Annotated in this window: 110 protein-coding genes and 3 tRNA genes (1 of these 113 running past the window's edge); 84 read left to right on the top strand and 29 right to left on the bottom strand. The window is 73.1% G+C overall.

From position 1 onward, the window contains the following. Positions 1-31 precede the first annotated feature (31 nt). Complete coding sequence (locus H8838_RS17205) at positions 32-904, bottom strand: A/G-specific adenine glycosylase (RefSeq protein WP_185994508.1); 873 nt, start codon at positions 902-904, stop codon at positions 32-34. 83 nt (positions 905-987) lie between these two features. On the opposite strand from H8838_RS17205, the gene H8838_RS17200 reads away from it, so the two are divergent. Beyond that, positions 988-1836: a hypothetical protein gene (locus tag H8838_RS17200; RefSeq protein WP_185994509.1), complete on the top strand. Its 849-nt coding sequence runs from the start codon at positions 988-990 to the stop codon at positions 1834-1836. A 9-nt stretch (positions 1837-1845) separates the two neighbouring features. On the opposite strand, the gene disA is transcribed toward H8838_RS17200, so the two are convergent. Together disA and radA are read right to left on the bottom strand one after the other, a co-directional pair. After that, complete coding sequence (gene disA, locus H8838_RS17195) at positions 1846-2928, bottom strand: DNA integrity scanning diadenylate cyclase DisA (protein ID WP_373562891.1); 1083 nt, start codon at positions 2926-2928, stop codon at positions 1846-1848. A gap of 58 nt (positions 2929-2986) precedes the next feature. After that, entirely contained in the window at positions 2987-4411 is a 1425-nt protein-coding gene (gene radA / locus H8838_RS17190; protein WP_181311865.1) for a DNA repair protein RadA, read from the bottom strand. Positions 4412-4566: 155 nt separating this feature from the next. On the opposite strand from radA, the gene H8838_RS17185 reads away from it, so the two are divergent. Next, positions 4567-5574, top strand: a complete 1008-nt coding sequence (locus H8838_RS17185; RefSeq protein WP_224766222.1) for a LacI family DNA-binding transcriptional regulator — start codon at positions 4567-4569, stop codon at positions 5572-5574. Positions 5575-5584: 10 nt separating this feature from the next. On the opposite strand, the gene H8838_RS17180 is transcribed toward H8838_RS17185, so the two are convergent. The 3 genes from H8838_RS17180 to H8838_RS17170 form a co-directional block, all read right to left on the bottom strand. Then, positions 5585-6388, bottom strand: a complete 804-nt coding sequence (locus tag H8838_RS17180; RefSeq protein WP_224766221.1) for a class I SAM-dependent methyltransferase — start codon at positions 6386-6388, stop codon at positions 5585-5587. After that, positions 6313-6948 carry a VOC family protein gene (locus tag H8838_RS17175; protein WP_181311863.1) on the bottom strand — a complete coding sequence of 212 codons (636 nt, stop codon included), beginning with the start codon at positions 6946-6948 and terminating at the stop codon, positions 6313-6315. Before H8838_RS17175 ends, H8838_RS17180 begins: the two co-directional genes overlap by 76 nt. A gap of 95 nt (positions 6949-7043) precedes the next feature. After that, positions 7044-7820, bottom strand: a complete 777-nt coding sequence (locus H8838_RS17170) for a hypothetical protein (protein ID WP_185994511.1) — start codon at positions 7818-7820, stop codon at positions 7044-7046. A gap of 35 nt (positions 7821-7855) precedes the next feature. Between H8838_RS17170 and H8838_RS17165 the strand changes: the two genes are divergently transcribed. From H8838_RS17165 to proC, 6 genes are read left to right on the top strand one after another with little or no spacing between them, the layout of a single operon-like run. After that, complete coding sequence (locus H8838_RS17165; protein ID WP_181311861.1) at positions 7856-8788, top strand: Ppx/GppA phosphatase family protein; 933 nt, start codon at positions 7856-7858, stop codon at positions 8786-8788. A 7-nt stretch (positions 8789-8795) separates the two neighbouring features. Next, positions 8796-9596: a sugar phosphate isomerase/epimerase family protein gene (locus tag H8838_RS17160; protein WP_181311860.1), complete on the top strand. Its 801-nt coding sequence runs from the start codon at positions 8796-8798 to the stop codon at positions 9594-9596. A 21-nt stretch (positions 9597-9617) separates the two neighbouring features. Beyond that, positions 9618-10331, top strand: coding sequence for an ABC transporter ATP-binding protein (locus tag H8838_RS17155; protein WP_224766220.1), 714 nt, complete (start codon positions 9618-9620; stop codon positions 10329-10331). Then, positions 10328-11065: an ABC transporter permease gene (locus tag H8838_RS17150; protein ID WP_181311859.1), complete on the top strand. Its 738-nt coding sequence runs from the start codon at positions 10328-10330 to the stop codon at positions 11063-11065. Before H8838_RS17155 ends, H8838_RS17150 begins: the two co-directional genes overlap by 4 nt. Positions 11066-11074: 9 nt before the next feature. Beyond that, positions 11075-12022, top strand: coding sequence for a proline dehydrogenase family protein (locus H8838_RS17145; protein ID WP_224766219.1), 948 nt, complete (start codon positions 11075-11077; stop codon positions 12020-12022). Positions 12023-12052: 30 nt separating this feature from the next. Further along, positions 12053-12856 carry a pyrroline-5-carboxylate reductase gene (gene proC, locus H8838_RS17140; RefSeq protein WP_185994512.1) on the top strand — a complete coding sequence of 268 codons (804 nt, stop codon included), beginning with the start codon at positions 12053-12055 and terminating at the stop codon, positions 12854-12856. 20 nt (positions 12857-12876) lie between these two features. Here the strand turns inward: proC and H8838_RS17135 are convergent, their stop codons facing one another. Beyond that, entirely contained in the window at positions 12877-13401 is a 525-nt protein-coding gene (locus tag H8838_RS17135; protein WP_181311857.1) for a general stress protein, read from the bottom strand. Positions 13402-13491: 90 nt separating this feature from the next. On the opposite strand from H8838_RS17135, the gene H8838_RS17130 reads away from it, so the two are divergent. From H8838_RS17130 to H8838_RS17110, 5 genes are all read left to right on the top strand, one after another. Beyond that, on the top strand, positions 13492-14679 hold the full coding sequence (locus tag H8838_RS17130) for an acetoin utilization protein AcuC (protein ID WP_185994513.1): 1188 nt from the start codon (positions 13492-13494) through the stop codon (positions 14677-14679). A gap of 207 nt (positions 14680-14886) precedes the next feature. After that, on the top strand, positions 14887-15069 hold the full coding sequence (locus H8838_RS17125) for a helix-turn-helix domain-containing protein (protein WP_258236641.1): 183 nt from the start codon (positions 14887-14889) through the stop codon (positions 15067-15069). A gap of 129 nt (positions 15070-15198) precedes the next feature. Beyond that, on the top strand, positions 15199-15300 hold the full coding sequence (locus H8838_RS17120; RefSeq protein ID WP_008356322.1) for a 30S ribosomal protein bS22: 102 nt from the start codon (positions 15199-15201) through the stop codon (positions 15298-15300). 16 nt (positions 15301-15316) lie between these two features. After that, positions 15317-16303 (top strand): NAD-dependent epimerase/dehydratase family protein, encoded by a 987-nt coding sequence (locus H8838_RS17115; protein WP_181311854.1) that lies wholly within the window; start codon positions 15317-15319, stop codon positions 16301-16303. Then, positions 16296-17441 carry a lysophospholipid acyltransferase family protein gene (locus tag H8838_RS17110; protein WP_224766218.1) on the top strand — a complete coding sequence of 382 codons (1146 nt, stop codon included), beginning with the start codon at positions 16296-16298 and terminating at the stop codon, positions 17439-17441. Before H8838_RS17115 ends, H8838_RS17110 begins: the two co-directional genes overlap by 8 nt. 18 nt (positions 17442-17459) lie before the next feature. Here the strand turns inward: H8838_RS17110 and H8838_RS17105 are convergent, their stop codons facing one another. The 3 genes from H8838_RS17105 to H8838_RS17095 all read right to left on the bottom strand — a co-directional run bounded on the left by H8838_RS17105 (position 17460) and on the right by H8838_RS17095 (position 20739). Beyond that, the gene (locus H8838_RS17105) at positions 17460-18779 is read right to left on the bottom strand and encodes a DUF5667 domain-containing protein (protein WP_185994515.1); all 1320 of its coding nucleotides are present in this window, start codon (positions 18777-18779) and stop codon (positions 17460-17462) included. 94 nt (positions 18780-18873) lie between these two features. Continuing rightward, entirely contained in the window at positions 18874-19704 is an 831-nt protein-coding gene (locus H8838_RS17100; RefSeq protein ID WP_224766217.1) for a sigma-70 family RNA polymerase sigma factor, read from the bottom strand. Positions 19705-19839: 135 nt separating this feature from the next. Then, on the bottom strand, positions 19840-20739 hold the full coding sequence (locus H8838_RS17095; protein ID WP_185994516.1) for an HAD family hydrolase: 900 nt from the start codon (positions 20737-20739) through the stop codon (positions 19840-19842). A 50-nt stretch (positions 20740-20789) separates the two neighbouring features. Here H8838_RS17095 and H8838_RS17090 point away from each other — a divergent pair, with 50 nt between their 5' ends. From H8838_RS17090 to hemB, 7 genes are all read left to right on the top strand, one after another. Beyond that, positions 20790-22484 carry a class I adenylate-forming enzyme family protein gene (locus tag H8838_RS17090; protein WP_185994517.1) on the top strand — a complete coding sequence of 565 codons (1695 nt, stop codon included), beginning with the start codon at positions 20790-20792 and terminating at the stop codon, positions 22482-22484. After that, positions 22481-22759: a glutaredoxin family protein gene (locus tag H8838_RS17085; RefSeq protein WP_181311849.1), complete on the top strand. Its 279-nt coding sequence runs from the start codon at positions 22481-22483 to the stop codon at positions 22757-22759. The genes H8838_RS17090 and H8838_RS17085 overlap by 4 nt, the downstream gene beginning before the upstream one ends. A gap of 123 nt (positions 22760-22882) precedes the next feature. Continuing rightward, complete coding sequence (locus H8838_RS17080) at positions 22883-23593, top strand: redox-sensing transcriptional repressor Rex (protein ID WP_185994518.1); 711 nt, start codon at positions 22883-22885, stop codon at positions 23591-23593. Then, the gene (locus tag H8838_RS17075) at positions 23590-24900 is read left to right on the top strand and encodes a glutamyl-tRNA reductase (RefSeq protein WP_185994519.1); all 1311 of its coding nucleotides are present in this window, start codon (positions 23590-23592) and stop codon (positions 24898-24900) included. Before H8838_RS17080 ends, H8838_RS17075 begins: the two co-directional genes overlap by 4 nt. Continuing rightward, positions 24897-25853, top strand: a complete 957-nt coding sequence (gene hemC / locus H8838_RS17070) for a hydroxymethylbilane synthase (protein ID WP_181311846.1) — start codon at positions 24897-24899, stop codon at positions 25851-25853. Before H8838_RS17075 ends, hemC begins: the two co-directional genes overlap by 4 nt. Then, positions 25850-27502 carry a bifunctional uroporphyrinogen-III C-methyltransferase/uroporphyrinogen-III synthase gene (locus H8838_RS17065; RefSeq protein ID WP_181311845.1) on the top strand — a complete coding sequence of 551 codons (1653 nt, stop codon included), beginning with the start codon at positions 25850-25852 and terminating at the stop codon, positions 27500-27502. The genes hemC and H8838_RS17065 overlap by 4 nt, the downstream gene beginning before the upstream one ends. Before the next feature lie 56 nt (positions 27503-27558). Then, entirely contained in the window at positions 27559-28545 is a 987-nt protein-coding gene (gene hemB / locus H8838_RS17060; protein WP_185994749.1) for a porphobilinogen synthase, read from the top strand. Positions 28546-28575: 30 nt separating this feature from the next. On the opposite strand, the gene H8838_RS20305 is transcribed toward hemB, so the two are convergent. Continuing rightward, complete coding sequence (locus tag H8838_RS20305) at positions 28576-30135, bottom strand: lytic transglycosylase domain-containing protein (RefSeq protein ID WP_317983769.1); 1560 nt, start codon at positions 30133-30135, stop codon at positions 28576-28578. 136 nt (positions 30136-30271) lie between these two features. On the opposite strand from H8838_RS20305, the gene hemL reads away from it, so the two are divergent. The 7 genes from hemL (at position 30272) to H8838_RS17020 (ending at position 37174) form a co-directional block, all read left to right on the top strand. After that, on the top strand, positions 30272-31591 hold the full coding sequence (gene hemL, locus H8838_RS17050) for a glutamate-1-semialdehyde 2,1-aminomutase (RefSeq protein WP_185994520.1): 1320 nt from the start codon (positions 30272-30274) through the stop codon (positions 31589-31591). Further along, the gene (locus H8838_RS17045; RefSeq protein WP_185994521.1) at positions 31588-32265 is read left to right on the top strand and encodes a histidine phosphatase family protein; all 678 of its coding nucleotides are present in this window, start codon (positions 31588-31590) and stop codon (positions 32263-32265) included. The genes hemL and H8838_RS17045 overlap by 4 nt, the downstream gene beginning before the upstream one ends. A gap of 11 nt (positions 32266-32276) precedes the next feature. Next, entirely contained in the window at positions 32277-32849 is a 573-nt protein-coding gene (locus H8838_RS17040; RefSeq protein WP_185994522.1) for a TlpA family protein disulfide reductase, read from the top strand. Beyond that, positions 32842-33603 carry a cytochrome c biogenesis CcdA family protein gene (locus tag H8838_RS17035; protein WP_185994523.1) on the top strand — a complete coding sequence of 254 codons (762 nt, stop codon included), beginning with the start codon at positions 32842-32844 and terminating at the stop codon, positions 33601-33603. Before H8838_RS17040 ends, H8838_RS17035 begins: the two co-directional genes overlap by 8 nt. Beyond that, positions 33600-35267 (top strand): cytochrome c biogenesis protein ResB, encoded by a 1668-nt coding sequence (gene resB, locus H8838_RS17030; RefSeq protein ID WP_185994524.1) that lies wholly within the window; start codon positions 33600-33602, stop codon positions 35265-35267. Before H8838_RS17035 ends, resB begins: the two co-directional genes overlap by 4 nt. Next, entirely contained in the window at positions 35264-36310 is a 1047-nt protein-coding gene (gene ccsB, locus H8838_RS17025; protein WP_185994525.1) for a c-type cytochrome biogenesis protein CcsB, read from the top strand. Before resB ends, ccsB begins: the two co-directional genes overlap by 4 nt. 75 nt (positions 36311-36385) lie before the next feature. Continuing rightward, on the top strand, positions 36386-37174 hold the full coding sequence (locus H8838_RS17020; protein ID WP_181311838.1) for a hypothetical protein: 789 nt from the start codon (positions 36386-36388) through the stop codon (positions 37172-37174). A 30-nt stretch (positions 37175-37204) separates the two neighbouring features. Here the strand turns inward: H8838_RS17020 and H8838_RS17015 are convergent, their stop codons facing one another. After that, on the bottom strand, positions 37205-37420 hold the full coding sequence (locus H8838_RS17015) for a hypothetical protein (protein WP_181312130.1): 216 nt from the start codon (positions 37418-37420) through the stop codon (positions 37205-37207). A 95-nt stretch (positions 37421-37515) separates the two neighbouring features. Here H8838_RS17015 and H8838_RS17010 point away from each other — a divergent pair, with 95 nt between their 5' ends. Both H8838_RS17010 and H8838_RS17005 read left to right on the top strand, forming a co-directional pair. Then, a complete protein-coding gene (locus H8838_RS17010) occupies positions 37516-37776 on the top strand; it encodes a DUF4229 domain-containing protein (protein ID WP_181311837.1) in 261 nt (86 codons plus the stop codon). Positions 37777-37823: 47 nt separating this feature from the next. Beyond that, positions 37824-39086, top strand: a complete 1263-nt coding sequence (locus tag H8838_RS17005) for a GNAT family N-acetyltransferase (RefSeq protein WP_185994526.1) — start codon at positions 37824-37826, stop codon at positions 39084-39086. Positions 39087-39117: 31 nt separating this feature from the next. On the opposite strand, the gene H8838_RS17000 is transcribed toward H8838_RS17005, so the two are convergent. Both H8838_RS17000 and H8838_RS16995 read right to left on the bottom strand, forming a co-directional pair. Continuing rightward, positions 39118-40008 (bottom strand): 1,4-dihydroxy-2-naphthoate polyprenyltransferase, encoded by an 891-nt coding sequence (locus tag H8838_RS17000; protein ID WP_185994527.1) that lies wholly within the window; start codon positions 40006-40008, stop codon positions 39118-39120. Beyond that, positions 40005-40835, bottom strand: a complete 831-nt coding sequence (locus H8838_RS16995) for an acyl-CoA thioesterase domain-containing protein (RefSeq protein ID WP_185994528.1) — start codon at positions 40833-40835, stop codon at positions 40005-40007. Before H8838_RS16995 ends, H8838_RS17000 begins: the two co-directional genes overlap by 4 nt. A 61-nt stretch (positions 40836-40896) precedes the next feature. On the opposite strand from H8838_RS16995, the gene H8838_RS16990 reads away from it, so the two are divergent. Beyond that, positions 40897-41613 carry an AAA family ATPase gene (locus tag H8838_RS16990; RefSeq protein ID WP_224766215.1) on the top strand — a complete coding sequence of 239 codons (717 nt, stop codon included), beginning with the start codon at positions 40897-40899 and terminating at the stop codon, positions 41611-41613. A gap of 28 nt (positions 41614-41641) precedes the next feature. On the opposite strand, the gene H8838_RS16985 is transcribed toward H8838_RS16990, so the two are convergent. Further along, the gene (locus H8838_RS16985; protein ID WP_185994530.1) at positions 41642-43156 is read right to left on the bottom strand and encodes an HNH endonuclease signature motif containing protein; all 1515 of its coding nucleotides are present in this window, start codon (positions 43154-43156) and stop codon (positions 41642-41644) included. 72 nt (positions 43157-43228) lie between these two features. Next, positions 43229-44587, bottom strand: a complete 1359-nt coding sequence (locus H8838_RS16980) for an MFS transporter (protein ID WP_224766214.1) — start codon at positions 44585-44587, stop codon at positions 43229-43231. Between the two features lie 139 nt (positions 44588-44726). On the opposite strand from H8838_RS16980, the gene H8838_RS20300 reads away from it, so the two are divergent. From H8838_RS20300 to menD, 4 genes are read left to right on the top strand one after another with little or no spacing between them, the layout of a single operon-like run. Beyond that, positions 44727-46454: a M28 family metallopeptidase gene (locus H8838_RS20300; protein WP_191465659.1), complete on the top strand. Its 1728-nt coding sequence runs from the start codon at positions 44727-44729 to the stop codon at positions 46452-46454. 45 nt (positions 46455-46499) lie between these two features. Continuing rightward, positions 46500-47543 carry an AMP-binding protein gene (locus tag H8838_RS16970; RefSeq protein WP_224766213.1) on the top strand — a complete coding sequence of 348 codons (1044 nt, stop codon included), beginning with the start codon at positions 46500-46502 and terminating at the stop codon, positions 47541-47543. Beyond that, the gene (locus H8838_RS16965) at positions 47540-48496 is read left to right on the top strand and encodes an o-succinylbenzoate synthase (RefSeq protein ID WP_185994532.1); all 957 of its coding nucleotides are present in this window, start codon (positions 47540-47542) and stop codon (positions 48494-48496) included. The genes H8838_RS16970 and H8838_RS16965 overlap by 4 nt, the downstream gene beginning before the upstream one ends. Beyond that, positions 48493-50106, top strand: a complete 1614-nt coding sequence (menD, locus tag H8838_RS16960; protein ID WP_185994533.1) for a 2-succinyl-5-enolpyruvyl-6-hydroxy-3-cyclohexene-1-carboxylic-acid synthase — start codon at positions 48493-48495, stop codon at positions 50104-50106. Before H8838_RS16965 ends, menD begins: the two co-directional genes overlap by 4 nt. 96 nt (positions 50107-50202) lie before the next feature. On the opposite strand, the gene H8838_RS16955 is transcribed toward menD, so the two are convergent. Continuing rightward, complete coding sequence (locus tag H8838_RS16955; RefSeq protein ID WP_181311828.1) at positions 50203-51438, bottom strand: glycoside hydrolase family 16 protein; 1236 nt, start codon at positions 51436-51438, stop codon at positions 50203-50205. A 143-nt stretch (positions 51439-51581) separates the two neighbouring features. Here H8838_RS16955 and H8838_RS16950 point away from each other — a divergent pair, with 143 nt between their 5' ends. Continuing rightward, complete coding sequence (locus H8838_RS16950; protein ID WP_185994534.1) at positions 51582-52223, top strand: MBL fold metallo-hydrolase; 642 nt, start codon at positions 51582-51584, stop codon at positions 52221-52223. Between the two features lie 13 nt (positions 52224-52236). On the opposite strand, the gene H8838_RS16945 is transcribed toward H8838_RS16950, so the two are convergent. Further along, a complete protein-coding gene (locus H8838_RS16945; RefSeq protein WP_185994535.1) occupies positions 52237-53520 on the bottom strand; it encodes an isochorismate synthase in 1284 nt (427 codons plus the stop codon). Positions 53521-53651: 131 nt separating this feature from the next. Between H8838_RS16945 and H8838_RS16940 the strand changes: the two genes are divergently transcribed. From H8838_RS16940 to H8838_RS16865, 16 genes are all read left to right on the top strand, one after another. Then, a complete protein-coding gene (locus H8838_RS16940) occupies positions 53652-54341 on the top strand; it encodes a demethylmenaquinone methyltransferase (protein ID WP_185994536.1) in 690 nt (229 codons plus the stop codon). 222 nt (positions 54342-54563) lie between these two features. Continuing rightward, positions 54564-54923 carry an NADH-quinone oxidoreductase subunit A gene (locus tag H8838_RS16935; protein ID WP_181311825.1) on the top strand — a complete coding sequence of 120 codons (360 nt, stop codon included), beginning with the start codon at positions 54564-54566 and terminating at the stop codon, positions 54921-54923. 14 nt (positions 54924-54937) lie between these two features. Further along, positions 54938-55492, top strand: a complete 555-nt coding sequence (locus H8838_RS16930; RefSeq protein WP_181311824.1) for a NuoB/complex I 20 kDa subunit family protein — start codon at positions 54938-54940, stop codon at positions 55490-55492. Continuing rightward, on the top strand, positions 55489-56301 hold the full coding sequence (locus H8838_RS16925; RefSeq protein ID WP_181311823.1) for an NADH-quinone oxidoreductase subunit C: 813 nt from the start codon (positions 55489-55491) through the stop codon (positions 56299-56301). Before H8838_RS16930 ends, H8838_RS16925 begins: the two co-directional genes overlap by 4 nt. Positions 56302-56336: 35 nt before the next feature. Then, positions 56337-57659 carry an NADH-quinone oxidoreductase subunit D gene (locus H8838_RS16920; RefSeq protein WP_181312092.1) on the top strand — a complete coding sequence of 441 codons (1323 nt, stop codon included), beginning with the start codon at positions 56337-56339 and terminating at the stop codon, positions 57657-57659. After that, positions 57656-58342 carry an NADH-quinone oxidoreductase subunit NuoE gene (gene nuoE, locus H8838_RS16915; protein ID WP_181311822.1) on the top strand — a complete coding sequence of 229 codons (687 nt, stop codon included), beginning with the start codon at positions 57656-57658 and terminating at the stop codon, positions 58340-58342. The genes H8838_RS16920 and nuoE overlap by 4 nt, the downstream gene beginning before the upstream one ends. After that, the gene (gene nuoF, locus H8838_RS16910; RefSeq protein WP_224766211.1) at positions 58339-59658 is read left to right on the top strand and encodes an NADH-quinone oxidoreductase subunit NuoF; all 1320 of its coding nucleotides are present in this window, start codon (positions 58339-58341) and stop codon (positions 59656-59658) included. The genes nuoE and nuoF overlap by 4 nt, the downstream gene beginning before the upstream one ends. Beyond that, complete coding sequence (locus H8838_RS16905; protein WP_185994537.1) at positions 59655-62099, top strand: NADH-quinone oxidoreductase subunit G; 2445 nt, start codon at positions 59655-59657, stop codon at positions 62097-62099. The genes nuoF and H8838_RS16905 overlap by 4 nt, the downstream gene beginning before the upstream one ends. 23 nt (positions 62100-62122) lie before the next feature. Further along, positions 62123-63487: an NADH-quinone oxidoreductase subunit NuoH gene (nuoH, locus tag H8838_RS16900; RefSeq protein ID WP_181312090.1), complete on the top strand. Its 1365-nt coding sequence runs from the start codon at positions 62123-62125 to the stop codon at positions 63485-63487. After that, complete coding sequence (gene nuoI, locus H8838_RS16895) at positions 63487-64062, top strand: NADH-quinone oxidoreductase subunit NuoI (RefSeq protein WP_181311820.1); 576 nt, start codon at positions 63487-63489, stop codon at positions 64060-64062. Before nuoH ends, nuoI begins: the two co-directional genes overlap by 1 nt. Further along, positions 64059-64889 carry an NADH-quinone oxidoreductase subunit J gene (locus tag H8838_RS16890; RefSeq protein WP_181311819.1) on the top strand — a complete coding sequence of 277 codons (831 nt, stop codon included), beginning with the start codon at positions 64059-64061 and terminating at the stop codon, positions 64887-64889. Before nuoI ends, H8838_RS16890 begins: the two co-directional genes overlap by 4 nt. Next, positions 64886-65185: an NADH-quinone oxidoreductase subunit NuoK gene (gene nuoK / locus H8838_RS16885; protein ID WP_181311818.1), complete on the top strand. Its 300-nt coding sequence runs from the start codon at positions 64886-64888 to the stop codon at positions 65183-65185. The genes H8838_RS16890 and nuoK overlap by 4 nt, the downstream gene beginning before the upstream one ends. A gap of 13 nt (positions 65186-65198) precedes the next feature. After that, complete coding sequence (nuoL, locus tag H8838_RS16880) at positions 65199-67148, top strand: NADH-quinone oxidoreductase subunit L (RefSeq protein ID WP_185994538.1); 1950 nt, start codon at positions 65199-65201, stop codon at positions 67146-67148. After that, positions 67145-68662 carry an NADH-quinone oxidoreductase subunit M gene (locus H8838_RS16875; protein ID WP_181311816.1) on the top strand — a complete coding sequence of 506 codons (1518 nt, stop codon included), beginning with the start codon at positions 67145-67147 and terminating at the stop codon, positions 68660-68662. Before nuoL ends, H8838_RS16875 begins: the two co-directional genes overlap by 4 nt. Further along, positions 68655-70271: an NADH-quinone oxidoreductase subunit NuoN gene (gene nuoN, locus H8838_RS16870; RefSeq protein WP_181311815.1), complete on the top strand. Its 1617-nt coding sequence runs from the start codon at positions 68655-68657 to the stop codon at positions 70269-70271. Before H8838_RS16875 ends, nuoN begins: the two co-directional genes overlap by 8 nt. Beyond that, the gene (locus H8838_RS16865) at positions 70268-71275 is read left to right on the top strand and encodes a polyprenyl synthetase family protein (protein ID WP_181311814.1); all 1008 of its coding nucleotides are present in this window, start codon (positions 70268-70270) and stop codon (positions 71273-71275) included. Before nuoN ends, H8838_RS16865 begins: the two co-directional genes overlap by 4 nt. A gap of 4 nt (positions 71276-71279) precedes the next feature. On the opposite strand, the gene rarD is transcribed toward H8838_RS16865, so the two are convergent. Next, on the bottom strand, positions 71280-72188 hold the full coding sequence (gene rarD, locus H8838_RS16860; protein WP_224766210.1) for an EamA family transporter RarD: 909 nt from the start codon (positions 72186-72188) through the stop codon (positions 71280-71282). A 105-nt stretch (positions 72189-72293) separates the two neighbouring features. Between rarD and H8838_RS16855 the strand changes: the two genes are divergently transcribed. Then, positions 72294-72677, top strand: a complete 384-nt coding sequence (locus H8838_RS16855) for a hypothetical protein (protein ID WP_185994540.1) — start codon at positions 72294-72296, stop codon at positions 72675-72677. Positions 72678-72683: 6 nt separating this feature from the next. Here the strand turns inward: H8838_RS16855 and H8838_RS16850 are convergent, their stop codons facing one another. Together H8838_RS16850 and H8838_RS16845 are read right to left on the bottom strand one after the other, a co-directional pair. Further along, positions 72684-73796 carry a 2-oxoacid:ferredoxin oxidoreductase subunit beta gene (locus tag H8838_RS16850; RefSeq protein WP_185994541.1) on the bottom strand — a complete coding sequence of 371 codons (1113 nt, stop codon included), beginning with the start codon at positions 73794-73796 and terminating at the stop codon, positions 72684-72686. Beyond that, positions 73793-75751, bottom strand: coding sequence for a 2-oxoacid:acceptor oxidoreductase subunit alpha (locus tag H8838_RS16845; RefSeq protein ID WP_185994542.1), 1959 nt, complete (start codon positions 75749-75751; stop codon positions 73793-73795). The genes H8838_RS16850 and H8838_RS16845 overlap by 4 nt, the downstream gene beginning before the upstream one ends. Before the next feature lie 263 nt (positions 75752-76014). On the opposite strand from H8838_RS16845, the gene H8838_RS16840 reads away from it, so the two are divergent. Genes H8838_RS16840 through H8838_RS16825 form a run of 4 tightly spaced genes read left to right on the top strand, consistent with a single transcriptional unit; the run spans position 76015 to position 79681 of the window. Then, entirely contained in the window at positions 76015-77052 is a 1038-nt protein-coding gene (locus H8838_RS16840; protein ID WP_181313044.1) for a sulfate ABC transporter substrate-binding protein, read from the top strand. Between the two features lie 7 nt (positions 77053-77059). Continuing rightward, positions 77060-77908 (top strand): sulfate ABC transporter permease subunit CysT, encoded by an 849-nt coding sequence (gene cysT, locus H8838_RS16835; RefSeq protein ID WP_181313045.1) that lies wholly within the window; start codon positions 77060-77062, stop codon positions 77906-77908. After that, complete coding sequence (locus H8838_RS16830; RefSeq protein ID WP_181313046.1) at positions 77901-78701, top strand: sulfate ABC transporter permease; 801 nt, start codon at positions 77901-77903, stop codon at positions 78699-78701. The genes cysT and H8838_RS16830 overlap by 8 nt, the downstream gene beginning before the upstream one ends. Continuing rightward, positions 78701-79681, top strand: coding sequence for a sulfate/molybdate ABC transporter ATP-binding protein (locus H8838_RS16825; RefSeq protein ID WP_181313047.1), 981 nt, complete (start codon positions 78701-78703; stop codon positions 79679-79681). Before H8838_RS16830 ends, H8838_RS16825 begins: the two co-directional genes overlap by 1 nt. Positions 79682-79694: 13 nt before the next feature. On the opposite strand, the gene H8838_RS16820 is transcribed toward H8838_RS16825, so the two are convergent. Further along, positions 79695-80186, bottom strand: a complete 492-nt coding sequence (locus H8838_RS16820; RefSeq protein ID WP_181313049.1) for a YajQ family cyclic di-GMP-binding protein — start codon at positions 80184-80186, stop codon at positions 79695-79697. A 129-nt stretch (positions 80187-80315) separates the two neighbouring features. Between H8838_RS16820 and H8838_RS16815 the strand changes: the two genes are divergently transcribed. Further along, a tRNA-Tyr gene (locus tag H8838_RS16815) sits at positions 80316-80398 on the top strand. Positions 80399-80464: 66 nt separating this feature from the next. On the opposite strand, the gene H8838_RS16810 is transcribed toward H8838_RS16815, so the two are convergent. Continuing rightward, entirely contained in the window at positions 80465-82711 is a 2247-nt protein-coding gene (locus tag H8838_RS16810) for an LLM class flavin-dependent oxidoreductase (RefSeq protein WP_185994543.1), read from the bottom strand. A 64-nt stretch (positions 82712-82775) separates the two neighbouring features. Here H8838_RS16810 and H8838_RS16805 point away from each other — a divergent pair, with 64 nt between their 5' ends. From H8838_RS16805 to H8838_RS16745, 13 genes are all read left to right on the top strand, one after another. Next, a complete protein-coding gene (locus H8838_RS16805) occupies positions 82776-83123 on the top strand; it encodes a winged helix-turn-helix transcriptional regulator (RefSeq protein WP_224766209.1) in 348 nt (115 codons plus the stop codon). Beyond that, positions 83120-83776: a GntR family transcriptional regulator gene (locus H8838_RS16800; protein WP_185994544.1), complete on the top strand. Its 657-nt coding sequence runs from the start codon at positions 83120-83122 to the stop codon at positions 83774-83776. Before H8838_RS16805 ends, H8838_RS16800 begins: the two co-directional genes overlap by 4 nt. A gap of 76 nt (positions 83777-83852) precedes the next feature. After that, positions 83853-85094 (top strand): NRAMP family divalent metal transporter, encoded by a 1242-nt coding sequence (locus H8838_RS16795; protein ID WP_181313053.1) that lies wholly within the window; start codon positions 83853-83855, stop codon positions 85092-85094. A 10-nt stretch (positions 85095-85104) separates the two neighbouring features. Further along, on the top strand, positions 85105-85881 hold the full coding sequence (locus tag H8838_RS16790; protein WP_181313054.1) for a LamB/YcsF family protein: 777 nt from the start codon (positions 85105-85107) through the stop codon (positions 85879-85881). 4 nt (positions 85882-85885) lie between these two features. Continuing rightward, positions 85886-86491, top strand: coding sequence for a 5-oxoprolinase subunit B family protein (locus tag H8838_RS16785; RefSeq protein ID WP_185994545.1), 606 nt, complete (start codon positions 85886-85888; stop codon positions 86489-86491). After that, positions 86488-87390 (top strand): 5-oxoprolinase subunit C family protein, encoded by a 903-nt coding sequence (locus H8838_RS16780; protein ID WP_185994546.1) that lies wholly within the window; start codon positions 86488-86490, stop codon positions 87388-87390. The genes H8838_RS16785 and H8838_RS16780 overlap by 4 nt, the downstream gene beginning before the upstream one ends. 53 nt (positions 87391-87443) lie before the next feature. Beyond that, complete coding sequence (locus H8838_RS16775) at positions 87444-89066, top strand: hypothetical protein (RefSeq protein ID WP_185994547.1); 1623 nt, start codon at positions 87444-87446, stop codon at positions 89064-89066. Positions 89067-89116: 50 nt separating this feature from the next. After that, positions 89117-90457, top strand: coding sequence for an MFS transporter (locus H8838_RS16770; RefSeq protein ID WP_185994548.1), 1341 nt, complete (start codon positions 89117-89119; stop codon positions 90455-90457). Between the two features lie 63 nt (positions 90458-90520). Then, positions 90521-91522, top strand: coding sequence for a carboxypeptidase-like regulatory domain-containing protein (locus H8838_RS16765; RefSeq protein ID WP_185994549.1), 1002 nt, complete (start codon positions 90521-90523; stop codon positions 91520-91522). 97 nt (positions 91523-91619) lie between these two features. Then, positions 91620-92576: an ABC transporter ATP-binding protein gene (locus H8838_RS16760; RefSeq protein WP_185994550.1), complete on the top strand. Its 957-nt coding sequence runs from the start codon at positions 91620-91622 to the stop codon at positions 92574-92576. Further along, positions 92573-93367, top strand: coding sequence for an ABC transporter permease (locus H8838_RS16755; protein WP_181313061.1), 795 nt, complete (start codon positions 92573-92575; stop codon positions 93365-93367). Before H8838_RS16760 ends, H8838_RS16755 begins: the two co-directional genes overlap by 4 nt. Continuing rightward, positions 93360-94520: a sensor histidine kinase gene (locus tag H8838_RS16750; protein WP_185994551.1), complete on the top strand. Its 1161-nt coding sequence runs from the start codon at positions 93360-93362 to the stop codon at positions 94518-94520. The genes H8838_RS16755 and H8838_RS16750 overlap by 8 nt, the downstream gene beginning before the upstream one ends. Beyond that, complete coding sequence (locus tag H8838_RS16745; RefSeq protein ID WP_185994552.1) at positions 94517-95122, top strand: response regulator transcription factor; 606 nt, start codon at positions 94517-94519, stop codon at positions 95120-95122. The genes H8838_RS16750 and H8838_RS16745 overlap by 4 nt, the downstream gene beginning before the upstream one ends. A gap of 17 nt (positions 95123-95139) precedes the next feature. Here H8838_RS16745 and H8838_RS16740 read toward each other — a convergent pair whose 3' ends face one another. Genes H8838_RS16740 through H8838_RS16730 form a run of 3 tightly spaced genes read right to left on the bottom strand, consistent with a single transcriptional unit; the run spans position 95140 to position 98493 of the window. Continuing rightward, positions 95140-95802, bottom strand: coding sequence for a histidine phosphatase family protein (locus H8838_RS16740; RefSeq protein WP_185994553.1), 663 nt, complete (start codon positions 95800-95802; stop codon positions 95140-95142). After that, positions 95799-97637 carry a class I SAM-dependent methyltransferase gene (locus H8838_RS16735; RefSeq protein ID WP_185994554.1) on the bottom strand — a complete coding sequence of 613 codons (1839 nt, stop codon included), beginning with the start codon at positions 97635-97637 and terminating at the stop codon, positions 95799-95801. Before H8838_RS16735 ends, H8838_RS16740 begins: the two co-directional genes overlap by 4 nt. Before the next feature lie 58 nt (positions 97638-97695). After that, positions 97696-98493, bottom strand: a complete 798-nt coding sequence (locus H8838_RS16730; protein WP_185994555.1) for a hypothetical protein — start codon at positions 98491-98493, stop codon at positions 97696-97698. A gap of 59 nt (positions 98494-98552) precedes the next feature. Between H8838_RS16730 and H8838_RS16725 the strand changes: the two genes are divergently transcribed. Next, entirely contained in the window at positions 98553-99551 is a 999-nt protein-coding gene (locus H8838_RS16725; RefSeq protein ID WP_185994556.1) for a 5'-3' exonuclease, read from the top strand. A gap of 3 nt (positions 99552-99554) precedes the next feature. On the opposite strand, the gene H8838_RS16720 is transcribed toward H8838_RS16725, so the two are convergent. Then, complete coding sequence (locus tag H8838_RS16720; protein ID WP_185994557.1) at positions 99555-100193, bottom strand: methyltransferase; 639 nt, start codon at positions 100191-100193, stop codon at positions 99555-99557. 43 nt (positions 100194-100236) lie between these two features. On the opposite strand from H8838_RS16720, the gene H8838_RS16715 reads away from it, so the two are divergent. Beyond that, a complete protein-coding gene (locus H8838_RS16715; RefSeq protein ID WP_219924541.1) occupies positions 100237-101529 on the top strand; it encodes a multidrug effflux MFS transporter in 1293 nt (430 codons plus the stop codon). Here H8838_RS16715 and nemA read toward each other — a convergent pair. After that, positions 101522-102634: an N-ethylmaleimide reductase gene (gene nemA, locus H8838_RS16710; protein ID WP_185994559.1), complete on the bottom strand. Its 1113-nt coding sequence runs from the start codon at positions 102632-102634 to the stop codon at positions 101522-101524. The two genes, H8838_RS16715 and nemA, sit on opposite strands and share 8 nt — an antisense overlap. 148 nt (positions 102635-102782) lie before the next feature. On the opposite strand from nemA, the gene H8838_RS16705 reads away from it, so the two are divergent. Genes H8838_RS16705 through H8838_RS16685 form a run of 5 tightly spaced genes read left to right on the top strand, consistent with a single transcriptional unit; the run spans position 102783 to position 107623 of the window. After that, positions 102783-103778 (top strand): pirin family protein, encoded by a 996-nt coding sequence (locus tag H8838_RS16705; RefSeq protein ID WP_224766208.1) that lies wholly within the window; start codon positions 102783-102785, stop codon positions 103776-103778. A 4-nt stretch (positions 103779-103782) separates the two neighbouring features. After that, positions 103783-105957, top strand: a complete 2175-nt coding sequence (locus H8838_RS16700) for a DUF4185 domain-containing protein (protein ID WP_185994561.1) — start codon at positions 103783-103785, stop codon at positions 105955-105957. Between the two features lie 25 nt (positions 105958-105982). Further along, entirely contained in the window at positions 105983-106555 is a 573-nt protein-coding gene (locus H8838_RS16695) for a DNA-3-methyladenine glycosylase I (RefSeq protein ID WP_185994562.1), read from the top strand. A gap of 10 nt (positions 106556-106565) precedes the next feature. After that, positions 106566-106925 (top strand): CidA/LrgA family protein, encoded by a 360-nt coding sequence (locus H8838_RS16690; RefSeq protein WP_185994563.1) that lies wholly within the window; start codon positions 106566-106568, stop codon positions 106923-106925. Further along, positions 106922-107623 carry an LrgB family protein gene (locus H8838_RS16685; RefSeq protein ID WP_185994564.1) on the top strand — a complete coding sequence of 234 codons (702 nt, stop codon included), beginning with the start codon at positions 106922-106924 and terminating at the stop codon, positions 107621-107623. The genes H8838_RS16690 and H8838_RS16685 overlap by 4 nt, the downstream gene beginning before the upstream one ends. A 14-nt stretch (positions 107624-107637) precedes the next feature. On the opposite strand, the gene H8838_RS16680 is transcribed toward H8838_RS16685, so the two are convergent. After that, positions 107638-108267, bottom strand: coding sequence for a class I SAM-dependent methyltransferase (locus H8838_RS16680; protein ID WP_224766207.1), 630 nt, complete (start codon positions 108265-108267; stop codon positions 107638-107640). 88 nt (positions 108268-108355) lie between these two features. Between H8838_RS16680 and H8838_RS16675 the strand changes: the two genes are divergently transcribed. The 7 genes from H8838_RS16675 to H8838_RS16645 all read left to right on the top strand — a co-directional run. After that, positions 108356-109768, top strand: coding sequence for an HNH endonuclease signature motif containing protein (locus tag H8838_RS16675; protein ID WP_185994566.1), 1413 nt, complete (start codon positions 108356-108358; stop codon positions 109766-109768). 21 nt (positions 109769-109789) lie between these two features. Beyond that, the gene (locus H8838_RS16670; RefSeq protein WP_185994567.1) at positions 109790-111190 is read left to right on the top strand and encodes an amidase; all 1401 of its coding nucleotides are present in this window, start codon (positions 109790-109792) and stop codon (positions 111188-111190) included. A 49-nt stretch (positions 111191-111239) separates the two neighbouring features. Beyond that, positions 111240-111312, top strand: a tRNA-Thr gene (locus H8838_RS16665). Between the two features lie 44 nt (positions 111313-111356). Then, positions 111357-111430: transfer RNA gene (locus H8838_RS16660), tRNA-Met, on the top strand. A 92-nt stretch (positions 111431-111522) separates the two neighbouring features. After that, positions 111523-111693 carry a 50S ribosomal protein L33 gene (gene rpmG / locus H8838_RS16655; RefSeq protein ID WP_224766206.1) on the top strand — a complete coding sequence of 57 codons (171 nt, stop codon included), beginning with the start codon at positions 111523-111525 and terminating at the stop codon, positions 111691-111693. A gap of 83 nt (positions 111694-111776) precedes the next feature. Continuing rightward, complete coding sequence (locus H8838_RS16650) at positions 111777-112184, top strand: FAS1-like dehydratase domain-containing protein (protein ID WP_185994568.1); 408 nt, start codon at positions 111777-111779, stop codon at positions 112182-112184. Further along, a protein-coding gene (locus tag H8838_RS16645; protein WP_224766205.1) for a MaoC/PaaZ C-terminal domain-containing protein crosses the window boundary here: on the top strand, positions 112181-112343 show its start. Its footprint extends 272 nt past the window's final position; the window shows 163 of its 435 coding nt (coding positions 1-163); its start codon is at positions 112181-112183; the stop codon falls past the right edge of the window. The genes H8838_RS16650 and H8838_RS16645 overlap by 4 nt, the downstream gene beginning before the upstream one ends.

Below are 112343 nucleotides of genomic sequence, written 5' to 3'. Positions count from 1 at the left end.
CGGGGGTTCGTGGGGCCAGAGTGACGGCGCCTCAGGGGAGCGCGTACGCCGAGGGGCCGGCGGGCACCGCGAGACCGTCGTGCACCAGTCCGGCCAGGCAGCGCTCGCGCTGGGCGGGGTCCGGCCAGACCGAGTCGATCCGGGTCGTGTGCACCGGTCCGGGGGAGTCGCGCAGCAGCGCCATGATCCGCCCCCGGCACTGCCGGTCGGTCCCCTCCCAGGCCTGGCCACGCCGCGGCGGTCCGTCGTACGCCGGATAGCCGGCCGCGCGCCAGGCGCACAGGTCGGCGACCGGGCAGCGCTCGCACGCCGGCGTCCGGGCCGTGCAGACCAGGGCGCCCAGCTCCATCACCGCCACCGACCAGGTGGCGGCCTCGGCGGCGTCCGCGGGCAGCAGGGCCTCGGCCTCGCGGCGTTCGTGCACCCGGAGGCTGTCGGGCGGCACCTCGACCGCCCGGAGGACCCGGTGGTGGACGCGTCGCACGTTGGTGTCGAGCACCGCGATCCGCCGGCCGAAGGCGAAGGCGGCCACGGCGGCGGCGGTGTAGTCCCCGACGCCCGGCAGGGCGCGGAGCTCCTCGGGGTCGTCCGGCACCTCGCCGTCGTGCCGGGACACGATCGCGGTGGCGGCCGCGTGCAGCCGCAGGGCCCGGCGGGGGTAGCCCAGGCGTCCCCAGGCACGCACCGCCTCCCCGGCGGGCTCGGCGGCCAGGGCGGCCGGGGTAGGCCAGCGCTCCAGCCAGACGGCGTGCACGGGCAGTACCCGGCTCACCGGCGTCTGCTGGAGCATCAGCTCCGAGACCAGCACGGACCAGGCGGACGCCTCCGGCCGCCGCCACGGCAGGTCCCGGGCGTGCTCGTCGTACCAGGCGAGCACCCGGGCGTGCAGGGCGTCCGCGTCCATGCCCCACAGCCTAGTGAGGACGGTTCGTGCTCCCTCGGTGTGGCACCACCGCTGGGGCGCGGCTTCGGCGATACCGTGCGGCCATGTCTGCGTGGTCGTCGCCCAAGGGGCCCCTGCCCGCTCGGGTGTACTGGTTCCGCCGCCTGGTCCTGCTCGCCGTGGTCTTCGTGGTGGTCTTCGGGACCGCCCGGGTGCTGGGCTCCGGCGGGGACGGCGAGGTGGAGCCCGAGGCCCAGGCGACGCAGACCGGTGCCCAGGTGGCGCCCCAGGGCGCCGAGGAGCAGGCCGAGGACGAGGCTGCTGCCGCCCCCGAGGCTGAGCCCACCCCGGAGCCGACCCCGGAGCCGACCCCCGAGCCGCCGCCGTTGCCCGAGCCGACGGGGGTGTGCGCCAACGACGACGTCGTGGTCACCCCCGTGGTGGGCGCCCCGCGCACCGACGGCCAGGTCGACATGGCCCTGACCCTGCGGACCCGCTCCACCCCCGCGTGCACCTGGGAGGTCTCCCCGCGCACGGTGACGATCAAGATCAGCTCCGGCAGCGACGACTACTGGTTCAGCAGTCACTGCCCGCGCGCCGTGCCGACCCAGGACGTCGTGCTGTACGCCGAGACCGACACCTCGGTGCCCTTCGTCTGGAGCGGCCGGCGCTCCGACGAGGCATGCTCGCGGCTGACCGACTGGGCGATGCCCGGCTTCTACCACGTGAAGGCGGCCGCCTTCGAGGGCGAGCCGACCGAGGTGCAGTTCGAGCGGACGGCGGCCTCGGTCACCGCCACCCGCGCCCCGGAGCCGGAGCCGGAGCCGAAGAGCAAGAACAAGAAGAACAAGAACAAGAAGAAGAACCAGCAGCGCTCGGGCGGTCAGGCCGACCCTGCGCCTGCGCCCTCCGCAGAGCCCTCGGGCGCGGTGGAGCCGACCCTGCGGCCCTGAGGGCCGCGCTCAGACGTAGCGCTCGAGGATGCTGGACTCGGCCAGCCGGGAGAGCCCCTCGCGCACGCTGCGGGCCCGCAGCTCGCCCACGCCGTCGACGGCCTGCAGGTCGTCGATGCCGGCCGACAGCAGCTGCTGGAGCCCGCCGAAGTGGTCGACCAGCCGGTCGACCACCGGGCTGGGCAGCCGGGGGACCTTGGCGAGCAGCCGGTAGCCGCGAGGCGCGACCGCGCCGTCCAGGTGGTCCCCGGTGGTCAGGGTCAGCGCCTTGGCCACCGCCGCCGGGTCGACCAGCTCGGTGGGGGAGAGCAGGCCGAGGTCGTCGAGCAGGGCCTCGGGCGAGGCGGTCTTGCCGCTGGGCAGGTAGTCGCGGATGACCAGCTCGCGGTCGGCGTCGACCCCGGTGACCAGCTCCTCGAGCTGGAGGGAGAGGAGCCGGCCGTCGGTGCCGAGCTCGAGCACGTAGTCCTCGATCTCCCGGGCGATCCGGGTCACCATCTCCAGCCGCTGGGCCACCACGGCGACGTCGCGCACGGTGACCAGGTCCTCGATCTCCAGGGCGGAGAGGGTGGAGGAGACCTCGTCGAGCCGGAGCTTGTAGCGCTCCAGCGTGGCCAGGGCCTGGTTGGCCCGGGAGAGGATCTGCCCCGAGTCCTCCAGGACGTAGCGGGTCTCGCCGACGTAGACGGCGATGATCTGCATCGACTGGGAGACCGAGATGACCGGGAAGCCGGTCTGCCGGGCGACCCGGTCGGCGGTGCGGTGCCGGGTGCCGGTCTCCTCGGAGTAGATCGTGTGGTCGGGCATCAGGTGGACCGCGGCCCGGTGGATCTTGGAGACGTCCTTGTCGACGATGATCGCGCCGTCCATCTTGGCGAGCTCGCGCAGGCCGGTGGCGGTGAACGGGACGTCGAGGGTGAAGCCACCGCTGGAGATCGAGTCGACGAGCTTGTCGTGGCCCAGCACGATCAGGGCACCGGTGCGGCCGCGGAGGATCCGCTCCAGCCCGTCGCGCAGGTTGGTGCCCGGCGCGATGCTGGCCAGGGTGGCACGCAGGCGCAGGCTCTCGTCGGTGCGCTCGATGCCGACCACGGCGCTACTCCTCCCAGACGTGACCGCCGTACGTCGTGATCGTGCAGCGCTCCGGGCGTCAGTCTATGGGACGCAGGGGCGTCGCGCGGGTCCTGGTGAGCCTCAGCAGCCCCAGGGCGGAGGCGACGTCGCCGACGTCGAGCACCTGCATCCCGTCGACGGTCCAGGATTCGGGCGAGCGGGGGCCTCGGGGGCGGCCCCGCTCGCTGGGCACGACGGCGACCTTGAAGCCCAGCCGGGCCGCCTCGGCGAGGCGCTGGGGCAGGTCGCGGACCCGGCGCAGCTCGCCGGCCAGTCCGATCTCGCCCATCGCCACCACCCCCGTGGGGGCGGCGATGCCGAAGGTTGCGCCGGCCAGCGCGACCGCGATCGCCAGGTCGCTGGCGGGCTCGTGGATCCGCGCGCCCCCGACGGTGGAGACGAAGACGTCCATGTTGTGCAACCGGATCTGGCAGTGCTGCTGGAGCACCGCGAGCACCATGGAGACCCGGGAGGAGTCGACGCCCGAGGTGGTGCGCCGCGGCCGCTCGGCAGGGGTGGGCGCGACCAGCGCCTGCACCTCGGCCAGCAGCGGCCGGCGACCCTCCATGGTGACCGCCACGCAGGTGCCGGGCACGGTGGTGGAGTGGTGCTCGACGAAGAGCCCGGTGGGGTCGGCCACCGCGCGGATGCCCTCGGAGGAGAGGTCGAAGCAGCCGACCTCGTCGACCGGGCCGAACCGGTTCTTCATCGCCCGGACCATCCGGAAGCGCGAGTTGCGGTCGCCCTCGAAGTGGAGCACCACGTCGACGACGTGCTCGAGCACGCGCGGGCCGGCGATCGACCCGTCCTTGGTGACGTGCCCGACGATCACGGTGGTGATGTTGCGGGTCTTGGCCACCCGGACCAGGGCGGCGGCGACCTCCTTGACCTGGGTCACCCCGCCCGGGACGCCGTCGACCCCGGGGGCGCCGATGGTCTGGATCGAGTCGACCACCAGCAGGGTCGGCTTGACCTGCTCGATGTGGCTGAGCACGGCGCCGAGGTCGGTCTCGGCGGCCAGGTAGAGCTCGTCGTGCACCGCGCCGGTGCGGTCGGCGCGCAGCCGCACCTGGGAGGCCGACTCCTCGCCGGTGATGTAGAGGGTGCGGTGCCGGTACCGGGCGGTCTGAGCGGCGACCTCCAGCAGCAGTGTCGACTTGCCGACTCCGGGCTCGCCGGCCAGCAGGATGGCGGCGCCCGGCACCAGCCCTCCGCCCAGCACCCGGTCGAGCTCGGGCACCCCGCTGGAGCGGAAGGCCGACTCCTCGACCGAGACCTGCCCGATCGGCACGGCTGCGGTGGTGACGGCGCTGGCCTGTGTGCGGCCGACGGGGGCAGCGGCGGCCGCTTCGGCGACGGAGCCCCACGCCTGGCACTCGCCGCACCGGCCGACCCACTTGCTGGTCTCCCAGCCGCACTCGGAGCACCGGTAGGCGGTGCGGGTCCGGGGCTGTCTGCTCATGGCCCAGACGCTAGGCCATGGCACCGACAGGCCGGCGGGACCGGTCGTGCCACGGGCTGGCGCCGACGCCTATGCTGACTTGGAACGATCAAGTGCGAACGGAACGTGCGCGTGGCGTCCGCGCCCGCGCTGCAGGGGGAGGTGCGGCGGTGGCGGTGAACCCACCCACGCTCGCGGACGTGGCCCAGCGGGCGGGCGTCTCACGCCAGACCGTCTCCAACGCGGTGAACAGCCCCCACCTGCTGCGCCCCGAGACCCTGCTGCGGGTCCAGGGGGTGATCCAGGAGCTGGGCTACTCGCCCAACCGGGCGGCGCGCAGCCTGCGCACCCGCACCTCCCACCTGGTCGGGCTGCGGTTCGCCCCGGCGCAGGAGGGCACCGCGAACGCGCTGATGGACCGGTTCGTGCACACGCTGGTCGCCACCGCGGCGGTCGCGGGCTACCACGTGCTGCTCTTCTCCGACGACGACACCGAGCCGCTCCAGGCCTACGACGACCTGCTGCGCTCGACGGCGGTGGACGCCTTCATCGTCACCGACACCTACCTGGGCGCGCCCCAGGCGGCGTTCCTCAGCACCCGGCGGGCGCCGTTCGTCGCCTTCGGCCGGCCCTGGGGGGACCCGGGGGCCACGCACGCCTGGGTGGACGTCGACGGCGCCGCGGGCACCGCCCTGGCCACCGAGCACCTGCTCGAGCGCGGGCACACCCGGGTGGCGTGGATCGGGTGGCGCAAGGACTCCTTCATCGGGGAGGACCGGCGTGCCGGGTGGGTGCGGGCGATGCGCGAGCGCGGGCTGCCCACCGCCGGGCTGGCCTCCCGGGTCGAGGACACCGTGGCGAGCGGCCGGGAGGCCGCGGCGGTGCTGCTGGACGAGGCCGCGCCGACGGCCTTCGTCTGCGCCTCCGACACGCTGGCCACGGGAGTGCTCCACCTGATGGCCGAGCGCGGGCTGGTGCCCGGGCGCGACCTGGCCGTGGTCGGCTTTGACGACTCCCAGGTCGCCCAGGTGCTGCCCGGCGGCGGGCTCACCTCGGTGCGTCAGCCGCTCGAGGAGGTCGCGGTCGAGCTGGTGCGGGCCCTCGAGCGGGTGCTGGCCACCCCGCCGCAGGCGGGCACCGGGGTGCTGCTCGCCCCCACCCTGGCCGTCCGCGGGTCCAGCTGAGGGCGCCTGCTCAGTAGTGGCGCCACCAGAGGTTGACCGCGTAGTCGACCTCGGTGCCGCCGCCGGCCGCGGTCCACTCCGACCAGACCTGGTCGGCGACCGCGGTGGGCAGCTCGATCCGTACGACGGCCTCGAGGTCGGCGAGGGAGTCGAACGACCACCGGGTCAGCACCGGCGTGCGCTGCCAGCCCTGCCCGGACCAGAACCGCTCGACCTCGTCCGGGTCGACGGTCGGGAAGCCCCGGCGGAACCACCCGCCGAACGTCGAGCGGGTGGCGTCGTTGTCGAGCACGAAGGCGGTGCCCCCACGGCGGACCACCCGGGCCAGCTCGGCCAGGCCGGGCTCGCAGCCGGGCCCGAAGAAGTAGGCCCAGCGAGCCTGGACGACGTCCACCGAGGCGTCGGGCAGCGGCAGCTCCTGGGCGGTGCCCGCGAGCACGCTCACGTGCGGCAGCCTCCGGGTACGACGCCGGGCCAGGGCGACGAGCGGGGGATGCGGCTCCACGCCGACCACCGAGGCGGCCTGCTCGGCCCACCGGGGCAGGTGGAACCCCGAGCCGCAGCCCAGGTCCAGGAAGGTGCGCGCACGCCAGCCGGCCACCTCGGCCATCGCGGCCTCGACCAGCCGGTCGGGGTCGAAGGCGTGGTTCTCCAGCTCGTAGGTCTCCGGGTGGTGCCAGAGGTTCGGGCTGGGTGTGGCGCCGTGGCGCTGGAGCGGTCGGACGATGACCGGCTCCGTCAGATGCGGACCAGGCCGGTCGGGGTCTGGACGTTGACCGCCATGATCCCGGGGGTGCCGTTGGGGGCGACCCACTCGACCTTGATGTCCTCCAGCGGCGCCTCGACCGACTCCCCGAGCCACTCGCTGACCCGCTGCGGGTCACCGGCGATCTCCAGGCAGGCCAGCGAGTACTCGCCGTCCGCGCCCTCGCTGGGGTGGAGCTCGGGCGTGAGCCACTTGATGAAGAAGGGCAGCTGGGGGTCGCCGATCAGGCCGTTGACGCCGATCTGCAGCCAGCGCAGCTCGGTGCCGTCGGGGCGGTGCCGGTTGCCCGGCACGGCCTCGCGGCCCAGCCGCTCCTCGACCACGTCGAGGTCGTCGACCGCCACCACCCAGCCGAGCCAGCCACCGCCGTTGGCGGAGCGGGCGCGCACGGCCTGGCCGAACGGTGCCTTGTCGGAGGCGGGGTGGTCGAGGACCTCCACCACCTCCAGGTAGGTCCGGCCGGCGAGCGGCAGGATCATGTTGCGAGTGCCGAAGCGTGGGTGCACTCCGCCATCGACGAACTCCCGTCCGAGCAGTCCCCCGATGCGCGCAGCAGTACCGGCGAGCCCGTCGGGGCCGGCGGCGTAAGAGATGTGGTCCAGGCGCATGCCTAGCATTCTGTCGGGTCAGATCGGGGCCCGCGCACCGGGGTCGGAGTCTCTTGACGTCGAGGATTCCGAGGGTCGAGGGACGCCGGCGGAGCTCAGTGCGGGTCGGCCGGGTGGATCGCCAACGCCGACCGCGAGCGCAGGTGCGCCTCGCAGTGGCGGGCCAGCTCCTCGTACGCCGGGCGGCCCATCAGCTCGACGAGCTCGGCGGCGCTGGTCAGGTAGAGCGGCTCCACCGCCACGTGCGCCTCGGTGTTGCCCGAGCAGTACCAGTCCAGGTCGTGCCCGCCCGGGCCCCAGCCCCGGCGGTCGTACTCGCTGATCGTGACCTCGGTGTAGGAGGTCTCGTCGGGGCGCTCCACGGTCCGGTAGGTACGCCGGATCGGCAGCTGCCAGCACACGTCAGGCTTGGTCTCCAGCGGGTTGCGGCCCTGGGCGAGCGCGAGCCCGTGCAGCGCGCAGCCGGCGCCCCCGGCCCCGGTGTGCGGGGCGAAGTCGCTGCGGTTGTGGAAGACGCAGGCCTGCTGGCCGTCGACCTCCAGGGTCGCGGTCTTCCGCTCCCCGTCGGGCTCGACCTCGACCCAGTCGCCGGTGCGGACCTCGCGGCCGGGGTGGAACTGCCACAGCTCGGGGGTGAGCTGGGCGACGTACGAGGCCACCCGGCGCTCGTCGTCGGCGTCGCTGAAGTGCGCGCCCAGGGTGCAGCAGCCGGTGTCGGGCGCGTCGGCGTAGATGCCCTGGCAGCCCTGGCCGAAGATGCAGGTGTACGCCGAGGTCAGCCAGGTCAGGTCGCAGCGGAAGACCTGCTCCTCGTCGGCCGGGTCGACGAACTCCACGAAGGCACGGGGGAAGACCAGGTCGACTTCGGGCACGTCCACGACTCTACGTCGCGCGGTACGTTGGGGTCATGCGGCTGGGCGTCCTCGACATCGGTTCCAACACCGGTCACCTGCTGGTGGTGGATGCGCACGGTGGTGCCGCGCCGCTGCCGGCCTTCAGCCTCAAGGAGCCGCTCCGGCTCGCCGAGCACCTCGACGAGGCCGACGCGCTGCGCCCCGAAGGGATCGAGGCACTGACCGAGTTCACCCGGCACGCGATCACCTTCGCCGAGGACCGGGGCTGCGAGGAGATCCTGGCCTTCGCCACCTCGGCGGTGCGCGAGGCGGTGAACACCGACGAGGTGCTGGCTGCGGTCGCCGAGGCCACCGGCACCCGGATCGAGGTGCTCTCCGGCGAGGACGAGGCGCGGCTGACCTTCCTGGCGGTCCGCCGGTGGTTCGGCTGGTCCGCAGGCCGGATGGTGGTCTTCGACATCGGCGGCGGCTCCCTGGAGATCGCCGGCGGTGCGGACGAGGCGCCCGAGGTGGCCTGGTCGTTGCCGCTGGGCGCCGCGCGGCTGGCCCGCGACCAGCTCGGCTCCGGCGCCGACGAGGAGACCGTGCGGCGGCTGCGCCGCTGGATCCGCACCGAGATCGCCCGCGACGCCGGCGGGCTGCTGCGGGGCGGCGTTCCGGACCGGGCGGTGGCCACCTCCAAGACCTTCCGCTCGCTGGCCCGGATCTGCGGCGCCGCACCCTCGGCCGAGGGGCAGCTGGTGCGCCGGCTGCTGCGCCGCGCCGACCTGGACCAGTGGCTGCCCAAGCTGCTCGGCGCCTCGCTCGAGGAGCTGAGCCAGCTGCCCGGGGTCTCCCCGAGCCGCGCCCACCAGATCGTGCCGGGCGCGCTGGTGGCCGAGGCGGTGATGGACATCTTCGACCTCGAGGAGCTGGAGATCTGTCCCTGGGCGCTGCGCGAGGGCGTGATCCTGGACCGGTTCGACCAGCTCTCGGTGCTGGACTGAGGTGGCCGTGACGCTCCAGGTCGGACTCTCCACCGCCTCGGTCTTCCCCGAGTCGACGGCCCACGCCTTCTCGCACGCGGCGGCGCTCGGCTACGACGCCGTCGAGGTGATGGTGGGGATGGACGCGCTGTCCCAGCAGACCGCCGCGGTGCGCCAGCTCTCCGAGCACCACCGGGTCCCGGTCTGCGCGGTGCACGCGCCGTGCCTGCTGTGGACGCAGCGGGTCTGGGGCACCGAGCCCTGGGGCAAGCTCGAGCGCTCGGCCCGGATGGCGCAGGCGCTGGGCGCCCCGGTGGTCGTGGTGCACCCGCCGTTCCGCTGGCAGCGGGAGTACGCGGCGGGGTTCGAGAACGGGATCGCCGCGCTGGAGGCCTCGACCGGCGTGCACTTCGCGGTGGAGAACATGTACCCCTGGCGGGCGGGCGCCCGACCCCGCTCCTCGGGCATGGAGATGTACATGCCGCACTGGGACGTCTCGCTGGGCCACTACGCCCACACCACCCTGGACCTCTCGCACGCCGCCACCTCGCGCACGGACGTCGTCGAGATGGCCGACCGGATGGGCGACCGGCTGCGCCACCTGCACCTGACCGACGGCAGCGGCGGCGCCCGGGACGAGCACCTGGTGCCGGGCCGTGGGATCACCGGCGCCGGTCCGCTGCTGAGGCACCTGGCGACCACCGGCTTCGCCGGCTCGATCGTGGTGGAGATCAACACCCGCCGGTGCAGCACCGTCGAGGAGCGGGTCGCCGACCTCGCCGAGTCGCTGGCCTTCGCCCGCGAGCACCTGGCGGTCACCACGCCATGAGCCCGCCGTGACAAGAGTGCCGTGAGCGCCGACCAGGTCGTGCAGGTGCGCGACCTGGTGGTGGTGCGCGGCGAGACCGAGGTGCTGCCCGGCATCTCGCTGGACGTCGGCCGCGGCGTCACCGGCCTGCTCGGCCCCAGCGGGTGCGGCAAGACCACGCTGATGCGCTGCCTGGTCGGCGCCCAGCAGGTGCGCTCCGGCACGGTCGAGGTGCTGGGCCTGCCGGCGGGGAGCCCGCCGCTGCGCAGCCGGATCGGCTACGTCACCCAGTCCGCCAGCGTCTACGACGACCTCACGGTCGCGGAGAACCTCCGGTTCTTCGCCCGGGTGCTGGGCGTCGGCCGGGGCGACGTCGACGCCGCGCTCGCCGTCGTGGACCTCACCGAGCTGCGCGGGCGGGTCGTGGGCAGGCTCTCCGGCGGGCAGCGCAGCCGGGTCAGCCTGGCGGTCGCGCTGCTGGGCAGCCCCGACCTGCTGGTCCTCGACGAGCCGACCGTGGGACTCGACCCGGTGCTGCGCCGCGACCTGTGGGCCCTCTTCCACCGGCTGGCCGCCGGCGGGGCGGCGGTGCTGGTCTCCAGCCACGTGATGGACGAGGCCGAGCGCTGCGACCGGCTGCTGCTGATGCGGGAGGGCCGGGTGATCGCCGAGGGCACCCCCGCCTCGGTGCGCGAGCGCACCGGCGCGGCGGACGTGGAGCAGGCGTTCCTGGCGATCGTCGAGGGCCGGGCATGAGGCCGCGGACCACCCTGGCCGTGGCCGGCCGGGTGCTCACCCAGGTCCGGCGGGACCGCCGTACGTTGGCGATGCTGCTGGTCCTGCCCTGCGCCCTGGTCACGCTGCTGTGGTGGATCTACGACGACGTCCCCGGCGACGTCTTCGACCGCATCGGCCCGGCCCTGCTGGCGATCTTCCCGTTCTTCGTGATGTTCCTGGTGACCAGCGTGACCACGCTGCGCGAGCGCACCGGCGGCACCCTGGAGCGGCTGCTGACCATGCCGATGGGCCGGCTGGACTTCCTGCTGGGCTATGCGCTCGCCTTCGGCCTGCTGGCGGCGGTGCAGTCGGTGCTGACCGTGGCGGTCAGCGTGTGGGGGCTGGGCCTCACCGTCGAGGGGCCGCTGTGGCTCTTCGCCGTGGTCGCGGTCTGCGACGCCGTGCTGGGCACGGCGATGGGGCTGTTCGTGAGCGCCTTCGCGCGCACCGAGTTCCAGGCCGTGCAGTTCATGCCGGCGGTGGTGATCCCGCAGATCCTGCTGTGCGGTCTCCTGGTGCCACGCGACCAGCTGCCGCGGGTGCTGGAGGTGGTCGGGGACCTGCTGCCGCTCTCGTTCGCGGTGGACGCGATCGACCACCTCAGCCGCAGCGACGCCACCGGCGAGGTCTGGCAGGAGCTCGCGGTGATCGCGGCGTACGCCGTGGTGTTCCTGTCGCTCGGAGCGCTCACGCTGTCTCGCCGCACCCCGTAGCCTGGCCGCATGTCCCTGCTCCGCCAGCCCATCCTGCTGCTCTCCCGCTCCGGCCGGGTCAAGGAGCTGATCAGCACGTTGCCGGTCTCCTCCCGCGTGGTGGCCGGATACGTGCCCGGCGAGACTGCCGAGTCCGCGGTCGCGGCGACCGCCGAGCTGGTGGAGGCGGGGCTGACGGTGACCCTGGACTACCTCGGCGAGGACACCACCGACCTCGCGCAGGCCGAGAAGACGGTCGCGGCGTACGTCGAGCTGCTCGAGCAGCTCTCCGCCCGCGGGCTGGGCCGGCAGGCCGAGGTCAGCGTCAAGCTGAGCGCCATCGGGCAGTCGCTGCCCGACGCCGACGGCACCACGGGGCAGCGGATCGCGCTGGCCGGCGCGCGGCAGATCTGCCTGGCCGCCCGCAACGCCGGCACCACCGTGACCCTGGACATGGAGGACCACACCACCACCGACCGGACCCTGGAGATCCTGCGCGAGCTGCGCAAGGACTTCCCCGAGACCGGCGCGGTGCTGCAGGCCGCCCTGCTGCGCACCGAGGACGACTGCCGGGCGCTGGCGGGCGAGGGGTCGCGGGTGCGGCTGTGCAAGGGCGCCTACCTGGAGCCGGAGACGGTGGCCCACCAGAGCCGGGCGGAGATCGACAAGGCCTACGTGCGCTGCCTGAAGATCCTGCTGGCGGGCCACGGCTACCCGATGATCGCCACCCACGACCCGCGGATGATCGCGATCGCCTCGTCGCTGGCCAGCCGGCACGGCCGGGCCCGCGGCACCTACGAGTTCCAGATGCTCTACGGGATCCGTCCCGCCGAGCAGCGCCGGCTGGCGCAGGCGGGGGAGACCGTGCGCGTCTACGTGCCCTACGGCCAGGAGTGGTACGGCTACCTGATGCGGCGGCTCGCGGAGAAGCCCGGCAACCTCGCGCTCTTCGCGCGCTCCCTGGTCGCCAAGCAGTAGCCCGGTTCCCGCTGCGGCACAATGGCCCCCATGAACCAGACCGCGATCATCGGCGCCGGCGTGATGGGCGAGACCCTGCTCTCCGGGCTGGTCCGGGCCGGCCGGCGGGTGGACACCCTGCTGGTCGGGGAGAAGCGCCCCGCCCGCGCCGAGGAGCTCGAGGAGCGGTACGGCGTGACCGTGCTCGAGAACGTCGAGGCTGCCCGGCGCGCCGAGACCGTCGCCCTGGTGGTCAAGCCGCAGGACATGGCCGACGTGCTGGCCGAGATCGCGCCCGTGCTGCGACCGGGCCAGCTCGTGGTCTCGCTGGCCGCCGGGATCACCACCGGCTGGATCGAGGCGCGGGTGCCCGAGGAGGTCGCGGTGGTCCGGGTCATGCCGAACACGCCCGCCCTGGTCGACGAGGGGATGGCGGCGATCTCGCCCGGCTCGCACTGCGACGAGCGGCACCTGGCCGAGGTGGAGTCGCTGATGGACTCCTGCGGCAAGGTGATGCGGGTCCCGGAGAAGCAGATGGACGCGGTCACCGCGATCTCCGGCTCCGGTCCCGCCTACGTCTTCTTCGTGATCGAGTCGATGATCGAGGCCGGGGTGCACCTGGGCCTGCCCCGCGCGACCGCCACCGAGCTGGCCGTGCAGACGCTGGTCGGCTCGGCGATCATGCTGCGCGAGACCGGCACCCACCCGACCGTGCTGCGCGAGCAGGTCACCTCGCCGGCCGGCACCACCGCGGCCGCGCTGCGCCAGCTGGAGATCCACAAGGTGCGCGCGGCGTTCCTGGCCGCCATGGAGGCCGCGCGGGACCGCTCGCGCGAACTCGCCGCGGGCGCCTGAGCTGACCGGGCGGGCTCCCGTCAGCCGTAGGGACCCGAGCCGCCGAACGGGTCGGGGAGCAGGCCGGGGGTCCGGGACAGGATCTCCCGGGCGGCCTCGCGGTGCTTGTGCTCGACCAGCACCTCGTAGCGGGTGGCGACCACGGCCTTGACCGAGGAGAAGTCGCGCTCGCCGCGGGTGGCGGCGAACCCGGCAACCGCCCACAGGGCGCCGAAGAGCGCCCCGAAGGCGGCCGCCGAGGCGACCATGGCGAGGATGCCGCCCTCGACGAAGAGGCTGAAGAGCAGGCCGACGAAGGCACCGAACCACAGCCCGGAGAGCGCCCCGAGCCCCGCGACCTTGCCGTAGGTCAGGCGTCCGGTGATCCGCTCCAGCTGCTTGAGGTCGGTGCCGACGATCATGCAGTTCTGGACGGGGAACTCCTGGTCTGACAGGTGGTCCACCGCCTTCTGCGCCTGCGCGTAGGTGTCGTAGACCGCCAGCGACTGCGGGAACTCCAAGGAGAGCAGTCGGGCGTCGTTCGGGTTCACGGAAGGACCGGACATACGTCCAGTCTGCCCGGCGCGTCAATCACCGTGCCCGCTCGCTGGAGGGGATCGTCGGCCGGAACGGCCGACGAGGAGTACGGTGCCGCCATGGTGGAGTGCGGGGGACCCGCGAGCGTCGTCTTCGACAAGGCGCTCGCCGAGTACGACTTCGGACCCCACCACCCCATGTCGCCGCTGCGGGTCGACCTGACGATGCGGCTCGCCGACGCCCTCGGCGTGCTCGACCGCGGACTGACCGTGGTCCAGGCGCCGATGGCCGACCTCGACCTGATCGCCAGCGTGCACTCGGAGTCGCTGATCGAGGCGGTCCAGCGGGTCGGCTCGGTGCCGGGCCTGGTGGACGAGAAGCACGGCCTGGGCACCGAGGACAACCCGGTCTTCGCCGACATGCACAACGCCTCGGCCCACGTCGTCGGCGCCAGCGTCGAGGCGTTCCGCCAGGTCTGGAGCGGTGAGTCGCTGCACAGCGCCAGCGTGGTCGGCGGCCTGCACCACGCGATGCCGGACCGGGCCAGCGGGTTCTGCATCTACAACGACATCGCGGTGGGCATCCGCTGGCTGCTGGACCAGGGGGCCGAGCGGGTGGCGTACGTCGACGTCGACGCCCACCACGGCGACGGTGTGGAGAAGGTCTTCTGGGACGACCCCCGGGTGCTCACCATCTCCTTGCACGAGACCGGGCAGATGCTCTTCCCCGGCACTGGCTTCCCCGCCGACGTCGGTGGCCGGGAGGCCCGGGGGACGGCGGTCAACGTGGCGCTGCCGCCGGGCACCGCGGACGCCGGCTGGCTGCGCGCCTTCCACGCCGTGGTGCCGGAGCTGGTCCGGGAGTTCGATCCCCAGGTGCTGGTGACCCAGCACGGGTGCGACTCCCACATGGAGGACCCGCTGACCCACCTGATGCTGAGCGTCGACGGCCAGCGCGCGGCGTACCTGGCGCTGCACGAGCTCGCGCACGAGGTCGCCGACGGACGCTGGGTGGCGACCGGGGGCGGCGGCTACGCCATCTCCTCGGTGGTGCCCCGCGCCTGGGCCCACCTGCTGGCCATCGTGGGCGGCCAGCCGTTGGACCCGATGCTGGACACCCCCGAGTCGTGGCGCGAGCACGTGCTGGAGGTGCTCGGCGACGGAGCGCCGCACCGGATGACCGACGGCCGCAACCCGGCCTTCCGCGACTGGCGCGACGGCTACGACCCGGAGACCTGGCTGGACCGGGCGATCCACGCCACCCGGATGGAGATCTTCCCGCTGCACGGGCTCGATCCGTACGCCTGATCGGGCTCCGCACGTCCGCTCCGGGGCCTTTTAACCCTCGGAATCAACGCGACACGCCGAACCGTTGAGTTTTCACGAGTCAATCTCTTCCCCACCGGTCACATGAGGCCCTATTCTCGCGAAAAGAATGCCCACGTCTGAGACGCCGGTGGGGAAGCCGGCGCCGTGGGGAAAAAGGACGGTGCACAGATGGCCCACCCCTCGGACATGTCCGAAGTCAAGTTCCTCACGATCGCCGAGGTGGCCGCGATGATGCGCGTCTCCAAGATGACCGTCTACCGGCTCGTGCACAACGGGGACCTCCCCGCGGTCCGGGTCGGCAGGTCGTTCCGGGTGACCGAGGGCGACGTCGACGAGTACCTGCGCAAGAGCTTCTTCAACGCCGGCTGAGTCGGCTCCGGGACACGGTCGGGTGCTGCCCATCGGGCGGCACCCGATTCCGTGGGGCTCGGTCCGGCAAGTAGGCTGTCGATCCTGGCCCGACGAATCGTCGTGCCATCAGACGTTGAAAGGTTTCCTGTGGGCTCTGTCATCAAGAAGCGGCGCAAGCGTATGGCCAAGAAGAAGCACCGCAAGCTGCTGAAGAAGACGCGCGTTCAGCGTCGCAAGCTCGGCAAGTAAGCACGCGGTCGCGATCATGGGGAGGGTCGTGCTGGTCACCGGGGTCTCCCGGGACATAGGTCGCCGCTTCGCGCGCGCGGCCGCCGCCGACCCCTCCATCGATCGCGTCATCGGCGTCGACGTCGTCCCCCCTCGGGGGGACATCGGCGACGTCTCCTTCGTGCGCGCCGACATCCGCAACCCGGTCATCGCCAAGGTGATCGCCCGGGAGAACGTGGACACGGTCGTGCACATGAGCGTCGTGGCCTCCTCCCCGGGAGTGGCCAGCGCGCTCAAGGAGCTCAACGTCATCGGCACCATGCAGCTGCTGGCGGCCTGTCAGCGCGCCCCCGGCGTGCGCAGCCTGGTGGTGAAGTCGAGCACCGCGGTCTACGGCGCGACCAACCGCGACCCCGCGATGTTCACCGAGGACATGGGCGCCAAACGGCTGCCCCGTGCCGGCTACGCCCGGGACGTCTCCGAGATCGAGGGCTACGTCCGTGGCTTCGCCCGGCGCCGCCCCGACGTGCGGGTCACCATGCTCCGCTGCGCGAACGTGATCGGGCCGCACGTGGTCAGCCCGATGACCTCGTACTTCCGGATGCCGGTGATCCCCACCGTGCTCGGCTTCGACCCCCGGCTCCAGTTCCTCCACGAGGAGGACCTGTACGACGTGCTCCGGCACGCGACGCTGCACGACGTCGAGGGCACCTTCAACGTGGCCGGTGAGGGCGTGCTGATGCTGAGCCAGGCGATCCGACGCCTCGGCAAGGTGGCGGTCCCGCTCCCGCCGTTCGCGGTCGGCAAGGTGGGCGCCCTGCTCCGCTCGGCCCGGCTCGCCGACTTCTCCCGCGAGCAGCTCGCGCTGCTGACCTACGGCCGCGGGGTGGACACCACGCGGATGCGCGACGGGCTGGGCTTCTCGCCGCGGCACACCACGGCGGAGGCCTTCGGCGACTTCTGCCGCAGCCTGCACCAGCACGACGAACCCGGACATGTGTTCGCAGGAGGTGCCCGTGCCTGAGGCAGAGATCATCCCGTTGGGGACCGGTGGCCGGCCCGGCCGGCCCGGCCGGGGCAGCGGCCGCGACAAGCCGTCCGCCGCCGCCCGGAGCCTGGCCACGGGGACACCCGCCAAGCGCGCCAAGCCCGCCAAGCCCGCCAAGCCCAGGGCGGCCGAGCCGAAGGCCGCCGAGCCGACCGAGACCGAGGCCGGTGAGCAGACCGCGCGCGGCCCCTTCACCACCGCGGACCGCGAGCCCACGGGCGGCATCCCGGTCGGCGACTGGCTGGCCGCGATCGAGGCCGGGGCCCGGGAGGTCTTCGGCACCCACTGGGAGCGGCGGCTCGCCGAGCTGCTGGCCTTCGCCCGGCACCGGCTCGACGGCGACTACCAGGTCGACGAGTTCGGCTTCGACCAGGAGGTGACCGAGCGGTTCCTGCTCGCCGCGCTCCGCCCGATCGCGGACAAGTGGTTCCGGATCGAGGTACGCGGGGCGGAGAACATCCCGACCGAGGGTGGCGCGCTGGTGGTCTCCAACCACTCCGGCACCATCCCCGTCGACGGGCTGATGACCCTGCTCAAGGTGCACGACGAGACCGGCCGCTTCCTGCGTCCGCTCGGCGCGGACCTGGTGTTCCGCGTGCCCCTGGTGGCCGGGTTGGCCCGGCGGTCCGGCGCGACGCTGGCCTGCCAGGCCGACGCGGAGCGGATGCTCAACCAGGGGGAGCTCGTCGCCGTCTGGCCCGAGGGGTTCAAGGGGGTCGGCAAGCCGTTCTCCGAGCGCTACAAGCTCCAGCGGTTCGGTCGCGGCGGCTTCGTCTCCGCGGCCCTGCGCACGGGCGTGCCGATCGTCCCGCTCTCGGTCGTCGGCGCGGAGGAGATCTACCCGATCGTCGGCAACCTGACCACGCTGGCCAGGCTCTTCAACCTGCCCTACCTGCCGGTGACGCCGTTCTTCCCGCTGCTCGGCCCGTTGGGGATGGTCCCGCTGCCCTCGAAGTGGCTGATGGAGTTCGGGGAGCCGATCCGCACCGACGCCTACGAGGAGGCGGAGGCCGAGGACCCGATGCTGGTCTTCGACCTCACCGACCAGGTGCGCGAGACGATCCAGCAGACGCTGTTCACCCTGCTGCGCCAGCGGGACTCGATCTTCCGCTGACACCCGGGCGGGCCCGGCTCAGGGGTTCCTGGGTCCCGGTGTGCGCAGGACCTGGCCGAGCAGCTCGCCGACGGCCCCGGTCGTCTTGTCGACCACGTCGCCGACCCCTTCACCGAGCAGGGTGCCGGTGACCTCGCCGAGCACGTCGCCGACGCCGTCGAGCAGCGTCGTGGGGGTGGGGGTGGCGGTCGGGGGGTCGGTCTCCGGGGCCCGCGGCGTGGGGGCCGGCGCCGGCGTCGGCGACGAGGTCGGCGGTGCCGGGGGCTTCGGCGCCGGTGTCGGCGTCCGCGGCGTACCAGGAGGTGGGGCGGGAGTCGGGGTGCCGCTCGGCGGGGGCGTGGTCGAGGGCGTCGGGGTGCCGGCGGTGCCAGGGGTACCGGTCGGCGCCGGTCCGAGGCGCGGTGCCCTCCGCTCCGGTCCGGACGAGGGCTCCGTCGTGCCCGGACCCTCCTGACCCGCGGTCGCGCCCGGGGGCAGGACCGGACCCGGCGGCTCGGCCGCCAGGAACCGCGGGACGTCGCTCACGCCCTCGCCCGCACAGTCGTGGCAGGCCGCCCGGGCCCGGTCGTCCACGGCGAGCAGCGCCCGACCGGCCTCGACCAGGGCGTCGCGCGCCTCCGCGGGGACGCCCGCGGCCGAGGATGAGGTGAGGGAGTCGGCGAGGGTGGCCAGCCGCGGCATGGCCGAGGCGGTGAACCGCAGCACCTCCTCCACCGAGCTGCGTCGGCCCGAGGAGTCGTAGTCGCGGAGCAGACGGTCGGCCCCCTCCTGGGCCTGCTCGACGAAGGTGTCGAGCGTGGGCGTCAAGGCGCGGCGGCTGCTCTCGTCGTCCCGGCCGGCGAGCTGGTCGAGCTCGTCGAGCCTGAGCGCGGCCCGCGCCAGCAGGAACCGTCCCTCGTCCCGGTCGCCGGTGGCCACCGTCGTCCGGGCCGACTCGAGCACCGTCTTGACGGGGTAGAGCATCTCGCCGGGCAGTGCCGCCTGCGAGGCGACGCCCACCGCGCCGCTGGCCCCGAGCAGGGCGAGCGTGCCGAGGCCGACCGCGACGCCCCGGTCCCGGCGGCTGCGCCGCGGGCTGCCGCCGCCCGGTGCGGGGCCGCGGGGGGCCGGCGCGGGGTCGCGGGGGACCAGCGCGCTCTCGGCCTCGGCCATCAGCCGCGACCGCAGGTCGGAGACGAACTCGCTCCTCGGCTCGGGGCCCCCGACGCCGCGCAGCGCTGCGACCACCGGCAGCAGGTCGGCGTCCCGGCCGCCGCGCGCGGCGGCGCCCTCGGGCTGCCGGAGCAGCGCGTCGAGGTGCTCGGCCCGGCGGCGGGTGCCGAAGGGTGGGGTGGTCATGAGCGCCTGCCCAGCTGGAAGGGAACGGCTACCGGGGCCAACGAGGCACGGGGGCTCGGGGTTACGGGGGCCGGGGTGACGGGAACGGGCCGGCTCATCGCTCCGCCTCCCCGCCGTCGTCCGCGGCGAGCAGCCCCGCGGGCAGCCGGGAGGCCAGGGCGCGCAACGCCCGCAGCTGCAGCTGCTTGACCGCCCCGGTGGACCGCTCGAGCACCTCGGCGGTCTCGGCCAGGCTCATCCCCTGGAGGAACCGGAGGACCAGGCAGTCGCGCTGGTCCTCGGGCAGCTCCCGCAGGCTCCGCAGCAGCACCTCGGAGGTGAGCCGGTCGAGCACGGCGTCCTCCGGACCGGGCTCCGGCTCGCCGTCCGCGACCTCGCCCGCGTCCTCGGTGACGGTCTCCAGCCGGGCGCGGGCCGAGCGGAAGTGGTCGTGGGCCAGGTTGCGGGCGATGGTCATCAGCCAGGCGCCGAAGTCGCGGCCCTGCCAGCGGAACTCCTGCATCGAGCGCAGCGCCCGGAAGAACGTCTCGGAGGTCAGGTCCTCGGCGAGCTGCACCGAGCCGGTGCGGTGGTGCAGGAACCGGTGGACGCTGCGGTGGTAGTGGTCGAAGAGGAGCCCGAAGGCCTCCTTGTCACCCGCGCGGGCCAGCTCCACGAGGGCGATCAGCCGGTCCCGCTCGGGCTCGGTCGCCTCGGTCGAGGTGGCCAGGCCCCGGTCGTCGCGCTGCCCCGGAGGTAGCGGCCGGCCGCCGCCGGCGCGCGCGGCCGGGACCTGGGGGCCGAGCCCCACAGCCTCGGTACGGAGCATCCCGTCGGTACAGAGCATTCCGTCGGCGGGGGTCAGCAGGGTCCGGAGAACCGCGAGGCGCAGCAGCTCGAGGCCGGGGACCACGTGGTCCGGCGACTGCCGCGTCCTCTCCAGCATGCCCAAGCCTCCCGTGCCAGACGTGCACCGAGGTTATTGAGCACTCACCTCGTTTGGGAAGGGGTCGCGGAGCAGTCTCCGCAGACGTGTCACATGGCGAGACCCGCCGGAAGGCGGACGTACGGGCGTCGGTCGTCAGGCGTGCGGCCGGTTGCGCGCCGCTAGCGCGGCCGCGATGCCGCCGGCCGCCGCCCCGCCGACGGCGCCGGTGAGCAGGCCGATCCGGGCCGCCTTGCGTCCGGTGCGGTAGTCGCGCACCTGCCACCCGTGGTCCCGGGCGTGGGCGCGCAGGGCGGGGTCGGGGTTGATGGCCACCGGGTCGCCGACCAGGGAGAGCATCGGCAGGTCGTTGATCGAGTCCGAGTACGCCGAGCAGCGGCTCAGGTCCAGCTCCTGGTGCTCGGCGATGGCGCGCACCGCCGCGGCCTTGGCGGGTCCGTGCAGCAGCTCGCCCACCAGCCGGCCGGTGTAGACGCCGTCCTGGTGCTCGGCGACCGTGCCCAGGGCGCCGGTCAGGCCGAGCCGGCGGGCGATGATGGAGGCGATCTCGATCGGGGCCGCGGTGATCAGCCAGACCCGCTGCCCCTCGTCGAGGTGCCGCTGGGCCAGCGCCCGGGTGCCGGGCCAGATCCGGTGGGCCATCACCTCGTCGAAGATCTCCTCGCCCAGCTCCTCCAGCTCGGTGACGGTGTGACCGGCGATGAAGGAGAGGGCGGAGTTGCGGGCGTCCGCGATGTGCTCGGGGTCCTCGACGCCCACGATCCGGAACCAGGCCTGCTTGTACATCGCCCCGAGGATGTCGCTGGTCCGGAAGAACTTGCGCTTGTAGAGGCCCTTGGCGAGGTGGAAGATGCTCGCCCCCTGCATCACCGTGTTGTCCACGTCGAAGAAGGCGGCGGCCGTCGGGTCGACCGGCACGGAGAGCGCCACCTCCACCTCGGCGGAGGCGGCGGCCGCCTCGCCGGCCAGCGTCGAGCGTCGCCGGAGGTCCGAGGGAGGTCCGGGATGGCTGCGGTGCTGTCCGGGCGGATTCACCCCGTCAGCGTAGTGGGCCAGGCCACCCCGGTTGTGGGAGTATCACCGGCATGCCGCGCCCTTCCAACGTCGCTGACCTGGTGGCGGACGCCTCCGCGGAGAGCCCCGACAAGCTGGCGCTGGTCGAGGTGGGAGGTCGCAGCCTGACCTGGTCCCAGCTCGACGACGAGGTGGGGCGCACGGCCGCCGGGCTGGGCCGGCTCGGCGTGCGCGCCGGGATGCGGATCATGATCGTCCTGGGCAACCGGCTGGAGTTCGTCACCTCCTACCTGGGTGCGCTCTCGGCGCAGGTCGTGGCGGTCCCGGTCAACCCCGGCTCCACGGCGTACGAGCTGGCGCGGATGCTGGCCGACTCCGGCGCGCGCCTGGTGGTGGCCGACGACGACACCGCGCCGGCGGTCCGCGAGGCGCTCGCCGTGCTCGACGGGGCCCGGGCCGGGCAGCCGGTCGCCGACGGGGAGCTGGAGCCCGAGCTGCTGGCCCGTGCCCAGGACCCGCGCCTGGTGGTGATCGGCGAGCCGGCCGGGGCGCAGGAGACGACGTACGACGACCTGGTCGCCGAGCCGGGCGGTCCGCTGCCTGCGCTCCAGGACCCGGAGAGCCTCGCGGTCCTGCTCTACACCAGCGGCGCCTCGGGCCGCCCGCGCGGCGCGATGCTCTCCCACCGGGCGCTGGTGGCCAACATCGAGCAGGTGGCCGCGGTCTCCCCGCCGATGATCCACGGCGACGACGTGGTGCTCGGCGTGCTGCCGCTCTTCCACGTCTACGGCCTCAACGCGGTGCTGGGCGGGGTGCTGCGGCACCGGGCCAAGCTGGTGCTGGTGGACCGCTTCGACCCCGAGGGCACGCTCGACCTGATCGACGACGAGGCGGTCTCGGTGGTCCCGGTCGCGCCCCCGGTGCTCGGCTACTGGATGCCGGTCGAGGGGCTGCGCGACCGGCTGGGCCCGGTCCGGCTGGTGCTCTCGGGCTCCGCGCCGCTGGGCGCGGAGGTGATGGACCGGTTCAGCGAGGCCGGCGGGGTCGAGGTGCACCAGGGGTACGGGCTGACCGAGGCCGCCCCGGTGGTCACCTCCACCCTGTGCAGCGCGCGCACGAGCGGCGACGCGAGCGGGACCGCGGTCGCCGGCCCGGGCGCGCCCGCGGCGGGCTCGCGCAGCTCCGGCTCGGTGGGCGCGGCGCTGCCCGGCATCGAGCTGCGGCTGGTCGACGAGCACACCGGCCACCTCGAGGGCGACGACCCCGGGGAGATCCAGGTCCGCGGCGACAACCTGTTCTCCGGCTACTGGCCCGACGGGTCCGGCGGGCCGGACGCCGACGGGTGGTACTCCACCGGAGACGTGGGCTACCTGGACGCCGACGGCGACCTCTACCTGGTCGACCGGGTCCGGGAGCTGGTCATCGTCTCCGGCTTCAACGTCTACCCCTCCGAGGTCGAGGACGCCGTCCGCGACGTCGAGGGGGTCCGCGAGGTCGCGGTGATCGGGACCCCGGACCAGGAGACCGGCGAGAGCGTGGTCGCCTACGTGGTGGCCACCGACGGGACCGATGCCGCGCAGGTCGCCGAGGCGGTGCGCGAGCGGGCGAGCCGGCGGCTGGCCCGGTTCAAGCAGCCGGCGCGGATCGAGGTGGTGCCCGAGCTGCCGCGCACCGCGACCGGCAAGATCCAGAAGGGCCGGCTGCGGGGGATCGAGCGCCGGCGCCGGCTCGCGCTGCTGGAGCAGCCTGCTGCAATGGAGACATGAGCGCACTCGAACAGACCCGTCACCTCGCCCGGGTGGTGGTCTACGGACGGCAGGGGTGCCACCTGTGCGACGACGTCCTCGACGTCGTCCGGCGCGTCTGCGCGGAGACCGGCGACAGCTGGACCGAGGTCGACGTCGACCAGGACGCGGAGCTCGAGGACCGGTTCACCGAGGAGGTCCCGGTGACCTTCGTCGACGGACGACAGCACGACTACTGGCGGGTCGACGAGACCCGGCTGCGCGCCGCTCTGGCCCGGGAGCGTCCTGCCCCATAACCCGGCACCCGGCGTCCTGACGAATTTTGTTCTCGCGTTCACAAACTCCTACAGTGAGAGAGCGCCGAGCGATTCCGGACCCGGACCCGACCGGGCCGTCGTTCTGGCTGGAAAGAAGAACCAGTGAGTGCACGGACTTCGCCCGACTCGGCTCGGGAGATCCCGGAGGCGACGGTCGCTCGACTCCCGGTCTACCTGCGAGCCCTGACCAGCCTGACCGAGGCTGGCACCGCGACGTGCTCCAGCGAGGAGCTCGCCTCCGCCGCCGGGGTCAACAGCGCCAAGCTGCGCAAGGACCTGTCCTACCTCGGCAGCTACGGCACCCGGGGCGTCGGGTACGACGTGGAGTACCTGCGCTACCAGATCGCCCGGGAGATCGGCGTCACCCAGGACTGGCCGGTCGTCATCGTCGGCATCGGCAACCTGGGCCACGCGCTGGCCAACTACTCCGGCTTCCGCAGCCGCGGCTTCCGGGTCGTGGCGCTGCTGGACGCCGACCCGACGCGGCACGGCGAGAAGGTCGCCGGCGTCGCGGTCCGACCCTTCGACCACATGGAGCAGATCGTCCGTGACAACGACGTGGCCATCGGCGTGATCGCCACCCCCGCCGCCGCCGCCCAGGACGTGGCCAACCGGATGGTCGCGACCGGCATCACCAGCATCCTCAACTTCGCGCCCGGCGTGCTGACCGTCCCGGCCGGTGTCGACGTGCGCAAGGTCGACCTCTCCATCGAGCTGCAGATCCTGGCCTACCACGAGCAGCGCAAGGCCCTGGTGACCCAGCCCGGAGCCGGGGACGACCTGCCGATGGTCGAGCACGGGAGCGCCTCGTGAGCGTCCTGGTCGTCGGCATCTCCCACAAGTCCGCCCCGGTGGCGGTCCTCGAGCGTCTCGCCCTGGACTCTCACGGCATCGCCCAGCTGGTCTCCGACGTGGTCGGGTGCGAGCACGTCAGCGAGGCCACGGTGATCTCCACCTGCAACCGGCTCGAGGTCTACGCCGACGTCGACCGCTTCCACGGCAGCGTCGAGGAGCTCTCCCGGCTCCTGGTCGAGCGGGCCGGGGCCAGCGCCGACGCGGTGCTGCCGCACCTGTACGTGCACTACGAGGACGGGGCGGTCTCGCACCTGTTCCACGTGGCCGCCGGGCTCGACTCGATGGTGATGGGCGAGGGGCAGATCCTCGGCCAGACCCGCGAGGCGCTGCGGCTCGGCCAGGAGCACGGCACGATGGGTCCCTCCCTCAACCTGCTCTTCCAGCAGGCGCTGCGGGTCGGCAAGCGCTCGCACGCCGAGACCGGGATCGACTCCGCCGCCCCGTCGATGGTGACCGCCGCGCTGCACCACACCACCGAGCCGCGAGGCGGGCTCACGGGCCGCAGCGTCGTGGTCCTCGGGGCCGGCTCGATGGCCTCCCTGGCCACCGCCACCGTCGCCCGGATGGGCGCCGGCCGGGTGACGGTCGCCAACCGCTCGCTGGAGAACGCCGAGCGGCTCGCGCAGGAGTACGGCGGGGTCGCGCTCCCGCTGGCCGAGCTGGACGCGGCCCTGGCCGACGCCGACGTGCTGATCACCTGCACCGGGGCGACCGGGATCCTGGTGAGCGCGCCGATGCTGGCCGCCGCCCGCGGCGAGCGCACCGAGCGGCTCGACATCATCGACCTCGCGCTCCCGCACGACGTGGACCCCGACGTCGCGGAGCTGCCCGGCGTGGTGCTGACCGGCCTGACCGAGCTCTCGGAGATGCTCGACGGCAGCGACGCCGCGCGCGACCTCGCCGGCGTCCGGGAGATCGTCGCCGAGGAGGTGCGCGCCTTCCTGGCCGCGCGTCGTCAGGCGAGCGTGACCCCCACGGTGGTGGCCCTGCGGACCATGGCCACCGGAGTGGTGGAGAGCGAGATGGAGCGGCTGGCCGCTCGGCTGCCGGACCTGGACGAGTCCGTGCGCAGCGAGGTGCGGCGCACCGTGCACCGGGTCGCGGAGAAGCTGCTCCACCAGCCCACCATCCGGGTCAAGGAGCTGGCCGGCGAGACCGAGCCGACGTCGTACGCCGAGGCGCTGGCCGAGCTGTTCGCCCTCGACCCCGAGGCCGTCTCGGCCGTCACCCGCGGGGTCCTGACCGGAGAAGGTGAGTCGCGATGAGCGCCCGTCCACTGCGCCTGGGCACCCGGGCCTCGGCTCTGGCCACCACCCAGTCGGGCATGGTCGCCGACATGGTGCGCGAGCGGCTGGGTCGCGAGGTCGAGCTGGTCGAGGTCACCACCCACGGTGACGTCAGCCGCGCCCCGCTGGCCTCGATGGGCGGGACGGGGGTCTTCGTCAGCGCGCTGCGCGACGCCCTGCTGGCCGGCACCGTCGACCTCGCCGTGCACTCCCTCAAGGACCTGCCGACCACGCCGGCCGACGGGATCACCCTGGCGGCCGTGCCGTCCCGGGAGGACCCGCGCGACGTGGTGGTCGCCCGCGACGGGCTCACGCTCGGCGAGCTGCCCAGCGGCAGCCGGGTCGGCACCGGCTCGCCGCGGCGTGCCGCGCAGCTGGCCGCGCTCGGTCTGGGCGTGGAGATCGTGGAGATCCGCGGCAACGTGGGCACCCGGATCGGCAAGGTCACCTCCGGGGAGCTGGACGCCGTCCTGCTGGCCCGCGCCGGACTGGCCCGGTTGGGCCGGCTGGGCGAGGTGACCGAGGTCCTGGACCCGCTGCAGATGCTGCCCGCCCCCGGGCAGGGCGCGCTGGCGGTGGAGTGCCGCACCGAGGACGAGGAGCTGGCCGCCGCGCTGGCCGCGCTGGACGACCCGCACACCCGTGCCGCGGTCGTGGCGGAGCGAGCCGTGCTGGCCTCCCTGGAGGCGGGCTGCAGCGCACCGCTGGGGGCGCTGGCCGAGGTGGTCGAAGGAGAGTCGGGGGACGAGCTGTGGATCAGGGCGGTGGCCCTGTCCGCTGACGGGGGCCTGTCGGTGCGGAGAAGCGCGACGGGCCGCCCAGAGGACGCAGCGGGCGTCGGCGCCCGCCTGGGGAGCGAGATGCTCGCCGAAGGCGCCAGTGACCTGATGGAAACACCGCACGAAGCAGCAGTGAGGAACCAGCACCCATGACCCGAGGAAACACCCCCCCGACCAAGACCCCGACCGGCTGGGTCTCCTTCGTCGGCAGCGGTCCCGGTGACCCCGGGCTCTTGACCGTGCGTGCCGTGGAGCTGATCAAGGAGGCCGAGGTGATCGTCACCGAGGCCCCCGAGCACGAGGACCTGGTCCGCACGGTGCTCGGCCTGGGGCCGCGCCCGGTCGACGAGGAGGAGCAGCAGCCCTCCGGCCCGGTGCTCGTCGACGGCGGCTTCGGCGAGGACGGCCAGCCGCTGACCCACGCCAGCCGCGCCCGCGTGGTGGTCAAGCACGGCAAGAAGCACCGCGTCGTCCGGCTGATGACCGGCGACCCGTTCCTCTACGCCTCCGGCCCCGAGGAGGCGCAGGCCTGCGTCAAGGCCGGCGTCGGCTTCGACATCGTGCCCGGTGTCTCGGCGGTCCAGGCGGTCCCGGCCTACGCCGGCATCCCGCTGACCGACAAGACCCACCGCGAGGTCGCGGTGGTCACCTGCGGTGGCTCGGTCGACTGGTCGCAGTACGCCGACGACCGCACCCTGGTGCTGCTCTCCGGCGTGGGCACCCTGGCCGAGACCGCCAAGGCCCTGTTGGCCGCCGGCCGGCCGCCGCGCACGCCCGTGGCGGTGACCCGCGTCGGGACCACCACCGAGCAGGCCACGCTGACCTCGACCCTGGAGAACGTGGCCGCCGACGTGCGCGCCGCCCGGGTCGCGCCCCCGGCGATCATCGTGATCGGCGACGTGGTCAACCTGCGCGAGACGCTCTCGTGGTTCGAGACCAAGCCGCTCTTCGGCTGGCGGGTCCTGGTGCCGCGCACCAAGGAGCAGGCCGGCTCGCTGTCGGCGCGGATCCGCGCCTTCGGCGGCGTCCCCGAGGAGGTGCCGACCATCTCGGTGGAGCCCCCGCGCAACCCGCTGCAGATGGACAAGGCGGTCCGTGGACTCGTCGAGGGCCGCTACGAGTGGATCGCCTTCACCTCGGTCAACGCGGTCAAGGCGGTGCGGGAGAAGTTCGAGGAGTACGGCCTGGACGCCCGCGCCTTCTCCGGCCTGAAGATCGCCGCGGTCGGCGACAAGACCGCCGAGGCGATCGCGGCCTGGGGCCTGCGCGCCGACCTGGTGCCGACCGGTGAGCAGTCCGCGGCCGGGCTGCTGGCCGAGTGGCCGCCGTACGACGAGCTGCTGGACCCGATCAACCGGGTCTTCCTGCCGCGCGCCGACATCGCCACCGAGACCCTGGTGGCGGGTCTGGTCGAGCTCGGCTGGGAGTGCGACGACGTCACCGCCTACCGGACCGTGCGGGCCACGCCGCCGCCGGCGCCGACCCGCGACGCGATCAAGACCGGCAAGTTCGACTCGGTGGTCTTCACCTCCTCCTCGACGGTGCGCAACCTGGTCGGCATCGCCGGCAAGCCGCACCCCTCGACGGTGATCGCGGTCATCGGCCCGGCCACCGCCAAGACCGCCGAGGAGCACGGCCTGCGGGTCGACGTGATGGCCTCCAAGCCGGACGTCGAGGTCCTGGTCGAGGAGCTCGCCGACTTCGGCGCCGCTCGTCGCCTGGCCATGCTGGAGGCCGGTCAGCCGGTCACCAAGCCCTCGGACCGCAAGGCCTCGGGCCGTCGCAAGGTGGGGACGAAGTAGTGCCCGCCGCAGCACCGGGCGAGGAGGCGGCCACCCCGGGAGGTCCCCCCGGGCACCTGGGGGCCGTCACCGGTCCGGTGCTGCGCCCACGGCGCCTGCGCACCACGCCGGCGCTGCGCCGGATGGTCGCGGAGGTCGCGGTGGAGCCGCGGCAGCTGGTGCTGCCGCTCTTCGTCCGCGAGGGGCTCAGCGAGCCGAACCCGATCTCCTCCATGCCCGGGGTGGTCCAGCACACGCGGGAGTCCCTGCGGGCGGCGGCCGCCGAGGCGGCCGAGCTGGGGCTGGGCGGGGTGATGCTCTTCGGCATCCCCGAGCGCAAGGACGCCGTCGGCTCCGGGGCCGTGGACCCCACCGGCATCCTCAACCTGGCGATCACCGACGTGGTCGCCGAGGTCGGGGACACGCTGACGGTGATGAGCGACCTGTGCCTGGACGAGTTCACCGACCACGGGCACTGCGGGCTGCTCACCGCCGACGGCCGGGTCGACAACGACCGGACGCTCGCGGTCTACGCCGAGATGGCGGTGGCCCAGGCCGACGCCGGCGTCGACATGGTCGGGCCGAGCGGGATGATGGACGGCCAGGTCGCCACCATCCGTACCGCGCTGGACGCGATGGAGCACACCGACGTTTCGATCCTCGCCTACTCCGCGAAGTACGCCTCGGCGTTCTACGGTCCCTTCCGCGAGGCGGTCGACTCCAGCCTCGAAGGCGACCGGCGTACCTACCAGCAGGACCCCGCCAACGCGGTCGAGGGCGTCCGTGAGGCGCTGCTCGACATCGAGCAGGGCGCGGACCTGGTGATGGTCAAGCCGGCCCTGGCCTACCTCGACGTGGTGCGCCGGGTACGCGAGGCGGTCGACGTGCCGGTCGCGGCGTACAACATCTCCGGGGAGTACTCGATGGTCGAGGCGGCGGCCGCCCGCGGCTGGATCGACCGGGAGGCCGCGATCCTGGAGACGCTGACCTCGATCCGCCGCGCCGGCGCCGACGTGATCCTCACCTACTGGGCCAGCGAGGCCGCCCGGCTGCTCCGCCGCTGACGGTCCCGGTCTGCTTCCCGGCCCCGCCGCTCAGGCGAGGCCGGGGAAGAGCCACGTCTCGACGCAGGACCGCACCTCGTCCGTCTGGTCGAGCCGCACGCCCGACTCCAGGCAGAGCGTCAGCGCGTGCGTCACGGCGGCGGCGTAGGCGTCGGCGGAGATGGTCCCGTCCTGCAGTCGGGCGGCGAGCCCGCTGCGCTGCACCAGCGCCTCGTCGGGCACCGGCACGTTGGCCGGGTCCGGCGTGGCCAGCGGTCCCGCGGTCGCCGGCAGCGCCGGGAGCACGTACGGCGGCACTGTCGGCGTCGGCGTCGGCGTGGGCTCAGGCGTGGGCGTGGGTGTCGGCGTCGGCGTCGGCGTCGGGGTGGGCGTCGGCGTGGGCTCAGGCGTCGGGGTGGGCGTCGGCGTGGGCTCAGGCGTCGGGGTGGGCGTCGGCGTCGGCGTGGGCTCAGGCGTAGGCGTGGGCGTCGCCTTCGGCGGCCGCACCACCTCGACCGGACCCAGCTTGATGCCGGGGTCCCGCGGGGGGACGGGCACCTGCTTGATGCGGGGTCCCTGGGGTCCGGAGCGCCGGGGTCCCTGCCGGCCGGACTCCTGCGGGGTGCCCGGTGCCCGGGCCTTCCCGACCTGGCGGACCTCCCGGCCACGCTCGACCGGCGCAGCCGGGTTCTCCCGGGGCTGCGCCTGCGGGGCGGGAGAGCCCGCAGCGCCCGGCGATCCCGGCAGACCGAGCCCGGGTGACCCGGGGGCCCACGGCACCGAGGAGGCCGCGAGCTGGGCGGCGTCGGCGTACGGGTCCACCTCGGCCCCGTCGCGGTAGGCGTCGGCGAGCGCGACGACCAGGGCGACGTAGTCGGGGGAGCGGTTGTAGCGGTAGACGGCCTCCTCCAGCGTCCGGGAGTCGGCCAGGGAGTCGGAGCCGGAGCAGAGGTAGACCGCGCTGGCCAGGGCGGCGTCGTCCAGGTCCTGCGGGTCGCGGGTGCCGTCGCCGTCGCCGTCGACGCCCACCGCGGCCCAGGTGGAGGGGATGAACTGCATGGGGCCGACCGCGCGGTCGTGGCGGCGGTCGCCGTCCAGCCGACCCTGGTCGGTGTCGGGGATCCGGCTGGTGCCTGCGCTGCCGTCCAGCGCGATGCCCACGATGGCGGGGGTGGCGCGTCCCCGGGTGTCCAGGGTGCTGCCCCCGTGGCGGCCGTGGTCGGACTCGACCCGCCCGATCGCGGCGAGCACCGGCCAGGTCAGCTCGCACCCGGAGTCCGCGGACCGCATCACCGCCTCGGCGAGCTGGTAGGCCGCGAGCGCGGGGGCGGGGATGGTGCCGGCGTCCAGGCTGCCGGGGACGCCCCGGGCGGGGACGGTCCGGGTGACGCTGCCCCCGTCGTCGGCCGGCGTGGTCACCACGCGCTCGGGGAGGTCCTGGACGCTCCCGGGCTCGGTGTACGGCTCGGCGGGGACGCGGGGGGTCCCCAGGACGTCCTGGGCGGCGGGCTGGACGATGCCGCCCAGCGTGGCGGTCCACCCGAGGGTGAGCAGCACCAGCGGCACGCCTGCGGCGGCACGTTGCCACCCTCGGAACCGGGTCTCCGCCATGCCGCACCTCCTCGCCCGCGCCGTACCCAGCTAGTGTGCTCCCGGTCACGGCCCAGGAAAACCGTCCTCGGACCCTTGCATCCGGGGCCGGAATGGCCGATTGGGAGCCTTTGGAGCGGTGCGCGACAATGGCGCGGTGACGTCCCCCAACCCGGCCTCGGCCGACCTCTTCGCGCGCGGGCAGGCAGTCACCCCCGGTGGGGTCAACTCCCCGGTCCGCGCGTTCAACGCGGTCGGCGGGACCCCTCGCTTCATCCGCTCCGCCGCCGGCGCCTGGCTCACCGACGTCGACGGACGCGAGTACGTCGACCTGGTCTGCTCCTGGGGCCCGATGCTGCTGGGCCACGCCCACCCCGAGGTGATGGGGCAGGTCCAGGCCGCGGTCGCCCGCGGCACCTCCTTCGGCACCCCGACCGAGCCCGAGGTCGAGCTGGCCGAGGAGATCGTGCGCCGGACCCCCGTCGAGCGGGTCCGCTTCGTCTCCAGCGGCACCGAGGCGACCATGTCGGCGATCCGGCTGGCCCGCGGCTTCACCGGCCGCGACGTGCTGGTCAAGTTCGCCGGCTGCTACCACGGCCACGTCGACGCGCTGCTCGCCGAGGCCGGCTCCGGGGTGGCCACCTTCGCCCTTCCGGGCACTCCGGGCGTCCCGACCTCGGCCACCGACCTGACCCTGGTGCTGCCCTACAACGACCGCGCCGCGGTCACCGCCGCGTTCGCCGAGCACGGGCCGCGGATCGCGGCGCTGATCACCGAGGCGACCCCCGGCAACATGGGCGTCGTCCCGCCCGAGCCGGGGTTCAACGAGTTCCTCGCCGCCACCTGCCGCGAGGCCGGGGCGCTGTTCATCTCCGACGAGGTGATGACCGGCTTCCGTGCCACCGCCCAGGGCGGGTGGGGCCTGGACGGCGCGCACGAGGGCTGGACGCCGGACCTGATGACCTTCGGCAAGGTGATGGGCGGCGGCTTCCCCGCCGCGGCCTTCGGCGGCCGCGCCGACGTGATGAGCCACCTGGCGCCCGAGGGGCCGGTCTACCAGGCGGGCACGCTCTCGGGGAACCCGGTGGCGACCACCGCCGGGCTGGCCACGCTGCGGCTGGCCACCGACGAGGTCTACGCCTCCCTGGACGCCACCGCGACCACGATCAAGGAGGCGGCCTCGGCCGCGCTGGCCGACGCCGGGGTGGCCCACCGCGTGCAGTCCGCCGGCACGATGTTCTCGGTCTTCTTCGCCGACGGCCCGGTGCGCGACTTCGCCGGCGCCTCCCGCCAGGACACCGCCGCCTACGCGGCCTTCTTCCACGCGATGCTGGACGCCGGCGTCTACCTCCCGCCCTCGGCGTACGAGTGCTGGTTCGTCTCCGCGGCCCACGACGACCGGGCCGTGCAGCACGTGCTGGACGCCCTGCCGATCGCCGCGAAGGCCGCCGCCGCGGCCCAGGAGAGGACCCGATGACCGCGAAGACGATGGTCCACCTGCTCCGCCACGGCGAGGTGCACAACCCCGAGGGCATCCTCTACGGGCGCCGCGACGGGTTCCACCTCTCCGAGCTGGGCCGGCGGATGGCCCAGCGGGTCGCCGACGTGATCGGCGACCGCGACGTCGTCCACCTGCGCAGCTCGCCGCTGGAGCGGGCCCGGGAGACCGCCGCCCCGCTGGCCGCCGCCCGCGGGCTGGAGCCGGTGATCGACCCCCGCGTGATCGAGTCGAGCAACAAGTTCGAGGGGATCGACTTCGGCGAGGGCGCGATGACCCTGCTGAAGCGACCGCACCTGTGGCGCTACCTCTACAACCCGTTCAAGCCCTCCTGGGGCGAGCCGTACCGGGAGATGGCCGCGCGGATGATGGCGGCCGTCGAGGACGCTCGCGACGCGGCCCGCGGCCACGAGGCGGTCGTCGTCTCCCACCAGCTGCCGATCTGGACCACCCGGCTGGCCGCCGAGAACCGCTCCTTCGTGCACGACCCGCGCAGCCGCGAGTGCACGCTCTGCTCCCTGACCACCCTCCACTTCGAGGACGACCGCCTGGTGCGGCTCACCTACTCCGAGCCCGCGGGCGACCTGATCCCGGTCAAGGACCGGGGCGCGCCGTTCTCGGCCGGTGGGGCGCCCGAGGAGAAGCGACCCTGACCGTGCGACGCATGACCCGGGCCGCCGCCGCCCTGCTGACCTCCTGCCTGCTGCTCGCCGGTTGCTCGGACCTGTCCGGGGCCGGGGAGAAGGGCTACGTCTCCGGCGACGGCCAGGTGCGGGTGGTGGCCTCCGAGGAGCGCGGTGAGCCCGTCGACTACGCCGGCCAGGACCTGGACGGCGAGCCGCTCGCGCTGGCCGACTCCCGAGGCCAGGTCACCGTGATCAACGTCTGGGGCTCCTGGTGCGTGGACTGCCGGGTGGAGATGCCCGACCTGCTCGAGGCCGCCGAGAAGACCAAGGGCGTGGCCACCTTCGTCGGGATCAACACCCGCGACCACGACACCGCGCCGGCGCAGGCGTTCGCGCGCAACGTGGGCATGTCGTTCCCCTCGTTCTACTCACCCGACGGCAAGGCGCTGCTGCCCTTCGCGGGCACCATCCCGCCCCGGGCCATCCCGTCCACCGTCGTGCTCGACGAGGAGGGCCGGGTGGCCGGGACGATCATCGGCCGGCTGCCCTCGGCGCTGACCCTGGTCGACCTGGTCGAGGACGTCGCGGACCCGGGCGCTCGCGATGGGTGAGTGGTTCAGCGAGCAGGCCGCCGTCGGCTCGCTCGCGCTGGCCGTCCCGGTGGCGATGGTCGCCGGGCTGGTCTCCTTCTTCTCCCCGTGCGTGATCCCGCTGCTGCCCGGCTACCTCTCCTACGCCACCGGGCTCTCGGGGGCCGAGCTGGCCGACGGCGAGGCGGACCGGCGCCGCGGCCGGATGCTGCTCGGCTCGCTGCTCTTCGTGCTCGGCTTCGCCGCGGTCTTCGTCTCCCTGGGCGCGATCTCCGGAGCGCTGGGGGAGTGGCTGATCACCTGGGAGCGGCAGATCACCGTGGTGCTCGGCCTGCTGACCATCGTGCTCGGCCTGGCCTTCGCCGGGCTGCTGCCGTGGTTCCAGCGGGACTGGCGGGTGCACAAGGTGCCGGCCGTCGGCCTGGCCGCCGCCCCGTTCCTGGGGGTGCTCTTCGGCCTCGGCTGGACCCCCTGCGTCGGCCCCACCCTCGGGGTCATCCTCAACCTGTCCTACACCGAGGCGAGCGCCGGCCGTGGCGCCCTGCTCTCGGCGTTCTACTCCCTGGGCCTGGGCCTGCCGTTCGTGCTGGCGGGCCTGGCCTACAGCCGGGCGATGCGCGCCTTCGGCTTCTTCCGTCGGCACCAGGCCTGGATCATGCGGTTCGGCGGCCTGCTGCTGGTGGCGGTCGGCGTCGCGCTGGTCACCGGCTTCTGGGAGCAGATGGTCACCTGGGTCCAGACGACCCTCGTCAGCAACTTCGAGGTGAGCGTGTGAGCGCGTCCGTCACCACCCCGCCGCGTCCTTCCGGACCGAGCCCCGACCCCGGCCGCCGCCCCGGCGAGCTCGGCCTGCGCGAGCTGGGGCGCTGGACCTGGCGCCAGCTGACCTCGATGCGCACCGCGTTGGTGCTGCTGCTCCTCCTCGCCCTGGCCGCCGTGCCCGGGTCGGTGGTGCCGCAGGAGAACATCGACGCGCTGGCCGCCTCGCGGTGGAAGGAGTCGCACAGCACCCTGGCGCCGATCTACGAGCGCCTCGGTCTCTTCTCCGTCTACGAGACCCCGTGGTTCGCCGCGATCTACCTGCTGCTGATGATCTCCCTGGTCGGCTGCATCGTGCCGCGCACGCTGGTCTACGCCAAGGCGCTGCGCGCCCGCCCGCCCCGGGCCCCGCGCAACCTGACCCGGCTGCCGGACTCCACGACGTACGAGACGGACGCCTCGCCCGAGGAGGCGCTCGCCGGCGCCCGCGAGGTGCTCAAGGGCCGTCGCTACCGGGTCGACACCTCGCCGGAGGACAGCGAGGACCGCTGGGTCGCCGCCGAGCGCGGCTACCTGCGCGAGGCCGGCAACCTGCTCTTCCACCTCTCGATCATCGTGGTGCTGGTGGGCTTCGCGATGGGCAGCCTGCTCGGCTACAAGGGCGGGGTGATCGTGCTGGTCGGCAACGGCTTCTCCAACAACCTCACCCAGTACGACGAGTTCGAGCCCGGCAGCCTGTTCCGCTCCGACTGGATGGAGCCGTTCGCCTTCGACGTCACCGACTTCGACGTGGAGTGGCTGACCTCGGGCCCCGCGGCCGGCCAGGCGCGCAAGTTCGTCTCGCACCTGTCCTACACCGAGGAGCCGGGCGCCGAGCCCCAGGAGTACGACCTGCGGGTCAACCACCCGCTGACCATCGGCAACACCGACGTCTTCCTGATCGGCCACGGCTACGCCCCGGTGATCACGATCCGCGACGGCAACGGCGACGTGGCCTGGTCCGGCCCCTCGATCTTCCTGCCCACCGACACCTCCTTCCGGTCCTTCGGAGTGGTCAAGGCCTCCGACGCGCGGCCGGAGCAGATCGGCCTGCAGGGCGAGCTCTACCCGACCTTCGCCTTCGAGGGCGGCAAGGACGGCATCGGCCCGTACTCCTCCTTCGGCAACGCCGCCGACCCGCTCATCTCGATGACGGTCTGGCGCGGTGACCTGGGGATGGACGACCCGGGCCCGCAGTCGGTCTACGTGCTCGACACCAGCAAGGCCGAGCAGGTCACCCAGGCCGACGGGTCGATGTTCCGCCTCGACCTGCGCCCCGGCGAGGAGGCCGAGCTGCCCGACGGGCTCGGCACGGTGAGCTTCGACGGGCTCCAGCGGTGGAACAAGATCCAGATCAGCCAGACCCCCGGCAAGCTGGTCGCCCTGGGTGGCGTCTCGCTGGCCCTGGTGGGCCTGGTCGGCTCGCTCTACATCCGGCCGCGCCGGGTGTGGGTGCGGGCACGCCGCACCGGCAGCGGGCCCGAGGCCCGCACGCTGGTGGAGATCGCCGGTCTCGACCGTGCCGGCGGCGGTGACGTCGCGAGCGAGCTCGCGGAGGTCAGGACAGGCATCATGGGGACCGCGCCCGCCGCGGACGACCCTGGTACGGACGCAGGTAACCAGAAGGAGCAGTCGTCGTGACCGACGTTCAGTGGGAGACCCTCAGCAACCAGGCGGTGGCAGCCGCCGGCGTCGTCTACTTCCTGGCGCTGCTGAGCTACCTGGTCGAGTGGACGGCGCTGCGCAAGCTGCCGGCCTACGAGAACCCGACCACCGGGCGCACCGCGATGTTCGGCAGGCTGGGTCTGCTGCTCACCGTGATCGGCACGGCGGTGCACTTCGTCGCGCTGCTCGGACGCGGCATGGCCGCGGACCCCAACCGGGTGCCGTGGGGCAACATGTACGAGTTCACCGTCTCCGGGTCGTTCTTCGTCTCCCTGCTCTTCCTGGTGCTGCTCCGGCGCTTCTCGCTGGACTGGATGGGCCCGCTGGTGGTCGGCTTCGTGCTCTCGGTGCTGATGGCCGCGGTGGTCTGGCTGCACGCGCCGGTCGCCCCGCTGACCGAGGCGCTCTACTCACCGTGGCTGGTGATCCACGTCGTCTCCGCGGTGATCGCCACGGCGGCCTTCACCCTGGGCGGCATCACCTCGCTCCTGTTCCTGCTCAAGAGCCGCAGCGAGCGCCGGGCGACGTCCGACCGGGCGCCGGCTGCGGCCGGGGCCGAGAGCAGCGGCGGTGGCGTCGGGGTCGCATACGCCGACGACGCCCCGGGCGAAGCTGCGACCACCGGCTACCTGGCCCGGATCCCCGACTCCACCACGCTGGACCGGCTCTCCTACCGGATGCACGCCTTCGCCTTCCCGGTGTGGACCTTCGCCGTGCTGATCACCGGACCGATCTGGGCGCACGAGGCGTGGAGCTCCTACTGGAGCTGGGACCCCAAGGAGGTCTGGGCGTTCATCACCTGGGTCGTCTACGCGGCGTACCTGCACGCGCGGACCACGGCCGGCTGGAAGGGCCGTAACGCGGCGATCCTGGCCCTGGTCGGCCTGGCGACCCTGTGGTTCAACTTCATCGGGATCAACTTCTTCTCCACCACCTCCCAGCACTCCTACGCCGAGGGCGCGCCGGCGATCGTGCAGCCCTGGGAGGCACCGGCCCAGACCGGCCACACGCCCGTCTGAGCCCGGGTCCCGACCCTCCGCGAGTTCCACTAAGGTGCGAAGGACCAGTCGAACGCACCGACCCACGGGGGAACCATGAACCGAAACTTCACGCTGGCCGGCGCTCTCGCCGCCGTCCTGCCGCTCGCGCTCACCGGCCTGGGCCCGGCCTCGGCCTCGGAGCCCAGCGCCCGCGCCGCCGCGCCCTACACGGTGACGGCCAAGGCCAACATCAAGACCGCGGTCGCCAAGGAGGACACCGTCCGGGTCACGGGCAGGGTCGCGCCCCGGGCCGCAGGCCAGCAGGTGGTCCTCCAGCAGCGGCTCGAGGGCAAGAACAAGTGGAACGTGTCCGGGACCGGCAGGATCAAGAAGAACGGGAAGTTCGTCCTCACCGACGACCCCCGCACTCCGGGGACCCGCTTCTACCGGGTGCTCAAGCCGGCCAGCGGCAAGACCAAGGCGGGCACCAGCAAGGAGCTCGAGGTCGTCGTCTACCGCTGGGAGCGACTGACCAGCCGGTCGGCCGGCCCGACGGAGAACCTCACCTTCGGCTCGGTCGACATCGCCACCGACTCCTACCCCTTCAGCCTCTCGACCCGTGAGGCCGACGCACCGGGGTCGGTGGAGTACACGCTGGGTCGCAAGTGCCGCACCCTGCGAGCGACGTACGCGCTCACCGACGCCTCGCCGTCCGGCTCCACCGGCACGGTCACCGTCTCGACCGACGGCGCCGGCCGGGTCAGCAACGCGCTGACCATCGGGACGGTCGTGGAGGACCAGGAGATCAGCCTGACGAACGTCTTCCGGCTCAGGTTCGACGTCGCCTCGGCGCTGGGCGGCGTCGCGGCGATCGGCACGCCCGAGGTGCTCTGCACGCGCTGATCCTGTTCCCCACCGGCGGGAGGGGAGGGGTCAGGCCGAGTCCGGCTCGTCCTTCTCCCGCCGGCGGCGCTCGCGCTCGAGCCGGCGCAGGAAGTCGGGGTCGTCGTCGGGGCCGAGCACCTGCGGGGGCGCCTGACGGGGCCGCGGGCCGGGCTTCGGGGCGCGGCGGCCGCGCTTCTCCAGCATCCGGGTGACGGCGTAGATGGCCAGGGCGACCACCAGCACGACGATCAGGATCTTCAGCACCCCTTCATCGTAGGTGCCAGGTGGTGGGTGTCACCCCGGCGCAGGAGGGAGGGCCACGTCGGCGGCCCGGTCGGACGCCGACCTAGAGTGGGGGCGTGAAGCCGTTCCTGGTCTACAACGCCCTGCGCCTCGTGCTGCTGCTCGCCTCGCTGGCCCTGGTGGTGGGCGTCTGGTCACTGTTCTCCGACGAGGTGCCCCTGCTGTGGGCGGCCGTCGTCGCGCTGGTCATCTCCGGCATCAGCTCCTGGTACGTGCTGGCCCGCCCGCGCGAGCAGGCGGCCCTGTGGATCGAGCAGCGTGCCGAGCGGGCGAACGCCGCCTTCGAGGCGCGGCGCTCGCGCGGCGACGAGGACTGAGCGGACCCAAGACCGTCCCGACCGTCCAGACCTGTGAGGTGAGGCGCGTGGCCCTCGAGTTCGACACCCTTGACCCGTTCGACGAGAGCGCGGACAACCTCACGCGGCTGCGCGGCTGGGCCGACGCGACCGGCCGGGCCTTCCACCAGGCGCGGCTCACCGACGAGGGCTTCGAGGTCTGGCTGGCCGCCTCCCGCGGCTTCGAGCCGAGGATCCGGGGCGCCTGGGTGCCGGCGGGCGAGTTCGGCGCCGGACCGGTGCCGGCGGCGACCTTCATCTCCTTCGCCGGAGAGCTCAACACCGGCGCCGAGCTGCTGCCGCTGCACATGATCAGCGACGTCAGCGTCAGCCCCTCCCACCGCCGCCAGGGGCTGCTGCGCCGGATGATGACCGAGGACCTCGACCACGCGGTCGCCGAGGGCCGGCCGCTGGCCGCCCTGACCGTCACCGAGGGGTCGATCTACGGGCGGTTCGGCTTCGGTCCGGCCACCTGGCGCGCGCAGGTCGAGGTGGACGTCAGCGCGCGCTTCGCGCTCCCCGGGGTCGAGCCCTACGGCCGGATCGCGATGCTGGCCCCCGACACCATGGGCACCCTGCCGCGCGACCTCTTCGGCGCCTGGCACCGGCGTTCCCGCGGCTCCCTCTCCCGACCGCCGCACTACGACATCGTGACCCGCAAGAGCTGGGACTGGCAGGAGCAGGCCCCGGACCGCAAGCTGCGCGGCGCCGTCCACCTCGACGACGCGGGCGTCCCCGACGGCTTCGTGCTCTACCGGCACCAGGGCTGGGACCGGCCCCGCACGGTCCAGGTCGAGGACCTGGTGGCCGTCTCGCCGGCCGCCGAGCTGGCCCTGTGGCGCTTCCTGGCCGAGATGGACCTGACCGACGTGCTCAAGGCCTCGGCCCCGGTCGAGGACCCGTTGACCTGGGCGCTGGCGGACCCGAGGAGCCGCCGGTTGACCGAGGTCGGCGACCACATCTGGCTGCGGGTGCTCGACGTGCCGCGGGCACTGGAGGCTCGCCCCTGGTACGGCGACGGCGAGGTCGTGCTCGAGGTCGCGGACCCGATGGGGCACGCGGCGGGACGCTGGCGGGTGACGGCGCGCGACGGCGCGGCGACGGTCACCCCCACCGACGACCCGGTCGGCGTGCACACCGACGCGAGCACCCTGTCGAGCCTCTACCTCGGTGGGGTGCGCACCCGGACGCTGGCCGACGCGGGCAGGCTGCGCGGCGAGCCCGAGCAGCTGACCGCCTGGGCCGCGATCGCCGACGGTGGGCCGGCGCCCTTCTCCCGCACCTCGTTCTGAGCGGGGCACCGCGCGGGTGCGCGCGGGCCGGTCAGGGTGCGAGCAGGAAGACCACGACCAGGCCGGCCCACCACAGCTGGCCCGAGCCGGTCTGGGCGAGCACCGGGATCAGCGCGGGTCCGCGGGCGCCGCTGAGCACCGTACGGACGGCAGGCAGCATCGGGACCACGAACGCCAGCGCGCAGAGCACCAGCCAGGAGGTGGCGGCCGCGATCGCCACCACCGAGCAGGCGGCGGCCAGCACCAGCAGCACGTAGAACCAGCGCGTGCGCTCCTCGCCCAGCCGCACCGCGAGCGTCATCTTGCCCACCTCGCGGTCGGTGGGGATGTCACGCAGGTTGTTGGTCACCAGGATGGCGCAGGCCAACGCCCCCATCCCGACCCCGGCGTAGAGGGCGGGCCACTCCCAGGTCTGCGTCTGCACGTAGGTGGTGCCGATGACGGCGACCAGGCCGAAGAAGACGAAGACCATCACCTCGCCCAGCCCCAGGTAGCCGTACGGCTTCTTCCCGCCGGTGTAGAACCAGGCGGCGACGATGCAGACCACGCCGACCGCGACCAGCCACCAGGCCGTCGTCGCGGCCAGCACCAGACCGGCCACGCCCGCGACGCCGAAGCAGGCGAAGGCGGCGCGCTTGACCGCACCCGGGGCCGCCCGGCCCGAGCCGACCAGGCGCATCGGCCCGACCCGGTCCTCGTCGGTGCCGCGGATCCCGTCGGAGTAGTCGTTGGCGTAGTTGACCCCCACCTGGAGCGCCAGGCTGACCACCAGGGCGAGCAGCGCCTTCCACCAGACCAGGCCGTCGGCGTACGTCGCCACGCCGGTGCCGGCGAGCACCGGTGCGACCGCGGCAGGCAGGGTGCGGAGCCGGGCGCCGGCGACCCAGTCGGCGAGGGTGGGGCGGGGCGTGGAAGTGCTCACTGCTTCGGGCCTCGCTGGTAGGTCATGCCGTCGGAGAGGTCGACGGTCCGGCGGCTGTTGGCCAGCGCGGTCACCGTCGCCACCCCGAACGGGCCCTGGCGGTCGTAGACGGTGGCCGAGCCGACGGCGACGCCGTCGCTGGCGTGGTGGTCGGTGGCCAGCAGTCCGAGCTGCACCCCGGCCGGCGGCCGGGAGATCGACAGGGTGATGTCGGTGTTGATGTACTGCACGCCCTCGGTGCCCCAGTTGGTCACCAGGCTGGTCGCGTCGGCGATGCTCGCCGCAGCCACGAAGGGCGTGGCCTGCTCGCCGAGCACGACCGGGACCGCGGTCTGCCACGTCTGCTTGCGGGAGGCGTTCTGGTGCTGCCCGAAGTCCTGGGACCAGCCCGCGTCGCTGTGGAAGAACGGGATGTGCGGCACGTCGGAGTCCGGGGCGATCTCCAGCGGTGGCGGCTGCGGGACGTCGTCCGGGGACCAGACCTCACCGTCCGGGACCGCGGTGCGCCGCAGCAGCACGGCGCTGGCCCGGGCGACCGGCTCGCCGCCCTGGCGCAGCACCGCGTCGATCAGCAGCAGTCGGGGACCGTCCCGGACCACCGCGGTCTCCACGTGGCAGGGCTCCATCGTGGCCGCCTTGAACAGGTCGACGGTGTAGCGCGCCGGGACCAGCTCGGACCGGCCGGCTGCCAGGCCACGGGCCTCGATCGCGCGTCCGAGCGCCCCGCTGACCGCCAGCCCGTGCATCTGGTCGTCGCGCCACATGCTGCGCGCGAGGTCGAGGGGGACGAGTCGGTCGCCGTCGAGACGGAAGAAGGCCAGTTCCACCAGAGGATTGAAGCAGGCGGCGCGAGGGCGCACCCATTCGGCGGGGGATACCGTGTCGGCCGTGGACTTCGCCCCGACGCCGGTACGCCGTGTGGAGGTGGAGGCCCACGACCCGGCGGCCCTGCAGGCCTGGCCGTTCGATCTTCCGGCCGTGGCGCAGCTGGTGCGGGAGGGCCTGGACCTGGCACCCGGGGTGACCTTCCTGGTCGGGGAGAACGGGTCCGGGAAGTCCACCCTCGTCGAGGGGATCGCCCAGGCCTACGGGCTCTCTCCCGAGGGTGGCTCCACGGGCAGCCGGCACTCCACCCGGGTCTCCGAGTCGCCCTTGGGCATGGCGCTCGTCCTCCGACGAGGGCTGGCCGCGAGCCGGTGGGGGTTCTTCCTCCGGGCCGAGACGATGCACGGCTGGTACTCCTACCTGGAGGAGAACCCCAGGGACGGAGAGCCTTCCTTCCACGAGATGAGTCACGGCGAGTCGTTCCTCGCGGTCCTGGAGTCCCGCTTCGACTCCAAGGGCTTCTTCTGCCTCGACGAGCCTGAGGCGGCGCTCTCCTTCTCCTCCACCCTGGGCCTGATCGCGGTGCTCCAGCGGGTCGTGGCCACCGGCGGTCAGGTGCTCTGCGCCACCCACTCGCCGGTGCTCGCGGCGATGCCCGGCGCGCGGATCCTCGAGGTCGGGGAGTGGGGGCTGCGCGAGGCCGCGTGGGCCGACCTCGAGCTGGTCCAGCACTGGCGCCGGTTCCTCGACGCGCCGGAGCGCTACCTGCGGCACCTGTAGCGGGGGGGACTGTGTCACCTCGGCGATATCACCTCCACGACCTCACCCCCGGCGACCTCGCCGCGGGCACCCGGCAGCCCGGCGGGGCCGTGGGTGGCGAGCCCGTGGCTGCCCGGCGGTGCTGTCCGCGGTCAGTCGGCTCGTGCGGGGTGACGTCGAGGGTGCCGGTGTGGTCCCGGAGGAACTGCTGCCCGTGCGGGTCCGACCAGAGCCAGCGGCCGGTCTCCACGGGGGTGTAGCTCCATCCCGCGTGGGTCTTGAGCCGATGGTGGTGGCGGCACAGCGGCGCGAGGTTGCACTCGCAGGTCGACCCGCCGCCTTCGTGCGGGACCACGTGGTCGTGGTCGCAGAGCCTGGCCGGTCGGGCGCACCAGGGGAAGACGCAGGTCCCGGTGATGAGGTCGACCCGCTCGCGGGTCCGGCCGCGGACCTCGTAGGCCTCGGTGGCGGTGTGGTCGGCCAGGTCGAGGACCGGCAGGACGGTGAGGTGGGTGTCGGTCCGGCCGCACCAGTCCCGGACGGTCTGGTCGAGCTCGGCGCGGCTGAGCGTGCCGTTGCGGGCGACCGGGTCGCGACCGGCGAGGTGGTCGGGGGTGACGTGCAGGACCAGCTGGATCCGCTTGCGGAGCGGCCGGTCGACGGTGCCTCCCGTGCCTCCCGTGCCTCCAGTGCCTCCCGTGCCCTGGGCCTCGTCGAGCAGCGCGAGGGCCTGCGCGGGGTCGGCGAGGATGCCCACGGCCCGGGCGCGGCGTACGTCGAGGCTGTCGCCGGGGAGTCCTGCGAGCCGGTCGAGGTCGGCCAGCGCGGCGGCCACCTGGCTCAGCGTCCGGTCGAAGTCGGCGAGGTCCTTCCAGTCGGCGCGCAGGGTCATCTCGGCGATGGCGGAGTCGTTGATCGAGTCCGGGTGCAGGGTGGCGTGGCGCCGGTCGAGCTCATCGAGCTGGGCCTGCTCGCGCTCCTCGGGGTGGAGGCGGAGCATGGCCTCGTCCACCAGCCGGTCCAGCACCTGGGGACCCACGGTGTGCGCGACCGGGGCGAGGTGGTCGTCCAGCCAGTCCGAGACGTCGCGCGGCCGGCCGACCACGGCCTTGGCGATCCGCCGCGCCCGCCAGGGCTCGACCTGGCACGCGAGCACGCGTGCCCAGATCCGGGGGAGCCGGTGCCGGACGATCAGGGCGTCGCGGATCAGCAGGCGGGCGGCGTGGGTGGTGCGGCCCAGGGCGGCGCCGAGCGGCGCGGCCGCCGACCAGGACCAGGACGGGATCAGCGGGTCGGAGAACCCTTCAGGGTCGTCCGGGCACGGCCCCGCGCACCCGCCGGCGTGGTCGCCCACGGACGGGTCACCGATGTCCGGCGCGCACCCGGCCGGGCAGCGCTCGTCGGAAGAGCACCCGGCGGGGTGGGGGACCGCCACCTCGGGATGCGCGTCCGCCCACTCCGCGGCCAGCACGAAGAGCTCGACCTCGGCGGTGACCGCGGCCGCGCGCGCCCGGCGTACCCGGGCGATCATCGCGCGAGGCTCGGAGGTGACAGGAGTGCTCATGCCCCCATTCTGCTCGAACACATGTTCGAACACCAGGCCCGTTCTCGCCCTGTGGATGAACCAGTCAGAGGATCAGTCGGACTGCCCGAGAGGCGAGGCCTCGGGCCGCGTGAGCAGCGGCGCCGGCACCACACCCGGGTCGGCATCCGGGACTGGCGACTGCTCGTCGGGCCCGGGTCCGTGCCGGTCCAGGAACCTCTCCGCAGCCCGTGCCGACGGGTGGATGCCGAGGCTGGCCACCAGGATGACCAGGGCGATCACCAGCCAGCCGCCGGTGCCCCAGCTCATCGCCAGGAACATGTACGCCGCCGGCGCCCAGACCCGGCCCAGGGTCCCGGTGAGCTCGGAGACGCCCTGGTACTCGCCCCGGCGTCGCGGGTCCATCAGGTCCGCCTCGAAGGACCAGCTCGCCGCGGAGAGGTAGAGCTCGGCGCCGGTCAGCGCCACGTGCCCCAGCAGCAGGAGCGCGATGGTCGCCCAGCCCGCCGTGGAGTGGGTGAGGATCGTGATCACGCAGGCGAGGACGAACCAGCCCGCCGAGATCCGGATCCCGCGCAGGCCCGTGGTGATGTCGTGGATGCCGCGGGCCGCGGCCATCGGCAGCAGGATGCACATCACGGTGTTGGTGCCGAGCAGCACGGCCACCAGGGCCCGGGGCGCGTCGGTCTGCCCGAGCAGCCAGGCCGGGATGACCAGGTGGAGCAGCACCTGGTTGGTCCACAGCACGCCGCCGAAGAACCCGACCCCCAGCCAGCCCGGGTTGCGCAGCGGCCCGGGGCCGGGCACCTTCACCTTGCGCTCCTCGGGCGTGCGGTCGTCGTGGGAGGCGTTGGGCAGCCGCAGGATGAACGCGCAGTTGACGGCGAAGACGACCGCGGTGACCCAGGGGATCGCGCGGACCAGGTCGTTGGACTCGGCGGCCAGGGCGACGCCGCCGAGCAGGGCGCCCAGGGTGAAGCCGGCGTTGAGCGCCGAGTACATGTACGCCCGCGAGATCACCCGCTCCGCGGCGGGCAGGACGTCGATCGTGTAGGCCCCGTGCGCGGCCCCGCCCAGGGCGCCGAGCACCTCCATCGTGATCGCCATCGCCAGGTAGCCCGCGAAGTCGTCGATGAACGGCCAGAGCGCGAAGGTCGCCGCCTGCCCGGCGGCGCTGAGCGCCCACATCCGCTTGGGGCCGAACCGGTCGACCAGGCGGCCCATCGGCAGGGCTGCGACGAAGGCGGCGACGCCGCCGAGCGTGAGACCGAGGCCGACCTGGGTGAAGGTCAGGCCCACGACCTCGGTGAAGAAGACCAGGGAGCCGGTCATGAAGATGCCGTCGCCGAGGGCGAACAGCAGGTTCTGCACCGCGAGCCGCCCGGCGAGCCGTGACGGTGGCCGGAGCGATCGGACGAGCCGCCGGGTGCGGGAGGGGGAGGACGACGACACCAGCGACATCTTGTCCTGCGCAGCCGCCACTGTCGCCGCATTTTCCGGCGTGACCCTTGACACGGTCGTCGGGGCGCCGCTCAGATGTCCGGGACGCGGTGGTCTGGTCCACCGTGCCTTTCGGGAAAGGTTGACCACCGTGAACGACCGATCGAAGAGCCTGCCGACCTGGCGTCGGCGCGCGGGGGCGGCCACCGCCGCCCTCGCCACCGTGGCCCTCGCGGGCTCCGCGCTCGCCGCCCCGGCCACCGCCGGCGCCGAGCGGAACCGTGACTCCGCCCAGCACCAGACCCAGAAACCCGGCAAGGACAAGGGCAAGCACCACGGCAAGCACAAGCCGGGGAAGAACAAGCCGGGCAAGCACAAGCCCAAGCCCGGTGCGGACAAGTCCTCCCGTGCGCTGCAGAAGGCCGTCACCCTGCGCGGGGTGCGCAACCACCTCGTCGCCCTCCAGCGGATCGCCGACCAGAACGACGGCAACCGCGCCTCCGGCACCCCGGGCTACCGCGCCTCGCGCGACTACGTCGTCCGCACCCTGCGCCAGGCCGGCTACCGGCCGCAGGTGCAGAAGTTCGACTTTGCCTTCTTCCAGGTCACCGGGCCGACCACCTTCGCGCAGACCGCGCCCACGGCGAGGACCTTCGTCGAGGACCAGGACTACGCGCTGATGGACTACTCCGGCTCCGGGTCGGTCACCGCGCCGGTGCAGGCGGTCGACCTCAACCTGGGGAACGTGACCGGCTCCACCAGCGGCTGCGAGGCCACCGACTTCGCCGGCTTCACCGCCGGCAACATCGCCCTGGTCCGCCGCGGCACCTGCCCGTTCGGAGACAAGGTGGTCAACGCCCAGAACGCCGGCGCGGCCGGCGTCATCCTGATGAACACCGGCACCCCCGGGGCCACCGACGTGTTCGCCGGCACCCTGGGCGGCCCGGTCGGCACGGTCCCGTCGGTCGGCACCAGCTTCGCGATCGGTCAGTCGCTGGCCGAGGGCGCGACCGTCACCCTCTCGGCCAGCACCGAGTCGGAGATCCGCCCGACCTGGAACGTGGTCGCCGAGACCCGCCAGGGCCGCAGCGACAACGTGGTGATGGCCGGCGCCCACCTCGACAGCGTGGTGGAGGGCCCGGGCATCAACGACAACGGCAGCGGCAGCGCCGGCCTGCTCGAGGTCGCCGTCCAGCTCGCCAAGACGAAGACCAAGCCCAAGAACCAGGTCCGGTTCGCCTGGTGGGGTGCGGAGGAGAAGGGGCTGCTCGGTGCCGAGCACTACGTGGCCGACCTGGTCGAGAACGACCCGGACACGCTCGAGGAGATCGCTCTCTACCTCAACTTCGACATGATCGGCTCGCCCAACTACGCGCTCTTCGTCTACGACGGCGACAACTCCGCCGCCTTCCCGGACGGCGCGGTCGGCCCCGAGGGCTCCGACGCGATCGAGGCGCTCTTCCACGAGCACTTCGAGGACGCCGGGCTGGAGTCGGCGGAGACCGCCTTCTCCGGGCGCAGCGACTACGGCCCGTTCATCGCCGAGGGGATCGCCTCCGGCGGTCTGTTCACCGGCGCCGAGGGGATCAAGACCCCCGAGCTGGCCGCTGCCTTCGGCGGGACGGCGGGCGTGGCGTTCGACGAGTGCTACCACGCGGAGTGCGACGACCTGGGCAACGTGAGCAACAAGGCCCTGGACGCCAACTCCGACGCGATCGCGCACGCCGTGCACACCTACGCCCGGTCCACCTGGACGGTCAACGGGGTGGGCAAGCGTGACGACCGCACCCGTCGCGGCGAGGGCGCCAGCCCGCGCTCCGGCCTCCGGGCCCCGCACGACGGCGGCCACGACCACGCGCACCACCTGCCGGCGCACTGATCCGGCACTGATTCGGCACCGACGGGGAGGGGATAGCGTGCGGGGGTGACCCGCACGTCCCCCTCCCCGTTGGTCCCGTCGCCTGATCCCGCGACTGCGGTGGCCCAGCTGTCCCAGTGGCTCGCCGACCCGGAGCCGCCCCGGCTGGAGCTGACGACCTCGGGGTCGAGCGGGACACCGAAGCGGGTGCTGCTCTCCCGGGAGGCGGTGCTCGCCTCCGCGCGGGCCAGCGCCCGACGGCTGGGTGGCGAGGGCCGCTGGGCGCTGGTGCTGCCGTCGGGCTACGTCGCCGGGGTCCAGGTGGTGGTCCGCTCCCTGCTGGCCGGGCACCCGCCGGTCCTGGGCGCGTGGGCCGACGACGACGGCCCCGCGGCGTACACCTCCCTGGTCCCGACCCAGCTGCACCGGATGGTGCGCACCCCCGCGGACGTCGAGGCCCTGGCCGCGATGCGGGCCGTGCTGGTCGGCGGCGCCGGCCTGGACCCGGCCCTGCGCGAGGAGGCCGACCGCGCGGGCATCCGGGTGGTCACGACGTACGGCGCCTCGGAGACCGCCGGCGGCTGCGTCTACGACGGTGTCCCGCTCGACGGAGTGGCGCTCTCCCTGGGCACCGACGGCCGGGTCCGGCTCGGCGGGCCCACCCTCTTCGACGGCTACGCCGACGACCCCGAGCTCACCGCCGCCACGCTGGTCGACGGCTGGTACGTGACCGCCGACGCCGGCCGGCTCGACCACGACGGGCGGCTCCAGGTGCTCGGCCGGCTCGACGACATGGTCGTCTCCGGCGGGGTCAACGTGCCGCTGCCCGCGGTCGCGGCCCGGCTCCGGGAGCACCCCGCGGTCGAGCGGGCCGAGGTGCTCGGCGTCCCGGACCCGGAGTGGGGCCAGCGGGTGGTGGCCTGGGTGGAGGCCGCGCCGGGCGCGGAGCCGACGCTGGCCGCCCTGCGCGACTGGGTCGGCGAGCGCCACCCCCGCTCGTGGGCCCCGCGCCAGCTGGTGCCGGTCACCACGTGGCCGCTGCTGGACAACGGCAAGGTGGACCGGCAGCGGCTCCGGGCAGCGGTGAGCGACGAGGAGGACCAGGCATGAGGATGCACGTCTACGCCATCGCGATGCGCACGCGGTTCCGTGGCATCACCGTCCGCGAGGGCGCGCTGCTCGAGAGCGAGCGCGGGTGGGGGGAGTGGAGCCCGTTCCTGGAGTACCCGCCGGCGGTCGCCGAGCCGTGGCTGCGGTGCGCCGAGGAGGCAGCGGCCGGGGACTGGCCCGCGCCGGTGCGCTCCGAGGTCCCGGTCAACGTGACGGTGCCCGCGGTCGGCCCGCAGCGGGCCCACGAGATCGTGCGCGCCGGCGGCTGCACCACCGCCAAGGTCAAGGTCGCCGAGCCTGGGCAGTCCCTGGCCGACGACCAGGCTCGGGTCGAGGCGGTCCGGGACGCGCTCAGGCCGGGCGGCCGGGTCCGGATCGACGTCAACGGGCTGTGGAGCGTCGAGGAGGCGGTGGCCCGGATCCCCCTGCTGGACCGGGCGGCCGGAGGCCTGGAGTACGTCGAGCAGCCGTGCGCCGAGGTCGAGGAGCTGGCTCTCGTACGCCGTCGGGTCGACGTGCCGATCGCCGCGGACGAGTCGATCCGGCGGGCCGAGGACCCCTACCGGGTGCGCGACCTGGAGGCCGCCGACGTGGCGGTGCTCAAGGTCCAGCCGCTGGGCGGGGTCCGCGCGTGCCTGCGGATCGCCGAGGAGATCGGGCTGCCGGTGGTCGTCTCCTCCGCGCTGGAGAGCAGTGTGGGGATCGCCGCCGGGGTCGCCCTGGCCGCCGCCCTGCCCTCCCTGGAGCACGCGTGCGGCCTGGCGACGGTCCAGCTGCTCACCGACGACGTGGTCACCGAGCCGCTGCTGCCGCGCGACGGGATGCTCCCGGTGCGCCCGGTCCGGATCGACCCCGAGGCGCTCGCCCGGCTGGCCGCACCGCCGGAGCGGGAGGCCGCCTGGCGGGAGCGGCTCGCCGCAGTCCAGCAGCTCTCCGAGGAAGGGACGTCGTGAACAGCTCCACCGCACTGGCCCGGGACGTGGTCGCGACGCTGGTCGAGGCGGGCGTGGTCGAGGCCGTGCTCAGCCCGGGCAGCCGCAACGCCCCGCTGGCCTTCGCCCTGCACGACGCCGCGGCCGCCGGCCTGCTCCGGCTGCACACCCGGGTCGACGAGCGGAGCGCGGCCTTCACCGCACTGGGCGCGGCCAAGTCCTCGGGCCGTCCGGCCGCGGTCTTCTGCACCTCGGGCACGGCGGTGGCCAACCTGGCTCCCGCCGTCCTGGAGGCCAGGCACGCGGGCGTCCGGCTCGTCGCGGTCACCGCCGACCGGCCGCTGCGGCTGCGCGGCACCAGCGCCAACCAGACCACCGACCAGGTGGGCCTGCTGCCCGGCGTCCCCGTGCTGGACCTGGCGGCCGGCCAGGACCTCGCCGCGGCGCGCGACCTGCTCACCCGGGAGCGACCGGGGCCGGTCCACCTCAACGTCCAGCTCGACGAGCCGCTGCTGCCTCCCGACCGGTGGCAGCCCTCCCTGGTGGCCGGCCCGCCCCCGGCCGAGCACGCCTGGCGCGCCCTGGCGGAGCGGGCCGAGCAGCTCCCGCTGGGCCCGCGGACCGTGGTGGTGGCCGGCGACGACGCCGGCCCGCCGGCCCGGGTGCTCGCCGAGCAGGCGGGCTGGCCGCTGCTCGCCGAGCCCAGCTCGGGCGCGCGGACCGGCACCCACGCGCTGCGGACCTACCGGCTGCTGCTCGACTCGCCGCTGGCCGCCGGCATCGAGCGGGTGGTGGTCTTCGGGCACCCGACGCTCTCCCGGCCGGTCACCCGCCTGCTGGCCCGCGAGGACGTGGAGATCTGGGACGTCGACCCGGACGAGCGGTGGCAGGAGCGGCCCTTCGCGGTCGCCCGCTCCGCCCCCGCGCTGCGGGTCGAGGGCCCCGACGAGGCGAACGCGGAGTGGCTGGCGCAGTGGTGGGCGGCCGACGCGGAGCGGGGACGTCGCCTCGATGCCCTGCTCGCCGCCGAGCCCGAGCTCACGCCGTACGAGGTGGCCGGTGCCGTCGCCCGCGCCCTGCCGCCCGGCGGCCTGCTGTGGGTGGGCGCCTCCAGCCCGATCCGCGACCTGGACCTGATGGTGCCCCGCTGGCAGGTGGGGGCCAGGCGCAAGGTGCTGGCCAACCGCGGGCTGGCCGGGATCGACGGCGTGGTGAGCAGCGCCGTCGGCGCCGCCCTGACGCGCGGCCCGGCGTCCCGCAACCTCGCGCTCCTCGGCGACGTGACCTTCCTGCACGACGCCGGGGGACTGGTGCTGGGGCCCGCCGAGACCCGGCCGGACCTGACCCTGGTGGTGGTCAACGACGACGGCGGCTCGATCTTCACCATGCTGGAGCAGGGGGCGGAGTCCTACGGGGACCGGTTCGAGCAGCTCTTCGGCACCCCGCACGGCGTCGACCTGGCCGCCTGGTGCGCGGCCACCCGGACGCCGCACTGGCGGGTGGAGTCGCTGGCCGAGCTGGAGCACGCGCTGGCCCAGCCCGCCGGCGGGGTCGAGGTGGTGGAGGCGCGGGTACGCCGCGACAACCGCCGTGCGCTGGACGCGCGGATCCGAGCCCTGACGGAGGACTGAGCAGGTTCGGGCACGGTGCAGGAACGACGACGCCCCGCCCTCCGGTGAGGAGGACGGGGCGTCGGTGGTGCTGGGCCGACCGAGGCCGGACCTGGGTCAGTTGGTCTCCCAGACCCGGATCCAGTCGACGAACATGTGCTGCGGCAGCTTCTTCTCGTTGCCGAGCTGGTTCAGCTCGTAGTCCGAGCTCAGCAGCGACAGGATCGGGTACTGCGGCTGGCCGGAGACGCCGCGGTTGCTGCGCCAGGTCTCCTTGCCGTCGATCCGGAAGATGTACTGCTTGGGGGTCCACTCGACGGAGAACACGTGGTACGCCTTGAACCAGTCGTCGTTCTTGTTGGCCTTGTACTGGTTGACGTTCTTCAGCCAGTTACCGGTCTTGATCCGCTGGCCGCCCTTGGCCCAGTGGTAGGTGAAGCTGGTCAGGCCCATCGAGTCCTTGGGACCCGAGCCCTTGCCGAAGTGCTCGATGACGTCGATCTCGGCGCCGGTCAGCTTCGGGTCGGTGGCACCGGAGACGTGCTCGGCCGGCTGCATCCAGAACGAGCTGTGCTGGCCGCGGGCCTTGGGGAACTTCATCCGCGCGGCGGCGATGCCGTACTTGAAGCTGTAGGAGTTCTCGGTGGAGATGTGGCCGTTGAGGCGGTAGGAGAACTTGCCGGCCACCTTGCCGCCGCGCTTGGCGACGCACTTGTCGCTGCGCGCCGGGTCCTTGATCACGCTGAGGCGCACGGTGCCGCCGCCGACGCTGACGGCCTCCGGGCCGCCGCGCGAGCAGAGGCGGTTGCCCTCGGCGTTGTACGTCGGGATGCGGTGCGTCCAGGACGGGCTCAGGGTGGAGCCGTCGAAGCCGTCGGTGAAGTTCGGCGCGAGCCACGCGGCGGTGCTGGCCGACTTCGAGGTGCTGTTGCCGAGCTTCACCCGGTACTCGACGGGCTGGCCGCCGCGGGTGGCGGAGGTCAGGATCTGGGTGCGGCCGCGCTTGTCGGTCTTGCCCTTGCCGGCCTTCTTCCACGAGGAGCCGACCTTGGCCTGGAGCACGACCTTCTTGTTGCGCGCGCGCTTGAGCGGCTTGACCTGCACCTCGACGACCGCCTTCGCGGCGTCGGGGCTGGCCGGCTTCTTGCCGTACTGCGCGATCTGCGGCAGGACCGAGATCTTGATCTTGGCGTTGGCCTTCTTCTTCTTGCGAGCCGCGACCGCGGTGCTCGCCGAGGAGTCACGGTCGGAGACGCCCGGCTCGCTGGCGGAGCTGGCGGAGGTGGTGACGAGTGCCGCGGCGGGCAGCAGCAGGGCTGCGGCCGTGGCGGCGACGATGCGACGTCCAGACATGGGTGTCCTGTTCGGGCGTAGGTGTGTGGTCGAGTGCCGCCCCCCATCGGCGACGACGGCGCCCAGGCTATCCCGATGTCCCGACAACCTCGTGCTTCCCGGGCCACTGGCGCAACCCCCGGCTCGTGCCTAGCCTGACCAGGGTGCGGATCACGAAGTTCGGCCACAGCTGCGTCCGGCTCGAGCACGGCCCCGCCGTCCTGGTCCTGGACCCGGGAGTCTTCACCGAGGTCGAGGCGGTGGCGCGTGCGACCGCGGTGCTGGTCACCCACGAGCACCCCGACCACTTCCATCCCGACCACCTGCGCGCGGCCCGGGCGCCGATCGTCACCATCGACTCGGTGGCCGCCAGGATCCGTGACGAGGCGCCGGACCTGGTCGAGCGCACCCGGGTGGTCGCCCCCGAGGAGCTCCTGGACCTGGGCGTCCCGGTGCGCGTGGTCGGGCGCGAGCACGCGGTGATCCACCCGGACCTGCCGCGGGTGCACAACTCCGGCTACCTGGTCGACCTCGGGGGCACCCGGGTCTACCACCCCGGCGACGCGCTGATCGCGCCCGGCGAGCCGGTCGACGTGCTCTGTGCTCCCGCCTCGGCACCGTGGCTCAAGCTGAGCGAGGCCGTGGACTTCGTGCGGGAGGTGGGCGCGCCGCGCAACCTGGCGATCCACGAGGCCATCTACTCCGAGGCGGGCTCGGGCATCGTCGACGGCCACATGGAGCGGCTCAACGGCCCGCGCGGCCTGGCCTGGTCCCGGCTGGCGGCCGGGGAGGACCTGGTGCTCTAGAGACCGGCCGGCGTCAGGAGAGGGCGTCGCGGACCGGCACGAACTTGGCCTGGGACTCCGCGAGCTCAGCCTCCGGGTCGGAGTCGGCCACGATCCCGCAGCCGGCGAAGAGGCGCACCTCGCGGCCCTCGACGCGCCCCGAGCGCAGGGCCAGGCCCCACTCGCCGTCGCCGGAGGCGTCCATCCAGCCGACCGGGCCGGCGTACCGCTCCCGGTCCATCTGCTCGATCTCGGTGATCAGCGCGGTCGCCACCGGGGTGGGCGTCCCGCCCACGGCCGCGGAGGGGTGCAGGGACTCGGCGAGCTGGAGCGAGGTGACGGTCTCGGCGTCGTGGACCACCCCGGCCACGTCGCTGGCCAGGTGCATCACGTTGGGCAGGTGCAGGACGAACGGGGACTCCGGCACGTTCATCGACGAGCAGTGCGGCTCCAGCGCGTCGGCGACCGAGCGCACGGCGTACTCGTGCTCCTCCAGGTCCTTGGAGCTGCGCGCCAGGGTCGCCGCCAGGGCGAGGTCCCGCTCGTCGTCGCCGGTGCGGCGGATGGTGCCGGCCAGCACCCGCGAGGTGACCAGGCCGCGCTCGCGCCGCACCAGCATCTCGGGGGTGGCGCCGAAGAACCCGTCGACGTGGAAGGTCCAGCACATCGGGTACTGCGCGGCGAGCCGGGTCAGGGGCCAGCGGACGTCGACCGGCTCCGAGGCGATCGCCAGCAGGTCGCGGGCCAGCACCACCTTCTCCAGGTCGCCCTGCTGGATCCGGGCCACCGCGTCGGCGACCACCGACATCCACTGCTCGCTGTCGAGCGCACCGTCGGCGAAGTCCACGGTGGCCGGTGCCCGCGGAGGTACGGCGACCTCGAGCGGGGGAGTCTCGGGCTGCCCGGCGACCTCGCCCGTGGTGACCGTGGTGCACCAGGTCGTGGTGCCGCGCCGGCCGACGATCACCGAGGGGATCACCAGGACGGAGTCGCCCGGCTCGTCGGAGAAGGCGAAGGAGCCGAAGCAGACCAGGCCGGTGCCCGGCTCCTCGACCTCGTCGTGCACCCGGGCGCGGGCCACCTGCTCGGCGTACCACTTGTCGGCGTCGGAGAACCGGGTGGCGCCCTGGGTGCGGACCTCGGCGGCCACGCCCCAGCCCACCAGGCCCTCGCCCTTGCGCAGCCAGGAGACCGGGCGATCGTCGGGCAGCACCGAGAGCAGGGCGTCGACGGCCGACGGGTCCAGCTCGACGGTCCGCACGACCAGCGGGTCGCCGGTGGAGGGACCGGACGCCGGGAAAGTCGTGCTGGTGCTCACCCGGTGAGACTACCGCCGTGCCTGGAAGGGCCGGGGGACGGTGGGGGGCCCGACCGCCGACGGGCAGAACGCTGCTGCGGCGCGCCGGCCGCTGGGCGCGGCGCGCCCCGGTCCTGCGTAGGCTCCCGTCTGTGGCCCGTGCAGAACTCGACAAGCAGCCCTCCGACGTCCAGCGGATGTTCGACGCCGTAGCGCGTCGCTACGACCTGACCAACGACGTCCTCTCCCTCGGCCAGGACCGGCGCTGGCGCCGGGAGGTCCTGGACGCCGTCGCGCCTCGGCCGGGTGAGCGCGTCCTGGACCTGGCCGCCGGCACCGGGACCTCCAGCCTGCCGTTCGCGGAGGCCGGCGCCACGGTGGTGCCGTGCGACTTCTCCCTCGGCATGCTCCGGGTGGGCAAGCAGGCGCGGCCCCAGCTGCCGTTCACCGCCGGCGACGGGACCCGGCTGCCGTTCGCGGACGGCACGTTCGACGCGGTCACCATCTCCTTCGGCCTGCGCAACATCGTCGACCCGCTGGCCGGGCTCGCCGAGATGCGCCGGGTGACCCGGCCCGGCGGCCGGTTGGTGGTCTGCGAGTTCAGCCACCCGACCTGGGGCCCGTTCCGCACGCTCTACCTGGAGTACCTGATGAAGGCGCTGCCGGCGATCGCCCGCGGCGTCTCCTCCAGCCCGGCCGCCTACGTCTACCTCGCCGAGTCGATCCGCGCCTGGCCCGACCAGGCCGGGCTGGCCGCGATGGTCGGTGAGGCCGGGTGGCGGGACTCACAGTGGCGAAACCTGAGCGGCGGGATCGTGGCGCTGCACCGCGCCACCGCCTGAGCGACCCTCCGGGCCCCCGGGTCGTCGCATTTAGGACACGTCCGGGTGCGTTAAATGCCCAGGTCAGGGGCTGGATCACAGGCCCGCACCCCGGTGTGTGACTTGGTCGCGGAAGGTGCCTACACTGACGCAGTCGGGCACTCGTGAAGAGATTCACAAACGCACAACTGTGACGTTGATCTCGCGGTGCCGACCCGCATGGGAAGGAAAGGTGCAGGCGCGATGGAGCTCTACACACCGGTGCTGTTCCTGGCCGCGATCGCGGCCGGCTTCGCGGTCCTCTCGATCGGGCTCAGCTCGGTCCTGGGTCCCAAGCGCTACAACCGGGTCAAGGTCGACTCCTACGAGTGCGGTATCGAGCCGACGCCGCAGCCCGTGGGCGGCGGCCGCTTCCCGGTGAAGTACTACACGATCGCGATGACCTTCATCGTCTTCGACGTCGAGATCATGTTCCTCGTGCCGTGGGCGGTCTACTTCGACCAGCTGAGCTGGTTCGGCTTCGCGGCCGTCGCGCTCTTCCTGATCAACGTGACCATCGTCTACGCCTACGAGTGGCGTCGTGGCGGACTGGACTGGGACTGAGGGAGGACTGACTGATGAGCATTGAGGACAAGCTCCCGAGCGGCGTCATGCTCACCACCGTCGAGGGACTGGCGGGGTGGATGCGCAAGTCGTCCTTCTGGCCCGCGACCTTCGGCCTGGCGTGCTGCGCCATCGAGATGATGACCAGCGGCGGCCCCAAGTACGACCTGGGCCGCTTCGGCATGGAGGTCTTCCGGGCGAGCCCCCGGCAGGCCGACCTGATGATCGTGGCCGGCCGGGTGAGCCAGAAGATGGCCCCCGTCCTGCGCCAGATCTACGACCAGATGCCCGAGCCCAAGTGGGTGCTCGCCATGGGCGTGTGCGCCAGCTCCGGCGGCATGTTCAACAACTACGCGATCGTCCAGGGCGTCGACCACGTCGTCCCGGTCGACATGTACCTGCCCGGCTGCCCGCCGCGGCCGGAGATGCTGATCGACGCGATCCTCAAGCTCCAGGACAAGGTGCAGCACACCAAGATGGGCAAGCACCGCCTGGCCGAGATCGAGCAGCAGGAGAACGACGCGCTGCGCGCCCTGCCCACCTCCGAGATGCGAGGCCTGCTGCGATGAGCGCGGACGACAAGAAGGAGTTCGGCTCCGCGGAGAACGTCGAGGTCACCCGGGACACCCCGGAGACCCAGGCGCGCGAGGACCGGGTCAACGCCCCGGGCGAGAGCGGCGAGCGTGGCGAGGGCGGCCTGCTGCCCCCGGCCACCACCGAGGAGCGCGCGGTCGGCGTGCGCCGGGGGATGTTCGGCACCGCGGGCAGCGGCGACACCAGCGGCTTCGGCGGCCTGGTCTCGCCCACGGTCTTCCCGGGTGCCGCGTCCCGGCCCTACGGCGGCTGGTTCGACGAGGTCGCCGACGCGCTGGCCGAGCGGCTGACCGCCGCCGGGCTGGACGTCTCCCCGGTCGAGCGGGTGGTCATCCACCGCGGCGAGATCACCTTCCACGTCCGGCGCGAGGACGTCGTCGCCGTGATGCAGGCCTTCCGTGACGACGAGAAGCTCCGGTTCGAGCTCTGCTCCTCGATCTCCGGGGTGCACTACCCGGACGACACCGGCCGTGAGCTGCACGTCGTCTACCACCTGCTCTCGATGACCCACAACCGCCGCGTGCGGGTCGAGGTCTCCCTCGCCGACGCGGACCCGCACCTGCCGTCCGTGGTCCCGGTCTACCCGACCGCGGACTGGCACGAGCGCGAGACCTGGGACATGTTCGGCATCATCTTCGACGGCCACCCGGCCCTGACCCGGATCCTGATGCCCGACGACTGGCCGGGTCACCCCCAGCGCAAGGACTACCCCTTGGGCGGCATCCCCGTGGAATACAAGGGCGGCTCCGTACCGCCGCCGGACCAGCGGAGGTCCTACAACTGATGGCTACCACCGAGAACGACGTCAACGCCCAGGACATGTATGCCCAGGGTGCGGAGACCAGCCAGGGCAAGGTCTTCACCGTGACCGGCCAGGACTGGGACTCGATCACCGAGGGCCTCGGCGAAGGCGCCGAGGAGCGCATCGTCGTCAACATGGGCCCGCAGCACCCGTCGACCCACGGCGTGCTCCGGCTCATCCTCGAGCTCGAGGGCGAGACGGTCACCGAGGCCCGCTGCGGCATCGGCTACCTGCACACCGGCATCGAGAAGAACATGGAGTTCCGCTCCTGGGTGCAGGGCGTCACCTTCTGCACCCGGATGGACTACCTCTCCCCGTTCTTCAACGAGGCCACCTACTGCCTGGGCGTCGAGCGGCTGCTGGGGATCGAGGACGAGATCCCCGAGAAGGCCCAGGTCATGCGGGTCCTGCTGATGGAGCTCAACCGCATCTCCTCCCACCTGGTGGCCGTGGCCACCGGCGGCATGGAGATCGGCGCGCTCACCGTGATGACCGTCGGCTTCCGTGAGCGCGAGCTGGTGCTGGACCTGTTCGAGACCATCACCGGGCTGCGGATGAACCACGCGTTCATCCGTCCCGGCGGGGTCGCGCAGGACCTGCCCGCCGGCGCCCTGGACGACATCCGGGCGTTCATCGCCCTGATGAAGAAGCGGCTGCCCGAGTACGCCGCGTTCTGCAACGCCAACCCGATCTTCCGGGGCCGGCTGGAGGGCGTGGGTCACCTCGACCTGGCCGGCTGCCTGGCGCTCGGCATCACCGGGCCCCCGGTGCGCGCCACCGGCTACGCCTGGGACCTGCGCAAGACCCAGCCGTACTCCGGCTACGAGGACTACGAGTTCGACGTCCAGACCTGGGACACCGCCGATGCCTACGGCCGGTTCCGGGTGCGGCTCAACGAGATGTGGGAGTCCCTGCGGATCGTCGAGCAGTGCGCCGACCGGCTGGCCAAGCTCGACGGCGCCCCGGTGATGGTGGGCGACAAGAAGATCGCCTGGCCCAGCCAGCTGGCGATCGGCAGCGACGGGATGGGCAACAGCCTCGACCACATCCGCCACATCATGGGCGAGTCGATGGAGGCGCTGATCCACCACTTCAAGCTGGTCACCGAGGGCTTCCGGGTGCCGCCCGGCCAGGCGTTCGTGCCGGTCGAGAGCCCGCGCGGCGAGCTGGCCGCGCACATCGTCTCCGACGGCGGGACCCGCCCGTTCCGCGCGCACTTCCGCGACCCGTCGTTCGTCAACCTGCAGGGCACCAGCGTGATGTCCGAGGGCGGCATGGTCTCGGACGTCATCGTCGCGATCGCCTCGATCGACCCCGTGATGGGAGGAGTGGACCGATGAGCCACACCGAGCCGCGTCTGGACGACCAGACGATGGCGGAGCTGCGTGAGATCGCCGCCCGCTACCCCCAGCCCAGGTCGGGCCTGCTGCCGATGCTGCACCTGGTGCAGTCGGCGCAGGGCCGGATCACCCCCGAGGGGATCGAGGCCTGCGCCGAGGTCCTGGGCATCACCGCGGCCGAGGTCAGCGGGGTCGCGACCTTCTACACGATGTACAAGCGTCGCCCGGTCGGCGACTACCACGTGGGGGTGTGCACCAACACCCTGTGCGCGGTGATGGGCGGCGACCAGATCCTGGAGCGGCTCAAGGAGCACCTCGACGTCGGCAACGACGAGACCGCCCCCAAGCGGCCCGAGGACGAGGCGACGGTCTCGCTGGAGCACATCGAGTGCAACGCGGCGTGCGACTACGCCCCGGTGATGACGGTCAACTGGGAGTTCATGGACAACCAGACCCCGGAGTCCGCGGTGCAGCTGGTCGACGACCTGCGCGCCGGCCGCGAGGTCCGCTCCACCCGCGGGCCGAAGATCTGCACCTGGCGGCAGGCCGAGCGGGTGCTGGCCGGCTTCAACGACGGCCTCGCCGACGAGGGCCCGTCAGCCGGACCCGCCTCCCTGGCCGGCCGCGAGGTCGCGGCCCAGCACGGCTGGAGCGCCCCGCAAGCGAAGGTGGACGACAAGTGAGCGAGCAGATCGACACCCTGACCCCGGTGCTCACCGCCAACTGGGGCGACGAGCGGTCCTGGACCCTGGAGGCCTACGAGGGCCAGGGCGGCTACCGCGCCCTGGACAAGGCGCTCGGGATGGCCCAGGACGAGGTCGTGGCCGCGGTCAAGGACTCCCAGCTGCGGGGCCGAGGCGGCGCGGGCTTCCCGACGGGCATGAAGTGGGGGTTCATCCCCCAGGACAACCCGAACCCGAAGTACCTGGTGGTCAACGCCGACGAGTCCGAGCCGGGCACGTGCAAGGACATCCCGCTGATGATGGCCAGCCCGCACACGCTGATCGAGGGCGTGATCATCAGCGCCTATGCGATCCGGGCCAACCACGCCTTCATCTACGTCCGCGGCGAGGTGCTGCACGTGATCCGCCGGCTCCAGCGGGCCGTGCAGGAGGCCTACCTGGCCGGTCACCTCGGCACCAACATCCACGGCTCGGGCTACGACCTCGAGCTGGTCGTGCACGCCGGCGCCGGCGCGTACATCTGCGGCGAGGAGACCGCACTGCTCGACTCCCTGGAGGGCCGTCGCGGCCAGCCGCGGCTGCGCCCCCCGTTCCCCGCGGTCGCCGGTCTCTACGCCAGCCCCACGGTGATCAACAACGTGGAGTCGATCGCCTCGGTGCCGAGCATCATCGCGAACGGCCCCGCCTGGTTCGCCTCGATGGGCACCGAGCGCTCCAAGGGCTTCGGCATCTTCAGCCTCTCGGGCCACGTCGCCCGTCCGGGTCAGTACGAGGCGCCGCTGGGCATCACCCTGCGCGAGCTGATCGACCTGGCCGGCGGCATGCGGAACGGCAACGCGCTGAAGTTCTGGACCCCGGGCGGCTCCTCGACGCCGCTGCTGACCGCCGAGCACCTCGACGTCCCGCTGGACTTCGAGGGCGTCGGCGCGGCCGGCTCGATGCTCGGCACCCGGGCGCTGCAGATCTTCGACGAGACGGTCTGCGTGGTCCGCGCGACGCTGCGCTGGATCGAGTTCTACAAGCACGAGTCGTGCGGCAAGTGCACGCCCTGCCGCGAGGGCACGTGGTGGCTGGTGCAGGTGCTGGCCCGCCTGGAGAAGGGCGAGGGCACCGAGGCCGACCTCGACCAGCTGCTCGACCAGTGCGACAACATCCTGGGCCGCTCGTTCTGCGCGCTGGCCGACGGCGCGGTGAGCCCGGTGCAGTCCTCGATCCAGTACTTCCGGGACGAGTACCTCGCCCACCTCACCTCCGGTGGGTGCCCCCTCGACCCCGCTGCCTCCACCCTCTTCGCACCCGCAGGAGCGCACGCATGACCCAGGTCACCACCGAGCTGGTCAACCTCACCATCGACGGGATCGCGGTCAGCGTGCCTCCGGGCACGCTCGTGATCCGCGCCGCCGAGCAGGTCGGGATCCAGATCCCGCGGTTCTGCGACCACCCGCTGCTGGCCCCGGCTGGCGCCTGCCGGCAGTGCCTGGTCGAGGTGGCCATGCCCGGCCCCGACGGGTCGATGCGGCAGATGCAGGGGCCGCCCGGCCGGATGAAGCCGCAGGCCTCCTGCACCCTGGTGGTCTCCGAGGGCATGGAGGTCCGGACCCAGCTGACCTCCGAGGCCATCGACAAGGCCCAGCAGGGGGTGATGGAGCAGCTCCTCATCAACCACCCGCTCGACTGCCCGGTCTGCGACAAGGGCGGCGAGTGCCCGCTGCAGAACCAGGCGATGTCCAACGGCCGCGGCGAGTCCCGGTTCTCCGCCCAGGGCGGGATCAAGCGGACCTACCCCAAGCCGATCAACATCTCCGCCCAGGTGCTGCTCGACCGCGAGCGGTGCATCCTGTGCGCCCGCTGCACGCGCTTCTCCAACGAGATCGCCGGCGACCCGTTCATCGCGCTGATCGAGCGTGGCGCGCTGCAGCAGGTCGGCATCTACGAGCGTGAGCCGTTCCAGAGCTACTTCGCCGGGAACACCATCCAGATCTGCCCGGTGGGCGCGCTGACCAGCGCCGACTACCGGTTCCGCTCCCGTCCCTTCGACCTGGTCTCGGTGCCGGGCGTCGCCGAGCACGACGCGTGCGGCTCCGCCATCCGCATCGACCACCGGCGCGGCCGCGTGGTGCGCCGGCTCTCGGGCAACGACCCCGAGGTCAACGAGGAGTGGATCACCGACAAGGACCGCTTCGGCTTCCACTACGCCCGGCAGGACGACCGGCTCACCTACCCCCAGGTGCGCGACGAGGAGACCGGCGAGCTGCGCCCCGCCTCGTGGCCCGAGGCGTTCACCGTCGCCGCCCGCGGGCTGGCTGCGGCCGGCGGCTCGGCGGTGCTCACCGGTGGTCGGCTGACCGCGGAGGACGCCTACGCCTACGCGAAGTTCGCCCGGGTCTCCCTCGGCACGCACGACATTGACTTCCGCGCCCGTCCGCACTCGACCGAGGAGGCCGACTTCCTGGCCTCCGAGGTGGTGCTGACCAGCCACGAGGACGGTGGCGTGACGTACGCCGACTTCGACAAGGCCTCGGTCGTCGTGCTGGCCGGGCTGGAGCCCGAGGACGAGGCCGGCACGATCTTCCTGCGGCTGCGCAAGGCGGTCCGCAAGGCCGGCACCCGCGTGGTCTCGGTCGCCCCGTTCACCTCCCGCGGACTGGCCAAGCTCGACGGCCACCTGGTCCGCACCGCCCCCGGCGAGGAGGCGCAGGCCCTGCGCGCCCTGGCCGACGACGGCCAGGTCGCCCTCGACGGCGGCGGCGTGATCCTGGTGGGGGAGCGGCTCGCCGCGACCCCCGGGGCGCTCACCGCCGCGGTCGAGCTCTCCCGGATCACCGGGGCCCGGCTGGCCTGGGTCCCGAGGCGTGCGGGTGACCGCGGTGCGGTCGAGGCCGGCTGCCTGCCCACCCTGCTGCCCGGCGGCCGCCCGGTCGCCGACGCCGGCGCCCGGGTCGACGTGGCCACGGCCTGGGGGATCGACTCCCTGCCCGCCGAGATCGGCCGCGACGGCGACGGGATCCTCGCGGCGCTGGCCGCCGGGGAGCTCGGCGGCCTCGTGGTCGGCGGCGTGGACCCCGACGACACGGCCGACCCGGCGCTGTTCCGCGAGGCGCTGGCCGCCGCCCGGTTCGTCGTCCAGCTCGAGCTGCGCGCCACCGACGTCACCGAGCACGCGGACGTGGTCTTCCCGGTCGCGCCGGTCACCGACAAGGCCGGCACCTTCGTCACCTGGGACGGCCGCCCGCGCAGCTTCGACCGGGTCTTCGTCAACCCCGGCTCCCTGCCGGACCTGCGGGTCCTGGCCGGGATCGCCGAGGAGCTCGACGCCCCGCTCGGCTTCCGCACGGTCGAGGAGGTGCGCAGCGAGATGTCGACGCTGGGCCCCTGGGACGGTCCGCGCCCCGTGCTCGGCCCGGCCCCGGTCGACGCGCCGGCCGAGCCGGTGGCGGGCGAGCTGCGCCTGGCCACCTGGAAGCAGCTGGTCGACCTGGGCTCGATGCAGGACGGCGAGGTGCACTACCGCGCCGCCGGCCGTCGGCCCGTGGCCCGCCTCTCGGCGGCCGACCTCGACCGGATCCTCGGGACGGCCGACCCGGCCGCCGCCGAGGTGCTGGTCACCGGCGACCGCGGCAGCGTCACGCTGCCGGTCGCGGTGGCCGACCTGCCCGAGGGCGTCGTCTGGCTGCCCGCCCGCTCGCTCGGGCGTGGTGTGCTGGCCGACGTCGCCTCGCCCGGCAGCCGCGTCACCGTGAAGGGAGCAGACAGGTGAGTGCCACGACGACTGCGCTGAGCATGCTGGTCACCGCGCAGGACCAGGTCTCGGGCGGGCAGGGCGGGGGGCTGGACGCCTTTGGCCAGGACCCCTGGTGGCTGGTGCTGGTCAAGGCCGTGCTGGTCTTCCTGATCCTGGTGCTGCTGACCCTGTTCAACATCTGGTTCGAGCGCCGCGTCGTCGGCCGGATGCAGCACCGGATCGGCCCGAACGTCAACGGTCCCTTCGGCCTGCTGCAGTCGCTCGCCGACGGCACCAAGCTGATGTTCAAGGAAGACATCTTCCCCAAGGCCGCGGACAAGGTCGTCTACTTCGCGGCGCCGTTCATCGCGGTGATCCCGGCCTTCGTCACCTGGTCGGTCATCCCGCTGGGCCCGGAGGTGAAGGTCCCCTTCACCGACATCACCACGCCGCTGCAGCTGACCGACATGCCGGTCGCGGTGCTCTTCCTGCTGGGCATCGCCTCGATCGGCATCTACGGCATCGTGCTGGCCGGCTGGTCCTCGGGCTCGACGTACTCGCTGCTGGGCGGCCTGCGCTCGAGCGCGCAGATGATCTCCTACGAGATCGCCATGGGCCTGGCCCTGGTCGCGGTCTTCATCTACGCCGGCTCCATGTCGACCTCGGAGATCGTCGACGCCCAGATCGGCGGCCACGTCGACGTGTTCGGCGTGGACGTGCCGGTGCCCGGCTGGTTCGGCCTGATCCTGCTGCCGTCGTTCGTGATCTACGTGATCTCGATGGTCGGCGAGACCAACCGCGCCCCGTTCGACCTCCCCGAGGCCGAGGGCGAGCTGGTCGGCGGCTTCCACACCGAGTACTCGGCGATGAAGTTCGCGATGTTCTTCCTGGCCGAGTACATCAACATGGCCACCGTCTCGGCGATCGCCACCACCCTGTTCCTCGGCGGCTGGCGTGCTCCGTTCCCGTTCTCGATGTGGGACGGCGCCAACGAGGGCTACTGGCCGGTGCTCTGGTTCTTCGGGAAGATGTTCCTGTTCATCTTCCTGTTCATCTGGCTGCGCGGCACGCTGCCGCGACTGCGCTACGACCAGTTCATGGCGCTCGGCTGGAAGTGGCTGATCCCGATCTCCCTGGCCTGGATCCTCGGCGTCGCCGCGATCCGCCTGGCCTCGGGTCCCGACGGCATCGACCGCAACTACCTGTTCATCGGCTTCGCCCTGGCCCTGGTGCTCCTGGCCGGCGCGTTCCTGCTGCCCAGCAGGAGCGAGCTGGAGGAGGACGAGGGGCAGGCTGCGGACCAGGACGCCTTCACCGGCGGCTTCCCGGTCCCGCCGATGCCCGCCGGCGGTGCCGTGCGCGGTGCCGCGGCGCCGCTGACCTTCCCGAATCGTACGACCGACCACGCTGGTGAGGAGAGCTGATGGCTACCAGGAAGTCGGGGTCCGACGAGGGCTCCAAGAGCCTGAAGGAGCAGCTGTGGGACCCGGTCGCCGGGTTCGGCGTCACCTTCCGGACGATGTTCCGCAAGGTCGTCACCGAGCAGTACCCCTTCGACAAGCAGCCGACCGCCCCGCGGTTCCACGGCCGGCACCAGCTCAACCGCTGGCCCGACGGCCTCGAGAAGTGCGTGGGCTGCGAGCTGTGCGCCTGGGCCTGCCCGGCTGACGCGATCTACGTCGAGGGCGCGTCCAACAGCGACGGCCCCGACGGCGAGCGGTACAGCCCGGGGGAGCGGTACGGCCGCGTCTACCAGATCAACTACCTGCGCTGCATCCTGTGCGGGCTGTGCATCGAGGCGTGCCCGACCCGGGCGCTGACCATGACCAACGAGTACGAGCTCGCCGACACCACCCGGGAGTCGCTGATCTACGAGAAGAGCGACCTGCTCGCCCCGCTGCTGCCGGGCATGGAGCAGCCGCCGCACCCGATGCAGCTCGGCGACGACGAGGGCGACTACTACCGGGGCACCTTCGGAGCGACGGGAGCGGAGAAGTGACCGGCTTCTGGGTCCTGGCACCGGTCATGGTGCTGGCGGCACTGGGCATCCTGTTCGTGCGCAAGGCCGTGCACGCGGCCCTGCTGCTCGCCGTGGTGATGATGTCCCTCGCGGTGCTCTACCTCGGCCTCGAGGCGCCGTTCCTGTTCGCGGTCCAGATCATCGTCTACACCGGCGCCATCCTGATGCTCTTCCTCTTCGTGGTGATGCTGGTCGGCGTCGACGCCAGCGACTCGGTGGTGGAGACGATCAAGGGCCAGCGTCTGGTCGCGACGATCTTCGGCCTGCTGCTGGGCGTCGTCCTGGTGCTGGCGATCAGCCAGATCTCGCTGGGCGCGGCAACCGGCCTGGACGCGGCCAACGCCGACGGCAACGTCGAGGGGATCGCGGACCTGCTCTTCAGCCGCTACGTCTTCGCCTTCGAGGCGGTCGCCGCCCTGCTGATCACCGCCGCCCTCGGCGCGATGGTGCTGGCCCACCGCGAGCGCCTCACGCCCAAGCTCGGCCAGGCCGACCTCGCGGCGCAGCGGATGCGCGACTACGCCGAGACCGGCAAGCACCCAGGGCCGCTCCCGGCGCCGGGCGTCTACGCCCGCCACAACGCGGTCGACACCCCCGGCCTGCTGCCTGACGGCACTCCGTCCGACCTCTCGGTCTCGCGGGTCATGCAGGCCCGGGGCGTGGTCCGCTCCGCGCCGGCGATGGCCGACGACATCGACGAGATCACCCGCCAGCTGGGCACCGCGCCGGGCCGGGCGCCCGGTCAGGCGCCCGAGACCGGTGGCAAGGACTCCGGCGTGGCCCACACCGAGGAGGACCGGGCATGAGCCTCACCCCCTACATCGCCCTGTCGGCGATCCTCTTCACCATCGGCGCGGTCGGCGTGCTGACCCGGCGCAACGCCCTGGTGGTCTTCATGTGCGTCGAGCTGATGCTCAACGCGTGCAACCTGGCCCTGGTGGCGTTCGCCCGCCAGCACGGCAACCTCGACGGACAGATCGCCGCCTTCTTCGTGATGGTGGTGGCTGCTGCCGAGGTCGTGATCGGCCTGGCGATCATCATGACCATCTTCCGGACCCGTCGCTCGGCCTCGGTCGACGACGCGAGCCTGCTGAAGTACTGACGAGGTCCCTGACATGCAAATCTCCCTTGCCGACGCCGTTGTGCCGGTCGTCGACCCCGGTGCCGCCGATGGCGTGTTCACCCTGCTCTGGCTGATCATCGCGTTGCCGCTGGCCGGCTCCGTGGTGCTGCTGCTGGGCGGCGCGCTGGCCCGTGGCGCCATGGACCGGTGGGGCCACTGGCTCGGCACCGCGACGGTGGCCGGCTCGTTCGGCCTCAGCGTGGCGGCCTTCGTCGCCCTGCTCGGCCGCGACGACGCCGACCGCCAGGTCGCCCAGTCCCTCTACACCTGGTTCGAGGTGGGCCGCCTCGAGGTCGGGATGGACCTGCTCTACGACCCGCTGACGGCGCTCTTCCTGCTGCTGATCACCGGCGTGGGCACGCTCATCCACGTCTACTCGATCGGCTACATGGAGCACGACCCGCGCCGTCGCCGGTTCTTCGGGTACCTCAACCTCTTCGTGGCCGCGATGCTCGTCCTGGTCATGTCGGCCAACTTCCTGGGCGTCTTCCTCGGCTGGGAGGGCGTGGGTCTCGCGTCCTACCTGCTGATCGGCTTCTGGCAGCACAAGCCGTCCGCGGCGGCCGCGGCCAAGAAGGCGTTCGTGATCAACCGGGTCGGTGACATCGGCCTGTCGCTGGCGATCGCGCTGATGTTCGCCACCTTCGCCACCACCGACTTCGCCTCGATCAGCTTCCAGGTCGCGGAGGGGGAGTGGTCCCAGGGCACGCTCAACGCGATCGGCCTGCTGCTCCTGCTCGGCGCCTGCGGAAAGTCCGCGCAGGTCCCGCTGCAGGCCTGGCTGCTGGACGCGATGGAGGGCCCGACCCCGGTCTCCGCGCTGATCCACGCCGCGACCATGGTCACCGCCGGCGTCTACCTGGTGGTGCGCGCCAACTTCATCTTCGAGAACGCTCCGGTGGCCCAGACCGTGACGGTGATCGTCGCGACGGTCACGCTCCTGTGGGGTGCGGTCCTCGGCTGCGCCAAGGACGACATCAAGAAGGCCCTGGCCGGCTCCACGATGAGCCAGATCGGCTACATGATGCTGGCCGCCGGCCTCGGCGTGGCGGGCTACGCGTTCGCGATCTTCCACCTGCTCACCCACGGCTTCTTCAAGGCCAACATGTTCCTGGGCGCCGGCTCGGTGATGCACGGGATGAACGACGACGTGGACATGCGCCACTACGGCGGCCTGCGCAAGCTGATGCCGGTCACCTTCCTCACCTTCGCGATGGGCTACCTGGCGATCATCGGGTTCCCGCTCTTCTCCGGCTTCTGGTCGAAGGACAAGATCATCGAGACCGCGCTGTCGGAGAACCTGCTGGTCGGGCTCTGCGCGCTCCTCGGTGCGGGCGTCACCGGCTTCTACATGACCCGGCTGATGCTGATGACCTTCTTCGGCGAGAAGCGCTGGGCGCCGGACGTGCACCCGCACGAGTCGCCCAAGGTGATGACGGTGCCGTTGATCGTGCTGGCCGCGCTCTCGGTGCTCGGTGGTGTGCTGCTGCTGGGCGACTGGATCGTCGACTTCCTGGCGCCGGTGACCGGCGTCGCGGAGCACCACGAGCTCGCGGTGCCGCCGATCGTGATCAGCGTCGTCGTCACCCTGGTGGTGGCGCTCGGCGTGGCCGCCGCCTGGTACCTGGTGGGTCGCAAGGAGGTGCCGCGCACCGCTCCCGCCCAGGTCTCCTGGGCCACCCGGGCCGCGCGTGCCGACCTGTACGGCGACCAGATCAACGACGCGCTGGTGATCCGTCCCGGAGCCCGGCTGACCCGTGACCTCACGGTCATCGACCGGGTCGGCGTGGACGGTACCGTCGAGGGCGGCGCCGCCGCCCTCGGAGGCCTGTCCACCGTGGCCCGACGCCTCCAGAACGGCTTCGTCCGCTCCTACGCCCTTTCCGTTGTCGGCGGCGTGCTGCTCGTCGTCCTGGCCCTGCTGGCGGTGAACCTCGCATGAGCGAACTTCCCTGGTTGACCATCCTGATCCTCGTCCCGCTCGTCGGGGCGCTGGTGACGGCGTTCCTCCCCAGCGGGCCCGGTGAGCCGCTGGCCAAGCAGGTGGGCCTCGGGTTCTCCGTGGCCACCCTGGTGCCCGCAGGGGTGCTGCTCGGGGGCTTCGACCTCGACGGCGGCTTCCAGTTCACCGAGCAGCACGAGTGGATCAGCCTGCTCGGCGCCCACTACGCGCTCGGGCTCGACGGCCTCGGCCTGGTCATGGTGCTGCTCACCGTGGTCCTGGTGCCGCTGGTGATGCTGGCCTCCTGGCGCGACAGCGACGAGGGCTCGACCCGCGCGTTCTTCGGCTGGGTGCTGGCGCTGGAGGCGCTCTCGCTGGCGGTCTTCACCGCCACCGACGTCTTCCTCTTCTACGTCGTCTTCGAGGCGACGCTGATCCCGGCGTACTTCCTGATCGCCGGCTTCGGCCGCGCCGGGCGCTCCCGGGCGGCGACGAAGTTCCTGATCTACCAGCTCGCCGGCGGCCTGGTCATGCTCGCCTCGGTGATCGGCCTGTACGTCGTCTCCGCCGACGCCGGCTCGCCGTCGTACCTGATCGGCGACCTGGCCGCGCTGGACATCGACGAGACCACGCAGCGCTGGCTGTTCGTCGGCTTCTTCATCGCCTTCGCGATCAAGGCGCCGCTGTTCCCGGTGCACACCTGGCTGGCCGACACCACCGAGAAGGCGACCACCGGCACCTCGGTGCTGCTGGTCTGCGTCCTGGACAAGATCGGCACCTTCGGCATGCTGCGGTTCTGCCTCGGCCTGCTGCCCGACGCCTCCCAGTGGGCCACCCCGGTGGTGGTCGTGCTGGCGCTGATCTCGATCGTCTACGGCGCGCTGGTCGCGATCGGCCAGGACGACGTCCTGCGGCTGATCGGTCTGACCTCGCTGTCGCACTTCGGCCTGATCGTGCTCGGCATCTTCGTCTTCTCCAGCCAGGGCGCGTCCGGCGCGATCCTCTACATGGTCAACCACGGTCTGGCGACCGCGGCGCTCTTCCTGGTCGCCGGCTTCATGATCCGGCGCAGCGGCACGCCGCTGATCAGCCAGATGGGCGGCCTGGAGAAGGTGGCGCCGGTGCTGGCCGGGACCTTCCTGGTCGCCGGTCTCGCCTCGCTGGGCCTGCCGGGGCTCTCCCCGTTCGTCTCCGAGATGCTGGTCATCATCGCGGCGTTCGGCTACGCCTGGTGGGCCGGGGCGGTCGCGGTCACCGCGATCGTGCTGGCCGCGATCTACATCCTCTGGACCTACCAGCGCACCATGACCGGCCCGGTCCGGCCGGAGTTCTCCGGCGTCAAGGACCTGGACGTCCGGGAGGTCGGCACCGTGGCCCCGCTGCTGCTGGCGCTGGTCCTCTTCGGGTTCGCCCCGATGCCGCTGCTCGACGTCATCAACCCCAACGTCGAGGACACCCTGACCTACGTCGGAGTGACCGACGACCCGCCCACCGTGGGAGCCATCAGTGACTGAGTTCGTCAAGCCGTCCCTCGACTACTTCCAGCTGACACCGCTGCTGGTCGTCTTCGGCGTGGCCTGCGTCGGAGTGATCGTCGAGGCCTTCGTGCCCCGTGCCTACCGCTACGTCACCCAGGCCAGCCTCACGCTGGGTGGTCTGGTGGCCGCGCTCGCGTGCACCGTGATGATCGCCGTCGACTACGCCGGCGCCGACGAGGCGAGCGGCCTGGTGCACGGGGACGGCGCCGCGTACGGCGTGCTCGCCGCGATGGGCACCGTGGCCGTCGACGGCCCCTCGCTCTTCATCTGGGGCCTGATCCTGGTCCTGGCCATCCTGGGCACGCTGCTCTTCGCCGAGCGGCGCCTCGACGGCGGGGTCTCCGCGTTCTCCGGCCAGGCGGCCGCGCTGCCCGGCACCGAGGCGGAGCGCCAGGCCTCGACCCGCGGCCTGGAGCACACCGAGATCTACCCGCTGCTGCTCTTCGCGGTCTCCGGCATGCTGCTCTTCCCGGCGGCCAACGACCTGCTGACGATGTTCGTCGCCCTGGAGATCCTCTCGCTGCCGCTCTACGTGCTCTGCGGCCTGGCGCGTCGGCGCCGGCTGCTGAGCCAGGAGGCGGCGATGAAGTACTTCCTCCTCGGCGCCTTCTCCTCGGCGTTCTTCCTCTACGGCGCCGCGCTGGCCTACGGGTACGCCGGCTCCATGGAGCTGGCCGCGATCAACGAGGCGCTCGCCGGCAGCACGGGCAACCAGGCGATGCTGCTGGTGGCCATCGGCCTGCTCGGCGTGGGGCTCTTCTTCAAGGTCGGTGCCGCGCCCTTCCAGGCCTGGACCCCCGACGTCTACCAGGGCGCCCCGACCCCGCTGACCGCCTTCATGGCGGCGGCCACCAAGGTGGCGGCGTTCGGCGCCGTGCTGCGGCTCTTCTACGTCGGCCTGGGCCCGGACCGCTGGTCCTGGGCGCCGATGCTGTGGGTCGTCGCCGTGCTGTCGATGGTGGTGGGCACCGTGATGGCGCTGACCCAGACCGACATCAAGCGCATCCTGGCCTACTCCTCGATCGCCCACACCGGGTTCATCCTCACCGGCGTGCTCGGTCTGCAGGGTGCCGGAGCCATCTCCGAGGGCGAGATCACCTCGCTCCAGGCGGTCCTCTTCTACCTGGCGACCTACGGCCTGATGACGCTGGGCGCCTTCGCGGTGGTCAGCCTGGTCCGCGACGCCGGTGGCGAGACCACCCACCTGAGCCGGTGGACCGGCCTGGGCAAGGAGGCCCCGCTGGTGGCGGGCATCTTCGCCTTCTTCCTGCTCGCGATGGCCGGCATCCCGCTCACCTCGGGCTTCATCGGCAAGTGGGCGGTCTTCTCGGTGGCGCTGGCTGCCGGCGCCTGGCCGGTGGTGATCGCCGCGGTGCTGACCAGCGCCGTCGCCGTCTACCTCTACGTCCGGGTGATCGTGCTGATGTACTTCCGCGCTCCCGTGGGCGAGGGTCCGTCGGTCGTCACGCCGTCCGTGCTGACCGCTGCGGCGATCGCCGTGGGTGCCTCCGCGACGCTCGTGCTGGGCATCGTGCCGGGGCCCCTGCTGGACCTCGTGGCCAGTGCGGGACAATTCATCAGGTGACCACCGACGCCACTCCCGGACTGGCACTGCCAGTCGTCGACGCCGAGCTCGCTGACCGACTCCGTGACCGCCTCGCGGTCGTCGAGGAGGCGCTCGCCGAGCACGTACGGGGCAGCGCCGACTTCATCACCGAGGCCGCCGGGCACCTGATGTCCGCCGGGGGCAAGCGGTTCCGGCCGCTGCTGGTGCTGCTGGCCGCCGAGACGGGGCCGCACGCGGACTCCGAGCAGGTCCGCACGGCTGCCTGCGTGGTCGAGCTGACCCACCTGGCCTCGCTGTACCACGACGACGTGATGGACGAGGCGGCGTTGCGCCGCGGCGCAGACTCGGCGAACGCCCGGTGGGACAACCACGTGGCCATCCTGACCGGCGACTTCCTGTTCTCCCGCTCCTCGGAGCTGACCGCCGACCTGGGCCCGGACGCCGTCCGGATCCAGGCCCGGACCTTCTCCCGGCTGGTCCAGGGGCAGGTGCTGGAGACGGTGAAGCCCGCCCCGGGGCAGGACCCGTTGGAGCACTACCTCGACGTGGTCGCGGGCAAGACCGGCTCGCTGATCGCCACCTCCGCGCGCTACGGCGCGATGTTCGGCGGTGCGCCCGCCGAGGTGGTCGAGGCGCTCACGGCGTACGGCGAGCTCGTGGGCTCGGCCTTCCAGCTCTCCGACGACATCCTGGACATCGCCTCGGAGTCCGTCGAATCGGGCAAGACCCCCGGCACGGACCTGCGCGAGGGCGTGCCCACGCTGCCGGTCCTGCTGGCGCTGCGCTCCGCGGACCCGGCCGACGCCCGGTTGCACGAGCTGCTGGGCCAGGACCTGAGCGACGACGCGGCGCACGCCGAGACGCTCGCCCTGCTGCGCGCGCACCCGGCGATGGACCAGGCGCGGGCCTACGTGAAGAACCAGGCCCAGGACGCGAAGCAGCTGCTGGTCGCCCTGCCCGAGGGTCCGGTGCGCGACGCGCTCGAGGCGTTCGCGGACGTCGTGGCGGTCCGCTCGGCCTGAGCGGCTAGACCGCCGACGCGCCGGCGGTCAGCGCGAGCTGGCGCCGGCGGTGGCTGACCATCTCGGCGGTGAAGAGGGCCAGCGCCAGCCAGACGAGGCCGAAGCCCACCCAGCGTCCGGCCGGCATGTCCTCACCGAACCAGAAGACCCCGAGGGCGAACTGGAGGATCGGCGCGAGGTACTGCAGGAGGCCGAGCCCGACCATGCTGACCCGGGTGGCGGCCGCGCCGAAGAGCACCAGGGGCACGGCGGTGACGATCCCGGTGGTGGCGAAGAGCAGGGCGTGCGCGGGACCCTGCGCCCCGAACTGGCCGGCGCCGGTCGCGACGAGCCAGCCCAGGTAGGCGCCCGCGAAGGGGGCCAGCAGGGCCGTCTCGACCGCGAGCGACTCGATCGCGCCCGTGTCGGCCTTCTTCTTGGCCAGGCCGTAGGTGCCGAAGCTGAAGGCCAGCATCAGCGCCAGCCACGGCGGGTGCCCGTAGTCGATCGTCAGCACGAGGACGGCCAGCGCCGCCATGCCCAGAGCCACCCACTGGCGGGGGCGCAGCCGCTCGCCCAGCAGGAGGACGCCCATCAGCACGGTGACCAGGGGGTTGATGAAGTAGCCCAGGGAGGCCTCCACCACCCGGCCGTTGTTGACCCCCCAGATGTAGCCGCCCCAGTTGACGGTGATCACCACGGCCGCGACCGCGAGCAGGGCCAGTCGGCGCCGGTCGGTCACCAGCGCCCGGAGCCGGGCGCCGCGGCGCAGCGCCAGCACGGCGAGCGACATGAAGAGGGCCGACCAGACGATCCGGTGGGCGAGGATCTCCACCGCCCCGGCGGGCTCCAGGAGGGGCCAGTAGAGGGGGAACGCACCCCAGACGACGTACGCCGCGCCGCCGCAGGCCACGCCCGCGCCAGATCTGCTCACCGGCACACCCTAGGCGCGTGATCCTCGTTCCCCGCGCCGGGTGCCGGGCAGCCCTCTAGGATGGCGGGCGTCACAGCCGATCGCTTCCTCCGGGGGTACACCTTCATGCGGACCTTCCGCGCGCTTCTCGTCACCATCACCGCTCTCCTGCTCGGCGGCTCGCTGCTCGCCGGCGTCCCGGCGCACGCCGACGACCGCCCGACCCGGGCCATCGAGTGGACCACCACGCAGAAGGACTGGCGCACCTTCCAGCTCAAGGCCACGGTCGAGAACCTGCCCGACGGCAAGGCCGTGATCGAGAAGAAGGCCTGCGGCAAGTGCAAGTGGAAGAAGGCGAAGAAGGTCAAGACGAACGAGAAGGGCGTCCTCAAGACCAAGATCTTTGCCCCCCGCAAGAAGGGCAAGTGGCTGTGGCGCGTGCGGATCAACGCCCGCGACGGCTACGCCCGGTCCTACAGCACCCGCATCGGCGCGATCCTCAAGGGCTGAGCAGGGTCAGACGACCGTCCAGGTGTCGCCGCCGCCGATCAGCGCAGCCAGCCGGTCGGCGGCGTCGACGTTGTCGTGGGGAGCGCCCTGCGCGGTGACCAGCTGCTCGCGCGCCTGGTCGTCGTAGGTGGGGCGCTCGACGGCGCGGAAGATGCCGATGGGGGACTGGTTGAGGTAGCCGGAGTCGGTGAGCCGGCTGATCGCGAAGGCCATGGTGGGGTCGGGGTTGTGCGCGTCGTGGACGAGCACCGCCTCGTCCGGGACGTCGGTGGCCAGCGCGGCGCGGACGCCGCCGGTCAGCTCGTCGCGGATCAGCACCTTCGTGCCGCGGCCGGTCTCGTCGTGGGGGCCGAACCGGATCTGCTCGCCGTGCACCAGGGGGATGATCGCGTCGGCCTTGGTGTCGGGGTTCTTGATGGCGTCGAAGGCGCCGTCGTTGAAGATCGGGCAGTTCTGGTAGATCTCGACCAGGCTGGTGCCGCGGTGGGCGGCGGCGGCGGCGAGCACCGAGGTGAGGTGCTTGCGGTCGGAGTCGATGGTGCGGGCGACGAACGAGGCTTCGGCGCCCAGGGCCAGGGAGACGGGGTTGAAGGGGTGGTCGACCGAGCCCATGGGGGTGGACTTGGTGACCTTGCCGGCCTCGCTGGTGGGGGAGTACTGGCCCTTGGTGAGGCCGTAGATGCGGTTGTTGAAGAGCAGGATCGTCATGTTGACGTTGCGGCGCAGGGCGTGGATGAGGTGGTTGCCGCCGATGGAGAGGGCGTCGCCGTCGCCGGTGACGACCCAGACCGAGAGGTCCTCCCGGGCGGTGGCGATGCCGGTGGCGATCGACGGGGCGCGGCCGTGGATGGAGTGCATCCCGTAGGTGTCGAGGTAGTAGGGGAAGCGGGAGCTGCAGCCGATGCCGGAGACGAAGACGATGTTCTCGCGGCGCAGGCCGAGGTCGGGGAGGAAGGACTGGACGGCCTTGAGCACGGCGTAGTCGCCGCAGCCGGGGCACCAGCGGACCTCCTGGTCGGAGGTGAAGTCCTTGCCGGTCTGCTTCTCGCCCTCACCCAGCGCGGGGACGCCCGCAGTGCCGGGGGCGGCGGGGAAGGGCAGGTCGGTGGTGGTGCTCATCGGGTGGCTCCTTCGGCGGACTGGGTCAGGTCGGCGTCGCTGCTGGCGGAGGTGTCCTCCACCTCGGCGACCAGGCTGCCGATCACCTCGGCCAGGTCGGCGGCCTTGATCGGCATGCCGTTGACCTGGTTGTAACCCACGGTGTCGACCAGGAACTCGGCGCGCAGCAGCAGGGAGAGCTGGCCGAGGTTCATCTCGGGGACCAGCACCTTGTCGTAGCGGGCGAGGACCTTGCCGAGGTCGCGGGGGAACGGGTTGATGTGGCGCAGGTGCGCCTGGGCCACCCGGCCGCCGTCCTTGCGGACCCGGCGTACGGCGGCGCCGATCGGCCCGTACGTCGAGCCCCAGCCGAGCACCAGCACGCGGGCGCCCTGGCCCGAGTCGGCGCCCGGGTCGTCGACCTCGAGGGGCGGCAGCGACTCGGCGATCTTGGCCACCTTCGCCGCACGGGTGCGGACCATGAAGTCGTGGTTGGCCGGGTCGTAGGAGATGTTGCCGTGCCCGTCGGCCTTCTCCAGCCCGCCGATGCGGTGCTCGAGGCCGGGGGTGCCCGGGACCGCCCACGGGCGGGCCAGGGTCTCGGGGTCGCGCAGGTAGGGCCAGAAGTCGGCGACCGGCTCCCCGTCCTTGCTCTTCTTGTCGGCCGGCGACTCGTGGTTGGGCCCGGTGGCGAAGCCGGGCTCGATCACCGGGAGCTCGGAGAGCTCGGGGACGCGCCACGGCTCGGAGCCGTTGGCCAGCATGCCGTCGGAGAGCAGCATCACCGGCGTGCGGTAGGTGATGGCGATCCGGCACGCCTCCAGAGCGGCGTCGAAGCAGTCCCCGGGGGACTGCGGGGCGATCACCGGGAGCGGCGACTCGCCGTTGCGGCCGAACATCGCCTGCAGCAGGTCGGCCTGCTCGGTCTTGGTGGGCAGGCCGGTGGACGGGCCGCCGCGCTGGACGTCGACGACGACCAGCGGGAGCTCGGTCATCACGGCCAGGCCGATCGCCTCGGACTTCAGCGCCACGCCGGGGCCCGAGGTGGTGGTCACGCCCAGGTGCCCGGCGAAGGAGGCGCCGATCGCGGAGCCGACGCCGGCGATCTCGTCCTCTGCCTGGAACGTGGTCACGCCGAACGACTTGTGCTTGCTCAGCTCGTGCAGGATGTCGGAGGCCGGGGTGATCGGGTAGGAGCCCAGGAAGACCGGGAGGCCCGACTGCACGCCGCCGGCGACCAGGCCGTAGGCGAGCGCCAGGTTGCCGGTGATGTTGCGGTAGGTGCCCGGCGCCATCGCGGCCGGCTTGATCTCGTAGGAGACCGCGAACGCCTCGGTGGTCTCGCCGAAGTTCCAGCCCGCCTTGAACGCGGTGATGTTCGCGTCGCGGATGTCGGGGACCTTGGCGAACCGGCGGGAGAGGAACTCGACCGTGGTCTCGGTGGGGCGCCCGTACATCCAGGACAGCAGCCCGAGGGCGAACATGTTCTTGGCGCGCGCGGCGTCCTTGCGGGAGAGCCCGAACTCCTTGACCCCCTCCACCGTCATCCCGGTGAGGTCGAGCGGGTGCACGGAGAACTCCGCCAGCGAGTCGTCCTCGAGCGGGGAGGTCGTGTAGCCGGCCTTGGTCAGGTTGCGGGCGGTGAAGTCATAGGTGTCCACGATGATCGTGGCGCCCTTGGGCAGGTCGCCCAGGTTGGCCCGCAGGGCCGCCGGGTTCATCGCCACCAGCACGTCGGGACGGTCGCCGGGGGTGAGGATGTCGTGGTCGGCGAAGTGCACCTGGAACGACGACACTCCCGGCAGCGTGCCCTGGGGCGCGCGGATCTCCGCCGGGAAGTTGGGGAACGTCGCCAGGTCGTTGCCGAAGGCGGCGGACTCCTGGGTGAACCGGTCGCCGGTGAGCTGCATGCCGTCGCCGGAGTCACCGGCGAACCGGATGATCACCCGGTCGAGCTGCTTGACCTGCTTCGTCACTGCGTGGCTTTCCTTTGCAGACAAGGAGGCGGAGGACGGGTCGCCTCCGCGCGCGTGTGCGCCCAGGGTCCGGGCGCACAGTCCCACAGTAACCCCGCAGCAATGGTGCGCGTGGGCCGTCTCGGACCCGCGGGGAGGGCGGGTGACTCCCGACACGTGACAGGTTTCGTCTCATATGGCGAGTAAGCCACTAAAGTGCAGTAGATTACCTGTCAAACACCAGCAACGCCGTCTCCGAGGACGGCTGCACGAGGGAGCAACACATGAGGTCGAGCATCAAGGGTCGGGGAGTGATCGCCACCGCGATCGGGCTGACGGGTCTGCTGGCGCTCAGCGCCTGCGGTGGGTCGAGCGCGTCCGAGGGGGACGACAAGACCCTCAGCATCGTGGGCTTCGCCGTGCCCGAGGCTGCCAACAAGGCGATCGCCGAGGAGTTCGTGAAGACCGAGGAGGGCGACGGGTACCGGTTCAAGACCTCCTACGGCGCCTCGGGCGACCAGAGCCGGGCCGTCGAGTCCGGTCTCGACACCGACTACGTCCACTTCTCCGTGGCCAGCGACGTGACCCGCCTGGTCGACGCCGGCCTGGTGGCCGAGGACTGGGACGCCGGCGCGAACAAGGGCATCGTCTCCCGCTCGGTCGTCGTCTTCGGTGTCCGTGACGGCAACCCCGAGGGCATCGAGGACTGGGACGACCTGATCAAGCCCGGCGTCGAGATCGTCACGCCCAACCCCGCCTCCTCCGGCGCGGCCCGCTGGAACGCCCTGGCCGCCTACGGCCAGGTGATCCGCAACGGCGGCACGGAGAAGGAGGCGACCGAGTACGTCGACAAGTTCTTCGCCAACGTCGTCTCGCTGCCCGGCAGCGGCCGCGACGCCACGACCGCCTTCCTCGGCGGCACCGGCGACGTGCTGATGGCCTACGAGAACGAGGCGATCCTGGCCGCGCAGAACGGGGAGGGCTTCGAGTACATCATCCCGGAGACCACCCTGCTGATCGAGAACCCCGGCGCCATCCTCGAGGACGCCGACCCGGCCGCCCAGGCCTGGCTCGACTTCGTGCTCAGCGACGAGGGCCAGCGCCAGTTCGCCCTCACCGGCTTCCGCCCGATCCGCGACGACGTCGACTACGGCGGCACCGTCGAGGGCGCCAAGGACTCGGCCGACCCGTTCCCGGCCGTGCCGAACCTGATGACGGTGGCCGAGGACTTCGGCGACTGGGACGAGCTCTCGACGAAGTTCTTCGACGAGGAGGACGGCCTGGTCACCAAGGCCATCGCCGCCTCCGGCAAGGGTGACTGACCTCTCCATGACGAGCGTCTCTCTCGAGGCCGCTGGCCGGCCGGTGCGCAAGCGCCGGCCGGCCCTCGGCACGAACCTGACCGCCACCTCCGGGGTCGGCCTCGGCGTGGCCATGATCTGGTTCAGCCTGCTCGTGCTGATCCCCCTGTGCGCGGTGGTCATCACCGCCGCCGAGGGTGGCTGGGCAGCGTTCTGGACCACGATCACCAACGAGCAGACCTCCGCGGCCATCAAGCTGACCGTCTCCCAGGCTGCCCTGGTGACCCTGGTCAACGTGGTGATGGGCACCCTGATCGCCTGGGTGCTGGTCCGGGACCACTTCTGGGGCAAGGGCCTGCTCGAGATCCTGATCGACATCCCGTTCGCCCTGCCGACCATCGTCGCCGGCCTGGTGCTGCTCTCCCTCTACGGCCGTGACAGCCCCCTCGGCTTCGACGTGGTCAACACCCGGGCCAGCGTCTTCCTCGCCTTCCTCTTCGTGACCCTGCCGTTCGTGGTCCGGATGGTCCAGCCGGTCCTGGCCGAGCTGGAGAAGGACGTGGAGGAGGCCGCCGCCTCCCTGGGCGCCGGCAAGCTCACCACGTTCCGCCGGGTGATCCTGCCCGCGCTGGTGCCGGCCATCACCGCGGGCGCCGCGCTCTCCTTCGCCCGGGGCGTGAGCGAGTACGGCTCGCTCGTCCTGCTCTCGGGCAACCTGCCCTTCAAGACCGAGGTCACCTCGGTGCGCATCCTCGGCAGCATCGAGAACAACAACGTGGCCGCCGCGGCGTCCACCGCGACCGTGCTGCTGCTGATCTCGCTCGCCGTGATCGTCCTCCTCGACGTGATCCAGAGGAAGGTGTCGAAGCGTGGTTAAGTACGTGCTCCGCCTCATCGTGGTCGCCTACCTGTTCCTGCTGGTCGCCTGGCCGGTCTCGCTGGTCGCGATCAACACCTTCGACGGCGGCACCCAGGCACTGCGCGACGTGCTGGCCGACGTCGACGTCCAGACCGCGCTGCGGCTCACCGTGGTGGCCGCCCTGAGCGCGGTCGCCATCAACACCGTCTTCGGTGTCGGCATGTCGCTGCTCCTGGTCCGCTACACCTTCCCGGGCAAGCGGATCCTCAGCGCCCTGATCGACCTGCCGCTCTCGGTCTCGCCGATCGTGGTCGGCCTGGCCCTCGTGCTCGTCTACGGCGGCCGGGGCGGCTGGTTCGGCCCGACGCTGGAGTCGTGGGGCTTCCAGGTCATCTTCTCCACCCCGGGCATCATCATGGCCACCGCCTTCGTGGCGCTGCCGCTGGTGATCCGCGAGGTGGTGCCGACCCTGGAGGAGATCGGCATCGAGCAGGAGCAGGCCGCCACCAGCCTGGGCGCCAGCGCCTGGCAGACCTTCTGGCGGATCACCCTGCCCGGCATCAAGTGGGCGGTCGTCTACGGCGTCGTGCTCTCCCTGGCCCGCTCGCTCGGCGAGTTCGGCGCCGTCAAGGTGGTCTCCGGCAACGTGCTCGGCGAGACCCGCACCGCCACCCTCGTGGTGGAGGAGAAGTACCTCAACTTCGACCAGCAGGGGGCGTACGCGATGGCGTTCCTGCTCGCCATGGTCTCGGTCATCTGCATCGTCGTCGTCGCGATCCTGCGGCCCAAGGAAGAGAAAGGCACCCGCTGATGAGCATCGAGGTCAAGGGGCTGAACAAGAACTTCGGTGACTTCGTGGCCCTCCACGACGTCAACGTCGCCATCCCGACCGGCCAGCTCACCGCGCTGCTCGGCCCCAGCGGCGGCGGCAAGTCCACCCTGCTGCGGATCATCGCGGGCCTGGAGACCGCCGACTCCGGCACGATCGAGATCGAGGGCACCGACGCCACCCGGCTCTCCCCGCAGAAGCGCAACGTCGGCTTCGTCTTCCAGCACTACGCGGCGTTCAAGCACATGAGCGTGGCGAAGAACGTCGCCTTCGGCCTGGAGATCCGCAAGCGGCCCAAGGACGAGGTCAAGCGCCGGGTCGACGAGCTCCTCGAGCTGGTCCACCTGTCCCAGTTCGGGCACCGGCTGCCCTCGCAGCTCTCCGGCGGTCAGCGCCAGCGGATGGCGCTGGCCAGGGCGCTCGCGGTCGAGCCGACCGTGCTGCTGCTCGACGAGCCGTTCGGCGCCCTGGACGCCAAGGTCCGCAAGGAGCTGCGCGACTGGCTGCGCCGGCTGCACGACGAGGTGCACGTGACCACGGTCTTCGTCACCCACGACCAGGAGGAGGCCCTGGAGGTCGCCGACCAGATCGTGGTGATCAACGAGGGCCGGGTCGAGCAGATCGGCACGCCCGACCAGCTCTACGACGAGCCGGCCAGCGACTTCGTGATGAGCTTCCTGGGTGACGTGACCACCCTGGGTGGGCACGCCATCCGCCCGCACGACATCGACGTCTCGGTCTCCCCGCAGGTCGCCGGCGTGCTCGAGGGCACGGTGGCCCGGGTGCTCCGCATCGGCTTCGAGGTGCGGCTGACCGTGCACACGGTGGACGGCGAGGAGGTCACGGTCCAGCTGACCCGCACCAGCGCCCGCTCGCTCGGGCTGGCCGAGGGCACCACGGTCTGGCTGAGCCCGGCCGAGGGCGCCACGGTGATGCCGGCCCAGGCGGTCGTCCCGGCCTGAGCCGGCGGGCGGGTCAGCGGTAGTTGGTGAACTGGACCGCGAAGTCCAGGTCCTGGGACTTCACCAGCTGCTGCACGGCCTGCAGGTCGTCGCGCTTCTTGGACGAGACCCGCAGCTCGTCGCCCTGGATCTGGGCCTTGACGCCCTTGGGGCCCTCGTCGCGGATCAGCTTGGAGATCTTCTTGGCGTCCTCCGAGCTGATCCCCTCCTTGAGGGTGATCGAGATCTTGGACTGCTGGCCCGAGGGGCGGGGCTCGGAGGCGTCGAGGATCTTCAGCGACTGCTGACGCTTGATCAGCTTGTCCTTGAAGACGTCGAGGACGGCGTTGGCCCGGTCGTCGGCCGAGGCGGTGATCTCGATCGCGTGCTCGCCCTGCCACTCGATGGTGGCGCCGGTGCCCTTGAAGTCGAAGCGGGTGGCGACCTCGCGGGCGGTCTGGCCCAACGCGTTGTCGACCTCCTGGCGGTCCAGCTTGCTCACGATGTCGAACGACGAGTCGGCCATGGTCTCTCCTGTGCTGGCTGGTGGGGCTGCGCTGCTGGTAGGGCCTGAGTTGTCCCCGGGCGCGGTGCTTGGGCTATTCTTCCTTCTCGTCGGCCAGGGGTTCAAACGGACTCCGGGGCGACGGTGTGAGGCAGGTTGCCCGAGCGGCCAATGGGAGCGGACTGTAAATCCGTCGGCTTACGCCTTCGAAGGTTCGAATCCTTCACCTGCCACAGCACAGGAGCTCAGGCCCCCGCCCTCGGCGGGGGCCTGAGTCATGTCAGGCGACTGTGCTGACCTCAGGCGGCCGGGCCCTCCAGCGCCTCGGTCGCGGGCTCGATGAAGAAGTTGTCGCGGAACAGACCCGTGGGGTCGTAGCGGCGCTTGAGGTCGCGCAACCGGGCGAGGTGGGCCGGTGGGAAGGCGCGCTCGATCCACTCCGGTCCGGTACCGGTCTCGAAGCTGAGGTAGCTGCCGGACAGGTGTGGGACGAGCCGCTCCCAGGCTGAGTCGAAGGCCGGGCCGGTACCGAAGCCGGAGAGCGAGAACGCCGCGCTGCGGCCGGCGTACGCCGTGGCGGCGCTCGGTACGTCGGCGACCGCTCCGCCGACCGCCCGGATCGAGAAGAAGTACGACGTGCCTGCGTCGAGCAGGTCCGCGAGCTCGGCCGCGAGCTCGGGGGAGAGGTGGTCGGCCAGGCCGGAGTGGGTGTGTGGTTCGCCGCGGCCCTGCTGCGGCTCGTCACTGCTGAACAGGCCCAGCACCTGGTCGTAGGTCGTGAGCGCGACCTGCTGCTGCACCAGGGGTGCGATCTCCGCGATCGGCTGCAGGCGCTCGATGATCGAGTCGGGGTCCGCGGAGTCGACGACCAGCATCGCCTGGGCGATCCGCTGTCCACCCCGCCGCGCACCCAGGATCACCTGGCCGGTGACGCTGCGGTCCGCGGACTCGACCTCCTGGCCCCACCGCTCCAGGAAGGTCGCGGTGTCGCTGGCGTCGAACGCGAGCTGGGCGAACGCGATCGTGCCGACCCGGGCGGCGGTGAGCCGGAAGGAGGTGGCGATGCCGAAGTTGGCGCCGGCCCCGCGCACGCCCCAGAACAGGTCGGGCTCCTGGTCAGGGCTGGTGCGCACGACCCGTCCGTCGGCCAGGACCATCTCGACCTCGCTCAGGTGGTCGATGGTCAGGCCGTGGCTGCGTGCGAACCAGCCGATCCCGCCGGCGGTCGCGAGTCCGCCCACGCCCACGCCGCCGTAGTCGCCGCTGCTGATCGCCAGCCCGTACGGCGCGAGCGTGCGGGCCACATCAGCCCACCGGGCCCCGGGTCCGAGCCGCACCTGGCCGGTGTCGGGGTCGAGCACCTCGACGGTGTCGAGCGCGCTGACGTCGATGACCAGCCCGCCGTGGTTCAGGGAACGGCCGGAGATGCCGTGCCCGGCACTGAGCACGCCGAGCGGCAGCTCGCGGTGCTCGCGGGCCACGGCGACGGCGGTCTGCACCTCGGCGACGCTCCGCGGCCGGAGGACGAGCCCGGGGGCGCCGCCGCGCAGGTAGCTGGAGGTGTAGCGCGAGTACGCCGGGTCGCCCGGCTCGACCGCGCGCTCGGCCAGCTCGGGCGGCAGGTCGTCGTACCCGATGCCGGGCAGTCGACCCGCCAGGGCCGAGGAGCTGCGGACCCGGCCGCGCTCGCGCACCCCGGAGCTCTCGCGTGCCTCGGCGACCCGGTCACGCACCTCGCCGGTCAACGCGGCGAAGCGACGCAGCCCACCCTCGTCGTCGCCCATCACGATGAAGGTGCTCACGCCGTCCTCGACGGCGAGCCGCACCAGCTCGTCGGCGCCGGCGTCGGGAGCGACGTTGAGCAGCCGCACGACCTCGGCGGGGTCCCGGCCGACCTCTCGGGCCGCCTCGTCGATCACTCCCATGCCGCGCCCGAGGTCACCGGGCTGGAGGTAGGGCATCGAGGGCAGCCAGCCGTCGGCGGCGCGGCCGATCAGCCGCAGCATCCGTGGCTTGAGCGCCCCGAGCCAGATCGGCACCTCGTGCGCGGGCGCCGGGCCGCGCTTGGCGCCGCGGACCCGGTGGTGGGCGCCGTCGACCGCGAGCACCGACCGGTCAGCGGTGTCCCACACGCCGCGGATGATGGTGATCGCCTCGGCCACGGCGTCCACCGCCTCGCCGGGGGGCAGCCGGGTCCCGCCGTACGCCTCGATCGCGTCCCAGAACCCGCCGGCGCCCAGTCCCAGCGCGACGCGGCCACCCGAGAGCAGGTCCAGGCTGGCCACCGACTTCGCCAGGACGGCCGGCGGGCGCAGCGGCAGGTTGAGCACGTTGCCGGCGAGGTGGATCCGCTCGGTGCGTGCGGCGGCGTACGACATCAGCGTCCAGGTGTCGAGGAACGACGGCTGGTAGGGATGGTCCTGGAAGGTGGCGAGGTCGAAACCGAGCTCCTCGCTGAGGACCGCGAGCTCGACCGGTCGTCGAGGCGAGGCGGCCGTCGGGGTGATGAAGGAGCCGAAGCGCAGAGGGTGACCATAGTCAGGCATGACCACCACTATCCGCCGGAGGGCGGGCGTTCACAACCAGGCGTAAGCGAGTTACTGTGAGTAAGTGACCACCAGGAGCTCGCCGCCCCACCACCAGGCCTTGATCGACGACACCACCTGCCGCGAGGCCACGACGGGCCTGGAGTTCGTCGGCCGGCGCTGGACCGGCGCGATCATGCTCGCGCTCGGCCGCGGCGCGTCGCGGTTCGGGGAGGTCCTGGCGGCGGTCGACGGTCTCTCCGCGCGGCTGCTCACCGCGCGGCTGCGCGAGCTGGAGGAACACGGCCTCGTCGAGCGTGAGGTGATCGCGACGACGCCGGTCTCGGTGCGCTACCGGCTCACCCCCCGTGGCCGTGACCTGCTGGCGGCGATGCAACCGCTGGTGGCCTATCACCTGCGCTGGGGCGCATGAGGCAGGGGTATGCCGCTGGGGTGGTGAGCGAACAGCTCAGCGAGTGGATCACCGAGGGGCGGCTCGCCCCCGAGGCGAAGGTCTCCGAGGCCTGGGTGGCCGGTGAGCTCCAGGTCTCCCGCAACACCGTCCGCGAGGCGTTCCGGCTGCTCGCGCACGACGGGCTGCTGGTGCACGAGTTCAACCGCGGCGTCTTCGTCGCCCCGGTGACGGCCGCCGACGTCCGGGACGTCTACCGGGTACGCCGGATCATCGAGACCGCCGTCGTCCGCTCGTTGCAGCCCGACGACCGGCACCGGCTCGGGGCCCTCGCGGAGCTGGTGGGGGCCGCCCGGACCGCGGCCGGGCACGGGGACTGGGTGGAGGTCGGCACCGCCAACATGCGCTTCCACCGGGCGCTGGTCGCGCTGGCCGGGAGCCCGCGGCTCGACCTGACCATGCGGCGGCTGGCCGCCGAGCTGCGCCTGGTCTTTGCGGTCAGCCGGGACCCGCAGCGGTTCTTCGAGCCGTTCGTGGAGCGCAACAGCAGCCTCGTCGACCTGATGGCCGCGGACAGGTTCGAGCAGGCGGCCGACTACCTCGACCGCTACCTCGCCGACTCCGAGCGCGCGATCCTCGCAGCGTTCGCGGATCGCGCACCGACCCTGGACTGATTGTTCAACAATCGCTAGGTTCGAGCACCACGATCGGGCTCGGCGATCCGGTCCACCATTCTCGGAAGGCGTGGTCATGGCAGGAGAGAGCTCACCCGGTGTAGCCGCCGAGGACCAGGGCAAGTCGCTCGGTCCCACCAGCAGGGGCACCCTGCTCGGCGCCATCTTCCTGATGGCCACCTCGTCCATCGGCCCGGGGTTCATCACCCAGACCGCCAACTTCACCGTCGAGCTGGGCGCGGCGTTCGCCTTCGCGATCCTCATCTCGATCCTGGTCGACATCGCCATCCAGACCAACGTGTGGCGGGTCATCGGGGTCTCCGGGATGCGCGCCCAGGAGCTGGGCAACGCGACCCTCCCCGGGCTCGGCTACCTGATGGCGGGGCTGCTGCTGGCCGGCGGCCTCGTCTTCAACATCGGGAACGTCAGCGGGGCCGGGCTCGGCGTGAACATCATGACCGACCTGGACGCAGAGATCGGCGCCGTGATCCTGTCGGTCGTGGCCGTCGGCATCTTCCTCTCCAAGCGGGCCGGGGTCGCGATGGACCGGATCGTGGTGCTGCTCGGCGCGGTGATGATCCTGCTGACCCTCTATGTCGCGCTCACCTCCGGGCCACCGGTCGGGGACGCCCTGAAGAACACGGTGGTGCCCGACGAGTTCAGCGCGCTGGCGATCACCACGCTGATCGGCGGGACCATCGGCGGCTACATCATCTACGCGGGGGCGCACCGCCTCATCGACGCCGGCGTGACGGGCCAGGAGCGGGTCGGCGAGCTCAACCGCAGTGCGATCACCGGCATCGTGGTCACCGGCGTCATGCGCGTCGTCCTCTTCCTGGCGATCCTCGGGGTGGTCAGCTCGGGGACGGCGCTGGACCCCGACAGCCAGGCGGCCAGCGCGTTCCAGGCTGCGGCCGGCGACGTCGGCTACCGGATGTTCGGGGTGGTCTTCTCGGCCGCGGCCCTGACCAGCGTCATCGGCGTCTCGTACACGACCATCACCTTCCTCACCTCGCGGCGCACACCGCCGCGCACCACCAACCTGCTGGTGGTCGGGTTCATCGTGGTCTCGGTCGCGCTGTTCCTGATCATCGGCGCCGCCCCGGCGCAGCTGCTGGTCTTCGCCGGCGCCTTCAACGGCATCCTGCTGCCGGTGGGCATCGGGGTGATGATGTGGGTCGCCTGGCGTCGCCGCGACCTGCTGCACGGCTACCACTACCCGAAGTGGCTCGCCGGGATCGGCACCGCCGCCTGGCTGGTCACCATCTACCTGGCGTTCAACTCGATCCGTCCCGCGATCGAGCTCGTCACCGGCTGAGGAGGCCCGCATGACCAGCTCCACGACCGTCGATCTCAACTCCGACCTGGGCGAGGGCCTGGGCAGCTGGGCGATGGGGGACGACGAGGCGTTGCTCTCCGTCGTCACCAGCGCCAACGTGGCCTGCGGCTTCCACGCCGGCGATCCGTCGATCATGCGCCGGGTCGCCCGGCAGGCCGGCAGCGGCGGCGTGGCGATCGGCGCGCACGTCGCCTACCGCGACCAGATGGGCTTCGGCCGCCGCTTCATCGACATGGACGCCGAGACGCTGACCGACGAGGTGGTCTACCAGATCGGCGCGCTGGACGGGCTGGCCCGCACGGCCGGGCAGCGGGTGACCTACGTCAAGCCGCACGGTGCCCTCTACAACACCATCGTCACCCACGAGGTCCAGGCGGCCGCCGTGGTCGCGGCGGTCAAGGCGTACGACGACTCGCTGGTGCTGCTCGGGCTCCCCGGCTCCGAGGTGCTGCGGCAGGCGGAGGCGGCCGGGTTGCGTACCGCCCACGAGGCGTTCGCCGACCGCGCCTACACCCCCGAGGGGCACCTGGTCTCGCGCAAGCAGCCGGGCTCGGTGCTGCACGACCCGGGCGCCATCGCCCGCCGCTGCGTGGCGATGGCGGCGGGGGAGCCGATCGAGGACGTCAACGGCGACCCGCTCACCCTGCGCGCCGACTCGATCTGCGTGCACGGCGACACCCCGGGCGCGGTCGCGATCGCCCAGCAGGTGCGTGCCGGGCTCGAGCAGGCGGGGGTCCGGCTCGCCCCGTTCGCCCCGGCCTCCTGAGCCGATGCGGATCCTGCCGAGCGGGAGCCGAGGCCTGCTGCTGGAGCTGGACTCCTTGGAGGAGGTGCTCGCTCGGTACGCCGCGCTGCAGGAGGCCGACCTGCCGGTCCTCGACCTGGTCCCCGCCGGCCGCACCATCCTGGTGGTCGCCGACCGCGGCACGGAGCTGGCCCCGCTGGCCGCGCGGCTGCGGCAGGTCGAGCCGGCCGAGCACGCCGGGGTCGGCGGAGAACCGGTGGAGATCCCGGTGCGCTACGACGGCGAGGACCTCTCCGACGCCGCGCACCTGCTCGGCTGCACTCCCGAGGAGCTGGTGCGCCGGCACGCCGAGGAGGAGTGGACGGTCGCCTTCTGCGGGTTCGCGCCCGGGTTCGGCTACCTGACCGGCTCCCGGTTCGACTGGGACGTGCCGCGTCGCTCCAGCCCCCGGACCAAGGTGCCGGCCCGCTCGCTGGGGCTCGCCGGCGAGTTCACCGGGGTCTACCCACGCGAGTCGCCGGGCGGCTGGCAGCTCGTCGGCCACGCGGAGGTCGACGTCTTCGACCCCGACCGTGACCCCCCGGCCCTGCTGGTGCCGGGTTCGCCGGTCCGGTTCGTGGAGGCCCGATGACCGCCCTGACCGTGGTGGAGCCCGGCCCCCTGACCACCGTGCAGGACTTCGGCCGACCGGGCCAGGCAGCACTCGGCATCGGCCGCTCCGGCGCCTGCGACCGTGGCGCCCACCGGCTGGCCAACGCGCTGGTCGGCAACCACCCGACGCTGGCGACCTTGGAGGTGACCTTCGGAGGGCTCGAGGTGACCACCGACACCGACGTCATGGTCGCCACCTCGGGGGCCAGGTGCTCCGGCCGGTTCCCGCACCTGTCCCCGTTCCTGCTGCCCGCGGGCGAGACCCTCGCCCTGGGGATGCCCGCCGCCGGCCTGCGGACCTACGTGGCGTTCCGCGGCGGGATCGACGTCGACCCGGTGCTCGGCAGCCGGGCCACCGACGTGCTCGCGGGGCTGGGCCCCAAGGTGCCCCAGGCGGGCGACGTCCTGCCGGTCGGCACCACGGACCGGCCGCTGCCCAACGTCGACGTCGCGCCGGTGCCGGAGCCGACCGGGGAGCGGATGGTGCTGCCGGTACGCCCGGGTCCGCGACGCGACTGGTTCGACGACGAGGCGTGGGCCCTGCTCCTGTCGCAGACCTACACGGTCGACCCGGAGTCCAACCGGGTCGGCGTGCGGCTGGTCGGCGAGCCCCTGTCCCGCACCCGCGAGGGGGAGCTGAGCAGCGAGGGGATGCTGCGCGGCGCGATCCAGGTGCCGCCCTCGGGTCTGCCGGTGCTCTTCCTCGCCGACCACCCGGTGACCGGGGGCTACCCGGTCATCGGCTACGTCGAGGACGAGGACGTCGACCGGTGCGCCCAGCTGCGACCCGGCCAGGAGGTGGCCTTCAGCGCCTCCCGGTCGGCAGCGGTCACGGGGGTGGTCACGGGGGTGGTCACGGGGGTGGTCACCGACACGTAGCCACGCGAGTCCCTCTGCTCGGAGACACTCCACCCCACGTAAGGAACACACCCATGCTGCACGCACGTCTGCCCGCTCGGGCCAGGACCCACCTGCGTCGTACCGGCGCCGGGATCGGCGCCGGAGTCCTGGCGCTCACCCTCCTCCCCGCCGCCACCGCCGCCTCCGCCCCGCCAGTCGCGGTGTCCACCGCGACCAGAGCGGCGGACGACTCCGCGGTCACCGCCCTCGTCAAGCCCACCCGCGAGCTCTCCCGGCTGGTCGCCGGGTTCGCCCCGGCCGGATGCACCGACCGGGACCGGCGGGTCACCCCGGAGGAGACCCGGCTGACCGCCGTGCTCCCCGCCGCCTGGGACCCCAGCCGGCCCGCGGCCCGCACCTGGGCCCGCACGATGGTCGAGGGCGGCGGGTTCGGGGGCTGGACCCGCAGCTTCGCCACCGGACTGTGCCGCGCCGACAGCCTCGAGGACGCCACGGCGTACGTCGAGAAGCGCGGTGGGGCGCTCTGGGACCGGGCCGTGGCCCGCGCCCAGGAGAAGGGGAAGGTGCGGGGCCGACTGCCGGCCAGCGACGACCGGCCGCTGTACTGGGTGCGCACGGAGGCCAAGGCCGTGCTGCGGCAGTGGGACCCGGGGTTCCGGCTCGGCGGCCGGAAGCGCGCCGACCTGGTCGACGCCTTCGACAAGGCGGCCCGCGGGATGCTGGACATCGACTTCCCGGTCGGTAAGAAGGTCAAGCGGACCCTCGTCAGCGGGTTCGATCCCTACACCCTCGACGGCGGCACCACCGGGCCCGCGGCGGGCACGGTCGGCAACAACATCCGCCACGGCAACCCCTCCGGCGCGACCGCGCTCGCCCTCGACGGCACCCGGCACCGCGCCAAGGGTGGCAAGGTCACCTCGATCGAGGCCTACACCCTGCCGGTCAGCTATCCCGAGTTCGAGCGGGGCTACCTCGAGGACACCGTCGGCCCGTTCATGCGCCCGGGCAAGCGGCGGCTGGACGCCTCGATCACCGTCTCCCAGGCCGGCGGCTCGCAGTTCAACCTGGAGCAGTGGAACAGCCGCTACCACGGTCTCTCGCTGGGCAACGACCGGTACGCCGGCTGCCAGCGCGTCGGCGACCGCCTCCAGCTGGCGGTCGACAACCCCGAGTGCAACACCCGGGTCGTCAAGCGCTGGGGCGGCGGTCGCACCCTCCACGACCCGCCGCAGTGGACCAGCGCGTCCCTGCCGATCGGCCGGATGATCAACGCGGACACCGGTGCCTCGGTGCCTCGCCCTGAGGGGTCCACCTGGCCCGACCCCTCGGTGGCCTTCGGTGTGGTCTGGAACACCAACTACTCCTACTTCCCGCGCTGCACCGACGCGGCCACCGTGGCCGTGGACCAGCGGCAGGTGACCTACCCGCCGACGGCCGAGCCGACGCCGCCGCCGGCCGGCTCCTGCGCCTTCTCCGGCGCCGGCGGCACCTACCTGTCCAACGAGTCCGCCTACCGCAACACCCTGCTCCGCGACCGGCTGGGGCTGAAGATCCCGGCCGGCCACATCCACACCCCCGACATGCAGCACTTCCGCTCCGACTTCGCGCCCAGCGACGACCTGTTCGACCAGTGGCGCAACGCCATCGTCGACCAGACGCGCCGGCTCGTGCACGTGGTCGCCAGGACGTCCTGAGCCGGGGGAGCGCCGAGGACCTGGGTCCGGGGGTGCGGCAGACTCGCCGCATGTCCCGTACCCAGGTCCACGACATCGGCGGCCGCCGGGCGTGGGGGATCTGGCTGGCCGCGATGGCCGTCTACGTGCTGGCCGTCTTCCACCGCAGCTCGCTCGGGGTCGCCGGCCTGCTCGCCTCGGAGCGGTTCGGGATCAACGCCACCCAGCTCGCCTTCTTCACCGTGCTCCAGCTGGTGGTCTACGCGGGCATGCAGGTGCCGGTGGGCGTCCTGCTGGACCGGTTCGGCTCCCGCGCGCTGCTGCTGGCGGGGCTGGTGCTGATGACCGCCGGTCAGCTGGTCTTCGCCTTCTCCACCTCCTTCGGCGTCGGGGTGCTGGCCCGCGCCGTGCTCGGCGCCGGGGACGCGATGGTCTTCGTCAGCGTGATCCGGCTGGTCGCCGCCTGGTTCCTGGTCCGCCAGGCGCCGATGGTCACCCAGGTCACCGGGTGGGGCGGGCAGCTCGGCTCGATCGTCGCCGCCGCCCCGCTCACCCTGCTGCTCGAGCACCTCGGCTGGACCGGCACCTTCGGCGCCGCCTCCAGCGTGGGCGTGGTGCTGCTGGTCGTGGTGGCCCTGGTGGTGAAGGACTCGCCGTACCGCACCGACGAGGTGGTGCGGGTCAAGCTGCGGGCCCTGGCCCGCTCGGTGCGCACCGTGTGGGGCAACCCGGGCACCCGGCTGGGCATGTGGACCCACTTCGTCGCCCAGTTCTCCGGCACGGTCTTCGCCCTGCTGTGGGGGTTCCCGTTCCTGGTCCGTGGCCAGGGCTGGTCGGAGGTGGCGGCCGGCACCCTGATGATGGTGATGATCGCCTGGGTGGTGCTCAGCGGCCTGGTGCTCGGCGCGGCCGTCGCGCGGTGGCCGTTCTACCGTTCCTGGATCGTGCTCGGCATCGTCGCCGCGATGGCGCTCGCGTGGGCGGCGGTGCTGCTCCGCTCCGAGCCGTCCCCGACCTGGCTGCTGGTGGTGACGGCCTTCGCCACCGCCAGCGGCGGGCCGGCGTCGATGATCGGCTTCGACCTGGCCCGGACCTTCACCCCGGCCCAGGCGCTCGGCCGCGCCAACGGCATCGTCAACGTGGGCGGCTTCGTCGCCTCGCTGCTCACGATGGCCGCGATCGGCGTGGTGCTCGACCTGAGCGAGCCTGGCGGGATGGGCGCCTACGACCTCGGGGACTTCCGGCTCGCGATGGCCACCCAGTACGTCTTCTGGGTCCTGGGTGCCGTCCAGGTGGTGCGCTACCGCCGGCGCGCGGTGGCCCACCTGCGCCGGGTGCACCCGGGTGCGGTCGAGCAGATGCGCGCCGGACGGCCCTGGGTGCGCCCCGGCCTGGCCGACGACGGAATCTGAGGAACTCCGCTAGCCTGCGGCTCGGCTGTCGCGGTGACGGTCGCAGAACAGCCTGGGGGAAGCATGCTCAACACGGTCGTCCGACGACTTCTGTCCACCTCGCTCGCCGCGCTGCTGACGCTGACCGGGCTGACGCTCGCCGGGTCGGCCACGCTCGCGCCCGCCTCGGCGGCCGTCGGCGCGACGCTGACCGGCCGGGTGGTGGGGGAGGACGGCCGGGTGCCGTCCACGCACACCTCGGTCCGCGTCCAGAAGCCCGGAGCCGGGCGCTGGGACACGATCGCTCAGGCGACCACCGACTACTTCGGCCAGTACAGCGTGACCGGCATCCCGGCCGGGACCTACCGGGTCGAGCTGGAGCAGATCGACCACCTGGTCCAGCACCAGCAGGTGACCCTGACCGAGGGCGTCGAGCAGTGGCTCGACGTCGTGCTCGACCGGGGCGCGGCGATCGCCGGCCGGGTGGTCCTGCCCGCAGGCGGCGTGCTGACGAGCTCCTTCGTCCGGGTCTTCGCCCGGACGTCCAGCCCGGGGCAGGCACCCTGGCAGCAGGTCGACTACGCCTTCGTCGAGCCGTCCGGGGAGTACATGGCCAGCGGCTTCCCCGCCGGCACCTACCGGGTGGGCGTGTTCCCGGTCGGGGAGACCTACCCGGTGGAGTACTACGACAACGTCACCCGCGTCGACGACGCCGTGGACCTGGTCGTGGCCTCCGACGGCACCCTGACCGGGATCGACTTCGACCTCGGCACCGCCCCGGTGACGGTGCCCTCGACGGAGCCGGTGCCGAAGCCCCAGGTCACCCTCGGCAAGCCGCGCCTGGCGGGCAAGCCCCGGGTGGGCAAGGTGCTCAAGATCCGCGGCCTGCGGCCGGCGCCGAGCGCCGCGAAGGTGAGCTACCGGTGGTCCGTGGGCGGGGCCAAGGTACGTCGGGCCGGCACGCCGTCGCTCCGGCTGACGCGTTCGATGGCCGGCAAGCGGGTCAAGGTCACGGTGGTGGCCCGCGCCGCCGGCCACCAGCGGGCGAAGGTGGTCCTCACCGCCCGGGCCCGGGTGCGCCGCTGACCTCATGAGGAATGTCATGGGCCACCCGTGACACCTTCCGGTCTCGCGGTGATCGGCCGCACTGGTGGGCGCCCGAGGGGGTTGAGAAGGTTGACCCATGACACAGACCAGCGCGGGGCGCAGCCTCGCTGAGCCCACCGGGACCCCGGCCCTGGAGGTGCGCGGCCTCCGTCGTACCTACGGCACCGGCGACGACGCCTTCGACGCCGTCCGGGGCATCGACCTGACCGTGCCCGCCGGCAGCATCCACGCCCTCCTCGGCGTCAACGGCGCGGGCAAGACCTCCGCGCTCGAGGTGATCGAGGGCCTCGCCCCGGCCAGTGCCGGCGAGGTCCGGGTGCTCGGGCTGGACCCGGTCGCCGACCGGGGCGAGGTGCGCCGGCGTACGGGCGTGCTGCTGCAGCGCAGCGGCTTCGTCGGGGACCTGACCGTCCGGGAGACGCTGACCATGTGGTCGAGCACCGTGAGCGGCGCCCGTCCGGTGGAGGAGTCCCTGGAGATGCTGGACCTGACCCGGCACGCCGACACCCGGATGCGGGCGCTCTCCGGCGGCGAGCACCGCCGCGTCGACCTGGCCTGCACGCTGGCCGGCGGCCCGGAGCTGGTGATGCTCGACGAGCCGACCACCGGGCTCGACCCCGAGAGCCGCCGGGCCGTCTGGGAGCTCGTCCGGGGCCTGCGCGACCAGGGCGCCACCGTGCTGCTGACCACGCACTACCTGGAGGAGGCCGAGACCCTGGCCGACGACGTCTCGATCATGCGCGACGGCGAGATCGTCCGCGCCGGGACGCTGGCCGAGATCGTCGCCGGGCACCCCTCGGAGATCTCCTTCCGCACGCCCGCCGTGCCGCTGGCCTGGCCCGCCGGGGCGGAGGTGTCCCGCGACGGCGACCGGACCGTGCTCCGCGCCGCGGACCTGCAGCCGGCCCTGACCGAGCTGCTGCTGACCGCCCGGGACGCCCGGGTCGAGCTCGAGCTGCTCGACGCCCGTACCGCCACCCTGGAGTCGGTCTTCCTCGCGCTGGCCGCCGACCGCGAAGGAGCCCTCCGATGAGCACCACCGCCTCGACGACCCGCCAGACCACGGCGCTGTCCCGGACCCTCGGCCTGGCCCGGTTCAACTGGACGCTGATGGTCCGGAACCGGACGACGATGCTCTACGCGTTCGCGGTGCCGATCGTCCCGCTCGCCCTGCTCTTCACCGTGACCGATCCCGACCCGATGGCCGGGACCGCGACGCTGGGGATCGCCCTGCTGATGGCCCTGCTCTTCCCGGGCTACTACAACCTGCTCTCCATGTTCGTCACCCGCCGCGACGAGCTGGTGCTCAAGCGGCTCCGCACCGGCGAGACCCGGGACCCGGAGCTGGTCGTCTCGATGGCGCTGCCCGGTCTGGCGATCGTCCTGGCGGTGCTGGTGCTGACCGTGCCGATCGCCGCGGTGGCCGGCTTCGACCTGCCGCTCAACCCGCTGCTGCTCGCCCTCGGCGTGCTGCTGGCCGGGGTCACGTTCGCCGCCCTGGCGCTGTGGACCGCCGCGTGGACCAAGACCGCCGAGGCGGCCCAGCTGACCAGCGGCCCGGTGATGATCATCGCGCTCGCCGGCTTCATGGCCCCGGCGGTGCCCGAGCGGGTGGCCGCGTTCCTGGAGTACCTCCCGGGCGCGGCGGTCAACGACCTGGTCCGCTCCGCCTGGTTCGGCCTGGAGCGCGGCTCGGACGAGGCCACCGTCGGCTTCTGGCAGAGCTGGGTGGAGGTCGCGCCGGCGCTCGGCATCCTGCTCGCCTGGACCGCGTTCGCGCTGGTGCTCGCCGCCCGGTCGATGCGGTGGGAGCCGCGTGGCTGACTCCCTGCACGCCCGCCTCCCGCGACTCCCGCGGTGGGGCGGGCGGACCGACGTCCAGCTGGTCGACCTCTACACCCGGGGCTCGCTCCACCTCGTCTACTGGTTCCTGCTCGTGATGGGGACCCTGGCCACGATGGGGGAGCTGACCACGACCGGCCAGGTCGCCGTCGCCGCGCTCGCCGCGCTGCTCCCCGGCCTGGCCGGGGCCTGGCTGATGCATGAGACGGTCCTGCGCTACCCCGCCGGGGAGGCGCCACCGCGGCAGCCGGTCGTCCTGCTGGTCGTGCTCACCTTCCCCGTGGTTGCCTGGGTGCTGAGCCTGCCCGCCGAGCAGGCCGTCGGGCCGGCCCTGGTGGTGGTGGGCACGCTGGGCTTCGCGTTCGGCGGGGTGCGGGACCGCCGGGTCCAGGCGGTGGTGCTGCTGGCCGGGGCGCTGGTGGTGGCCGCGGCCGCCGGCAGTGCGGCGATGGCGTTGTACGGCGTCTTCCTCGCCGGCTTCTTCGCCTTCACCGTGCAGAGCTCCCTGTGGCTGCTCGGCGTGGTCACCGAGCTCGACCGGGCCCGGCGCACCCAGGCCGACCTGGCGGTGGCCGAGGAGCGGCTGCGGTTCTCCCGCGACGTGCACGACGTGATGGGGCGGCACCTCGCGACCATCGCGGTCCAGGCCGAGCTGGCCGCGACGCTGGCCGAGCGCGGCGACGAGCGCGCCGCTCCGCTGGTCCGCCAGGTGCGCAGCACGGCCCACGAGGCGATGCGCGAGGCCCGCGAGCTGGCCCGCGGCTACCGCCCCCTCGACCTGGGGCAGGAGCTCCAGGGTGCGGTCTCGCTGCTGCGCTCGGCGGGCATCGAGGCGCACGCGGACCTCGACGGCCTCCCCGAGCGCTGGCACGCCCCGGTGGCGCGGCTGGTGCGCGAGGCGGTCACCAACGTGCTTCGCCACTCCGAGGCCAGCCGGGTCACGATCACCTACACCGGCGGCACGGTCGAGGTGCGCAACGACGGCGTGGACGTGTCCCGGGCGACGGCGGGCGACGGGAGCGGGCTGCGTAGCCTGGCCGCCGACGCGGCCGAGCTCGGTGCCGGCTGGGAGCACGGGGCGGACGGGGACGAGTTCGTGGTCCGGCTGCGGCTGGCGGAGGTGGAGGCGACATGATCCGGGTGCTGCTGGCCGACGACGAGAACCTGATCCGCAGCGCGCTCGCGCAGATGCTCGACCTCGAGGACGACCTGGAGGTGGTGGCCGAGGCCGCGACCGGCGCCGAGGCCCTCGCCGCGGTGGGGGAGCACCGGCCCGACGTGGCCGTCCTCGACCTGCAGATGCCGGCCCTGGACGGGATCGAGGTGGCCGAGAGGCTCGCCGCGGTCGCACCCGGGTGCGCCTGCCTGATCGTGACCAGCCACGGACGTCCCGGCTACCTCAAGCGGGCCCTGGCCGTCGGGGTCCGCGGCTTCCTGCCGAAGACCACCTCCGCGGCGACGCTGGCCTCGGTGGTGCGGACCGTGCACGCCGGCGGCCGGTACGTCGACCCCGAGCTGGCCGCGGAGGCGATCGCGGCCGGGGACTCGCCGCTGACGCCGCGGGAGGCCGACGTGCTGGAGGCGGCCGCGGACGCCGCGCCGGTCGAGGAGATCGCCCGCCGGGTGCACCTGTCCGCAGGCACCGTGCGCAACTACCTCTCCAGCGCCGCCGCGAAGCTCGGCGCGGCCAACCGGCACGAGGCCGTGGCGACGGCGAGGCGGATGGGCTGGATCTAGCCCCGACGCCCTGAGGGCTACTCCTCGACCGGCTCCCCGGTGGGGTCGGGCGCCGACTCGTCCTCGAGAAGGTGCCCGCCGATCGGGTCGGCGTGCCACTCCACCAGCCGCCAGCCCCTGGTCGGGTGCCCCTCGACGGCGATCAGCCCGGTGTTGTGCAGCGGGCTCACCGCCTCCGGGCGACCGGCGACGTCGGGGACCCGGGAGGCGACCCAGGTCCGGATCGCCGCTCCGTGGCTGACCACCAGGGCGGTCTCGGCGCCGCTGGCCACGACCCGCTCGACGTCGGCGTCGTAGCGCTCGAGGAACTCGGTCCCCGACTCGCCGCCGGGCATCCGCACGTCGAGCTCGCCGTGCACCCAGTGCTGGACGGTGCTCAGGTAGCCGTGCACCGAGTCGTGGTCGGTGGCCATCTCGTAGGCGCCGGCGGCGATCTCGTGCAGCCCCGGCAGCTGGGCGCGCGGCAGGCCGGCCGCCTCGACGAGCGGGTCGGAGGTCTGCACCGTGCGGACGAGCCGGGAGACGAAGACCCCCTCCACCCCGGTCCCGTCCAGGGCGCGGGCGGCGGCCCGGGCCTGGGCCCGGCCCAGGTCGGTGAGGTCGAGGCCGGGCACGCCGGTGTCCAGCGCACCGGCCACGTTGCCGTGGGTCTGACCGTGACGCAGGAGCAGGAGCCTCATGACCCCGACGGTACGTCGTAGCGGGCCAGCACCCGGAACGCGTTGCCCGGGCGACGGCTGCGGTCGCTCCGGTCGAGCGCGGCACCTGCGGAGGCGACCACCGAGGCGAGGACGGCGACGGGCACCGCGAGCAGGCACACCGCCACCCGGGCCGCGCGCTGCACGGGGGTGGGCCGCGGGAGCCAGGGCATCCACGGCCGCGGCACCAGCCGCCCGGCGGCGAGCCAGACCGCCGGCAGCACGTCCAGGCCCGGGGAGGAGGGCTCGCGGTGCCGGTCCAGCACGGTGAAGCCCCGCTGCTGCAGGGCCTGCTCGAGCCGGTCGAGGGAAAGGAAGTGCTGGTGCTGAGGCTGCAGCCAGGGCATCCAGTAGGCGCCCAGCGTCCGGGCGGAGCGGGCCTCGGGGTCGGGCACCTCGACCATCAGCAGCCCGCCCGGGGTCAGCGCGGTGGCGGCGGCGTCGAGCTCGGCCAGCGGCTCCCGGGTGTGCTCGAGGTAGTGCAGCATGCTGACCACGTCGAACTCGCCGGCCATCTGGGGCGCGACGTCGGGGAAGAAGCCGCGGTGTGCCCGGTCGACCCACCCGCGCTGGGCCGCGTCGTCGATCGACCGGCTCTGCTCGACGCCCTCGAAGGAGGTCTGCGGGAACGACTCCTTGGCGACCAGGCAGAAGTGCGCGTGCCCGCTGCCCACGTCCAGCCAGCGCCGGGGCGCCTCGGCGTGCGCGGAGACCATGGCCACCCGGCCGGCGTACTCCTCGTCGGAGGAGGCGAAGACCTTCTCCATCTCCTCGCCGGCGAACCCGTCGTAGAAGTCGCGGTAGTAGAAGTCCAGGCCGTCGGGGCTGAGCCGCGGGTTCTGGAAGACGTGGCCGCAGGTCGTGCACTCCTCGAGGGTGAAGCGCCCCGGCTTGTGCTGGATCAGGTCGGGAGAGGTGAGCCGCCGCACCAGGTCCGGCGAGCCGCACCAGCGGCAGGAGTCGACGCGGGGCTCGAAGAACCGGTCGGTGCCCTGCTCGAGCTCCTTGAGGTACGCCGGGCGCAGCTCGTCGGAGCGGCGGACCGTCGGCGCGGGCGGCGCCGCGGCGCGCAGCAGCCCCGCCTGGCGGCGTACCTCGTGCAGCCAGCGGCCGGCCCGGCCGGGAGTGCGCCCGTGCCCCACCACCCGGGGCTGGAGCTGGTGGGCGACCAGCGCCGGCAGCGCGGCCGCCGGCGCCGCCGCGAGCCCGGCGCCGAGCAGGGCAAGGCTGGCGGCGTCGCCCACCTGGCGGCCGGTGGCGTAGCGGTCCAGCACGGCGCGCAGCAGGGTGAGCTGCTGGCCGGGGTCGAGCGCGACGGCGCGTTCGAGCGGGGCGAGGACGAAGTCGGTGCCGCGCGGGGCGTACCGCTTCACCTGGCGGGCCACCTCGAGCAGCCGGTACGCCGGCAGCGGCCCGTCGGGCAGGTCGGCGCGGGCCGCCAGGTCGGCGCGCACAAGCAGCGCGTGGCCGGCCGTGTGGCCCTCGCGCAACGGGTCGCGGCGGAAGGCCCGGGTGTCGACCTGGCGCAGCAGGTCCAGGACCCGCTCGGCGGGCAGGTCGCCGGGCACCAGGTCGACGGCGTCGAGCGTCTCCCGGTCGGCCCAGGCGGTCGCCGCGGCCAGGGTCCGCGGCGAGGGCGTCACCCCCTCGGCGGCCAGCACCACCCAGCCCTCGGGTGCCTCCGTCCCGGAGGCGTCCTGCGCCAGGGTGGCGAGCCCGGCGGCGCGGGCCCGCAGCCGCACGCCGTTGAGCACCACCCCTCCGGCCTGGGCGAGCACGAGCGCGCGGAGGGTGCGGCGCAGGGGGTGTGGGCGCATGAGGGTGTCCTGTCTGGGTCCCGGCGCGACGGGCGCGGCCGAGGCGGATCGCACGACCCTAGCGAGGACCGTCCTCCGCGACCAGCCCGAGAACGCGCAGCTCAGCCAGTGGTCGCTCCGGCTCGGAGGAGGTGAACGAGGTGAACCAGCGCCGGGCGCCGGCCAGGAGCTCCTCGCCCCTCAGCGCCTCGACCAGCACGTCCGGGTCCCGCTCGGCCAGCGTCGCCACCACCGACTCCCGGTCGGCGCCGTCGAAGGCGCGCCGCGTCGCCAGCAGCACGTTGGCGAAGCCGTGCCGGTCCTGGTGGCGCACGGCCCGGTCCAGGTCCCCGGTGCACCGGAAGGGTGTCTCCCGGTCCAGCGCGGCGTCGATCCGGGCGGCCAGCCCGTCCGCGTCGGCGGTCTCGGTCCGCAGGGTCAACCGGAGCTCGGCGGCGGCCAGCTCGTCCGCGGCCCGCAGCCAGCCCGGGCCGAGGTGGCCGGGGAGCTCGACGTACAGGGTGGTCTCGTCGTCGAGCACGCCCTGGTCGCGGGCGGCGTCGGCGGCGGCCAGCACCCGGCGGGCGTTGCCGGGCAGGTCGTCGAGGTCGCGCAGGGTGATCTCCACCGCGGCCACCCGCAACCCGGTGCGCGCGGCGAGGCCGAGGGGTCCGGCGAGCTGTCCGGCGCCGCCGCTCAGCACCACGGTGAGCGGCACGTGCAGATCACGGACGCCGGGCAGGTCGGTGTCGCGGACCACGACGGTGCCGACCAGCCCGCTCTCCGGACCGCGCGGCCGGCCCGAGGCGTCGTCCACCAGACGGGCCCAGGGGCTGGTGGCGGCGAGGGGCAGGGACTCCGGGGTCGGTGCGCTCACGGGACCACGGTAGCCGCGGGGTTGCGCGGCCTCGGGCAGGCGTCGGGCAGGATGGCCCGGTGCCCGCCCCGGACCGTCCTCGCCAGCTGCTGCTCGCGGTCGACGCGCCCTCCCTGCTGCACCGGCACCACCACGCGCGGGCCCACTCCGACCTCCGCGACCGGAACGGCCGTCCCGCGTGGGCGCTGCACGGGATGCTGCGCCAGATCCTCGAGGCGATCGACATGTTCGCCCCGGACGCGGTGATCTTCGGGCTCGACGACCGGACCAGCTCGGTGCGCGAGGAGCTCTACCCCGCCTACAAGGCGGGCCGCGCGGAGAAGCACCCGGCACTGGTCGAGCAGCTGGAGCGGGCCGGGGCGCTGCTCGACGCGCTCGGGCTGGCCACCCTCACCCCGCCCGGCCTCGAGGCCGACGACGTCAACGCCTCCGCCGCGACCTGGGCCCAGACCCACGACTGGGACTGCGTGCTGGTCACCTCCGACCGCGACTCCTTCGCCCACATCAGCGACCACACCCGCGTGCTCCGGCTGATCAACGGCGGGATGGCCGCCTCACCGCTGCTCACCCCCCGGGCCCTGCACGCCATGTACGGCGTCTCGCCGGCGCAGTACCTGGAGTTCGCCGCGCTGCGGGGCGACTCCAGCGACAACCTGCCCGGGGTGACGGGGCTGGGGGAGAAGACCGTGCCGGTGCTGCTGCGCGAGATGGGCTCGATGCAGGCCGTCTGGGCCGACATCGACCACTGCGCCGGACAGCACCTGGTCGCCACCCTGGACTCGTGGAGCGCCGAGCACGGGGAGCGGCGGATCGGCGCCGGCCTGCTGCGCCGGCTCACCGCCGACGGCGCCCGGGAGCGCTACGCGTTCAACCTGTCCCTGATGAGCGGACGCACCGACCTGGACCTCGGGCTCACCCCCGACGTGCCGGGCACCCCGGGGCTGCTCCCGCTCGACCCGCTGCGCGTCTCCCGGGTGGTGGGCCACCTGGGGGTGGAGTCGACCACCGCGCTGGCGCTGAGGGTGCTCACCGAGCCGCCCGCCTCGGCGGCCGGCTGAGCCTCAGCCGGCCAGGTGCACCAGGACGCCGCGCTCGAAGCGGCGGACCTCCTCGCAGGCCACCCGGGTGGGCGGGTGCGCGGCCAGCAGCTCCTCGACCTGCTCGGCGGTGCCGAGCTGGAGCACGGCGTGGCCGCCGTCGGCCAGGTGCCGGTCGACCAGGGTGAGGCACTCGACCGCGAGGTCGAGACCGGTCGGGCCGCCGTCGATGGCCAGCGCCGGGTCCTCGGGGAAGCGGTCGATCTCGGGCCGGGGGACCCACGGCGGGTCGGCCAGGATCACCGCGAACCGCTCGTCGTCGGCCAGCGCCTCGCTCATCAGCTCGTTGCGGACCTCCGGGGCCAGCCCGGCCCGCTCGGCGTTGGTCCGGGCAAAGTCGCAGGCGACCGGGTTGGCGTCGACCATCACCAGGCTCCGCCCGGTGAGCTGGGCCAGCAGCAGCCCGATGTGCCCGGCACCGCTGCACAGCTCGAGTGCCGGCCCCTCGGGAGCACCCAGCGACAGGTCGGCCAGCCACTGCGCCTGGGCGGCGGTCCAGGGACGCGGCTCGAGCACCCGGGGGTCCCACGAGATGCGCAGGCCGCCGACGACCGACTCCCGCGTCTGCGTCTGCGCCTGCGCTGCCTCGCTCGGTGTCTCCATGACCGCTGATCATGTCAACCCCGACCCAGCGCATACTCGTGCGGTGACCGAACTGACCCACGACGAGCACTCGCCGCGCCCGGCGCTGGACCCGCACGGACGACGCGCCCTGGTGGTGATCCCGGTGGTGCTGGCGATGCTGTCGATGATCGGACCGTTCAGCATCGACACCCCGTTCCCGGCGTTCACCCAGATGCGCGAGGAGTTCTCCGTCGGCTCGGCGCAGATGCAGCTGGTGGTGACCGCCTACATGGCGGCGTTCGCGGTGATGAGCATCTTCCACGGACCGCTCTCGGACGCCGTGGGCCGCAAGCCGGTGATCATCGGGTCGCTGGCCGTCTACGTGCTCGCCTCGATCGGGGCGGCGTTCTCCCCGGACCTGACCGTGCTGCTCGTCTTCCGGGTGCTCCAGGGGCTCAGCGCCGGCGGCGCCACCATCGTGAGCCGCACGGTGATCCGCGACCTCTTCGAGGGCGCCCAGGCGCAGGTGCTGATGAGCCGGGTGGCGATGATCTTCGGCCTCGCCCCGGCGATCGCCCCGGTGATCGGCGGCGCCGTGCTCCAGCTGGGTCCCTGGCCGCTGGTCTTCGCGTTCATGGCCGTGCTCGGCGTGGTGCTGGTGACCGCCACCGTGCTGGTCCTGCCCGAGAGCCACCCCGTGGAGCGACGGGTGCCGCTGCGCCCGGCCAGCGTGCTCGGCGGGCTGGTCGACGTGGCCCGGCACGCCGGGTTCCACCGGGTGGCCTGGGCGGCGACGTTCGCCTTCGCGGCCCAGTTCCTCTACATCGGGGGCGCCGCGCTCTTCGTGGTCGACCTGCTCGGGCTGGGCGAGCTCGACTTCTGGGTCTTCTTCGTGCCGATGATCGGCTCCATGGTGGTCGGCTCCTGGATCTCCGGCCGGGCCGCCGGCCGGATCAGCGGCCGCCGGCTGGTCAGCGCCGGCTTCACCGTCTCGGTCGGCGGCGCGCTGGTCGGGGTGGGCCTCTCGGTCAGCCCGTGGGCCACGGACCTGCCCTGGGCGATCGTCGGACCGAGCCTGCTGGCGCTGGGCAACGGGATGTCCTACCCGACGCTGCAGCTGATGCTGCTCGACCTGTTCCCCGAGCGCCGCGGGGCCGTGGTCTCCGGCTCCTCGTTCCTCACCCTGATGCTCAACGCCACCGTCGCGGCGCTGGTCACCCCGCTGATCGCGGTCTCGGCGCTCGGCTTCGCGGTCACCGCGCTGGTGATGGTCACCCTCGGCCAGCTCTGCTGGAGCTGGCACTGCGCCGTGGAGGACCGGGACACCAGGTCCCCGCAGCACCCCGAGGAGCTGGAGCCGACCGACCTCATGTGAGGGCCGGGTAGTCCGTGTAGCCCTCGGCGCCGCCGCCGTAGAAGGTCTCCGGCCGCTGCTCGTTCAGCGGGGCGTCGGTGGCCAGGCGGGTGGGCAGGTCGGGGTTGGCGATGAAGTCGCGGCCGAACGCCGCGGCGTCGATCAGCCCGGCCTCGATCAGCCGGACCGCCTTCTCGGCGTCGTAGGCGCCGGCACCCACGATCACGCCGGGGTACGCCGCGCGCAGCTCGCGCCGCCACTCGTCGTCCAGCGCGGGTCCGCCGGCCCAGTCGGGCTCGGAGAGGTGCAGGAAGGCGAGGTCGCGGGCGGCCAGCTCCCGGGCCACGTACAGGCCGTCGGTGGCCCCGTCCGGGTCCTCCATGCCGTTGAACCGGCCGATCGGGGAGATCCGCACGGCCACCCGGCCCGGACCCACCTCGGCCACGCAGGCGTCGACGACCTCCAGCAGCAGCCGGGCGCGGTTCTCCACGGAGCCGCCGTAGGCATCGGTGCGGGCGTTGGTGGTCGGGGAGAGGAACTGGTGGAGCAGGTAGCCGTGGGCGGCGTGGATCTCGACCAGGTCGAAGCCGGCCTCGCGAGCCCGGGCGGTCGCCGTCCGGTAGTCCTCCACCACGCGGGGCAGCTCCTCGGTCTCCAGGGCCCGGGGCACCGGGGCGTCGGCGCGCACGACGCGGCCCTGCTCGTCCTTGAGGCTGGTGCGGACCTTCGCCGGCAGCGCGGACGCCGAGACCGGCAGCGCCCCGTCGTGCAGCGACTCGTGGTTGACCCGGCCGGTGTGCCACAGCTGCGCGGCGATCACGCCGCCGGCGGCGTGCACCGCGTCGGTGACCCGGCGCCAGGCGGCCACCTGGGCGGAGGTGTGGACGCCGGGGGTGTCGGCGTACCCCTTGCCCTCGGCGGAGATCTGGGTGCCCTCGCTGATCACCAGGCCGGCCCCGGCGCGCTGCCGGTAGTACTGCACGTGCAGGTCGCCGACCACGTCGCCGGGCTGCTCGGCGCGCATCCGGGTGAGCGGGGCCATGAAGACCCGGTTGCGGGCCTTGACCGCACCCAGGGCGAGGGGCTCGAGCAGGACGGAACGGTCGGGAGTGGCCTCGGAGGTCATGACGGCCGAACAGCACGCGGCCGCGCAGCTATTCCGCGGAGGCGTGTCGCGGCGTCCCGGCGTCTCAGCGCGCCGACGCCCGCGGGATACGTTGGCCCTGCGCGGCAGGATGGTGGGACGCACGGACGCAGCTCGGGGAGGAGGACCGGTGACCAACCCTGACCCGCGCCCGCGCGAACAGGCGATCCACCCGGGCGTCCCCGACGTCGGCCTCGAGGTGCTGCCACCCCGGGAGGTCCCCCTGGGCGGACCCCGCGGCATGCGGGTGCGTCGTACGCTGCCGCAGCGGCACCGCTCGCTGATCGGCGCCTGGTGCTTCCTGGACCACTACGGTCCCGACGACGTCGCCGTGACCGGGGGGATGCGGGTGCCCGCCCACCCGCACACCGGGCTGGCGACCGTGAGCTGGCTCTTCACCGGGGAGATCGAGCACCGCGACTCCACCGGGGCGCACGCGCGGGTGGTGCCCGGCGAGTTCAACCTGATGACGGCGGGGCGCGGGATCAGCCACTCCGAGGTCTCCCTCCCGGACTCACCGGTCCTGCACGGCGTCCAGCTCTGGCTCGCGCTGCCCGAGGGTTCGCGCGACGTCGAGCCGCGGTTCGAGCACTACGCGCCGCGGCCGGTCCGGGGGCCGGGCTGGGAGGCCCGGGTCTTCCTCGGCTCGCTGCTGGGCGACACCTCGCCGGTGCGCACCCACTCGCCGCTGGTGGGCGCCGAGCTGATGCTGGCCGACGGGCACGGCCTGGAGGTCGACGTCGACCCCGCCTTCGAGCACGGGTTCCTGCTCGACGTCGGCCGGGCCAGCGTCGAGGGGCAGGAGGTCGAGCCGGGGGAGCTGCTCTACCTCAGCCCCGGGCGCGACCGGCTGCGCGTGGAGTGCTCCGAGGAGGCGCGGATGGTGCTGATCGGCGGTCCGCCGTTCGGCGAGGAGATCATGATGTGGTGGAACTTCGTGGGCCGCACCCACGAGGAGATCGTCGAGGCCCGCGACCAGTGGCAGGCCCAGCTCTTCCGCGACGACGAGCTGGTCACCGACGGCACGCAGGTGCTGCCGGGCCGGTACGGCGTCGTCCCCGGCCAGCACCTGCCGCCCCTGCCGGCACCGACCCTGCCGAACGCCCGGCTCAAGCGGCGCCGCTGACCCGGTGAGCCCACTCGCCCACGCCCTGCCGCCGCGGGTGCTCGTGCTCTCCGCGGCGCTCCTGCTGGTGCCCGGCGTCCTGCTCGCCCTGCTCATCCCTCCCGCGGCCGACCCGCGGCTGCACGAGGCTCCCTTCTCGATCGTCGCCCCCGGGGTGGTGAGCTCGGCCCTGGTGGACCGGGCCGACGCCCTGCCGGGTGCGCCGCTGGCCGGGGTGCCGGCGACGAGCGAGGACGACGCGCGGCGCGACGTCGCCGAGGGCCGGGTCGTCGGCGCCCTGGTGATGGACCTGGCGTCGACCGAGGACGAGCTGGTCCTCAACGACCGTCGCGCCCCGCAGCTCAACGAGGCCGTCGAGGAGCAGGTCCGGCAGGTGCTGCGGGCCAACGGACGCACGATGCGGGTCTCCACCACCTCGCTCTCCGACGTCCCGCGGACGACGACCTCGGCGCTCGGCGTCGCCGCGAGCGTGCTGGGGATCCTCGTCGCCATGGTGGTCTCGCTGCTCTTCGGCCCCGCGCCGGCGAGGCTGCGCAGCGGGGTGCGCCGGGTGGCGGCGCTGGCCGTGGGCAGCCTGGTCGTGGGCGCCGTCGCGGCCTGGGTGTTCTTCGACGTGACCGGGGCGCAGCGGGTGGCGCTGGCAGGGGTGCTGGGGGCGGCGATGCTGCTGCCGGCGACCCTCACCCTCGCGCTGGGGGCCCTGCTCGGACTCGGCGGGATGGCGCTGAGCGTCTCGCTGTTCGTCGTCCTGTCCGCGCCGCTGCTGCTGGGCGTGGACGCCTCCGTGCTCCCTCAGCCCTGGCGGCTGCTGGAGGACTGGAGCCCCTCGGGCGCCACCCGGCAGGCCCTCGAGGGGGTCGCGCTCTTCGGCGGCGCGGGCGCGATCCGGGCCGCGCTCGTGCTGGTCGCCTGGTTCGCGCTCGCGGCCCTGGCCATGGTGGCCGCCCGGCGCGAGCGGGCGCGCTCGGCGGCGGGCCCGTCGTCGCGGACCTCCCGGCCGCCGAGGGCGCGCGGGTGGCGGCTCCGGGTGGCGGCCGTGGTCCTTCCGAGCGCCGCGGTGCTCGCCCTGGTGCTCACCCTGGTCGCCCCGGGCGACCTGCCTGCGGCCGCCCCTGTCCCCGACGGCGCGACGCAGACCCGGTGCGTGGCCACCGGGGGCGTGGACAGCGTGCAGGACCTCAACCGCATCTCGCGCAAGGTCCGCGGCTCGGGGGTGTTCCGCGGGGGCGACGTCGGCGCGAGCGGTCTGCTCCAGGACGGGCGACGGGTGGTCGTCTTCGGGGACACCCTGCGCAGGTTCGAGGACGGCGCCCAGACCTTCGTCCGCAACTCGATGCTGCTCCTGGGCCCGGACTGCATCCAGGGGGTCCTGCCCGCCGACGGCGGGGCCGTCATCCCCGACCGCCCTCGAGGGCCCGGCCGGCCGAGCGTCGGCTACTGGCCGATGTCGGTCAACGTCAGCCCCCGACCGGGCTACGACCTGGTCGCGGTCGCTGCCCAGCGGGTGCGCACGACCGGGGAGGGCCCGTTCGACTTCGAGGTCCTGGGAGGCGCGGTGGCCGTCTTCATCGTGGCTCCCGGGCGCGCGCCGCAGCTCGTCTCGGTCACCGACCTCGGGCCCGACCGGGCCGACCCCACGCGCCCGGTCTGGGGCGCCGCGTCGGTGGTCCGCGACGGCTGGGCCTACGTCTACGGGACGGCGAGCAGCGGCGAGGAGCTCACCTTCGGCTACTCGCTGCGGCTGGCCCGGGTGCGTCCCGAGCAGGTCCAGGACCTCGGTGCCTGGCGCTACTGGGACGGCCGCGGCTGGTCCAGGTCGGAGGAGGACGCCGTCGAGCTCATCCCCGCGCAGGGTGGGACGTCGCAGACCCTCTCGGTCTTCGAGCGGAAGGGGACCTGGTACGCGGTGAGCAAGCGGGACGACTTCCTGGGCTCCGAGGTGGCCGTGTGGAGCGCCCCCGAGCCCTGGGGGCCCTTCGACGACGGTCGCCCGGTCGCCCCGCTGCCCTCGAACGTGGAGACCGGGCACCTGCGGTACATGCCGCTGGCCCACCCCGACCTGCTGCCGGAGCCCGACAGCGTGGTCGTCTCCTACAGCCGCAACCGCACCTCGGTCGGCGAGGTGCTGGCCGACCCGATGGAGTACCGCCCCCGATTCATCCGGGTCCCCCTGCCGTGAGGCACCGGTGGCAGACTCGTCGCCCATGAGCCAGCTCTCGGTGGTCGTCGGCGATGACGGCCTCGCCCGCTGCCCCTGGGCGGCCGGGAACCCGGTCAACACGGCGTACCACGACACCGAGTGGGGGGTGCCGATCCGCGGGGAGTCCGCGTACCTCGAGCGGATCACCCTGGAGGCGTTCCAGTCCGGGCTCTCCTGGCTGACCATCCTCACCAAGCGCCCCGCGTTCCGGGTGGCGTTCGCCGACTTCGAGGCCGACGTCGTCGCGGCGTACGACGAAGGCGACGTCGAGCGGCTGATGGCCGACGCGGGGATCGTCCGCAACCGGCGCAAGATCGAGGCGGCGATCACCAACGCCCGGGCCGCGGTCGCCCTGCGGGAGCACGGCGGCCTCGAGCAGCTGGTCCAGGCACACCGCCCGGCCTCGCCCGTGGAGCCGCAGGCGGCGACCACCTCGGCGGAGTCGATCGCGCTGTCGAAGGCGCTGAAGCGGCACGGCTTCGTCTTCGTCGGCCCGACCACCATGCATGCCCTGATGGAGGCGATCGGCCTCTTCGACCCGCACCTGCCCGGCTGCCACCGGCGCGGGGCCTGTTGAGGCGGCCGGGATGCTCCGAGGGTTGACCGTGCTGCTGGCCTGCCAGCTCCTCGGCGAGGTGCTGGTGCGCCTCGCCGGCCTGCCCGTGCCGGGGCCGGTGGTCGGCATGGTGCTGCTCTTCGCGCTGCTCCAGCTGCGCCAGCCGGAGGACCATCCGGGCAGCGCCTCGGGAACCCTGCGCGCCGCGGACGTGCTGCTGCGCCACCTCCAGCTCTTCTTCGTCCCGGCCGGCGTCGGGGTGGTCGCCTACGTCGCCGTGCTGCGCGAGGAGGCGCTGCCGATCACCGTGGCCCTGGTGGGCTCCTGGCTGGTCGGGCTGCTGGTCGTGGGCTGGACGGTCTCCCTGCTGGGACGGCGGGCGGTGCGGTGAGCGAGTGGCGCGAGCTGGCCACCTCGCCGCTGGCGTGCGTCCTGGTCACCCTGCTGGGCTACCGGCTCGGCCTGTGGCTGCGGGAGCGCACCGGCGGCCACCCGCTGGCCCAGCCGGTGCTGGTGGCGATCGTGGTCGCGGCGGCCGCGATCACGCTCGCCGACGTCGACTACGCGACGTACGCCGACGGCGCCTGGCTGGTGAGCTTCTGGCTGGGTCCGGCGACGGTGGCGCTGGCGGTCCCGCTGCACCGGCAGGTACGCCGCCTGCACGGCATGGCGGGCCCGATGCTGGTGGCGATCCCGCTGGGCGCGCTGGTCTCGATGCTCTCCGCCTACGGCCTGGTCACGCTGCTCGGGGGAGGGGAGGAGCTGGCCCTGACCCTGGCGCCCAAGGCGGCGACCACCCCGGTCTCGATCGCGCTCGCCGAGGAGGCGGGCGGGATCCCGGCGCTCACCGCCGTGGTCACCGTGCTCGCCGGGGTGCTCGGCGCGGTCGCCGGGCCCACCGTGCTCACCCTGGCCCGGGTGCGGGACCGCCGCGCCCGGGGCCTGGCGATCGGCGCCTCCTCGCACGGCATCGGCACCTCCCGCGCCCTGCACGAGGACGAGGTCGAGGGCGCCTTCTCCGGGCTCTCGATGGGGCTGACGGCGCTGGTCACCAGCCTGCTGATGCCGGTGCTGGTCTGGTTGCTCTGAGTCGCCGAGGGCGCTCACGCGAGCCGGCACGCCAGGTGGCAGGTGCTGAAGCGGTTGGAGTCGTCCGGCTGGCTCACCAGGCGCCATCGTTCGGAAAGGCCCGCCTCGGCCAGAGCCGCGGCCATCGCGTCGGGGTGCCACCGCCACGCCCTGGCGACGGCGTGGTCGAACTCGAGCACGGGGCTGCCCGGGTCCTCGCTGACCTGGAACGCCACCAGGACGGAGGCGCCGGGCCGGAGCCGGGCGGCCCACGCCGCCAGCACCTCCGGCACGGTCTCCGGGGCCACGTGGATCAGGCTGAACCGGGCCAGGATCCCGCCGAGGGGGGACAGGTCCACGGGCAGTCGCCCCAGAGCCGCGTCGTCCCGGTGCCAGCGCAGCTGCGGGTAGCGCCGACGTGCGAGGTCGAGCATGCCGGTCGAGGGGTCGACTCCCAGCACGTCCAGTCCGCGCCGGTCGAGGTCGTGGGTGATGTGTCCTGCCCCGCACCACCCGAGGTCCACCACCGGCCCCGCCGGTCCGTCGGCCAGCAGCTCCTCGGCGAAGAGCGCCACGACGTGCCGCTCCACGAGGGTGGCGTAGCCGGTCGGGAACGCCTCGTCGTACGCGCTCGCGAGGGCGTCGTAGCCCGGTTGGGTCTGCACGGGGCCATGCTCGCAGGCGGGTCGGCGAAGGCGTCCGGATGATGGTCCCAGCGTGGTATTCGAACAACAGTTCGAGAGAGGATGAGTCATGGTGACACCGTCCGCGCCCGCCTCGATGCTCTCTCCCGAGCGCGTCGACGAGCTGGACGCCGCCGGCGTGCTGGCGGAGTCCGTCCGGGTGCTCAAGGAGCGCCGCGCGGCCGAGGTCGCGGAGCTGCGGCTTGCCGGCCACTGGGCGGTGCTGAACAGCACGGACCCCCGCACGGACCCGACGGCGTCGCCCGCCGAGCGGCTCGTCCCCTTCGGCGGCGAGGGGACGCCGTGGGTCCGCGACCTCTGCCCGGGCGAGCTGGCGCTGGTGCGACAGGTCGGGTGGGCGACCGCCCGCGCCGCGATCGCCGACGTGCTCGACCTGCAGCACCGCCTGCCCCGGGTCTGGGCGGTGGTCGAGGCGCTCGAGGCCGAAGTCTGGGTGGCCCGCAAGGTCGCCGTCCTCTCCCGGTCGCTGGCAAGGCGCGACGTCGGCGTGGTCGACGCCGCCGTCGCCCGGGCGATCGCGGGGGAGGCGCCGTCCCGGGTGCTGGAGCTCGCGAGGGCGAAGGTGATCGAGGCGGACCCCGAGGCACACGCGCACCGGGTGGCCCTCGAGCGAGGACGGCGGCACGTCACCCTCTCCCGCACCGACGAGGTCGGTCTGCGGCACGTCATCGCCCGGGTGGAGGCCGGCGACGCGGTCTACGTGGACGCGATGGTCCACCGGGTCGCCGAGATCCTCCGTGGGCGGCTGCACGAGGCCGGGGTGTCGGTGCACGAGCAGCCCACGGACGACGTGCTGCGGTCCGAGGCGTTCGGCTGGCTGGCCCGGCCCGCCGAGCTGCTGCGGCTGCTCCTGGAGCACGCGGAGCAGGACGACGAGCCGCCCGACACCTCCCGGACCACCGCCTTCCCCGCCGACCTGCTCGCGGCCCTGCGCACGATCAACCCCGCGCGACTACGCCCCCGGGCGCGCCTCTACCTGCACGTCACCGCCGCCGGCCTGGCCGACGCCGACCGAGCGGTGGCCCGGCTCGAGGAGCACGGCCCGCTGCTGGTCGCCCAGCTCCGCGGACTGCTCAGGCACGCCCAGGTCGAGCTGAAGCCGGTGGTCAACCTGGCCGAGGACGTGCGGGTCACCGCGTACGAGCACCCCGAGTCGATGCGCGAGCGGGTCTGGCTCCGCGCCGGCGGGGAGCGGTTCCCCTGGTCGGGCACGAGCAGCCGCCACGTGGACCTGGACCACGTGCGCCCCTGGAGCCGCGGGGGTCCGCCCGGGCAGACCGGCACCCACAACTCCCACCCGCTGCTGCGGCGCCACCACCGGTGGAAGACGCACGCCCGTGCGCAGGTCTGGCAGGTGGGCCGAGCCCGATGGCTCTGGCGCAGTCCGCACGGCAGGTACGTGCTGGTCGGCCCGGCCGGCACCACGCCGGTGGAGACGCCGGATCCTCGACTGGTGTGGTGACGAAGGTTACTGTCCGGTCGCATGACGCGACGCCACGCCTACGCCGAGGACGCCCTGCTCGACCACGACGCCGTCGGACTGGTCGAGCTCCTGCACCGGGGCGAGGTCTCATCGAGCGAGCTGGTGGAGGCCTCGATCGCGCGCACCCTGGAGGTGGACGAGCACCTCGGCACCCTGGCGGTGGAGATGTTCGACCTGGCGCGGCACCGGGCCCGCGACCCGCGCGGCGGCTACTTCTCCGGCATCCCGACCGTGGTCAAGGACAACGCCGACCTGGCCGGCCTGCCCACCCAGCACGGCACCGACGCCTTCGTCTCCCCGCCCGCGCAGCGCGACGGCGACTTCGCCCGGATGTTCCTCGCCACGGGCGTGGTGCCGATCGGCAAGTCCCGGCTCTCGGAGTTCGGCTTCTCCGGCGCCGTCGACCACCCACGCCTCGGCCCGGTGCGCAGCCCCTGGCACCACGACCACTACGCCGGCGCCTCGTCGGCCGGCTCGGCCGCCCTGGTCGCCTCCGGGGCGGTGCCGCTCGCCCACGCCAACGACGGCGGCGGGTCGATCCGGATCCCGGCGGCCGTCAACGGACTGGTCGGGCTCAAGCCCACCCGCGACCGGGTCCCGCAGGACGCGCTGCACCGCAACATGCCGGTCCGGATCGTCGCCGACGGCGTGCTGACCCGCACCGTGCGCGACACTGCGGCGTTCCTGCGCGAGTCCGAGCGCATCTACCGCAACCCCGCCCTGCCCCCGGTGGGCGACGTCACCCGCCCGCTGGACCGGCGGTTGCGGATCGCCGTGGCGACCGAGGGCGTGGGCCGCGCGGCCTCGCCGGAGGTGCGCGAGCTCACCCTCAAGACCGCCTCCCTGCTGGAGTCGATGGGCCACGACGTGGAGCACATCGACCCGCCCGTGCCGGACTGGTTCGCCGACCAGTTCCTGCTCTACTGGTCGATGCTGTCGCTCTTCCTGGTCCGCACCGGGCGCCGCACCCACGGCGACTCCTGGAACCCGGCCAACCTGGACAACCTCACCCTGGGGCTGGCCCGGCACTGCCAGCGGAACCTGCACAAGCTCCCGGTGGCGATGGCTGCGATGGCGGGCTCCGAGCGGTTCTCCCGCCGCCACTACGCCCGCTACGACGTCACCCTGACCCCGACGCTGGCCACCGAGACGCCCCAGGTCGGCCACCTCGACCCCACCCGGGACTACGAGGAGGTCATCGACCGGCTCATGGACTGGGTCGCCTTCACGCCGCTCCAGAACGCCACCGGGGAGCCCGCCGTGAGCCTGCCCCTGGCGACCACCGCAGCGGGCCTTCCGCACGGCATGCAGCTCGCCGCGGGGCGTGGTCAGGAGGCCCTCCTGCTGGGTCTGGCGTACGCCCTGGAGGAGGCCCGACCCTGGCCTCGGATCCAGGACTGAGGGGTCGATTTCACCCTCGGCCCAGGGCTGTGTATTCTCTTCCGTCGTTGCCCCTTTAGCTCAGTCGGCAGAGCGTCTCCATGGTAAGGAGAAGGTCTACGGTTCGATTCCGTAAAGGGGCTCTGGGTCGGGCCCGTACTCTGGTGAGTACGGCGCCCTGTCCGGTGGCGGGGTAGCTCAGGTGGTTAGAGCACACGACTCATAATCGTGGTGTCGCGGGTTCGAGTCCCGCCCTCGCTACGAGATCGAAACACCTGGACGAGCACCACGCCGGACCAGCCGGCACCGCAGCACACCACGCAGCACACCAAGCATTCGACGAAGGACTTCCCGTGGCCAGCAAGAGCTCTGACGTTCGCCCCAAGATCACGCTTGCGTGCGTGGACTGCAAGGAGCGCAACTACATCACCAAGAAGAACCGTCGCAACGACCCCGACCGGCTCGAGATGAAGAAGTTCTGCCCGCGCTGCCGCACGCACAGCGCGCACCGCGAGACCCGCTGACTTCTCACGCTCCGAGTCTTCTCGGACACAGCGTTCCCGACCCGCCCGGTCTGACCGGGCGGGTCGCTCGCTATTTTGGCCCCATGCCCCTCGACGACTCCCTGGTTGGACGCAGCCTGCCCCCGACCCCGCCGTACGCCGTGACGGCCGAGGCGGTCGCCGACTTCGCCGCCGCCACCGGCGGCCGGCACGACGGGGGACCTGCGCCGGCCACCTTCCCGATCGTGCTGGCCTTCGAGGCGATGCAGGCCTTCCTGGACGCTGAGGGCCTGGACCTGCACCGGATCGTGCACGGCGAGCAGCGCTTCGACTACCGGCGCCCGGTGCTGGTCGGGGACACCCTGACCGCCACGCTGACCGTGAGCAGCCTGCGCCGGATCGGCGGCAACGACATCATCGGCACCACGAGCACGTTGACCGACGAGGCCGGAGAGCTGGTCTGCACCGCCTCCGCCACGCTGGTGCACCGCGGCGAGGAGGAGCAGGCGTGACCGCGACCACCGCACTGGCCGAGGGCCAGGTGCTCGAGCCCCGCGAGTTCGAGGTGACCCGGGCCGACCTGGTCCGCTACGCGGCCGCCAGCGGCGACGGCAACCCGATCCACCAGGACGAGCAGGTCGCCCGCTCCGTGGGCCTGCCCGGCGTGATCG

The organism is Nocardioides campestrisoli (assembly GCF_013624435.2).
GTDB classification, from domain to species: domain Bacteria; phylum Actinomycetota; class Actinomycetes; order Propionibacteriales; family Nocardioidaceae; genus Nocardioides; species Nocardioides campestrisoli.
The sequence above is the reverse complement of the archived record's forward strand: the minus strand, read 5'-3'. Positions and strand labels throughout refer to the sequence as shown.

What these genes read in the sequence shown, in the direction of transcription:
- H8838_RS17205 (WP_185994508.1), bottom strand. Translation starts at nt 904, where the DNA reads ATGGACGCGGACGCCCTGCACGCCCGGGTGCTCGCCTGGTACGACGAG.
- H8838_RS17200 (WP_185994509.1), top strand. Translation starts at nt 988, where the DNA reads ATGTCTGCGTGGTCGTCGCCCAAGGGGCCCCTGCCCGCTCGGGTGTAC.
- radA (WP_181311865.1), bottom strand. Translation starts at nt 4,411, where the DNA reads ATGAGCAGACAGCCCCGGACCCGCACCGCCTACCGGTGCTCCGAGTGC.
- H8838_RS17175 (WP_181311863.1), bottom strand. Translation starts at nt 6,948, where the DNA reads ATGCGCCTGGACCACATCTCTTACGCCGCCGGCCCCGACGGGCTCGCC.
- H8838_RS17165 (WP_181311861.1), top strand. Translation starts at nt 7,856, where the DNA reads ATGCGGCTGGGCGTCCTCGACATCGGTTCCAACACCGGTCACCTGCTG.
- H8838_RS17150 (WP_181311859.1), top strand. Translation starts at nt 10,328, where the DNA reads ATGAGGCCGCGGACCACCCTGGCCGTGGCCGGCCGGGTGCTCACCCAG.
- H8838_RS17145 (WP_224766219.1), top strand. Translation starts at nt 11,075, where the DNA reads ATGTCCCTGCTCCGCCAGCCCATCCTGCTGCTCTCCCGCTCCGGCCGG.
- proC (WP_185994512.1), top strand. Translation starts at nt 12,053, where the DNA reads ATGAACCAGACCGCGATCATCGGCGCCGGCGTGATGGGCGAGACCCTG.
- H8838_RS17135 (WP_181311857.1), bottom strand. Translation starts at nt 13,401, where the DNA reads ATGTCCGGTCCTTCCGTGAACCCGAACGACGCCCGACTGCTCTCCTTG.
- H8838_RS17130 (WP_185994513.1), top strand. Translation starts at nt 13,492, where the DNA reads ATGGTGGAGTGCGGGGGACCCGCGAGCGTCGTCTTCGACAAGGCGCTC.
- H8838_RS17125 (WP_258236641.1), top strand. Translation starts at nt 14,887, where the DNA reads ATGTCCGAAGTCAAGTTCCTCACGATCGCCGAGGTGGCCGCGATGATG.
- H8838_RS17115 (WP_181311854.1), top strand. Translation starts at nt 15,317, where the DNA reads ATGGGGAGGGTCGTGCTGGTCACCGGGGTCTCCCGGGACATAGGTCGC.
- H8838_RS17105 (WP_185994515.1), bottom strand. Translation starts at nt 18,779, where the DNA reads ATGACCACCCCACCCTTCGGCACCCGCCGCCGGGCCGAGCACCTCGAC.
- H8838_RS17100 (WP_224766217.1), bottom strand. Translation starts at nt 19,704, where the DNA reads ATGCTGGAGAGGACGCGGCAGTCGCCGGACCACGTGGTCCCCGGCCTC.
- H8838_RS17090 (WP_185994517.1), top strand. Translation starts at nt 20,790, where the DNA reads ATGCCGCGCCCTTCCAACGTCGCTGACCTGGTGGCGGACGCCTCCGCG.
- H8838_RS17085 (WP_181311849.1), top strand. Translation starts at nt 22,481, where the DNA reads ATGAGCGCACTCGAACAGACCCGTCACCTCGCCCGGGTGGTGGTCTAC.
- hemC (WP_181311846.1), top strand. Translation starts at nt 24,897, where the DNA reads ATGAGCGCCCGTCCACTGCGCCTGGGCACCCGGGCCTCGGCTCTGGCC.
- H8838_RS17065 (WP_181311845.1), top strand. Translation starts at nt 25,850, where the DNA reads ATGACCCGAGGAAACACCCCCCCGACCAAGACCCCGACCGGCTGGGTC.
- H8838_RS20305 (WP_317983769.1), bottom strand. Translation starts at nt 30,135, where the DNA reads ATGGCGGAGACCCGGTTCCGAGGGTGGCAACGTGCCGCCGCAGGCGTG.
- H8838_RS17045 (WP_185994521.1), top strand. Translation starts at nt 31,588, where the DNA reads ATGACCGCGAAGACGATGGTCCACCTGCTCCGCCACGGCGAGGTGCAC.
- H8838_RS17040 (WP_185994522.1), top strand. Translation starts at nt 32,277, where the DNA reads ATGACCCGGGCCGCCGCCGCCCTGCTGACCTCCTGCCTGCTGCTCGCC.
- H8838_RS17035 (WP_185994523.1), top strand. Translation starts at nt 32,842, where the DNA reads ATGGGTGAGTGGTTCAGCGAGCAGGCCGCCGTCGGCTCGCTCGCGCTG.
- H8838_RS17020 (WP_181311838.1), top strand. Translation starts at nt 36,386, where the DNA reads ATGAACCGAAACTTCACGCTGGCCGGCGCTCTCGCCGCCGTCCTGCCG.
- H8838_RS16985 (WP_185994530.1), bottom strand. Translation starts at nt 43,156, where the DNA reads ATGAGCACTCCTGTCACCTCCGAGCCTCGCGCGATGATCGCCCGGGTA.
- H8838_RS16965 (WP_185994532.1), top strand. Translation starts at nt 47,540, where the DNA reads ATGAGGATGCACGTCTACGCCATCGCGATGCGCACGCGGTTCCGTGGC.
- H8838_RS16955 (WP_181311828.1), bottom strand. Translation starts at nt 51,438, where the DNA reads ATGTCTGGACGTCGCATCGTCGCCGCCACGGCCGCAGCCCTGCTGCTG.
- H8838_RS16935 (WP_181311825.1), top strand. Translation starts at nt 54,564, where the DNA reads ATGGAGCTCTACACACCGGTGCTGTTCCTGGCCGCGATCGCGGCCGGC.
- H8838_RS16930 (WP_181311824.1), top strand. Translation starts at nt 54,938, where the DNA reads ATGAGCATTGAGGACAAGCTCCCGAGCGGCGTCATGCTCACCACCGTC.
- H8838_RS16925 (WP_181311823.1), top strand. Translation starts at nt 55,489, where the DNA reads ATGAGCGCGGACGACAAGAAGGAGTTCGGCTCCGCGGAGAACGTCGAG.
- H8838_RS16920 (WP_181312092.1), top strand. Translation starts at nt 56,337, where the DNA reads ATGTATGCCCAGGGTGCGGAGACCAGCCAGGGCAAGGTCTTCACCGTG.
- nuoE (WP_181311822.1), top strand. Translation starts at nt 57,656, where the DNA reads ATGAGCCACACCGAGCCGCGTCTGGACGACCAGACGATGGCGGAGCTG.
- H8838_RS16905 (WP_185994537.1), top strand. Translation starts at nt 59,655, where the DNA reads ATGACCCAGGTCACCACCGAGCTGGTCAACCTCACCATCGACGGGATC.
- nuoH (WP_181312090.1), top strand. Translation starts at nt 62,123, where the DNA reads ATGCTGGTCACCGCGCAGGACCAGGTCTCGGGCGGGCAGGGCGGGGGG.
- nuoI (WP_181311820.1), top strand. Translation starts at nt 63,487, where the DNA reads ATGGCTACCAGGAAGTCGGGGTCCGACGAGGGCTCCAAGAGCCTGAAG.
- nuoK (WP_181311818.1), top strand. Translation starts at nt 64,886, where the DNA reads ATGAGCCTCACCCCCTACATCGCCCTGTCGGCGATCCTCTTCACCATC.
- nuoL (WP_185994538.1), top strand. Translation starts at nt 65,199, where the DNA reads ATGCAAATCTCCCTTGCCGACGCCGTTGTGCCGGTCGTCGACCCCGGT.
- H8838_RS16875 (WP_181311816.1), top strand. Translation starts at nt 67,145, where the DNA reads ATGAGCGAACTTCCCTGGTTGACCATCCTGATCCTCGTCCCGCTCGTC.
- H8838_RS16855 (WP_185994540.1), top strand. Translation starts at nt 72,294, where the DNA reads ATGCGGACCTTCCGCGCGCTTCTCGTCACCATCACCGCTCTCCTGCTC.
- H8838_RS16850 (WP_185994541.1), bottom strand. Translation starts at nt 73,796, where the DNA reads ATGAGCACCACCACCGACCTGCCCTTCCCCGCCGCCCCCGGCACTGCG.
- H8838_RS16840 (WP_181313044.1), top strand. Translation starts at nt 76,015, where the DNA reads ATGAGGTCGAGCATCAAGGGTCGGGGAGTGATCGCCACCGCGATCGGG.
- cysT (WP_181313045.1), top strand. Translation starts at nt 77,060, where the DNA reads ATGACGAGCGTCTCTCTCGAGGCCGCTGGCCGGCCGGTGCGCAAGCGC.
- H8838_RS16825 (WP_181313047.1), top strand. Translation starts at nt 78,701, where the DNA reads ATGAGCATCGAGGTCAAGGGGCTGAACAAGAACTTCGGTGACTTCGTG.
- H8838_RS16820 (WP_181313049.1), bottom strand. Translation starts at nt 80,186, where the DNA reads ATGGCCGACTCGTCGTTCGACATCGTGAGCAAGCTGGACCGCCAGGAG.
- H8838_RS16810 (WP_185994543.1), bottom strand. Translation starts at nt 82,711, where the DNA reads ATGCCTGACTATGGTCACCCTCTGCGCTTCGGCTCCTTCATCACCCCG.
- H8838_RS16800 (WP_185994544.1), top strand. Translation starts at nt 83,120, where the DNA reads ATGAGGCAGGGGTATGCCGCTGGGGTGGTGAGCGAACAGCTCAGCGAG.
- H8838_RS16795 (WP_181313053.1), top strand. Translation starts at nt 83,853, where the DNA reads ATGGCAGGAGAGAGCTCACCCGGTGTAGCCGCCGAGGACCAGGGCAAG.
- H8838_RS16790 (WP_181313054.1), top strand. Translation starts at nt 85,105, where the DNA reads ATGACCAGCTCCACGACCGTCGATCTCAACTCCGACCTGGGCGAGGGC.
- H8838_RS16785 (WP_185994545.1), top strand. Translation starts at nt 85,886, where the DNA reads ATGCGGATCCTGCCGAGCGGGAGCCGAGGCCTGCTGCTGGAGCTGGAC.
- H8838_RS16780 (WP_185994546.1), top strand. Translation starts at nt 86,488, where the DNA reads ATGACCGCCCTGACCGTGGTGGAGCCCGGCCCCCTGACCACCGTGCAG.
- H8838_RS16775 (WP_185994547.1), top strand. Translation starts at nt 87,444, where the DNA reads ATGCTGCACGCACGTCTGCCCGCTCGGGCCAGGACCCACCTGCGTCGT.
- H8838_RS16770 (WP_185994548.1), top strand. Translation starts at nt 89,117, where the DNA reads ATGTCCCGTACCCAGGTCCACGACATCGGCGGCCGCCGGGCGTGGGGG.
- H8838_RS16765 (WP_185994549.1), top strand. Translation starts at nt 90,521, where the DNA reads ATGCTCAACACGGTCGTCCGACGACTTCTGTCCACCTCGCTCGCCGCG.
- H8838_RS16760 (WP_185994550.1), top strand. Translation starts at nt 91,620, where the DNA reads ATGACACAGACCAGCGCGGGGCGCAGCCTCGCTGAGCCCACCGGGACC.
- H8838_RS16755 (WP_181313061.1), top strand. Translation starts at nt 92,573, where the DNA reads ATGAGCACCACCGCCTCGACGACCCGCCAGACCACGGCGCTGTCCCGG.
- H8838_RS16745 (WP_185994552.1), top strand. Translation starts at nt 94,517, where the DNA reads ATGATCCGGGTGCTGCTGGCCGACGACGAGAACCTGATCCGCAGCGCG.
- H8838_RS16740 (WP_185994553.1), bottom strand. Translation starts at nt 95,802, where the DNA reads ATGAGGCTCCTGCTCCTGCGTCACGGTCAGACCCACGGCAACGTGGCC.
- H8838_RS16735 (WP_185994554.1), bottom strand. Translation starts at nt 97,637, where the DNA reads ATGCGCCCACACCCCCTGCGCCGCACCCTCCGCGCGCTCGTGCTCGCC.
- H8838_RS16720 (WP_185994557.1), bottom strand. Translation starts at nt 100,193, where the DNA reads ATGGAGACACCGAGCGAGGCAGCGCAGGCGCAGACGCAGACGCGGGAG.
- nemA (WP_185994559.1), bottom strand. Translation starts at nt 102,634, where the DNA reads ATGACCTCCGAGGCCACTCCCGACCGTTCCGTCCTGCTCGAGCCCCTC.
- H8838_RS16695 (WP_185994562.1), top strand. Translation starts at nt 105,983, where the DNA reads ATGAGCCAGCTCTCGGTGGTCGTCGGCGATGACGGCCTCGCCCGCTGC.
- H8838_RS16690 (WP_185994563.1), top strand. Translation starts at nt 106,566, where the DNA reads ATGCTCCGAGGGTTGACCGTGCTGCTGGCCTGCCAGCTCCTCGGCGAG.
- H8838_RS16675 (WP_185994566.1), top strand. Translation starts at nt 108,356, where the DNA reads ATGGTGACACCGTCCGCGCCCGCCTCGATGCTCTCTCCCGAGCGCGTC.
- H8838_RS16670 (WP_185994567.1), top strand. Translation starts at nt 109,790, where the DNA reads ATGACGCGACGCCACGCCTACGCCGAGGACGCCCTGCTCGACCACGAC.
- H8838_RS16650 (WP_185994568.1), top strand. Translation starts at nt 111,777, where the DNA reads ATGCCCCTCGACGACTCCCTGGTTGGACGCAGCCTGCCCCCGACCCCG.